At 40.6% G+C, this 115,343-nt stretch carries 103 protein-coding genes, 3 tRNA genes and 2 pseudogenes (2 of these 108 cut by a window edge); 62 read left to right on the forward strand and 46 right to left on the reverse strand.

The features are described from left to right. Positions 1-1,325: the 5' portion of an efflux RND transporter permease subunit gene (locus H5181_RS07415; protein WP_182750649.1), read on the reverse strand. 1,861 nt of this gene lie to the left of the window's left edge; the window shows 1,325 of its 3,186 coding nt (coding positions 1-1,325); the start codon lies at positions 1,323-1,325; its stop codon lies off the left edge, out of view. Positions 1,326-1,330: 5 nt separating this feature from the next. Continuing rightward, a complete protein-coding gene (locus H5181_RS07420; protein WP_011637391.1) occupies positions 1,331-2,518 on the reverse strand; it encodes an efflux RND transporter periplasmic adaptor subunit in 1,188 nt (395 codons plus the stop codon). A 179-nt stretch (positions 2,519-2,697) separates the two neighbouring features. Between H5181_RS07420 and H5181_RS07425 the strand changes: the two genes are divergently transcribed. After that, complete coding sequence (locus H5181_RS07425) at positions 2,698-3,258, forward strand: GNAT family N-acetyltransferase (RefSeq protein ID WP_182750650.1); 561 nt, start codon at positions 2,698-2,700, stop codon at positions 3,256-3,258. Between the two features lie 64 nt (positions 3,259-3,322). On the opposite strand, the gene trxB is transcribed toward H5181_RS07425, so the two are convergent. Both trxB and msrA read right to left on the reverse strand, forming a co-directional pair. Beyond that, on the reverse strand, positions 3,323-4,276 hold the full coding sequence (gene trxB / locus H5181_RS07430; RefSeq protein WP_011637393.1) for a thioredoxin-disulfide reductase: 954 nt from the start codon (positions 4,274-4,276) through the stop codon (positions 3,323-3,325). 201 nt (positions 4,277-4,477) lie between these two features. Beyond that, entirely contained in the window at positions 4,478-4,957 is a 480-nt protein-coding gene (msrA, locus tag H5181_RS07435; protein WP_182750651.1) for a peptide-methionine (S)-S-oxide reductase MsrA, read from the reverse strand. 221 nt (positions 4,958-5,178) lie between these two features. Between msrA and astE the strand changes: the two genes are divergently transcribed. From astE to nadA, 5 genes are all read left to right on the forward strand, one after another. Then, positions 5,179-6,207: a succinylglutamate desuccinylase gene (gene astE, locus H5181_RS07440; protein WP_182750652.1), complete on the forward strand. Its 1,029-nt coding sequence runs from the start codon at positions 5,179-5,181 to the stop codon at positions 6,205-6,207. A 156-nt stretch (positions 6,208-6,363) separates the two neighbouring features. Further along, positions 6,364-7,542, forward strand: coding sequence for a thiamine pyrophosphate-dependent dehydrogenase E1 component subunit alpha (locus tag H5181_RS07445; RefSeq protein WP_182750653.1), 1,179 nt, complete (start codon positions 6,364-6,366; stop codon positions 7,540-7,542). Between the two features lie 3 nt (positions 7,543-7,545). Continuing rightward, positions 7,546-8,523, forward strand: a complete 978-nt coding sequence (locus H5181_RS07450) for an alpha-ketoacid dehydrogenase subunit beta (RefSeq protein ID WP_011637397.1) — start codon at positions 7,546-7,548, stop codon at positions 8,521-8,523. Positions 8,524-8,532: 9 nt separating this feature from the next. Then, positions 8,533-10,155 (forward strand): dihydrolipoyllysine-residue acetyltransferase, encoded by a 1,623-nt coding sequence (locus H5181_RS07455; RefSeq protein ID WP_182750654.1) that lies wholly within the window; start codon positions 8,533-8,535, stop codon positions 10,153-10,155. A gap of 102 nt (positions 10,156-10,257) precedes the next feature. Continuing rightward, the gene (gene nadA / locus H5181_RS07460; protein ID WP_011637399.1) at positions 10,258-11,325 is read left to right on the forward strand and encodes a quinolinate synthase NadA; all 1,068 of its coding nucleotides are present in this window, start codon (positions 10,258-10,260) and stop codon (positions 11,323-11,325) included. A gap of 175 nt (positions 11,326-11,500) precedes the next feature. On the opposite strand, the gene H5181_RS07465 is transcribed toward nadA, so the two are convergent. The 3 genes from H5181_RS07465 to H5181_RS07475 all read right to left on the reverse strand — a co-directional run bounded on the left by H5181_RS07465 (position 11,501) and on the right by H5181_RS07475 (position 16,077). Then, entirely contained in the window at positions 11,501-13,417 is a 1,917-nt protein-coding gene (locus H5181_RS07465) for a methyl-accepting chemotaxis protein (RefSeq protein WP_011637400.1), read from the reverse strand. A 588-nt stretch (positions 13,418-14,005) separates the two neighbouring features. Continuing rightward, positions 14,006-15,016, reverse strand: coding sequence for a type I glyceraldehyde-3-phosphate dehydrogenase (gene gap, locus H5181_RS07470; protein ID WP_011637401.1), 1,011 nt, complete (start codon positions 15,014-15,016; stop codon positions 14,006-14,008). 230 nt (positions 15,017-15,246) lie between these two features. Beyond that, positions 15,247-16,077 (reverse strand): DUF2989 domain-containing protein, encoded by an 831-nt coding sequence (locus H5181_RS07475; protein WP_011637402.1) that lies wholly within the window; start codon positions 16,075-16,077, stop codon positions 15,247-15,249. 200 nt (positions 16,078-16,277) lie between these two features. On the opposite strand from H5181_RS07475, the gene H5181_RS07480 reads away from it, so the two are divergent. From H5181_RS07480 to H5181_RS07495, 4 genes are all read left to right on the forward strand, one after another. Beyond that, positions 16,278-17,714, forward strand: a complete 1,437-nt coding sequence (locus H5181_RS07480) for a glyceraldehyde-3-phosphate dehydrogenase (RefSeq protein ID WP_011637403.1) — start codon at positions 16,278-16,280, stop codon at positions 17,712-17,714. Between the two features lie 329 nt (positions 17,715-18,043). Then, positions 18,044-18,119 (forward strand) — tRNA-Gly (locus H5181_RS07485). 42 nt (positions 18,120-18,161) lie between these two features. Beyond that, positions 18,162-18,235: transfer RNA gene (locus H5181_RS07490), tRNA-Cys, on the forward strand. A 49-nt stretch (positions 18,236-18,284) separates the two neighbouring features. After that, positions 18,285-18,370 (forward strand) — tRNA-Leu (locus H5181_RS07495). 527 nt (positions 18,371-18,897) lie between these two features. Here the strand turns inward: H5181_RS07495 and H5181_RS07500 are convergent. From H5181_RS07500 to betI, 6 genes are all read right to left on the reverse strand, one after another. Then, positions 18,898-19,383, reverse strand: a complete 486-nt coding sequence (locus H5181_RS07500; protein ID WP_123777403.1) for a MarR family winged helix-turn-helix transcriptional regulator — start codon at positions 19,381-19,383, stop codon at positions 18,898-18,900. Positions 19,384-19,508: 125 nt separating this feature from the next. Continuing rightward, a complete protein-coding gene (locus H5181_RS07505; RefSeq protein WP_011637405.1) occupies positions 19,509-20,216 on the reverse strand; it encodes a TorF family putative porin in 708 nt (235 codons plus the stop codon). 27 nt (positions 20,217-20,243) lie between these two features. Next, positions 20,244-21,461: a choline transporter gene (locus H5181_RS07510; RefSeq protein WP_059744951.1), complete on the reverse strand. Its 1,218-nt coding sequence runs from the start codon at positions 21,459-21,461 to the stop codon at positions 20,244-20,246. Between the two features lie 235 nt (positions 21,462-21,696). Then, positions 21,697-23,391: a choline dehydrogenase gene (gene betA / locus H5181_RS07515; protein WP_259396996.1), complete on the reverse strand. Its 1,695-nt coding sequence runs from the start codon at positions 23,389-23,391 to the stop codon at positions 21,697-21,699. Positions 23,392-23,405: 14 nt separating this feature from the next. Continuing rightward, positions 23,406-24,872, reverse strand: a complete 1,467-nt coding sequence (gene betB / locus H5181_RS07520) for a betaine-aldehyde dehydrogenase (RefSeq protein ID WP_182750655.1) — start codon at positions 24,870-24,872, stop codon at positions 23,406-23,408. Continuing rightward, the gene (betI, locus tag H5181_RS07525) at positions 24,872-25,468 is read right to left on the reverse strand and encodes a transcriptional regulator BetI (protein WP_059744955.1); all 597 of its coding nucleotides are present in this window, start codon (positions 25,466-25,468) and stop codon (positions 24,872-24,874) included. The genes betB and betI overlap by 1 nt, the downstream gene beginning before the upstream one ends. Positions 25,469-26,204: 736 nt before the next feature. Between betI and H5181_RS07530 the strand changes: the two genes are divergently transcribed. Beyond that, positions 26,205-26,411 carry a hypothetical protein gene (locus tag H5181_RS07530; protein WP_059744957.1) on the forward strand — a complete coding sequence of 69 codons (207 nt, stop codon included), beginning with the start codon at positions 26,205-26,207 and terminating at the stop codon, positions 26,409-26,411. A 472-nt stretch (positions 26,412-26,883) separates the two neighbouring features. Here the strand turns inward: H5181_RS07530 and H5181_RS07535 are convergent, their stop codons facing one another. Next, positions 26,884-27,222, reverse strand: coding sequence for a cytosolic protein (locus H5181_RS07535; RefSeq protein WP_182750745.1), 339 nt, complete (start codon positions 27,220-27,222; stop codon positions 26,884-26,886). A 714-nt stretch (positions 27,223-27,936) separates the two neighbouring features. On the opposite strand from H5181_RS07535, the gene H5181_RS07540 reads away from it, so the two are divergent. The 3 genes from H5181_RS07540 (at position 27,937) to H5181_RS07550 (ending at position 30,365) form a co-directional block, all read left to right on the forward strand. Then, entirely contained in the window at positions 27,937-28,737 is an 801-nt protein-coding gene (locus H5181_RS07540) for a restriction endonuclease (RefSeq protein ID WP_182750656.1), read from the forward strand. 84 nt (positions 28,738-28,821) lie between these two features. Continuing rightward, positions 28,822-29,415: a hypothetical protein gene (locus tag H5181_RS07545; protein WP_182750657.1), complete on the forward strand. Its 594-nt coding sequence runs from the start codon at positions 28,822-28,824 to the stop codon at positions 29,413-29,415. A gap of 200 nt (positions 29,416-29,615) precedes the next feature. Continuing rightward, positions 29,616-30,365: a restriction endonuclease gene (locus H5181_RS07550; RefSeq protein WP_182750658.1), complete on the forward strand. Its 750-nt coding sequence runs from the start codon at positions 29,616-29,618 to the stop codon at positions 30,363-30,365. 1,098 nt (positions 30,366-31,463) lie between these two features. Here the strand turns inward: H5181_RS07550 and H5181_RS07555 are convergent. The 5 genes from H5181_RS07555 to H5181_RS07575 all read right to left on the reverse strand — a co-directional run bounded on the left by H5181_RS07555 (position 31,464) and on the right by H5181_RS07575 (position 37,478). Beyond that, complete coding sequence (locus H5181_RS07555) at positions 31,464-33,533, reverse strand: M13 family metallopeptidase (RefSeq protein ID WP_182750659.1); 2,070 nt, start codon at positions 33,531-33,533, stop codon at positions 31,464-31,466. 481 nt (positions 33,534-34,014) lie between these two features. After that, complete coding sequence (locus tag H5181_RS07560; RefSeq protein ID WP_182750660.1) at positions 34,015-34,614, reverse strand: PqiC family protein; 600 nt, start codon at positions 34,612-34,614, stop codon at positions 34,015-34,017. A 4-nt stretch (positions 34,615-34,618) separates the two neighbouring features. After that, positions 34,619-35,602, reverse strand: a complete 984-nt coding sequence (locus tag H5181_RS07565) for an MlaD family protein (RefSeq protein WP_182750661.1) — start codon at positions 35,600-35,602, stop codon at positions 34,619-34,621. After that, positions 35,599-36,363, reverse strand: a complete 765-nt coding sequence (locus H5181_RS07570; protein ID WP_011637422.1) for an ABC transporter ATP-binding protein — start codon at positions 36,361-36,363, stop codon at positions 35,599-35,601. Before H5181_RS07570 ends, H5181_RS07565 begins: the two co-directional genes overlap by 4 nt. 2 nt (positions 36,364-36,365) lie before the next feature. Continuing rightward, positions 36,366-37,478, reverse strand: a complete 1,113-nt coding sequence (locus H5181_RS07575) for an ABC transporter permease (RefSeq protein ID WP_182750662.1) — start codon at positions 37,476-37,478, stop codon at positions 36,366-36,368. A gap of 367 nt (positions 37,479-37,845) precedes the next feature. Between H5181_RS07575 and H5181_RS07580 the strand changes: the two genes are divergently transcribed. The 13 genes from H5181_RS07580 to H5181_RS07640 all read left to right on the forward strand — a co-directional run bounded on the left by H5181_RS07580 (position 37,846) and on the right by H5181_RS07640 (position 47,627). After that, positions 37,846-38,259, forward strand: a complete 414-nt coding sequence (locus H5181_RS07580) for a LexA family transcriptional regulator (protein WP_011637424.1) — start codon at positions 37,846-37,848, stop codon at positions 38,257-38,259. Between the two features lie 6 nt (positions 38,260-38,265). Further along, positions 38,266-39,522: a Y-family DNA polymerase gene (locus H5181_RS07585; protein WP_182750663.1), complete on the forward strand. Its 1,257-nt coding sequence runs from the start codon at positions 38,266-38,268 to the stop codon at positions 39,520-39,522. A 193-nt stretch (positions 39,523-39,715) separates the two neighbouring features. After that, positions 39,716-40,027 carry a hypothetical protein gene (locus H5181_RS07590; RefSeq protein ID WP_244262868.1) on the forward strand — a complete coding sequence of 104 codons (312 nt, stop codon included), beginning with the start codon at positions 39,716-39,718 and terminating at the stop codon, positions 40,025-40,027. 103 nt (positions 40,028-40,130) lie between these two features. Continuing rightward, positions 40,131-40,565 carry a DUF2057 family protein gene (locus tag H5181_RS07595; protein WP_182750664.1) on the forward strand — a complete coding sequence of 145 codons (435 nt, stop codon included), beginning with the start codon at positions 40,131-40,133 and terminating at the stop codon, positions 40,563-40,565. Between the two features lie 169 nt (positions 40,566-40,734). Further along, the gene (locus H5181_RS07600; protein WP_259396997.1) at positions 40,735-41,109 is read left to right on the forward strand and encodes a hypothetical protein; all 375 of its coding nucleotides are present in this window, start codon (positions 40,735-40,737) and stop codon (positions 41,107-41,109) included. A gap of 137 nt (positions 41,110-41,246) precedes the next feature. After that, positions 41,247-41,762 carry a DUF411 domain-containing protein gene (locus tag H5181_RS07605; RefSeq protein WP_182750666.1) on the forward strand — a complete coding sequence of 172 codons (516 nt, stop codon included), beginning with the start codon at positions 41,247-41,249 and terminating at the stop codon, positions 41,760-41,762. After that, positions 41,759-43,762: a copper resistance system multicopper oxidase gene (locus tag H5181_RS07610; protein ID WP_182750667.1), complete on the forward strand. Its 2,004-nt coding sequence runs from the start codon at positions 41,759-41,761 to the stop codon at positions 43,760-43,762. Before H5181_RS07605 ends, H5181_RS07610 begins: the two co-directional genes overlap by 4 nt. Before the next feature lie 11 nt (positions 43,763-43,773). Continuing rightward, complete coding sequence (locus H5181_RS07615; protein WP_182750668.1) at positions 43,774-44,487, forward strand: copper resistance protein B; 714 nt, start codon at positions 43,774-43,776, stop codon at positions 44,485-44,487. Between the two features lie 115 nt (positions 44,488-44,602). Next, the gene (locus H5181_RS07620) at positions 44,603-45,025 is read left to right on the forward strand and encodes a copper resistance CopC family protein (protein ID WP_182750669.1); all 423 of its coding nucleotides are present in this window, start codon (positions 44,603-44,605) and stop codon (positions 45,023-45,025) included. Positions 45,026-45,039: 14 nt separating this feature from the next. Then, positions 45,040-45,960 carry a copper resistance D family protein gene (locus tag H5181_RS07625; RefSeq protein WP_182750670.1) on the forward strand — a complete coding sequence of 307 codons (921 nt, stop codon included), beginning with the start codon at positions 45,040-45,042 and terminating at the stop codon, positions 45,958-45,960. Between the two features lie 27 nt (positions 45,961-45,987). After that, positions 45,988-46,479: a nuclear transport factor 2 family protein gene (locus H5181_RS07630; protein WP_243638346.1), complete on the forward strand. Its 492-nt coding sequence runs from the start codon at positions 45,988-45,990 to the stop codon at positions 46,477-46,479. A gap of 336 nt (positions 46,480-46,815) precedes the next feature. Beyond that, the gene (locus tag H5181_RS07635) at positions 46,816-47,082 is read left to right on the forward strand and encodes a DUF134 domain-containing protein (protein WP_244262879.1); all 267 of its coding nucleotides are present in this window, start codon (positions 46,816-46,818) and stop codon (positions 47,080-47,082) included. Beyond that, entirely contained in the window at positions 47,079-47,627 is a 549-nt protein-coding gene (locus tag H5181_RS07640; protein ID WP_182750671.1) for a NifB/NifX family molybdenum-iron cluster-binding protein, read from the forward strand. Before H5181_RS07635 ends, H5181_RS07640 begins: the two co-directional genes overlap by 4 nt. Before the next feature lie 37 nt (positions 47,628-47,664). On the opposite strand, the gene H5181_RS07645 is transcribed toward H5181_RS07640, so the two are convergent. Then, the gene (locus H5181_RS07645; protein ID WP_182750672.1) at positions 47,665-48,981 is read right to left on the reverse strand and encodes a sigma-54-dependent Fis family transcriptional regulator; all 1,317 of its coding nucleotides are present in this window, start codon (positions 48,979-48,981) and stop codon (positions 47,665-47,667) included. Positions 48,982-49,292: 311 nt separating this feature from the next. On the opposite strand from H5181_RS07645, the gene H5181_RS07650 reads away from it, so the two are divergent. Together H5181_RS07650 and H5181_RS07655 are read left to right on the forward strand one after the other, a co-directional pair. Continuing rightward, positions 49,293-49,937, forward strand: a complete 645-nt coding sequence (locus H5181_RS07650) for a DUF3365 domain-containing protein (protein ID WP_259396998.1) — start codon at positions 49,293-49,295, stop codon at positions 49,935-49,937. Positions 49,938-50,214: 277 nt separating this feature from the next. Next, entirely contained in the window at positions 50,215-51,081 is an 867-nt protein-coding gene (locus H5181_RS07655) for an MBL fold metallo-hydrolase (protein WP_102037128.1), read from the forward strand. Positions 51,082-51,199: 118 nt separating this feature from the next. Here the strand turns inward: H5181_RS07655 and H5181_RS07660 are convergent, their stop codons facing one another. The 4 genes from H5181_RS07660 to H5181_RS07675 are packed head-to-tail and all read right to left on the reverse strand — an operon-like array spanning position 51,200 to position 53,954. Continuing rightward, a complete protein-coding gene (locus tag H5181_RS07660; protein WP_011637440.1) occupies positions 51,200-51,604 on the reverse strand; it encodes a rhodanese-like domain-containing protein in 405 nt (134 codons plus the stop codon). Between the two features lie 15 nt (positions 51,605-51,619). After that, positions 51,620-52,372 carry a sulfite exporter TauE/SafE family protein gene (locus tag H5181_RS07665; RefSeq protein WP_182750673.1) on the reverse strand — a complete coding sequence of 251 codons (753 nt, stop codon included), beginning with the start codon at positions 52,370-52,372 and terminating at the stop codon, positions 51,620-51,622. Positions 52,373-52,386: 14 nt separating this feature from the next. Then, a complete protein-coding gene (locus tag H5181_RS07670) occupies positions 52,387-53,256 on the reverse strand; it encodes an MBL fold metallo-hydrolase (protein ID WP_182750674.1) in 870 nt (289 codons plus the stop codon). Positions 53,257-53,312: 56 nt separating this feature from the next. Then, positions 53,313-53,954, reverse strand: a complete 642-nt coding sequence (locus H5181_RS07675) for a peroxiredoxin (RefSeq protein WP_102037043.1) — start codon at positions 53,952-53,954, stop codon at positions 53,313-53,315. A gap of 505 nt (positions 53,955-54,459) precedes the next feature. Between H5181_RS07675 and H5181_RS07680 the strand changes: the two genes are divergently transcribed. Continuing rightward, positions 54,460-55,380 (forward strand): LysR family transcriptional regulator, encoded by a 921-nt coding sequence (locus H5181_RS07680; RefSeq protein WP_182750675.1) that lies wholly within the window; start codon positions 54,460-54,462, stop codon positions 55,378-55,380. 143 nt (positions 55,381-55,523) lie between these two features. Here the strand turns inward: H5181_RS07680 and H5181_RS07685 are convergent, their stop codons facing one another. The 4 genes from H5181_RS07685 to H5181_RS07700 all read right to left on the reverse strand — a co-directional run bounded on the left by H5181_RS07685 (position 55,524) and on the right by H5181_RS07700 (position 60,116). Continuing rightward, entirely contained in the window at positions 55,524-56,486 is a 963-nt protein-coding gene (locus H5181_RS07685; protein ID WP_182750676.1) for a YjjW family glycine radical enzyme activase, read from the reverse strand. After that, positions 56,479-58,047 (reverse strand): YjjI family glycine radical enzyme, encoded by a 1,569-nt coding sequence (locus H5181_RS07690; protein WP_182750677.1) that lies wholly within the window; start codon positions 58,045-58,047, stop codon positions 56,479-56,481. The genes H5181_RS07685 and H5181_RS07690 overlap by 8 nt, the downstream gene beginning before the upstream one ends. Positions 58,048-58,389: 342 nt before the next feature. Then, entirely contained in the window at positions 58,390-59,313 is a 924-nt protein-coding gene (locus tag H5181_RS07695) for a GGDEF domain-containing protein (RefSeq protein ID WP_182750678.1), read from the reverse strand. Next, a complete protein-coding gene (locus H5181_RS07700; RefSeq protein ID WP_182750679.1) occupies positions 59,310-60,116 on the reverse strand; it encodes an alpha/beta fold hydrolase in 807 nt (268 codons plus the stop codon). Before H5181_RS07700 ends, H5181_RS07695 begins: the two co-directional genes overlap by 4 nt. A gap of 493 nt (positions 60,117-60,609) precedes the next feature. On the opposite strand from H5181_RS07700, the gene H5181_RS07705 reads away from it, so the two are divergent. From H5181_RS07705 to torR, 3 genes are all read left to right on the forward strand, one after another. Then, on the forward strand, positions 60,610-62,034 hold the full coding sequence (locus H5181_RS07705) for a LysM peptidoglycan-binding domain-containing protein (RefSeq protein WP_102037602.1): 1,425 nt from the start codon (positions 60,610-60,612) through the stop codon (positions 62,032-62,034). Positions 62,035-62,339: 305 nt separating this feature from the next. After that, positions 62,340-63,089 carry a TorF family putative porin gene (locus H5181_RS07710; RefSeq protein WP_011637450.1) on the forward strand — a complete coding sequence of 250 codons (750 nt, stop codon included), beginning with the start codon at positions 62,340-62,342 and terminating at the stop codon, positions 63,087-63,089. A gap of 199 nt (positions 63,090-63,288) precedes the next feature. Beyond that, positions 63,289-64,014 carry a two-component system response regulator TorR gene (gene torR / locus H5181_RS07715; RefSeq protein ID WP_011637451.1) on the forward strand — a complete coding sequence of 242 codons (726 nt, stop codon included), beginning with the start codon at positions 63,289-63,291 and terminating at the stop codon, positions 64,012-64,014. On the opposite strand, the gene torT is transcribed toward torR, so the two are convergent. Further along, positions 64,004-65,077 carry a TMAO reductase system periplasmic protein TorT gene (torT, locus tag H5181_RS07720; RefSeq protein WP_182750680.1) on the reverse strand — a complete coding sequence of 358 codons (1,074 nt, stop codon included), beginning with the start codon at positions 65,075-65,077 and terminating at the stop codon, positions 64,004-64,006. The two genes, torR and torT, sit on opposite strands and share 11 nt — an antisense overlap. 73 nt (positions 65,078-65,150) lie before the next feature. On the opposite strand from torT, the gene torS reads away from it, so the two are divergent. After that, on the forward strand, positions 65,151-68,195 hold the full coding sequence (gene torS / locus H5181_RS07725) for a TMAO reductase system sensor histidine kinase/response regulator TorS (protein ID WP_310734270.1): 3,045 nt from the start codon (positions 65,151-65,153) through the stop codon (positions 68,193-68,195). Between the two features lie 139 nt (positions 68,196-68,334). Here the strand turns inward: torS and torD are convergent, their stop codons facing one another. From torD to H5181_RS07750, 5 genes are all read right to left on the reverse strand, one after another. Further along, the gene (gene torD / locus H5181_RS07730; protein ID WP_404948498.1) at positions 68,335-68,976 is read right to left on the reverse strand and encodes a molecular chaperone TorD; all 642 of its coding nucleotides are present in this window, start codon (positions 68,974-68,976) and stop codon (positions 68,335-68,337) included. A 100-nt stretch (positions 68,977-69,076) separates the two neighbouring features. After that, positions 69,077-71,569 (reverse strand): trimethylamine-N-oxide reductase TorA, encoded by a 2,493-nt coding sequence (torA, locus tag H5181_RS07735; RefSeq protein ID WP_011637455.1) that lies wholly within the window; start codon positions 71,567-71,569, stop codon positions 69,077-69,079. Positions 71,570-71,581: 12 nt separating this feature from the next. Continuing rightward, entirely contained in the window at positions 71,582-72,760 is a 1,179-nt protein-coding gene (gene torC / locus H5181_RS07740) for a pentaheme c-type cytochrome TorC (protein ID WP_182750682.1), read from the reverse strand. Positions 72,761-72,802: 42 nt separating this feature from the next. Continuing rightward, positions 72,803-72,973: a periplasmic nitrate reductase, NapE protein gene (locus H5181_RS07745; RefSeq protein WP_182750683.1), complete on the reverse strand. Its 171-nt coding sequence runs from the start codon at positions 72,971-72,973 to the stop codon at positions 72,803-72,805. 398 nt (positions 72,974-73,371) lie between these two features. Beyond that, positions 73,372-73,965, reverse strand: coding sequence for a response regulator transcription factor (locus H5181_RS07750; RefSeq protein WP_123777438.1), 594 nt, complete (start codon positions 73,963-73,965; stop codon positions 73,372-73,374). A gap of 200 nt (positions 73,966-74,165) precedes the next feature. On the opposite strand from H5181_RS07750, the gene H5181_RS07755 reads away from it, so the two are divergent. The 9 genes from H5181_RS07755 to hsdR all read left to right on the forward strand — a co-directional run bounded on the left by H5181_RS07755 (position 74,166) and on the right by hsdR (position 87,011). Beyond that, complete coding sequence (locus tag H5181_RS07755; RefSeq protein ID WP_182750684.1) at positions 74,166-76,019, forward strand: sensor histidine kinase; 1,854 nt, start codon at positions 74,166-74,168, stop codon at positions 76,017-76,019. A gap of 252 nt (positions 76,020-76,271) precedes the next feature. Beyond that, a complete protein-coding gene (gene phsA / locus H5181_RS07760; protein WP_182750685.1) occupies positions 76,272-78,554 on the forward strand; it encodes a thiosulfate reductase PhsA in 2,283 nt (760 codons plus the stop codon). Positions 78,555-78,582: 28 nt separating this feature from the next. Next, complete coding sequence (locus tag H5181_RS07765) at positions 78,583-79,155, forward strand: 4Fe-4S dicluster domain-containing protein (protein ID WP_102036995.1); 573 nt, start codon at positions 78,583-78,585, stop codon at positions 79,153-79,155. Beyond that, positions 79,152-80,093: an NrfD/PsrC family molybdoenzyme membrane anchor subunit gene (gene nrfD / locus H5181_RS07770; protein ID WP_182750686.1), complete on the forward strand. Its 942-nt coding sequence runs from the start codon at positions 79,152-79,154 to the stop codon at positions 80,091-80,093. Before H5181_RS07765 ends, nrfD begins: the two co-directional genes overlap by 4 nt. A gap of 1,062 nt (positions 80,094-81,155) precedes the next feature. Then, positions 81,156-81,416, forward strand: coding sequence for a hypothetical protein (locus tag H5181_RS07775; RefSeq protein ID WP_182750687.1), 261 nt, complete (start codon positions 81,156-81,158; stop codon positions 81,414-81,416). Positions 81,417-81,837: 421 nt separating this feature from the next. Then, positions 81,838-82,251: a nucleoside diphosphate kinase regulator gene (rnk, locus tag H5181_RS07780; RefSeq protein WP_011637464.1), complete on the forward strand. Its 414-nt coding sequence runs from the start codon at positions 81,838-81,840 to the stop codon at positions 82,249-82,251. Between the two features lie 921 nt (positions 82,252-83,172). After that, a complete protein-coding gene (locus H5181_RS07785) occupies positions 83,173-83,442 on the forward strand; it encodes a hypothetical protein (RefSeq protein WP_182750688.1) in 270 nt (89 codons plus the stop codon). A 299-nt stretch (positions 83,443-83,741) separates the two neighbouring features. Continuing rightward, positions 83,742-84,212 carry a GNAT family N-acetyltransferase gene (locus H5181_RS07790; protein WP_259396999.1) on the forward strand — a complete coding sequence of 157 codons (471 nt, stop codon included), beginning with the start codon at positions 83,742-83,744 and terminating at the stop codon, positions 84,210-84,212. Positions 84,213-84,548: 336 nt separating this feature from the next. Beyond that, positions 84,549-87,011, forward strand: coding sequence for an EcoAI/FtnUII family type I restriction enzme subunit R (hsdR, locus tag H5181_RS07795; protein WP_182750690.1), 2,463 nt, complete (start codon positions 84,549-84,551; stop codon positions 87,009-87,011). A 66-nt stretch (positions 87,012-87,077) separates the two neighbouring features. Here the strand turns inward: hsdR and H5181_RS07800 are convergent, their stop codons facing one another. Further along, positions 87,078-87,410, reverse strand: a complete 333-nt coding sequence (locus H5181_RS07800) for an elongation factor Ts (RefSeq protein WP_182750691.1) — start codon at positions 87,408-87,410, stop codon at positions 87,078-87,080. Between the two features lie 79 nt (positions 87,411-87,489). On the opposite strand from H5181_RS07800, the gene H5181_RS07805 reads away from it, so the two are divergent. Next, positions 87,490-87,639 (forward strand): hypothetical protein, encoded by a 150-nt coding sequence (locus tag H5181_RS07805; protein ID WP_182750692.1) that lies wholly within the window; start codon positions 87,490-87,492, stop codon positions 87,637-87,639. Positions 87,640-87,649: 10 nt separating this feature from the next. After that, entirely contained in the window at positions 87,650-87,775 is a 126-nt protein-coding gene (locus tag H5181_RS20700) for a hypothetical protein (RefSeq protein WP_259397000.1), read from the forward strand. Positions 87,776-87,838: 63 nt separating this feature from the next. On the opposite strand, the gene H5181_RS07810 is transcribed toward H5181_RS20700, so the two are convergent. Further along, positions 87,839-88,243: a hypothetical protein gene (locus tag H5181_RS07810; RefSeq protein ID WP_182750693.1), complete on the reverse strand. Its 405-nt coding sequence runs from the start codon at positions 88,241-88,243 to the stop codon at positions 87,839-87,841. A 253-nt stretch (positions 88,244-88,496) separates the two neighbouring features. Here H5181_RS07810 and H5181_RS07815 point away from each other — a divergent pair, with 253 nt between their 5' ends. From H5181_RS07815 to H5181_RS07835, 5 genes and pseudogenes are all read left to right on the forward strand, one after another. Next, positions 88,497-89,984 carry an N-6 DNA methylase gene (locus tag H5181_RS07815; RefSeq protein ID WP_182750694.1) on the forward strand — a complete coding sequence of 496 codons (1,488 nt, stop codon included), beginning with the start codon at positions 88,497-88,499 and terminating at the stop codon, positions 89,982-89,984. Continuing rightward, positions 89,984-91,786, forward strand: a complete 1,803-nt coding sequence (locus H5181_RS07820; protein ID WP_182750695.1) for a restriction endonuclease subunit S — start codon at positions 89,984-89,986, stop codon at positions 91,784-91,786. Before H5181_RS07815 ends, H5181_RS07820 begins: the two co-directional genes overlap by 1 nt. 43 nt (positions 91,787-91,829) lie before the next feature. Next, positions 91,830-93,761 (forward strand): AAA family ATPase, encoded by a 1,932-nt coding sequence (locus H5181_RS07825; RefSeq protein ID WP_182750696.1) that lies wholly within the window; start codon positions 91,830-91,832, stop codon positions 93,759-93,761. A 112-nt stretch (positions 93,762-93,873) separates the two neighbouring features. Next, positions 93,874-94,070: pseudogene (locus H5181_RS07830) on the forward strand (IS4 family transposase); the annotation flags it as partial. 116 nt (positions 94,071-94,186) lie between these two features. Further along, the gene (locus tag H5181_RS07835; RefSeq protein WP_182750697.1) at positions 94,187-94,459 is read left to right on the forward strand and encodes a hypothetical protein; all 273 of its coding nucleotides are present in this window, start codon (positions 94,187-94,189) and stop codon (positions 94,457-94,459) included. Positions 94,460-94,916: 457 nt separating this feature from the next. Here the strand turns inward: H5181_RS07835 and H5181_RS07840 are convergent, their stop codons facing one another. From H5181_RS07840 to H5181_RS07850, 3 genes are all read right to left on the reverse strand, one after another. Further along, positions 94,917-96,224, reverse strand: coding sequence for a site-specific integrase (locus H5181_RS07840; RefSeq protein WP_182750698.1), 1,308 nt, complete (start codon positions 96,222-96,224; stop codon positions 94,917-94,919). Positions 96,225-96,303: 79 nt separating this feature from the next. Then, positions 96,304-96,591 carry a hypothetical protein gene (locus H5181_RS07845; RefSeq protein WP_182750748.1) on the reverse strand — a complete coding sequence of 96 codons (288 nt, stop codon included), beginning with the start codon at positions 96,589-96,591 and terminating at the stop codon, positions 96,304-96,306. 441 nt (positions 96,592-97,032) lie between these two features. Further along, the gene (locus H5181_RS07850; protein ID WP_011637470.1) at positions 97,033-97,485 is read right to left on the reverse strand and encodes a hypothetical protein; all 453 of its coding nucleotides are present in this window, start codon (positions 97,483-97,485) and stop codon (positions 97,033-97,035) included. Positions 97,486-97,755: 270 nt separating this feature from the next. On the opposite strand from H5181_RS07850, the gene ccoN reads away from it, so the two are divergent. From ccoN to ttcA, 11 genes and pseudogenes are all read left to right on the forward strand, one after another. After that, on the forward strand, positions 97,756-99,183 hold the full coding sequence (ccoN, locus tag H5181_RS07855; RefSeq protein ID WP_011637471.1) for a cytochrome-c oxidase, cbb3-type subunit I: 1,428 nt from the start codon (positions 97,756-97,758) through the stop codon (positions 99,181-99,183). Between the two features lie 12 nt (positions 99,184-99,195). Next, complete coding sequence (gene ccoO / locus H5181_RS07860; protein WP_011637472.1) at positions 99,196-99,822, forward strand: cytochrome-c oxidase, cbb3-type subunit II; 627 nt, start codon at positions 99,196-99,198, stop codon at positions 99,820-99,822. Between the two features lie 9 nt (positions 99,823-99,831). Next, the gene (locus H5181_RS07865; RefSeq protein WP_011637473.1) at positions 99,832-100,008 is read left to right on the forward strand and encodes a cbb3-type cytochrome c oxidase subunit 3; all 177 of its coding nucleotides are present in this window, start codon (positions 99,832-99,834) and stop codon (positions 100,006-100,008) included. A gap of 5 nt (positions 100,009-100,013) precedes the next feature. Next, positions 100,014-100,982, forward strand: coding sequence for a cytochrome-c oxidase, cbb3-type subunit III (ccoP, locus tag H5181_RS07870; RefSeq protein WP_182750699.1), 969 nt, complete (start codon positions 100,014-100,016; stop codon positions 100,980-100,982). A gap of 116 nt (positions 100,983-101,098) precedes the next feature. Beyond that, on the forward strand, positions 101,099-101,578 hold the full coding sequence (locus H5181_RS07875; RefSeq protein WP_011637475.1) for a FixH family protein: 480 nt from the start codon (positions 101,099-101,101) through the stop codon (positions 101,576-101,578). 57 nt (positions 101,579-101,635) lie between these two features. Beyond that, on the forward strand, positions 101,636-104,029 hold the full coding sequence (locus H5181_RS07880; RefSeq protein ID WP_182750700.1) for a heavy metal translocating P-type ATPase: 2,394 nt from the start codon (positions 101,636-101,638) through the stop codon (positions 104,027-104,029). Beyond that, a pseudogene (gene ccoS / locus H5181_RS20705) lies at positions 104,026-104,190 on the forward strand (cbb3-type cytochrome oxidase assembly protein CcoS); the annotation flags it as partial. The gene H5181_RS07880 and the pseudogene ccoS, both read left to right, overlap by 4 nt. 155 nt (positions 104,191-104,345) lie before the next feature. Beyond that, the gene (locus H5181_RS07890; protein ID WP_182750702.1) at positions 104,346-105,035 is read left to right on the forward strand and encodes a sulfite exporter TauE/SafE family protein; all 690 of its coding nucleotides are present in this window, start codon (positions 104,346-104,348) and stop codon (positions 105,033-105,035) included. 329 nt (positions 105,036-105,364) lie between these two features. After that, on the forward strand, positions 105,365-106,117 hold the full coding sequence (gene etrA, locus H5181_RS07895) for an electron transport transcriptional regulator EtrA (protein ID WP_041412942.1): 753 nt from the start codon (positions 105,365-105,367) through the stop codon (positions 106,115-106,117). A 98-nt stretch (positions 106,118-106,215) separates the two neighbouring features. Further along, positions 106,216-107,145 carry a universal stress protein UspE gene (gene uspE, locus H5181_RS07900; RefSeq protein WP_011637480.1) on the forward strand — a complete coding sequence of 310 codons (930 nt, stop codon included), beginning with the start codon at positions 106,216-106,218 and terminating at the stop codon, positions 107,143-107,145. A gap of 90 nt (positions 107,146-107,235) precedes the next feature. Then, positions 107,236-108,174, forward strand: coding sequence for a tRNA 2-thiocytidine(32) synthetase TtcA (ttcA, locus tag H5181_RS07905; RefSeq protein WP_123777458.1), 939 nt, complete (start codon positions 107,236-107,238; stop codon positions 108,172-108,174). 79 nt (positions 108,175-108,253) lie between these two features. Here the strand turns inward: ttcA and H5181_RS07910 are convergent, their stop codons facing one another. Both H5181_RS07910 and H5181_RS07915 read right to left on the reverse strand, forming a co-directional pair. After that, complete coding sequence (locus H5181_RS07910) at positions 108,254-108,907, reverse strand: DUF2987 domain-containing protein (RefSeq protein WP_182750703.1); 654 nt, start codon at positions 108,905-108,907, stop codon at positions 108,254-108,256. Next, a complete protein-coding gene (locus H5181_RS07915) occupies positions 108,900-109,718 on the reverse strand; it encodes a glucosaminidase domain-containing protein (RefSeq protein WP_182750704.1) in 819 nt (272 codons plus the stop codon). Before H5181_RS07915 ends, H5181_RS07910 begins: the two co-directional genes overlap by 8 nt. Positions 109,719-109,987: 269 nt before the next feature. On the opposite strand from H5181_RS07915, the gene yvcK reads away from it, so the two are divergent. Further along, entirely contained in the window at positions 109,988-110,944 is a 957-nt protein-coding gene (gene yvcK, locus H5181_RS07920) for a uridine diphosphate-N-acetylglucosamine-binding protein YvcK (RefSeq protein ID WP_182750705.1), read from the forward strand. A 199-nt stretch (positions 110,945-111,143) separates the two neighbouring features. On the opposite strand, the gene H5181_RS07925 is transcribed toward yvcK, so the two are convergent. The 5 genes from H5181_RS07925 to thrS all read right to left on the reverse strand — a co-directional run. Further along, positions 111,144-112,337, reverse strand: coding sequence for an amino acid aminotransferase (locus tag H5181_RS07925; RefSeq protein WP_011637485.1), 1,194 nt, complete (start codon positions 112,335-112,337; stop codon positions 111,144-111,146). 549 nt (positions 112,338-112,886) lie between these two features. Continuing rightward, positions 112,887-113,246: a 50S ribosomal protein L20 gene (gene rplT / locus H5181_RS07930; RefSeq protein ID WP_011637486.1), complete on the reverse strand. Its 360-nt coding sequence runs from the start codon at positions 113,244-113,246 to the stop codon at positions 112,887-112,889. A 16-nt stretch (positions 113,247-113,262) separates the two neighbouring features. Continuing rightward, positions 113,263-113,457, reverse strand: a complete 195-nt coding sequence (gene rpmI, locus H5181_RS07935) for a 50S ribosomal protein L35 (protein ID WP_011496149.1) — start codon at positions 113,455-113,457, stop codon at positions 113,263-113,265. Between the two features lie 83 nt (positions 113,458-113,540). Beyond that, the gene (gene infC / locus H5181_RS07940; protein ID WP_081430133.1) at positions 113,541-114,083 is read right to left on the reverse strand and encodes a translation initiation factor IF-3; all 543 of its coding nucleotides are present in this window, start codon (positions 114,081-114,083) and stop codon (positions 113,541-113,543) included. A 3-nt stretch (positions 114,084-114,086) separates the two neighbouring features. Further along, on the reverse strand, positions 114,087-115,343 hold the 3' portion of the coding sequence (thrS, locus tag H5181_RS07945) for a threonine--tRNA ligase (RefSeq protein ID WP_011637488.1). 672 nt of this gene lie beyond the right edge of the window; only the last 1,257 of its 1,929 coding nucleotides appear in the window; its start codon lies beyond the right edge, outside the window; its stop codon occupies positions 114,087-114,089.

The raw sequence follows: 115,343 nt of genomic DNA on the forward strand, positions 1-115,343 counted from the left end.
AGTACACCAAAGGTTGCTGGCATGGCGACTTTTTTAACCCCACGAATAACGCTGTCAATACTTTGGCCGTGTTCTTCTGATTCGCTGTGGGCACTTTCGCCCATCACAATGGCATCATCGACCACGATCCCCAGCACTAAGATAAAGGCGAACAAGCTGATAACGTTAATGGTTACATCAAAAAATGCCATTGGCATAAACAATAGTGTGCCTAGGAAACACACCGGTAGTCCCATCATCACCCAAAAAGCCAATCGAACACGCAAGAACAAAGCCAGCATGATAAACACTAATATCGCACCACTTTTCATGCTGTCGAGCATCAGTTGTAAACGGCCATCTAAGTAGTAGGTCATGTCTACCCAAGGTTCAAGTTTTACACCTTGTGGTAATATTTTTTGCTGTTTATCGACAAAGCTATTAATGGTATCTGCCACATCGGTAATACTTTGGTTTTTACCCGCACCAATGAAGAAGGTAACTGAATTTTTACCATTAAATTTAGAGTATTGAATGCCTTCTTCAAAGCCATCATTTACGCTGGCAATATCACCCAATAAAATCTTGGTACCATCATCTAATGTTAGTAAAGGCAGTTGTTCAAACTCGTAACCTACATAGGCTTGATTCTGAACGCGTAAATTGATGTAACCATTTTCTGCTTTGATTTGGCCAGCCGACATATTGCGTGAATAGCCACGAACGGCCTCAGCGACATCATTAAATGTGATCCCAAACTCACGTAAACGGTCTTTACTGACTTCAATGCCAATTTCATAACTTAAGCCGCTATAATATTCGCTAATGTTGACACCAGGCAATTGCATGATTTCATCATTAATGCGCTCGCCTAAATCTTTGAGTTGCTTTTGGTTTAAGTCACCATAAAGGCTTAAATACATGACTTCTTGGCGAAATTTAATCCGTTCAACTTTAGGGGGCTCCATGCCACCAGGAAAGGTTGAGATCGAGTCAATTTCAGACTTAACCTCTTCAAGTACGACTTGTGGGTCATATGAGTCTTCAACCTGAAAATATCCCTGCGCTATATTACGATTTGAATAGGTAATAACCCTTTTTAATCCTTGAACGCTTTCTAAGGCTTGTTCAATTTTAATGGTAATGCCTTCTTCCACTTCTTGTGGTGCAGTACCTGGGTAAACGGCGCTAAATTGAATCCAGTTAACTTCAACAGCAGGGAAGAATTGCTTACGGATTGTATTGGCGGTTAACAGACCACCGAGTATGATAATGATCATCAACAAGTTTGCAGCTACGCTATTGCGGGCAAACCAGGCGATAATTCCTTTGTTAGTATCGTCCATGATGTTTATTTACCTTCCATCGCAAGTTCAGTTTTTTCTGTTTCTACTGACTCATCTTGTAAGATTTTATCTTCAGGCAAAGCGAGTTGCATACCTTCTAGCGGGTAATCAAGCGCTGATGTGATAACTTGTACGCCTGATTCAATACCTTCTGAAATCACTACATTCGCGCCTTCTTGGCGAATAATGTTAACAGGTTTATAACGTAAGGTTTTGTCGCTATCCATCACGGCAACTAAACCATTTACAATCAAATGACGCGGAATAATGGCCACATTACCGGCATTACTGCCTTCAACATAGGCGGTAACATAGGTGCCAAATCGTAATTCATTTTTATCGCTATTGAGTCCGTATGGGTCGTCTATTTCGGCAACGAGGTATGTCATGCGGCTTTTGCTGTCGACCACGCCTTCACTGCGAACAATTTTTCCTATCCACTCTTGTTTGCTTCCAGCAAAGTTACCCACTAATCGTACCTCAGCATGAGTGCCTTTTTGATCTAAATATTGCATTTCTTTATCGGCAAGCGGTAAGCGGATTTCTGCTGTATCAGTATTATAAACATGACCAATTTTACTGCCAGTGGTGACGTATGCACCTAAACCGATTTCACGGCTGGATATAAGTGCATCATACGGAGCGCGGATAACCGTACGCTCTAAATCACGTTGTGCACGTAATAAACCCGCTTCAGCACTTTTTAGTTTGGCTAATTCTTGTGCTAATTGTGGCTTGCGTAAACTAAGATCGGTTGGCTTACTGCTGGTTATCTCAGCCCATTCTCGTAAGGCGACTTCCGCATTGGCTCGTTCTTGCACCATGTTGGCTTTAGATGAGGCTATGTTTGCTTGAGCATCTAATAAACCTGCTTCATAGTCACTGGGATCAATTTTAGCTAAAACATCACCTTTTTTAACAAAGCCACCTTTGACGAATTTATCGGCTAAATAAATAATTTCACCACTGACTTGTGCGACGAGTTCGGTGTCGTATTTTGCCGCGACAACACCGTATGAACTGACAGAAAAAGTCATCGGTTTATATTCAAGTGCTTCAACCGACACTAAAGGGGTGGTATCAACTGCAGGCTTTTCTTCAGGCGGTTTTTTTAGTGCAGCAATGCCAACTAAACCGGCTATTCCAATACCTAATACTATGATGGGTAATATTATTTGTTTTTTAGTAGCCACAATGCTTCCTTTTTATAATCCGATATTTTTGCAGTAAGTTCATTTCATACCGCCAATAGTCTTTTTTCTACTGTATATGTTAATCGATATGTTTAGTGTTTGTTGTTTCATTGTGTAAACTTGTGTGTCAACTACTTGCATGTGATCTCATGACATAAAACCTTTAGGGAACAGATATTGTGCAGATTGAAAACACCTCTAGATTACAACTGTCATTAATGACTCTTAATGACAGCGCACTATTATTTGAACTAGACCAAGATGAACGAGTCATGCACTTTCTTAATGGCGGCAATAAAACCACTCAGCATCAGATAGATACGATCATGTTGCCAAGATTGGCTCAATATTTACATCCGTCAAAAGGTTGGGGATTATGGAAAGTCCATGCGCTCGATTGTGACGCCAACGATCAACACGGGTTAAGCGGCGAGTATTTAGGCTGGGTATTAGTCAGACCGATGCACTTTTTTACCCAAGCACAACCGCATAACTTAGAGTTAGGTTGGCGGTTTAAGCATATTTGTTGGGGTAAAGGCTATGCTACAGAAGCTGCCAAAGCGGTCATGGATGCTGTCAGTGAGCCTGATGACGTGACTCATGTGAGTGCGATAGCAGTAGAGGAAAATATTGCCTCAATTGTGATTATGAAAAAACTTGGTATGACGTTTCAGCATAAAAGTATTCACCGTGATCCATTAGGTGATACTGAAGCCGTGTTTTATCAAAAAGCAGTGTAATGTTTTTTAAGGCAATAAAAAAGAGCAGCCTGAGCTGCTCTTTTGTTGTATTACATACTGTCGATTACTTTTTAGCGTCTAAATAACGCTCAGCATCAAGTGCAGCCATACAACCCGTACCGGCAGAAGTAATAGCTTGACGATAATGTTGATCCATTACGTCGCCACAAGCATAGACACCTTCGATGCTAGTTTGTGTAGCATTGCCTTGTAAACCACTGTTTACTTGTAGGTAACCGTGATTCATTTCTAATTGACCAGCAAAAATACCAGTATTAGGGCTGTGACCAATAGCAACAAATACACCAGCGACTTCTAAATCTGTCACTGAACCATCTTTAGTGCTTTTCTTTTTAAGACCCGTCACACCCATGTCGTTACCAGTGACTTCTTCAAGTGTTTGGTCTAGATGTAAAATGATATTACCGTTAGCGACTTTGTCCATTAAGCGGTTAATCAAAATCTTTTCTGAACGGAAGCTGTCACGACGGTGAATTAAGTGAACTTCAGATGCAATATTACTTAAGTAAAGTGCTTCTTCAACAGCAGTATTACCACCACCAATCACCGCAACTTTTTGGTTACGATAAAAGAAACCGTCACATGTAGCGCAGGCAGAAACACCGCGGCCCATAAATGCTTCTTCAGATGGAAGACCTAAGTATTTAGCAGATGCACCAGTGGCAATAATTAATGCATCACAGGTAAATTCGCCATTGTCGCCTTTTAAACGGAAAGGGCGCTCAGTTAGGGTCACTTCATTGATATGATCGAAAATAATTTCGGTATCAAACTTTTCAGCGTGTTTTTGCATGCGATCCATTAATGCTGGACCAGTTAAGTCTTCAGCATCGCCTGGCCAGTTTTCCACTTCAGTTGTGGTTGTTAATTGACCACCTTGCTGCATGCCTGTGATCATCACAGGATTTAAATTTGCACGCGCTGCATAAACAGCAGCGGTATAGCCGGCAGGGCCAGAACCTAAAATTAGTAGGTTAACGTGACGAGCTTCACTCATGATTTTGTTCTCCGATAACATGCCTTAAGCAATTTGCATGGGATTGTATGGAATTTACCTCTGCGGGTAAAGTGAAGTTGAGTGTAGGAAATCGATTGGGGTTATCTATTGTGTAAATATTCCGTTTCAGGTGAGGTAATGGTGCACATTAGCTTGCTTGAAACGGTTACTTGTCGCTCTATACTGTTTGCTAGCGTAGGTTTAGTAAACCAAGTGACAGGTTGGTAAATTATTTTTTTCTAAATAATTCTGATGGTATTCTTCGGCAATGTGGAATGTTTGTATCGGTACAATTTCAGTCACAATATGACGCTGCCCCCATTTACCACTGCGTGCTAACGCCACTTTAGAGCTTTCAGCTTGGGCTTTTTGCTCTTTATCGTGGAAAAAAATCGTACTGCGATATTGTGTGCCAATGTCGCCGCCCTGCATATTCAGCATGGTTGGGTTATGGTTTTTCCAAAAAGTGTCCAACAAGTCGTTGTAACTGACGACTTCTGGATCAAACTCAACTTGCACCACTTCTGCATGACCAGTGGAACCCGTCTTCACTTCTTTATATGTCGTCGCACTGTCTTTGCCACCCATGTAGCCACACGTTGCGTTACTGACGCCGTTAATTTCACGGAAAAAATATTCAACACCCCAAAAACAGCCTGCACCAAATGTTGCTAACGCCATGACAAACCCTTAAAACAAATTATAGAAGTCTAGATGGCTGTAATTGTGTTGAATATCGACAATATTTGCAAGCAAACTTTTATTAATAAATAAATCTAAGTTATGCCACCAATAAAATAGCGTTTGGCTATGATAGAATCCGCCACAATAGGCAGTAATAGTTAACATCGTTTTACGTCAAAGTTAACTACGCCATATAATAATGAGACAAGGAGTTGATAGTGTTATCTGACCTGATGATAAACCGCGATTTTTTAGCCTATACGTTAGCCAATCCAAATCAATTACCTGCGGCATATGATTTTATGTTGGCAGATCATACTCGCGTAGATGTGTGGGATACGGGAGTGATTGTATTTACGCCGGCTAATGCCACCAAAGATATCGTGCTGTCTTGTGCTGTGCACGGTAATGAAACTGCGCCGATTGAAATCTGTAATCAACTCATTAAAGATTTGCTCAGCCAACGCATTATTGCCAAGCAGCGTGTGATGTTTTTAATTGGTAACCCTACTGCTATTCTCAATAAAACCCGTTTTATTGATGAAAACATGAATCGTCTTTTTAGTGGCGCGCATTCTAAAGGCGAGGGCTTAAGCCATCCAGAGCGTCACCGTGCCAAAGCATTAGAGCAATACGTGGCTGATTTTTTCAATGCTAATAGCGACAACCAACGTATTCATTACGACTTACATACTGCCATCCGTGCCTCAAAGCATGAAAAGTTTGCCATTTACCCATACCGCCCAGGCCGTGCTTTCAGCGGTGAACAAATTATGTTTTTGGCGGCATGTGGCGTTGATACTATGTTGTTTCACCACGAACCAACAACAACGTTTAGTTATTATTCGTCAGAGCAATTTCAAGCAGATGCTTTTACGGTGGAATTAGGCAAAGTGATGCCATTTGGCCAAAATGACATGAGTCGTTTTGCACAAACTCATACTATGCTTGAAAAGTTGATTACTGAAACTAAGTTAGCACCTGTTGAGTTCGACCCTAGCAAGGTCAACTTGTATAAGGTATCGCGCTCTATTAACAAGCACTTTGATGATTTTGAATTTAGCTTTGCAGGCGATGCAGAAAACTTCAGTGCCTTTAGTCAGGGCGAGGTATTAGCGACAGAAGGCGGTAATGCCATCATTGTTGAATACCCACAAGAAGCCATCGTATTTCCCAATGCAAATGTGCCCATTGGGCAACGTACAGTGCTATGTTTAGTACCTGCACCAAACGAGTCAATTTTATAGTCGTAAAGCAATATATACATGTCAATCGTGAGTAAAATGCGTTTACAGTGAGAGTAAGTATTGATAGGTAGTTTACGTTAACGTAATGTCTACTCGCATAGTATAAATAGAGCCATGTTTATGTTGAACATGGCTCAACAATAACAAGAGCATAATATGAGCAACGCACCACTGACCAATGAAACAGTGCACCGTGTCAGCTTCTTAGACAAAGCGTCATTGCACATCCCCATTTTGCGTATTTTGCAAGCTGATGGCACTACGTATGAAAACGCGGTTCTACCAGTAATCGACAAGGCTTTGGCCGAAAAAATCTTTGATACCTGTGTTTTTACACGCGTATTAGACGAGCGTATGTTGGGTGCGCAGCGTCAAGGAAGGATTAGTTTTTACATGACCTGTACCGGTGAAGAAGCCTCAATTATTGGCAGCACAGCAGCGCTTGATAAAGACGACGTCATTTTGGCTCAATATCGTGAGCACGCCTCATTGCGTTATCGCGGTTTTACGACTGAACAATTTATGAATCAAATGTTCAGTAATGAGAAAGATTTAGGTAAAGGTCGTCAAATGCCGATTCATTACGGCAGCCGCGAACTCAACTACCAAACCATTTCATCACCACTGGCAACTCAAATTCCACAAGCCACAGGTGTTGCTTATGGTATGAAGCTGCAAGGCAAGCGTAACGTCGCCATTTGTTACTTTGGCGAAGGTGCAGCATCAGAAGGTGACTTCCATGCTGGTTTGAACATGGCTGCAGTGCTTAAGTCTCCGACCATCTTTTTCTGTCGTAACAATGGTTATGCTATTTCAACCCCTACAGAAGAGCAATTTGCCGGTAACGGTATTGCGAGTCGTGGAGTTGGGTATGGTATGCATACCATTCGTGTAGATGGTAACGACATGCTAGCGGTGTTAGCTGCCACACAACAAGCCCGTGCCCATGCACTAGAACATAATGCACCGGTATTAATCGAAGCGATGACTTATCGTTTGGGCGCGCATTCTTCATCAGACGATCCATCTGGTTATCGTTCAAAAGAAGAAGAAGCCAAATGGCAGAAACACGATCCAGTAAAACGTTTTAAGTTATGGATGGTCAATAAAGGCTGGATAACTGAAGCCGATGAAGCCAAGTTATTTGAACGTTATCGCGAAGAAGTGCTAGCAGCAGTTAAAGTGGCTGAAAAGTTACCTATTCCGAAACTAGATGAAATTATTGAAGATGTGCTTGATAAACCGACCCCAGCATTGAGAAAACAGCTTAAAGAGCTGAAAGAACACATTGCTAAGTATCCAAAAGCCTATCCAAAAAGCGCAGGGAGACTCTAAACCGTGGCTCAAATGAATATGTTACACGCCATCAATGAGGCGTTATCAATAGCCATGACTGCCGACGAGCGCATGGTGATTTTTGGTGAAGACGTTGGCCACTTCGGTGGAGTTTTTCGCGCGACTTCTGGTTTACAAGAGCAGTTTGGTCGCGACCGTTGTTTTAACACGCCGCTAACTGAACAAGGTATTGCTGGTTTTGCTAATGGTCTAGCATCTTATGGCATGACTGCGGTTGCTGAAATTCAGTTTGCTGATTATATTTTTCCGGCATTCGATCAAATCGTTAATGAATCAGCAAAATTTAGATACCGCAGTGGTAATCAATTTGATGTGGGTGGGTTAACCTTCCGTACTCCATACGGTGGTGGTATCGCCGGTGGACATTACCACTCACAATCACCTGAAGCCTATTTTACCCAAACGCCCGGCTTAAAAGTGGTTATTCCGCGTAATCCAGAACAAGCTAAAGGGTTGTTGCTGGCGTCTATTCGCGATCCAAACCCGGTGATTTTCTTTGAACCTAAGCGTTTGTACCGCGCATCTGTTGGCGAAGTCCCTGCCGGTGACTACGTAATCGAGTTAGGCAAAGCACAAGTGGTTAAGCAGGGCAGCGATATTACTGTACTGGCTTGGGGCGCACAGATGGAAATCGTCGAAAAAGCCTGCGAACGTGCCGAGAAAGAAGGTATTTCATGCGAAATTATCGACTTACGCACAATCGCGCCATGGGATGTTGAAACTATCGCAAAATCAGTGACCAAAACGGGTCGTTTACTGATTAACCATGAAGCGCCATTAACCGGCGGTTTTGCTGGTGAAATCGCGGCAACGATTCAGCAAGAATGTTTCTTATCGCTTGAATCACCGATCAGTCGTGTGTGCGGCTTAGATACGCCTTATCCATTAGTGCATGAAAAAGAATACATGCCAGATGAGTTAAAGACCTTCGAAGCCATCAAGGCCACTGTGTCGTTTTAGGAGTAAGATATGATTAAAGATTTTATTTTACCCGACATCGGCGAAGGTGTGGTGGAATGTGAATTAGTTGATTGGTTAGTTAGCGAAGGTGACATCGTCACAGAAGACCAACCGATCGCTGATGTTATGACAGACAAAGCTTTGGTGCAAATTCCGGCGCCCCATGCTGGAAAAATTACCAAGCTTTATTACGCCAAAGGTGAAATCGCCATTGTGCATCAACCATTGTACGCAGTAGAAATGGATGGTGATGACAACGATAGCGTCATTGAAGCCCCTGTTGCTGCCATGACACCGGTTAACGATTCAGCTGTTAACAACAACAGTAATGCAGTTACGGCTACAACCAGCAGTCAGTCAAACATTGAAGAGTTCTTATTGCCTGATATCGGTGAAGGGATTGTTGAATGTGAATTGGTTGATTGGTTAGTCGAAGAAGGCGATATCGTCGTTGAAGATCAACCCATCGCTGATGTGATGACCGATAAAGCGTTAGTGCAAATCCCGGCCATGAAAGCCGGTAAAATTGTAAAACTCCATTATCGTAAAGGTCAGCTTGCTAAAGTGCACTCACCTTTATTCGCCATTGAAGTGGAAGCTGAAGTTAATGCTCCGTCAGCTCCTGTTGAAGTCGTTGAACAAGCACAAGCAGCTGCGCCACAAGTTAACCTTGAACCTGTTGCACAAGGTAAAGCCTTAGCTAGCCCAGCCGTTCGCCGAATGGCGCGAGTACTGGACATTAATATCGCTATGGTTGTGGGCACAGGCAAAAATGGCCGAGTTTACAAAGAAGATATTGAACGTCATCAGCAAGGTGGTAATGCCACTCAAGCTGCAGCAAGCACAACGGCAGTGTCATCAACGAGTCACGTAAGTGCTCAAGTTGTCAGTTCTGTGAATAGCGACACAGTGACTAATGTAACGGCAAGTGACCGAGTTGAACCCATAAAGGGCGTCAAAGCCATTATGGCGAAAATGATGGTTGAGTCAGTATCGACTATCCCTCATTTTACTTACTGTGAAGAGTTTGACCTTACCGAACTCGTAGCCTTACGTGAAAGCATGAAGCAACGTTATTCAACTGACGAAGTGAAGCTCACCATGATGCCATTCTTTATGAAGGCCATGTCATTAGCGATCACTGAATTTCCGATATTGAATAGTCAAGTTAATGCAGATTGCACCGAGTTAACGTACAAGTCACGTCATAATATTGGTATGGCAGTCGACTCTAAAGTCGGTTTATTGGTGCCAAATGTCAAAGATGTGCAAAGTAAGTCTATTTTAGATATTGCCGCCGACATAACTCGCTTAACGACTGCCGCGCGCAGTGGCCGCGTGTCGCCAGCAGATTTAAAAGACGGAACTATTTCAATCTCCAATATTGGTGCATTGGGCGGCACGGTGGCAACACCGATTATTAACAAACCTGAAGTGGCCATTGTTGCGTTAGGCAAGTTACAAATATTGCCGCGCTTTAATGCTAAAGGCGAAGTTGAAGCACGTAAGATTATGCAAGTAAGCTGGTCTGGCGATCATCGCGTCATTGACGGTGGCACCATTGCACGCTTCTGTAATCTATGGAAACACTACTTAGAGCAACCGCAAGAAATGCTATTAGCTATGCGTTAACAGTGTTTAATCTATCTTATCCAAAAGGACGCTAAAGCGTCCTTTTGTTTTTAGCCTCTTTTTCGTATAATACTCGGATATTGTCACTAGATTGGAACATGTATGAGTCTGTCGGCACCTAGAATTGAAATGATTGAATATCCGTTTCCGCCAAAACCTGCCGTGTTGTCTGACGTTGAGAAAGCACAATATAAAGCACGTATTAAACAGCTATTGATTGATCAAAACGCGGTACTTGTTGCCCATTATTATACTGATCCTGAAATCCAAGCGTTAGCTGAAGAGACGGGCGGTTGCGTGTCTGATTCTCTGGAAATGGCACGCTTCGGTCGCGATCACCCCGCAAAGACATTAATTGTTGCTGGGGTTAAGTTTATGGGCGAAACCGCTAAAATATTAAGCCCAGAAAAAACCATTTTAATGCCAACCCTAGAAGCAACCTGCTCATTAGATTTAGGTTGTCCAATTGAGCAGTTCAATGAATTTTGCGATGCGCATCCAGATCATACTGTCGTGGTATATGCCAATACCTCAGCAGCAGTAAAAGCCCGCGCAGATTGGGTTGTCACCTCCAGTATTGCGTTAGAAATTGTTGAGCATCTCGATAGCCAGGATAAAAAAATTATCTGGGCACCCGATCGTCACTTAGGTTCGTATATCAACACACAAACTGGCGCTGACATGTTGTTATGGCAGGGCGAATGTATTGTGCATGATGAGTTTCAAGCCAAAGCACTTCGTGAGCTTAAAAAACAGCATCCTACGGCGGCGATTCTAGTACACCCAGAATCACCTGCCAGTGTAGTAGAACTTGCTGATGCTGTCGGCTCTACCAGTCAGTTAATTAAAGCCGCGCAAACCATGCCTAACGATACCTTTATCGTTGCGACAGATCGCGGTATTTTTTATAAAATGCAGCAAGCAGCGCCAGGTAAAACCTTGCTCGAAGCCCCAACTGGCGGCAACGGTGCCACCTGTAAAAGTTGTGCCCATTGCCCGTGGATGGCCATGAACGGTTTGCAAGCTATTGAAGCTTCATTAGTCGATAGCGATAAAACTAATCATGAAATATTTGTGGATGAAGAACTGCGTATCAAAGCTCTCATCCCACTCACACGCATGCTTGATTTTGCTAAAGAATTGAACATGAAAGTGAAGGGCAACGCCTAAAAGCTTGGGTTTAGTGATCATAAAAACATAAAGCCGACATCTCGTCGGCTTTTTATTGGGTCTTTTACGCTAATGTTCGCTAGCCTTAAATATTAATATAATGCCCAAGCGAGCCATTATAGGATAAGCAAAAAAACCAAGTGGTGTAGACTTGGTTTGTTGTATTTCGTTTTGTTTAAATCTTAAATTGGCCTACTAAGGAATTCAGTTGTTTAGATAAATCAGCCAGATCTTCACTTGCACTTGCTGTTTGCATTGACCCTTCGGTTGTTTTGGTAACAATATCGTTGATATTGGTAATGTTTTTATTTATTTCATTTGAGACTGCACATTGTTCGTTTGCTGCGCTGGCGATTTGAATATTCATTTCTGTAATGGTGTTTACCGCTGCAAAAATGTCATCGAGTGCATGGTCTGCATTTATTGCCTGAGTAACGCATGAGTCTGTAACTTTACCGCTATCTTTCATTACTTGAACAGCTTTAGCCGCACCACTTTGCAATTGTTCTATCATTGCTTGTATATCTTGCGTGGAAGCTTGTGTACGACTGGCTAAGGTACGAACCTCGTCGGCAACAACTGCAAATCCTCGACCTTGCTCTCCTGCTCTGGCTGCTTCGATAGCTGCATTCAGCGCTAATAAATTTGTTTGGTCTGAAATATTTCGAATAACTTCTAGAACACTATCAATGGCTGTCGTTTGATTTTGTAAATCGGACACTGCATGTGTTGCAATATTGATTTCAGAAGCCAATTGATTGATTTCCGATGAAACCTTGCTAACTACCTGCTTACCAGCTTGAGTAGCCTCATTTGCTTTTTGAGCCGCATCAGCAGCTTCTGTTGCATTTTGTGCAACATCTTGAACTGTCGCGCTCATTTCATTCATTGCTGTAGCAACCTGCTCAGTTTCTTGCTGCTGTTTTACTGCATCAGCTTGAGTTTCGAGTGTGATGCCTGATAAACGCTCGGCAGAGTGATTCAGTTGCTGTGTGGCGGACATAACTTGATTAATTGTATTATGTACCTTTGTTGCAAATTGATTGAATGCTTTGGATAATGCGGTAATTTCATCATTTCCGCTTACTGATAAACGGAGCGTTAAATCACCATCGCCATCGGCAATGTTGTTCATTGTATGGGTTGTCATATTTATTGGGGTGGTGATACTTCTGCTAATAACCCAAGCAATAGCGATACCTAATAACAAGGCGATGACACCAACACTAATCATAGTAAAGGTCACATCATTGATAGCATTTACATTGTGTGTGCGATCCAACGCTATTTCTAGGACACCTATTGGCTGTCCAGAGAAATCTTTAACTTGATGTAAATAAACAGCATAGGAAGTGTCGTGTAATGTAGATTGGTTGTTCAGTATTACTCCATTGAATGCTTGTGCTAGACGAGTATTATCAGAAAAACTATGAGGTTCAGTCGTCGCTCCAAATGCTTCAAATTGTCCATTTTTTTGAGTATAAAGCGCAATATCGACCTTATAATCATTCTTAAATTGGTCAAAAAATGCCTGGCCGAAAGACATACCAAACTCTACAGAACCAATATGTGCATTCTGATAATTGACAGGCATAATTCCACGAATTCCGATGCCTGCAACGCCTTTCTCTAATCCTCTTACTGGTTTTTGGTCTCTATTGGTAACGATAACGGTTTGTCTAAATGATGATAAATCGTCTCCAAACTTCTCAGGCTTATGTACTCTTAAGAATGAGGTAGCAGGTGGCAAGTGAAACTGGAATTGACGAACGGCATAATCTTCTTTCAAGGTTTCAAATAATGGTAATGTTTTTAATGCTAACGTCTCTCGGTCGCCTTCGGCAAACAACTTTTGTAAGTCTGAATTGCGAGCAACGACGGTTGCCAACGCTTGGGCTAATTTCCCAGTTGACTCAATTTCAGCGGTAGCGGTTTCATAGAGTTTATGTAACTCGCGTTGCTCTGCACTATCAATATTGGTTGTGAATTCTGATAATACGAAGGGGATAACAGTACCCATGACCAAGATCAATATGACCGTAATACCTAAGATTATACGGTTGCCGATATTGAGATTAAATGTATTGACCATGTACTGTTCCTTTTAGCGATTTTAAAATATAAGCTAGCATTAATTAATATTTTTATAGAACGCAATACTATCTATAAATTATAAAAAAAACCGTGTTCAATGGCTCACATGCCATTTGTGGTTAAAAAAATAAGCGGTCTTTGTTAATGATTTATGAATTCCTTCACAGTAATTGTATTTCAGTGCGCCAAGCCGACATATCGAAAGCAGATGAGACCTTCGCCGGTGAAAAGCTAATTATAAAAGCCCTCATCATTCTCACCTCCATGCCAAATTATGCCAAAGAATTGAATATGAAAGTGCTACGCTTAAGCTTGTACATATGATTAAAAGCCGACTTAATGTCGTTTTTTGTTTTTTTATTAACATTTAGTTGGAGCGATAAGGGGCAATCACTTTACATCTTGACGCTGTCGTGGGCGGAGGCCGCATAGATCAAAAGAAAGTTAATAAACAGAAATCAACACAGCATGAAACAATAAGAGAAGGGGATGTTGCTTACCTAGCAGTCAAAACAAAAAGCCCCGCATAAATGCGAGGCTCTTAAGCTAACTATATGTCTATAAAGTATTAAATAATACTTTTAGATTATTTAGCGTTCATTAACGCAACAGCGTTGTCTAACATGCGGTTACTGAAACCCCATTCGTTATCATACCAAGACATCACTTTCACTAAACGACCATTAACACGAGTTTGTGTTGCGTCGAAATTAGAAGAGAAAGGATTATGGTTAAAGTCGATAGACACCAATGGTTCTTCGTTAATCGCTAATACTTCAGACATTGGAGACTGTAGTGAAGCACGAGTAATGATGGCATTAACTTCTTCAACAGTAGTGTCGCGTGACGCTAAGAAAGTTAAGTCAACTAAAGACACGTTAATTGTTGGTACACGTACCGCTAAACCGTCAAATTTGCCTTGAAGCTCAGGAACCACTAAACCTACTGCAGCAGCTGCACCGGTTTGGGTTGGGATCATAGACATTGCCGCAGCACGAGCACGACGTAAATCTGTGTGATACACATCAGATAAACGTTGATCGTTAGTGTAAGAGTGGATTGTGGTCATTAAACCAGACTCAATACCAAGCTCATCATTTAACGGCTTAGCAATAGGCGCTAAACAGTTAGTTGTACAAGAAGCATTTGAAACGACTGTCATATCAGCAGTTAACACTTCGTTGTTTACACCGTAAACAACAGTGGCATCAACATTCTTACCTGGTGCAGAAATAAGTACTTTCTTTGCGCCAGCGATAAGGTGCGGTTGCACAGATTCTTTAGAAGTGAAAATACCAGTACATTCGAAAACGATATCAATTTTCAGCTCAGCCCAAGGTAACTTTGATGGGTCACGTTCTTGGAAAGTTAAGATCTTGTCGCCATTAACATAGATAGCTTCATCGTCGTGATCAACTTTTGCGTTGAAGCGACCATGTACAGTATCGTACTTAGTTAAGTGAGCATTAATAGATGCATCACCTAAATCGTTTAATGCAACGATTTCGATTGGATAATTTTTTTCGCTTTCGTACAGTGCACGTAAAACATTTCTACCGATACGGCCATAGCCGTTAATTGCTACACGGATAGTCATCTCATATCCCTCAAGTTAAAATAATTAGGTGGCATGTAAATCGCCTGGTTGTAAAATTACCAAATTGGCCGTAATAATCAAGTTAAATCACCTAAATATGCTTAATTAAGCCAATAATTTTGTATTTTTTTTACATTAAGCACATTATGAATATAAATTAAGCACAGTTTTGTAAGTTGAACACTACCGTGCGTTATATAAAATTGGTCTATTAGCGGGCTGATTAATGCCTATTTTAGTAACATTTCACTGCGACTCTGTGCAAATTGCTTACTCATTACCGCTGAGATTAATTCAAGTGCTTGTTTATCGAGTTCAGTTGCTAATGTTTTATTACCATTAATGATAGCCAATAACTTTTCTTCATCAGCATGATTGTCACTCATTAACAAATTTGCTCGAGTTAACAGGTATTCTTTTTCAGCATTTTGTTGTTGTCGATATATCGATGCTAACGCTAAAAACCAATCAGGATCGATTTTGGCGGGTTCAGTTGTGGCTAACAAATGCAAATAAAGTGTTTTAGCGTCGTTAGGTGAAACTCGCACATAATAAGCAGCAAGCTGGGTAATGATGTCATTGTCAGTGAGGACACCTTGCTTATAGGTGTCTTCTACAATAGTGAACGAGTCTTGATCGTTGAAACGCATCCAGCGATAAAAGGCTAAATGTACCTCATTATTAGTGCGAGTAAACTCTTGAAGTTCAGACAGTGTTTGAGTACTTACCGCAAATGCTCGCTCGCGATCACGTGTACGGTCGGTATTCAACTTATGTTGAACCCCTGCGGCTAATTCGATGCATTTACTGTAATTTTCTAGATATACCAACTGTTGATAAAGTTGCTTGCCTGTGGGCGACGAGCTCTGTTTTAACGCGTATCGATGACGGATCAAGTCGCCTTTTTCAAATCGGCACCAACTATCTTTGTGTAAATCGCTACAAAGTTCGGGATTATTTTTACAAATGAGGTCGCTATTACGGTCATTATCGCAGCCAAAAAGGCCAAATAATGCCCCAATAACTGTAAATGATGTAATTAATACAAAATTATTGCTCAAAATGCTCTCCGAGAGGTAAATTGTCTAATAAAATTACACATTTACCGAAAATTTGTTACTAGCGAAATAGCCTGTATTTCATTACAATGTCGGCGACCAACAGGGGCCACCCCCATACAATATACTAAATTATTGGTCTTTTCTTTTTGTTACTCAAACCTTTCTGAAAAAACGAGAAAAGTGAGATAAAGGATCCCTACATGAGCGCAGATAAACATTTACAGAGCTGGCAAGAACGTTTCGAAATGGCAGAAGCAATGCAACCATTGCTTGGCAAGTTGTATCGTAACCAAGGCATTGAAGTAATGGTATATGGTAAACCATTACTAAATGCATCAACCATCGAAATCATTAAGTCACACCGTTTAGTACGTCGTCATGTCGGTGAAAAATTACGTCTTCGTGAAAGTTTCCCATTTGTTGTAGCACTTAGCAAATTAGCGATTAAACATTGCAGAGTGGATATTGGTAAATTAGCGATTAATTACTGGCGTAATAACAAGGATGCGAGCGGTATTGAAGCTTATATGACACAGGAATTGTCTGAAGCGGTTAATCACGGTGATGATACCCCGGCTCGCGATGTTGTACTTTATGGTTTTGGTCGTATCGGCCGTTTACTCGCTCGTTTATTAATAGAACGTACCGGTAAAAGCAACAAATTGCGTTTGCGTGCCATTGTATTACGCGGTGGTAAAAAGGGCGATTTAGAGAAACGTGCTAGCTTGTTGCGTCGTGACTCGGTACACGGGCCATTTAATGGCTCTGTCGAAGTTGATGAAGAAAACAACGCAATCATTGCTAATGGCACTTATATTCAGATTATTTACGCTAACTCGCCTGATCAAGTGGATTACACTCAGTATGATATTAAAGATGCGTTAATTGTCGATAATACTGGTATTTGGAAAGATGAAGAGGGTTTAGGTTTACACCTTAAAAGCCCAGGAGCTTCAAAAGTATTGTTAACGGCACCTGCTAAAGGCGCCATTAAAAATATCGTCTACGGTGTTAATGAAAACGATATTCTTGATGAAGACACTATTGTATCGGCGGCAAGCTGCACCACAAACGCTATTACGCCAGTATTAAAAGCGGTTAATGACAAATACGTTATTGAAAATGGCCACGTAGAAACCATTCACTCGTATACGAATGATCAAAATCTAATCGATAACTATCACAGTGCTGATCGTCGTGGTCGCAGTGCACCGTTAAACATGGTGATTACTGAAACGGGTGCCGCTAAAGCTGTTGCTAAAGCATTACCTGTTTTAGCGGGTAAGCTAACCGGTAACGCTATCCGTGTGCCAACTCCTAACGTATCAATGGCGATTATTAGTGTTAATTTGCAACATGAAACTAATCGCGATGAACTGAATGAATACTTAAAAGATGTCGCATTACAGTCTGGATTACAAAATCAAATCGATTTTACCGAATCGACTGAAATTGTATCTAGCGACTTAGTTGGTTCACGTTATGCCGGAGTTGTTGATTCGCAAGCAACGATTGCAGAGGGCAAACGTGCCATTTTATATGTATGGTACGACAACGAATTTGGCTATAGCTGTCAGGTTGTTGGCGTTATGCAAAAAATGCTCGGTTTAACCACATTATCGTTACCAAAAAGCTAATGTGTTATAAAAGCTAACCATACATGGTGGTGAATACTCGAAAGCTGAACGAGCTTAATATCGCTGTTTATTGAGTACTTACCGTCATGTTAATGATAAAGCATCTCCTTGGAGGTGCTTTTTTATGCGCGTTGTAATTTATTTAATCATAATGATGATTTATGCATCAAACAGTCATTATGTTGCAATAAATGTGTTTTTATTGATTGACTATCGGGGCTAAAACGGTAGAATGCCATTCCGCAGTCAGGGGAAACTTCTTCTACTGTTAAATTTGAAAGGCGATATCGTTCTGACAAATTTAGTAAAGATTATAAAGCGGTACAAATGCGACATTAGCTCAGTTGGTAGAGCGATACCTTGCCAAGGTATAGGTCATCGGTTCGAACCCGATATGTCGCTCCAATTTCTTATCTTATCCGATGGATTAGAATTTGGTTAAAGCATGGCGCGATGGCAGAATGGCTATGCTACGGATTGCAAATCCGTCGATCTCGGTTCGACTCCGGGTCGCGCCTCCACGAAATTGAGTTTGATGGTTACTTCTAGTAACGGTTAAAACAACACTTTGCCCGAGTGGTGGAATCGGTAGACACAAGGGATTTAAAATCCCTCGCTGAATAAGCGTGCCGGTTCAAGTCCGGCCTCGGGTACCATCATTTACATACGTAAGTATGGTGTAAAAAAGCCTCAACATTAGTTGGGGCTTTTTTACGTCTGAAATTTGTGAATTAGATCGAAAGATTAAAATCCCTCGTGCTCTGGTTGAACATCAGGCGTACAGGCGCAAGTCCGGCCTCGGGTACCTTTATTTATAGTAAGAAATTACATACGTAACTCTTTGTAATGAAGAGTTGTGTAAAAAAGCCTCAACATCAGTTGGGTTTTTTTTACGCCTGAAATTTGTGAATTAGATTGAAAGAATAAAATTCCTCGAATTCTTATAGAACATCAGGCTTGCCTCGCTTTATTAATAGCAATCCTCAGAAAATTGAGCTGAATATTAATTTTATTTGATGTATGTGGAAATACGATAGAAGTGGGTGTTGATAATAAGATCTTCGGATAGCAGGTTACACTTTGGGATAAAATGTTAGCTTGAAGCTAGGCTTGTTTAGAATGAAACATAACGTGAGAGAATTAATAATTTATGACTCATCACGTTATGAATATAGAAGGGGACTTATTGAGATTGCTCTTCTACTTGAATTTGGCCTACATATAAAACTGGGGCTGCATCAATTTCATTGGCATCCATCATGGTAGCTATTCGTTCAACGGCAGACAATAATTGACTTTGTTCCCACTCTTCAAGATTTTGATAACGCATAATAAAATGTTCTTGCAGTGGTTTAGGTGCGCTATTTAATAATGTTTTACCAGCGTCACTTAATGACAGGTGAACTTTACGTTTGTCGGTTTCACTGCGCTTTCTAATCACCATGCCACGATTTTCTAATCGATCAATAATGGTCGTCACTGTCGCTGCACTCAAATTAATTTCTTGAGCTATTTGTTTAGCTAGTGGAGCGTCAAGTTGATCAATTTTCTGTATGACCATTAATTGTGGTCCAGTTAGACCCGATAGTTTATTTAATTGACGTGAGTGTATATCAATAGCTCTGATCACCCGGCGCAATGAAATTAATAGTTGTTCGTATTTTTCCATAATCCCCTCATAATTCACCATGCACCTTAGCAGAATTCGGCTTATTACTCATGTCCAATATCAAAAAAAGCAGAATAATGTCAAAGACATTATTCTGCTTAGCTAATTTATTAGCAATTTTTGACTTATAGACTGAAAGTACGTGATACCGATAATACTGCACGGGTATCGCTAGTATCAGTGTCCATACTGGTATCTTCAACGGCAACGTTGAAGTCAAAACCTTCCCAGCTTGTCATGTATTCTGCGCGATAATGGTTGTAAGACTTATCGCCGTCCCATGCCCACTTGTCTTCGTCTAGTGAGGTTGAACGGTCAAAGCTAACACGGATGTCATGACCTTCTGCGACAGTAAAGGTATGAGCAGCCATCATGATGTAATGATCGGCATCAACACCAAAGTAATCCCATGAATACCAAAAGTTCAATTCACTCTGGCCAAGCGATGAAGCATAGCCAAACTTGGTGTAAAGCTCTGGGTAGTAATACTCATCAGAGGCATCATCACCATGGTAAGTGTAATATGCAATACCTGCATCTACAGACACTCTGTCTGTTAGTTCAAAATATTTACCTGCGTAAAAATCAAGTTCTAACCAAGTGTCATCACCGCTTCCAAAATCAACATTAGATGCCCAAGCACCCACATACCAACCGTCATCGGCAGCGTAGTCTAGGCTAGCCTGTAATGCAGGGTCATTATCTGTTTGGCTAACACCATTAAAGGTATAGTCAGAGGTTGCATTAACAGTTGTGCTTAACTCACCAGCCATTACTGAAGTCGGTAAAGCAAATAAGCTTAGTAGGGCTAACTTTTTCATTGTTGTGTTCATCATTTTTCCTTGGATCATTATTATTGTTTAGTCTGCTAATTCGATTTTAGTGAAATCGATTTCATTTTCTTTTGGAGAGAGTTCAATAGATCTCACTTTACGGTAATGCGATTTTAAAATGTATGCGAAACAACTTAATATCAAGGCAATAGCCAGTGCACCGACCCATTGAATTTGTAAAAAGTCTAGTTTGAATAACAATGTTAAGCCACTCAGTACCACAACATTACCGACGATATAAGGTACTTTACCAAAACGTTCAACCGTAAGGTTTAAGTTATCTGTATATAAACGGACCAGTGAATCGAGTGAGTTAATAACAAACGTTACCCCTACAATCACCATTGCTAGATTATAAAAACCAGATGTATCAATACCATTTGCACTGTAGTAGTACAGAACCGTGAACCAAATCGCGATTGGAATTGAAGGGAATACCATCATGGCTAGTAATACTTGATAGGTTTTCATTCCGCCAACAAAACGTGCGGTAAATTGACCAATCATAATGCTCCATGCAAACCACCAGAATAGGTAAAATTCGTGGTAATCGTTTATTGGAAGCACAAAGTTATGGATGTTGCCAAAGTAGTCACCGATTAACGCAAATGTAGTAAAGAACTCACCCACACTTGAATCGTCTGATAAAAATGCACCAGACCACATAACAGCGATTAAACCAAAGAACAACCAGGTACTGCCTAAACTCAGGTAACGAACATAGCGAATACTGGTACTTGAATACACTGCGGCGGCAATAACCATAAATACGATTAAGTAGAAGCTGCTGACAACGGTTTCACCATCACCTAATTGCGGTAAATACCACGGTAAGTTAGTTAATAATAAATAAGCAGTAAAGGCACAGGTACCAATAATGACCACGTTATTAATAAACTTTATCAATGGAATTTCAAAGTACTTAACTCTTGGTTCAATCACACAGAAGTAGAAGCACGTTAAAAAGTAAAAAGCCCAAATTAAGCAGGCCCAAAAACCAAACTCTATGGCTAACGGATTACTAAATCCATATTCTGGACTGGTTGCCAAATCTGCATAACCAGCAAATTCCGTTAACGGAAACATGATTAAGCCAACATCAAGCCCTGAAGTGAACAAAATGGCAATAAAGGTAAATTTACGCACCGGTGTGACACCAATGCACTGCATGTTACCCCAACGATAAATAACAAATGCGATAGCGGCAAAAGTGAATAAAATGCCTATTGATAACCAAGTCGTCATTATTTAACTCCTGGGTGAATAGTGTGTGCGAACATAATGTTGGCTCCTTGTTGTATGTTTTTTATGCCATAGAACAATTTTTAAAGGCAAAATGCCCTCAAGCCTTAAGTATCGTGTTGACGATAGTTAAACCCTGATAGATTGAACTTGGCTAAATTGGCCATTTACAAAAACGTAGGTTGGCCATCAACCTGTTGCCGATGTGCATAAATGAATACACATCAACGAATGGGTGTTAATCAATTTGTCGTTTAGGCGCTTGTAATCGTTGTGATGTTTGCCATTGCTTAGCAATAGTCACTTTTGCCAAACTTGGCGCAAGAGGTTTGTTGCCTAAAATAATATCGGCAGCGCGCTCGGCGACCATAATCGTCGGGGAGTTCAAATTGCCATTTGGAATGGTCGGAAAAATTGACGAATCAACTACTCGTAAACCATTTATACCATGTACTTTTGTTTCCGAGTCGACAACCGCCATCTCATCTTCACCCATTTTGCATGAGCAAGAAGGGTGGTAAGCACTTTCTACTGAGCTTCTAACAAAACGGTCTATTTCTTCATCGGTCTGTATTGTTAAGCCTGGTTGAATTTCTTCACCACGATATTCATCTAAACCCGGTTGATTAATAATTTCACGGGTTAAACGAACACACGCTCTAAAGCCTTCAATATCATCTTGATGCGATAAATAATTGAACTGAATTTGTGGGGCAACCTTGGCATCACTTGATACAACCGTTACCGCGCCACGGCTTTTAGGTTTATTGTGGCCAATATGAACTTGGAAACCATGGCCAGCAAACGCTTCTTTTCCGTCGTAACGCATGGCAGCAGGTAAGAAGTGGTACTGTAAATCAGGCCACTCTAAGCCAGCTTTTGAGCGGATAAAACCACACGATTCAAAATGGTTAGTTGCACCCAAACCTGACTTATTTAAAATCCAGCGAGCACCAATAAACAATTTGTTTAACGGATCAATTTTGCCATTAAGTGATATCGGCTTTAAGCACTTAAATTGGAAGTAAAACTCTAAGTGGTCTTGCAGATTCTGACCAACACCAGGTAATTGATGTACTTGCTCAATTCCAGCGTTAGCTAATGTGCTTGAATCACCAATACCCGACAGTTGTAAAATATGCGGTGAACCAATTGAACCTGCAGATAAAATCACTTCTTTATTGCAGTTAACATCAATTAACTCGCCTTTACGTTCGTAACGAACGCCGACAGCCGTTTTACCTTGCATAATCACTTTATGCACAAGCGCATGAGTAACCACGGTTAAATTAGGGCGTTTCATTGCAGGGCGAAGGTACGCATTTGCCGTAGACCAACGTACGCCGTTTTTTACGGTCATGTGCATTGGGCCAAAGCCTTCTTGCTGACTGGCATTGTAATCATCAGTGGCTAGGTAGCCGGCATCGACACCTGCATCAACAAAAGCTTGATATAACGGGTTTTTCATTTCATTACCGTTATTAACCGCTAATGGGCCTTTATCACCGCGATAAACATTACCGCCAAAAGACCATGTTTCAGCTTTTTTAAAGTAAGGCAGACAGTGAGCATAATCCCAGTCTTTTGCACCTTGTTGTTGCCACTCATCAAAATCACGAGCATGACCACGTACGTAGACCATGCCATTGATTGATGATGAACCGCCTAACACTTTGCCTCGCGGGCAATGCATACGGCGATTGTCCAAATGTGCTTCGGCTTCGGTTTCAAACTGCCATGCATACTTTTTAGTATTCATGGGAATTGAAAGGGCGGTTGGCATTTGGATAAAAATGCTCTTGTCGCTACCACCGGTTTCAAGTATCAGGACTTTATTGTCTGGATTTTCCGTTAAGCGGTTGGCTAATACACAACCTGCGCTACCGGCACCAACAATAATATAATCGTATTCATGAGACATTTGCGTAGACATTAATTGGGTCACTCCTAAAATGGGCTTTCAAGTGACTGCATACCAACGTAAACAGCTTTTATTTGGGTGTATGCTTTTAATGTTTCAGAGCCATTCTCACGACCAATACCAGACATCTTGTAACCACCAACCGGCATTTCTGCAGGAGAGGCACCATAAGCATTTATCCAACAAATACCGGCTTGCATTTGATGAATAACGCGATGTGCACGGGTAATGTCTTGCGTAAATACACCTGCCGCTAAGCCAAGGTGAGTACTATTGGCACGCTTAACAACTTCATCTTCATCAGTAAAGGTAAAGACTGACATCACAGGGCCAAATATTTCTTCTTTCGAAATCGTCATCTCATCAGTGCAATCTGTAAATACAGTCGGTGCCACAAAGAAACCATTAGGTGCATTGTCAGGCGTTAATGCTGTTCCGCCTGTTAATAAGGTGGCGCCTTCTTTTTTACCGATTTCAATGTAGTCGAGTACTTTTTGTTGATGGTCGCGTGATATCAATGCACCAAAATTGGTGTCAGGGTGCATTGGGTCGCCACAAACGATGTTTTGCTCAGTACGTTCTTTTAAACGTTGGATAAAGCGCGGATAAATATCTTGCTGCACAAATACGCGAGTACCGTTGGTACACACTTCACCTTGAGTATAGAAATTAGCTAACATCGCGGCTGATACCGCATTTTCTACATCGGCATCGTTAAAGATAATCAATGGCGACTTTCCGCCTAACTCCATGGTCACTTCTTTTAGTGAACCCGCTGCAGCGGCCATGACTTTTTTACCTGTTCCGACTTCGCCCGTAAATGACACCTTAGCGATATCTTCATTGGTGGTTAGCCATGCGCCAACTCTACCGTCACCTTGAACAACGTTAAACACGCCATCTGGCACACCCGCTTGAGTGAATATTTCAGCCAAACGTATTGCGCCACGAGGTGTTTCTTCTGAAGGTTTAAAAATCATTACGTTGCCGCAAGCAAGTGCAGGGGCTGCTTTCCAACAAGCAATTTGTAACGGGTAGTTCCATGCGCCAATACCGGCACAAATACCTAATGGCTCACGGCGAGTATAATAAAAGTCCGCGCCTACAGGTTGTTGATTGCCTTCAATACTTGGGGCGAGACCGGCAAAGAACTCAATAGAGTCGGCGCCAGTAACGATATCGACAACCGAGGCTTCTTGCCATGGCTTACCCGTATCCAATACTTCGCCAGCAGCAAGTTCATCATTTTGCTCACGTAGTAGGGCAACAGCTTTTAATAAAATGCGGCTACGTTCTATCGGCATCATCGCTGACCAAACAGCAAAACCTGCTTTGGCACTCTCTATTGCGGCTTTTTGCACAGACTCGGTGGCTACTTCAACTAAATAGCTGACATCGCCAGTAGCAGGATTGATCACTTCAAATGTTTCGCCAGTACCGTTTGATTGGTATTTTCCATGAATATAATTTTGATAAATAACTAACGATGACATTATTCTACTCCGTTGTGCACGATCACAGCCTTGATAAAGGCTTTAGATAAAATTTGGGCTTGTTTAAAATCTTCTATTGGGGTGGCACTCAACGCACTGCGTAACCAAAAACCATCAATTACTGCCGCTGTTTGCTTGGCGGCACTTACAGCGGCTGCATTGGGTAATAATTGTTTAAACGAAAAAAGCAGGTTGCTGTATAACCGCTGACTATTAATGTTTTGCAATCTTGCTAACCCTGGATCGTGCATCGCTTGGGACCAGAAGCTTAACCATGTTTTTGTCGCGGCTGTTGAACGTTGTAATTCGGTAAAGTTTGCTTCCACGATCATTGAAAGCCGATCTATTGGGGTTAATGTTTTGCCTGACGTTCTTGTCAGTAATGCTTGCTTCAATTCCTCTAATAGAAATTTCTGCGTGGCTTCAATTAACCCTTGTTTACCACCAAAATAGTGGCTGATGATCCCTGATGACATTCCCGCCAATCCACTAATGGTATTAATAGTAGTGTTTTGTAACCCATGACGTTCGATTGACATTAACGTGGCATCTATTAGCTGTTGTTGTCTGACGTTTTTCACTGTAGGTCTTGGCATAAAAGGGGTCCGTTATCTGTATTAAGTGTTATTAATTGAACGCTCAATTAATAACGATACTAATGATTAGTGCTGTAATTATCAAGTTATAACTTGATATAGATCACAACATTGCAGCAGCATAATGAGATAGGAAATAGTCAGTAAAAAATAAACAACTGTTTTTAAAGGCTTATTTTTTACTTTGTTGTAGTTATTGGTTTGTTGTAAAAAACGAAGAGATTTTACATCAAATCATTACAGCTGCAGTTATTATTGGCGTTTTGACTGATAAAGCATCATTTAAATATGGAGATTCTGCTCCCCAAACACCCTAACTCGTGCACATATTGTTTGGCGCGCCATAACCCCTATATTGATTTATTAACGAGGGAGTTGTTAGCACATGGAGGGAGGTATATTGATTAAACCTGTTTGTTTTAGACAAATCTTCACCAACATTTTTTGTATGTCACTATACAATCACAGCCTTATTTCTCGCCGACTAATGTTATGGATTAATTATATGTATTAATGTTATGCATATGGGTTATGTATTCTGCTAAGCGTTCCAGGATTGAGGGTTGAGGATTGATTATTAAGTACTGAGGAGGGCAGTTTGATTCACTCTACAGTCTGAATGATGTCACCAACGATGATCTGGATTCATCATAGAGACATGATAGAAAAACATTAATCATGCTATAACCTTATTTAAAGATTCAAATACCAAGACGATTAGGTAAGAGGAACACAGATGGGCAGTTCATCAATGATCATGTGGAGTGTGCTATTTGGCGCTATAGGCATGGGGTATTTTGTTTATGGTAAGCGCCAAAGGGCGATTGTTCCCTTGTGTGTAGGAATGGCATTAATCGTGTTTCCTTATTTTGTTGCCAGCGTGACCACTTTGCTGATTATGGGAGTAATCTTAGTGGCGATACCGTATTTTATCCGGCTTTAGTCGCTGTAGGCATTATTGTTTATCTGTCTTATCACTCAGAGTCATGTATGGCCTAAGTTCGTTTGGAATATGGCCTGCGGCCACTAACGTCGTGGCGCTTCACCCACACCAGACCAAGAGGAAATCAACGGCTATTCCCTCTTGGATCACCCAGCCGCCCCGCAACATTTTCGCTATTTACAAAACAAGAGCTGCGAAAAGGTCGCCATGGGGTTAAATTTTACTTTAACCTGCATTTGCAGACTGCTTCGGCCAACTCTTTATAGTAAAGAATGAAAATGCTAACGCTTCCGATGTTACATCCTGTACCTCGAAAGCTAGCCTGACATCCTGTCAGGCTCACGCTATTTTCTTCAACGTCCTCAAGTTCAGAGTTGAATCACACCATTTCCAAGTCAAGAAAACTAACTCGTTTTTGCCCCATTTCTTGCTAGGGATGCCAATTCGCCGATTTCAACTTACTGAATATTTTTCAGTCTATTCGGGTAATAAAAGTTTGCTCGTCATCCACAAAAGCTACAAAGTTGCCGTGATAGATAAATACTCGACCACGCCCCTCAACTAAGCAGGCAAGCTGTGGGTTCAAATCTTCTTCGTTACCCTGTCTTTGATATGTGCCGATATCGGTGATTACGCCGCTGAGAGTAGGCAAATATCTATAAGTTCGCTTTGCTTGATCAACCAGGTTCAATTCGCTGGCTGTAGAGAAGCAAGAGGGTATCGTACCGGCTTCTTCGATAAACATAGTTTTCAGTTCTTCAAAAGCGGTGATCACTAGCCAGTCGATGCCGTTAACATGATGGATAAACATTGAGTTTCTCGGTAATTCTGATGCGGAGATTTTAACATTATCAGGGGCAGAATGTAGTAGAGATTTAGTAATTCTGTGCAATTTACGGTCATTCACTAGGGCACTTTGAAACACGTCTTTGCCTCATTATGTTTTTAAATTATGGCCTGTGGCCACTAACGTCGTGGCGCTTCGCCCACACCAGACCAAGAGGAAATCAACGGCTATTCCCTCTTGGATCACCCAGCCGCCCCGCAACATTTTCAAACTGCGAAAAGGTCGCCATGGGGATTGATCCAGTCTTTAACTTCGTTTGTAATCAACCTCGGCCTTATTCGAAAATGCTAACGCTTCCGATGGTACATCCTGTACCGCGAAAGCTAAGCTCACATCCATGTGAACTTCACGCTATTTTCTTCAACGTCCTCGAGTTCAGAGTTGAATCACACCAATTGCGAGCAAGGTATGCAAATCATTTATGCCCCTTTATGTGTTAGTGCAAATACTCATTCGTATCCATTTACTGCGAGTTTACCCTACGAAATCTTATCCGGTGAAATCTAGCTGTCAGCCTGTCTAGAACTAAGTATTACTTAGCAATTAAACCTTCCATTATTGTTTTTAACCTATTGAGTAGCAATTGAAATGTTATGTAAATGACTGCATCATAGGGAATGGCTCATCGCCGTTTAATAAACGGAAGCTCTCTGATAAATTGAATATTGTAGGTAATTAATGCGTCAAGAAGATTGGTTTATATTTCAGGAACAAATATGTGAGCACTTCAACTCTATTGGTGCAGAATCTGAGACAAATGTTAGCTTAAATGGTGTAAGGACAAGTCACGATGTAGACGTCTTCGTTAAAACTAAATTTTTAGGTATCGATTTAAAATGGATTGTCGAAGCAAAGCATTGGAAGCGCAATGTAAATAAATGTCATGTACTTGCTCTACGTAGCATTGCAGAAGATTTAGGTGTAGACAAAGCGTTTATAGTTTCCTGTAATGGGTTCCAATCGGGCGCGATTGAGGCAGCAAGTAATACTAATATTAAGTTATTAACTTTCGATGAACTCAAAGAAGAAACCAGAGGCTTTGTCGAGTCTGAAATACTTAAAACTTACGAGGTGCGTTTGGACCTGCTTGAAAATAGATATTGGTCACACTCTAAAGAAATTCGAATGAAGTATGGTCTTCGACATCATCTAATGGACTTTCAGCTCAAATTTACGGGACAGATGTTATTGGGTGTTGCGAGGAAAGCATTAATAGTGGCAACGGATAGAAACTATCCTATTTCCTTAGACACTATGCATGAAGAGCATCAAGGTGAAATGCAGGCCGATAATTTTCAGCAGCTACAAAATTGGTTTAATCTCAACTTTAACTATTTTGAAGCTAAGTTATTAGAAGCTGAATGGGAAATGCATAAAAATGACGAATATAAACCAGATTGTATTTGGTACTCAAGCGATGATGTAACACCCTCTAAAGTTATGGCAAAAAGAATGTACATGGCAGAAAAAAATGGCTGACGAACTGTTTAAGAATGATTGCCACCCGTGCCATTATTATTGCGCTACCCACACCTTAACAGGTTATTGTTTTTTGGAGAATGTATGGAATTTAAAGATTTACTTCCCATTGTAGGGGTTGCTCTGGGCTGGGGATTAAGTGAACTGGGGGGCTTCATTAAATTTCGTGCGACAAAAGCTAGGTCTGTGAAGCAAGCTATAGCTACATTATACAAGCTCAACTTTGATATGCTTCAAGTGAAATTGGCTCAAGAGTATTACAAAAATAACTCTAGTGATTTGGAAGACTGGGAGCGAGGTAGGAACCGTTCGTTTGAAAAGTACCTTAATTTGCCAGAAGCTGCCATAGTGAAGGTTAATGAGTCAATCACACTAATTTCTCAAGAGTATCCTTTACTGGCATTTAGGCTTGATGGAGCTATTAGCCAATATATGTTTATCAAAAACAGAAACCTAAATTCTTTCGTGGACGATAAGAAAGTTTACATGAAAATGCTTACTGGATTTGAAGTTAGTCAGCTAGGTGCTCAACACATCGTAGAGAAAATAATTTTTTCATTAGCGTTCAAAGTAGATCTCATTCTTTGGATTAACCTTAAGTTGGATATGCGGAAATATAAGAAAGGCATTAAACAAGGAGACTTGATCCATTCAAGTCAGGTGTTCAGTACCAAGTGATATTTCAAACGCCTAAGGGCTAAAGTTACTTTTCTTAATCTTAGATAGACATTTTAGAATAGCCTTGTAAAAAGACGCGTTCTTTCTACTGCACAATTATGAATACTATTTACTTGTTCATGGATAGATATCCTGTTACAACAATGACTTGATGATGTTGTCTTTGGTGCAGCTATTGAATAAGGCATTAGGTTTTACTTATGATAACGAATAGAGAGCCAGATTCATGGCAAGACCTTCAGAATCAAGTGGCACGAGTTCTTGAAGAATGCGGTTTTAATGTGGAAATTGAAAAAAAGACTGAAACGGTTCGGGGCGAAGTTGCACTAGATGTTTATGCTGAAGAGACAATAAAAGGTAGAAAATACACAATAGCTGTCGAGTGCAAAAATTGGAGTAATAATATACCTCAACACGTAGTCCATGGATTTAGAACAGTCGTTGCGGATTTAGGAGTCAATGCTGGTTATATTGTAGCTAAAACTGGCTTTCAATCCGGTGCATTTTCAGCTGCTGAATTGACGAACATTGAGTTATTAACTTGGGAAGATTTTCAAAACCAGTTCTTTGAATCTTGGTATGAAAACTATTTTACACATACTATAGCTGAAAAGCTTAGTGGCTTAATGACGTACTCTGAGCCATTTATACCTGCTTGGTTTGAGATAATGAAAGAAGAAGACAAAGCTCTTTATCTTAGCTATAAAAAACGGTTTGATGTGTTTGGCATGGTAATGCAGTCCATGGGGCCTTGGTCTCGCATGTTAAGAGTAAATGAAATAGAAACACTTCCGCTTTTTGATAGGCTTGCACCAGGTCAGGAGCGAAATACTATTCCCGAAAGTATTTTAACGGAAACACATTATCGAGAGTTCTTAGATAAGGCAATTAAGCATGGTGAATATGCTTTGACCTTATTCAGAGAGTTACGCGACAAGTACAAAACCTAACAAGCTATAATTGTGGTTGTAGCTAGCCTCAACAAGTCAAGCAGATACGCTGCGGTAATGCACTCCAACTTGAAGTATTACTCTTACTTTTTCTAATATCAGCTTTATTAATAGAGCTACTAGCTTAACTAATAATTGTCCAACAACGAGTTAGCCTTACTTGAAAATGTATAAGTTCAACTCTGAACTTGAGGCCGTTGAAGAAAATAGCGTGAGCCTGACAGGACGTCAGGCTAGCTTTCGCGGTACAGGCCGTTCCTTGGCATCCTGCCATCACGACATTCGTGAATCCATTCACATCAGATGTACCATCGAAACAGTTAGCATTTTCACTCTTTATTACAAGAGGGGCCGAGGCCGATTACAAACGAGATTCAAAGCTGGATTAATTTCCGTCGCAATTTTTCGCTGCTGTTGTTTGGTTAAAAAGCGAAAATGTTGCCGGAACGGCAGGGGTGATCCTAGAGGGGATTGCTGTTGATCCCCTTTTGGCCCGTGCAGGGTGGAACCTTGCGATGTTAGTCTGGTGTGGGCGACGCGCTACGACGTTAGTGGCCGCAGGCCATAAATACATAAAGGCCATAAGTACAAAACAAAAAAACACCTGGATCCCGGCTCAAAAGCATTACCGGGACGACGTGAGAGTTGGGGCGACGAGAAGGCTGTTAGCAATCATCTGTTCATATATGAGTTAGATGCTTTACTTGAAAATTGATAAATTCAACTCTGAACTTGAGGCCGTTGAAGGCTCTTTATAAAAGAATACGTGAGCTGGCCATGGACGGCCTGTGTATCTAAAGAAACTGCTTCGGGCTTATTTATGCAAATACACAGTTTCTCTACGGTAAAAGCTTATCAAGAGAAAATTGTTAACCGACTTGAAAAGTGTTCAAACGATATTACCAGTAACTGATTAATTAATCCGAATGTTTGTCTAGGTCTTTACTTGCCTCAGCTATTAGCCACAAGGTTTCCGATATTATTTTAGGCATTCGCGCATATAGTGATAAAAAATGCCCGTCAGTTAACTGACGGGCATTTTTGTGGCGGATGCTTGTTGCAATCGCGGTTCGTTATTGCAGCTATTTACGCACTAAATTACCAAATACGTACGCGCTGATCTTCAGTCAAGTACAACTTATCACCTGGTTTAACATCAAAGGCTTTATACCAAGCATCGTGGTTACGCGGGGCGAGGGCACGGTAACGACCTGGTGCATGAGTGCCGGCACGTAACTGAGTTAGCATACTTTGCTCGGTACGTTTTTCTTTCCACACTTGAGCCCAAGCTAAAAAGAAACGTTGATCGCCAGTAACGCCATCTATCACCGGGGCCTCTTTACCGTTTAAGCTTAATTTGTAAGCGTGGTATGCCATTGATAAACCGCCAACATCGCCAATGTTTTCACCGAGACTGTTGCGTCCGTTAACAAAGTTTTCAGGGATTGGTTCATATTGGTTGTATTGCGCAGCGAGCTTATCGGCTTTAGCATCAAAAGCGGCACGATCTTCATCTGTCCACCAGTTACGCTGAACGCCATTGGCGTCTGATTTAGAACCTTGATCATCAAAACCATGACCCATTTCGTGACCAATTACGGCACCGATACTGCCATAGTTAACCGCAGCATCTGCGTTTGGATCAAAAAACGGCGGTTGTAAAATTGCCGCAGGGAACACTATTTCATTGAACGAGCTGTTGTAATAGGCATTGACCGTTTGCGGTGTCATCCCCCAACGATTACGGTCCGTTTTTTCCAGTTCTTTTGCTACGCTATCGGCTTGGAAGTATTTGCGTAGATTCTTAATATCACCCACTAAATCATTTTTAGTGAGGGTTAAGCCATCAAATTGTTGCCATACATCGGGATAACCAATTTTTGGATTAAATGCTGCTAACTTAGCATGAGCATTCACCTTGGTTTCTGCGCCCATCCAATCTAAACCATCAATGCGTTGACCTAATGCTGTGCGCAGATTGTTAACTAACTCTGCCATCTTTTGCTTAGACGACTCAGGGAAATAACGCGACACATACACTTTACCAATAGCGAAACCTAGAGACTGAGTGCCTGACATTTCTTCAACTGCACGTTTCCAGCGTGGACGAGGTTGCTCTTGCCCAGTGAGTTCTTTGCCAAAAAAAGCAAAATTGGTATTAAAAATGTCTTCTGACAATAACCCTGCATTATTACTAATGGTGTGGAAGGTTAAATAGTCTTGCCACACAGTGAGTGGTTGTTGGTTAATTAAGTCAATCATTGCTTTAACGGGTTCTGGCTGCGAAATATTTAGTTTCGGCACTTGGTAACCGGTTTGTGCAAAATAGATATCCCAATCAAATCCAGGATATTGCTTAACCAATTCTTCACGTTTGAGTTGGTTTAAGGTTAAATCACGGTCACGACGCTTTTCTCTAGGCCATTGTGCCTGTGCAATTTTTGTTTCGAGTGCCAAAATAGTTTGGGCACGTTTTGCACCGTCGTTTATACCAGCAAAGGCGAGCATTTTAGCGATATGGTCGACATACGCTTTACGGATGTTAACGAAACGCTCGCTGTCTTCGAGGTAATACGAGCGATCGGGCAGACCTAAACCACCAGCACCAATAGTCATTTCATATTGATCTGGATCTAGGCGATTAAACCACATACCACCCCAAATAGGTGATGATGCACCAGTAAGCCATGCTTCACCGAATACTTTGGTTAAATCTTGTGTTGAGCTAATCGCAGCAATTTGATCTAAGGTGCCTTTAATTGGCGTGATACCCAACTTATTAATGGTGTCGGTATCCATATAGGCATGATAAAAATCAGCAATTAATTGTTCTTCGGCAGTTAAGTCGCTGCGGCTGGCAATATCGTCGATAATGGCTTTCACTTGATTTTCACTGCGCTCAGCTAAAGCATTAAATGCGCCATAACGAGTTTTGTCGGCAGGCATGACAAAGTTGTCGTACCAAGTGCCACTTGAATACATAAAAAAGTCATCACCAGGCTTAACGGCTTCATTACGTGCAGCTAAATCCACCCCAAAAGTACCTAACTCTGCTTTAGCGGGGGCTGGTGAGGTCACGGTTGCAAGTTTAGTGTTATTTGTATCAGATACGCCGCAACCACTTAATAGTGCTGTGGTTAATCCAATCGCAATTAAGGATTTATTCATTGTTATCGTGTTCCTTGGTCTATTTTTACAGAATTATTTGCCTAGCCATATTGAAAGACTGACAAAAAATGTCAACGTTCGAATTGTTAGCAAATTTAACCAACGCTGAGTTAAGCAATGAAATGATCGGCAGAATATGCGCTGGTTTGATTTTATTTAGATGTATTGTTTATTTGAGAGGCACAGATAAGGGCAGTTGATTATCATCAGCATAATTAACCAAAACGTGGAATAAAAGTGAGTTTGGCTTTGTAATATTAACGCTGCCAGTGTTTAAGCCACCTAACCATTTTTGATTGTTACTTTTCTTGGGACTGGCATCAGTATATATAGCGTTATTGTTTGAGTTTGTTTACTCAATACGCTGTAAATCAGCTTAATCGTTAGGTTTATCATTTACATCACCGCTTACACCACCGCTCATAAAACAAAGCTTGCACAACAACTCTGACGCGAGAATGCTGACAGTAGGCTGGAGTGTTTAATCTGAATTTTGTGGTAATGATTTTTCAATTTCCTTAGCCAACTGAGCCAATAAGTTGCTGTACGCGCTGACCAACTCCGTTGCCGTCGAACCTGCATTAGTGACCGCGATAAAATTTTGTTTTGCCAATGTTTGGTTTAATGGATTGTTTGTTAGCTCCCAGTTGGCATTGAGTCTGGCGTTATTGCCATCTCGGTTGAGGGAAGTAACCTTGATTTTAATGCTGTACTGGGGAGTGTTGTTTGCTCGCCAAGGAAATAACACCAGATTACGACGGCGATCTCCTTGGCTTAGATTGATACTCATGACTCGGCTGATACCTTGTTCAAGCGGTTCAGCCCAATAACTATTGGCAAATCGTTGCAGGCTACCATCGTCCAGTTGATACATCAGCTGCGTAAAATGTAGGTATTCGGCTACGTCAATTGGCCCGATACCAATGTCATGCTCTAACGCAGTACTGCCAGATACCATTTGGCTGGGCATTGCCGTTAACACAAAGTATTGTTTTTCGGGAGAGCTTTGGCAGCCACTCACTAAACTCAATAGCAGTAAACCGATCCCCCAGTTAATGCTCCAAACTCCATATTTTTCCATGACATTATTCTCCTAAAGGTAGGGCTTTTTTGCCGCGTATGATGGCCTCAGGTTGTTCATCTAAGGTTTCGCTCAAGCTTCGTAGCGATCGAGCTGTGCGGCGGATTTCTTCCAATGTATTGGTGAGTTCTATCAACAAGGGTGAGTTTTGGTCGAGTGTATTGCCTGCTTGGTTTGCAAGCTGATTAATGCTTAATAGTGTACTGCGTAATTCAGTTAAACTATGGTTTAGCGACTCAACTAGCTTGGGTTCATCATGATTTAATTGCACCAGTAAATTATCGAGTTTTAGCAGCACTTCAAGCCCATTTTTACCTAATGCTGCTTGAGTGTTGTCTAAGTTAATCGCGGTGCTTTTAACTGCTTTGGCTGCATTATCAAAATTATCCAGTACTTGCTGTATTTTTCCGCTGGCGGCAATGTCACTGAGCTGCTGGGCCAAATTATCGACATTGTTGACTAAACTTTTTAAGTCTAACGATTGCAGGTCTTTCGACAGCGATTCGAAATCAGTCGCGATGGTCGGCAATTCTAATAATTGGTCTTTTTCTCCATGGAATACTGGCGAGGTGTTGGGAAAGAAATCCAGCTCAACATACAGTAGTCCGGTGAGTAAACTCAGATAATTCAGCTGGGCGCGTAAGCCGTTATCGATGGCGTGTGAAAAAAACTCTTCACCTACTTGGATCCCCTTAATATTGATACGTTTCAACAATAAGTCGGCATGAACCGCAGCCGTGACACCCTGGCTACTGTCGTTGGGGAAATCGATACTGATATCGCTTATTTCACCTATTATGACCCCTTTTAATTTTACCGGTGCGCCTACCTGTAACCCTTGCACTGAACTGTTAAAAAACATCACTACCGGGGCTTTCTCTGCAAATATACGCCCACCAGAAAAGAACAGTAATGCTATAAATACTAAGATAATAGCGCCTAAAATAAAGGCACCAATCGCGAGCGGAAGTCGTTGGCTTTTACTCATGAGATCTCCGATTTTTCGGTACGATTGAGAAATTGACGAACCCTAGGCTGGCTACTGTGTATTTTTAATTCTCGTGGGTCACCACAATCGAGCATAGTATTGGTCTCATTATCCAGAAATACACAGCGAGTGCCGATTGACAATATACTGGGCAGCTCGTGGGACACAATGATCACGGTAGAGTCTAACGCCTGGCATATTTGCACGATCAATTGATCTAAACGCATCGAGCTAATAGGGTCTAAACCTGCAGAGGGTTCATCAAAAAATAACAATTGAGGGTCTAATGCCAGCGCCCGTGCTAATCCTGCGCGTTTGTGCATACCGCCGCTTAACTCGGCAGGATAAAATTTCTCGAAGCCCGCTAAGCCGACAAGAGCCAGTTTATAGGCGACGGCTTCGGCAATTTGTCGCTCCGAAAGGTCAGTATAGAGCTGCATGGGTAACGCCACATTCTCGCCAAGCGACATGCTCGAAAACAATGCGCCAGTTTGGAAGGTAATGCCCCAATCTTTGAGCATTGCTACCTGCGTGGGTTCATCTGCCTCATAAAAGTTTTTGCCTTGATAGAGTACTTCACCCTTTAGTGGTGTGAGTAATCCCACCATCGATTTCAGCAAGGTTGTTTTGCCACAACCACTGCCGCCAATGACAAAAAAGATATCATTCTTATTAATGTCGAAGTTGAGTTTTTTTTGCACCTCGGTACTGCCGTAGCCGACTGAAAGATTACGTACACTGATAAAGGCATCATCAACCATGGCTAGATCCCTAATTTATCGTACAAGATATTAAGTGCCGCATCGGCAACAACCAGAAAAACAATGGCTTTAACCACAGCCTGGGTTGTCGCTAAGCCAACGGCATTAGAGTCACGTCCGCAAAGCAGTCCCGCCTGGCAACCCGCAATCGCAATTAAAAACCCAAAAATTAAACTCTTTATTAAACCGGTAGAAATATCTACCCAATCAATCGCAACCTGGGTTTGCAAAATATACTGGGTATAACTTACGCCCATCCCGTTAGCAACTAACGCACCGCCAAGCATGCCTATTACATCTGAATAAATACACATTAGTGGCATAATGAAAATTAATGCTAATAATCGCGGTAAAACCAGAAACTCCATGGTAGGAATGCCCATTACTCGCAGCGCATCAATTTCCTCATTAACCTGCATGGTGCCTAACTGCGCCGCATAAGCAGCTCCGGTTCGGCCGGCCATAATAACGCCTGTCATTAGAGCACCCATTTCACGCACCATTCCGATAGCCACTAAATTAGCCACATATACCTGGGCGCCTAATTGACGCAGCTGTACCGAACCTAAATAAGCCAAAATCATTCCCACGAGCAGGCTAATTAAAGTAACAATCGCAAGTCCTTTAGGCCCCGCCTGTTCGATAAAAAAAACAATATCACTTCTACGAGTCCTCGCTTTACCTCCCAACCAACGGCCTAATACCAAGGTACAGTCGCCAACGAATACTAATCCATCGTGCACCTGTAAGCCTTGCTTAATAAGACTTCGGCGTAAGGTCGGCCACAATCCGCCAATAGCGCCATCATTAGTGGGTTGATAAACAGGAACATCGGTAGCCAGTTGCAGTAATTGCTGCAATCCTTGAGGTGTTTGTTGGGTGTCTAGTGGTATTTTTTTCTGCTCACACCAGCGAGATAATTGTAATAAGGCAATGGCGAGGCTTGAATCCCAGTGGGATAATTCTGTGGTGATTAAGGTGATAGATTGGCAATTGGATGGCAGCTCAGCACAAATATCTGCGCCTAGCGGTGCTTGGCCTAATTGCCAATCACCAGCAAGGTTCAGTAAGCAGTTATCATCGTGCATGTCGATATGGAATGTTGCGAGTGTCATGCTAGACCCCCGAGCCAATATGAAATAAGTATATTCGTTTGTTTTATAAACAGGTTAGCTTGATTTTTGCTCCTGTTAACAGTGTAGACCAAGCTTACTGATTATATTTTGACCTTGGACATATTATTTCATCAATAATGAAGCTATCACTTTGATGTATTGACGCTTTGCTACATTGAAGAAGCTTTAGTTATGGACCGATGTCGTTGTGCAGAGGCAATAAAAATGACGCTAACAATTGAAAATAACTGCCGCTTGTCGCGATTTAAAGCAAATAAACTTGCGCTGACAAAATTTAACGCTAATATATACTGTTTATTTATACAGTGTGTTTTTATACAGTATATATTATATTAGAGGTTGTCATATGCGCGTTATTCCCATTGCAGCCAGCGCCGGCATTACTGGTTTCGAATCACCTGCCGCTGAGTATCTTCAGTTAGGCCTCAGCCTTGATGAGATATTAATCCAGCATCCAAGTTCCACTTTTATCGGCTTAGCCCAAGGTGAGTCGATGCAAGGAGTGGGAATATATGATGGTGACTTATTGATTGTCGACCGCCATGAAACGGCTAGAAATGGCGACGTGATAGTGGCTAATTTTAATGGTGAATTTGTGTGTAAAATTCTCGACATGCATCGGCGAATGCTGATGTCGTCTAATGAGCAACATTTACCTGTGACCATCTGCGACTATGATGACTTTAGTATTGAAGGTGTGGTTATTCGCTCGATTCGTTGTCATCGTCAAAGCCCACTGCTTATCAGCAAAAAAGGTTAGGTAACAATGTTTGCCTTAGTCGATGCCAATGCTTTTTATTGCAGTGCAGAACAGGTTTTTCGCCCTGACTGGCGCGGCAGACCGATTATTGTGCTGAGCAATAACGATGGCTGTATTGTTGCTGCTAATCGGCAAGCAAAAGAGGCGGGTATTGAGAAGTTTTTGCCTTACTTTCAAGCTAAAGCATTATGCGTTCAGCGCAATGTCATTGTGTGCTCATCTAATTATGAATTGTATGCCGATTTATCGGCAAAGATGATGGCAATAATAGGCCGTTTTGCGCCAGAACAGCATGTGTACTCCATCGATGAAAGCTTTCTGTCTTTTAAACACAGTTATCCTGCTATCAAATGCCTGTATACCCAGGGTCAGTTAATTCGTCGCGCAGTTTGGAAAGAAGCCCGCCTGGCGGTTTGTGTGGGCATGGGGCAAACGTTAACCTTAGCTAAAATAGCCAATCACGCCGCTAAAAAAATCCCGGGATACAAAGGAGTGTGCGTTATCGACACTGCGCATCAACGCAATGATATTTTACGCCAACTTGCCGTAAAAGAGGTGTGGGGGATTGGCAGGCTCATCAGTAAAAAGCTTGAATTGATGAATATTCGCAGCGCATACGATCTCGCCTCTATGCCACCCAGTTTGGCCAGAAAACAATTTAGTATTGAAATTGAACGCACGGTACGCGAACTTAACGGAGAAGTGTGTAAACAATGGGATGAGGCTAGGGCAGATAAAAAACAAATTTTCTCCACCCGTAGTGTGGGCGAACGTATTTGCGATTTTGAATCGCTATTACAGGCATTGAGTAAACATGTTGGCATCGCAGCAAGTAAAGCTCGTCAACAAGGCTCACATTGTAAAACCATGTTGTTATTTGCCAGTAATTCGCCCCATGACGAACGGCCTGTGAGTTATAAAGTTATCGTCCATTTTCCATGTCCAACCAATTGCACCATTGAACTCACCAAAGCCATGACCGACGCCGCCCCGAGATTATTTAGCAATGGTGTTCGTTATTACAAAATTGGTGTAGGCCTAGTTGATTTAACCAGCGAGAAACATTTTCAATTTGATTTATTTAATACCGCGAAGGTTAATTATGCATTAATGGACACGCTTGACGGCATCAACCAACGATACGGCCGCGATACAGTGTTTTTGGCTGCACAAGGGATACAACAAAAATGGGCCATGCGCCGTGATTTACTCACACCTCAATATTCAACCCAATGGAAATGCTTACCCAGCATTAAATGCTAAGATTTTTTATTACTAAGGTTTATTGTAACAGTGGTATTACTCTGCCATAGCACATGTAAGGTAAAGGGCATTCAACTATGGCTAAATCTTAAAATGTGATTCAGCTCTGATTATCGCTCTAGTTAAATTGTTAATGTTAAATCGTACTCATCATATGGCCGACATAATGCGAAATACGCTGTTAAACATAGCAATGATAATTTCACTACTTGGACAATTACTTGTTCCAAGTTTTGCTATGTCTAATGAAATGGCTATGTCAGATATGCAGTCGAGTAGCATGCAGCAATCAACGATGATGCAAGGTGACTGCGACACTAACGGTGACTGTTGTTTAAACGATATGAGTCAATGCATTAGCCATTGTCATGCTGTCGCGAATGCATTTTTGATATCAGCAACAAATCTCACCGATGCTCCACTAACAAGTGCTAAAGTGAGTTCGTCTTTATGGGCATCAACTCCCACCATTCTAGTAAGCCAAAATCCACCTCCGATAGCTTAATTCTTTATTTTTATTAGTTACCCACATTAATTTATAAAGATTTTTGTTGCTTCAACTATAAGCATCAAAAACTATAAGTATCAAAAAGTTAACGGAGTTTATTATGAAAAAATTCATTGCGATCACACTATTATCTTTAGCTAGCTCAGTATCTATGGCTGCCACAATTTCATTACCTGACTATTTAATTTTTACCGCGATCGATGGTAAATCGGTATCAAATAGTGCCCAAATGGAGGTGTCTCCTGGTCAACATCTAATAGAATTACAGTTTTATGATGTGTTTTCATCAGGAGCAGACGATACGAATTTTATTAAATCCGATGCGTTATATTGGAGTTTACATCTAACTAAAGATGAAGATATTCAAGTGCGTAGCAAAGAAATTTTCTCTTCAACTAATGCAAAGAAATTTATTGCATCACCGATGATAACCTTAGACCGCGCCAGCGTAAAAGGTGAAAACGTGAAATTAGTTAATCACGAAGAGTTAATGGCTATTATCATGAAACAACACAGTCAAATGATGCAACAATAGTCAAAATCGATAGGGCGCTTACATAGCGCTCTATCGTTATAAAAACTTGCTTGACCTATGTGCTGCACGTAGGTTTATAGTCAATACTAAGTAAAACAAGTTAAAATAACCCTTGTTTAAGATAATACATTTCACTATTCTATTTGCTGTTGTTTTTGGAGAGTATATTTTGCGTAAAGCCCACTTAATCATGATGTTTGTCTTACTGACGTTTGTCGGTCAGGCTTTTGCGTCTGTGATTATGTCAGCTAATATGCCAATGAGCTCAATGACAAAGTCAACATTATCGACAGATAATAACAATGCTTGTCATGACATGAATATGCAAAAGAATGCCATGAATAATATGAGTGATAATGAGAGTGATAATTGTTGTGCTCAAACTTGCCATTGTCCTGTCGGCTCATGTTTATCTGTAGGTTTAACGATGGCAATGCCAACGCTTAAATCAGAAGTCAGCTTAGTTAATTCTGCAACAATGTTTACCTCAGCACTAATGCCTCAGTATTTTTCATCTTTATACCGTCCTCCAATATTTGCCTAACATAGGCACAGTTACGCCTTTTTTTTGCTAACTGTCCTAGCCAATCATGTAGTTTCAATTTTTTAACTTTTTCGGTTAATAAACTGACATTAAACCGCGTTGTTTAATGTGACGAAATTTGATTTGGAGGCAATATTATGTCTGCTCTATATCGCAATTCTATTCGTTTTTTTCGTGTCATAGGTACTATTTTTATTCTGCAAATTATGGGAGGGATGTTACCTGCCAATGCAGCGGAGCCCGACACTACGGCGCCATTACTCACTGTTTATAAAGATGCCAATTGTGGCTGTTGTGAAAAATGGCTAACGCATATTAGTGAGCGTGGATTTAGTGTTAATGCCCACAATATTAACAACCTTTATGAGTTTAAACAGTCAAAGGGTATTCCTGCTTCAATGCAATCTTGCCATACCGCAGTGTCATCTCAAGGTTATGTGTTTGAAGGGCATATCCCTGCAAAATTCATTAGTCGTTTTTTAGCCACCCCCCCTAAAGATGCTATCGGCCTAACCGTACCCGCTATGCCTGTGGGCAGCCCAGGTATGGAGTACCAAGATAAATTTATGCCATACCAAGTCTTACTGTTGAAAAATGATGGCAGTAGCCAGGTTTACGCCCAAGTGAACTCGCTTGAGGAGTCTGTGCAATGAAATCTCAATACATGATAAAACCCATGATTCAAACGACAAACAGTGAACTCAACAACAGCCGACGCCGGTTTGTGTTTGGTGCATCCGCCATGTTGGCATTGATGTCGATCCCTTTCCCTAAAAATGCCTTTGCCAATGCGTTAAGCCAATCGTTGAGCCAGCTTTCTGGCAAAGTGTTTGACTTATCAATTGACTATAAAATGGTTAATTTTACCGGAAAATCTGCTCGAGCGACTGTGGTAAACCAATTACTGCCCGCGCCGTTATTACGTTGGAAAGAAGGTGAAACAGTCACCTTAAGAGTAAAAAATAATCTCGACCATGATAGTTCTATTCACTGGCACGGTATTATTTTACCCACCGAAATGGACGGTGTGCCTGGCTTTAGCTTTGATGGCATTAAACCCGGTGAAACATTTGAGTATCAATTTACCGTCCAGCAAAGTGGCACATATTGGTATCACAGTCATTCAGGCTATCAAGAACAAACCGGTTTATTCGGCGCTATTGTGATTGATCCAGCGACCCCCGATCCGGTCATATATGACCGTGACTATGTGATCATGCTGTCTGATTGGTCTGACGAAGCCCCTGAAAACATTTATGCCAAATTAAAGAAACAAGCCGATTACTATAATTACCGTGAGCGTACGGTAATGGATTTTTTCTCTGACGTGAATAAAAATGGCTTAGCCAATACGTGGAACGCTCGTTCGATGTGGAATAACGCACGCATGAGTGACAGAGACATATCTGATGTTACGGGTTCAACTTACACCTATTTAATGAATGGCAATCCTCCGCAACAGGGCTGGCAAGGGTTGTTTGAACAAGGTGAGAAGGTGCGCTTACGCTTTATAAATAGTTCTGCGATGACCATATTTGATGTGCGTATACCGGGTCTCAAAATGAGTGTTGTCGCCAGTGATGGTCAGAACATTCAACCGGTTTCTGTGGATGAATTTCGAATCGGTGTTGCTGAAACCTATGATGTGGTTATTGAGCCAGAGGTTGATAATGCCTATTGTATTTTTGCTCAGAGTATCGACCGTACCGGCTTTACGGTAGGTAACCTTACCTCAGATGCCAGTTTACATGCTCCTATTCCCCCAATGGATCCAAGGCCAGTCCTTGGCCACAGTGATATGGGCATGGATATGAGTGGTATGGATCATAGCAAAATGGACATGGGTGGCGGTGATATGTCAGGCATGGATCATAGCAAGATGGCTATGGGCGGCGGTGATATGTCAGGCATGGACCACAGCAAGATGGCTATGGACGGCGGTGATATGCCTGGCATGGACCACAGCAAGATGGTTATGGACGGCGGTGAGATGTCAGGCATGGATCATAGCAAGATGGCTATGGGTGGCGGTGATATGTCAGGCATGGATCACAGCAAAATGGCTATGGACGCTGCGAAAGCGACAGTCTCAGGACTAGGGCTTGCAGGCTTTGGCAGTAACAATGAAATTAAACACATTAACACCGAGTTCGGCCCACAAGTGGATATGCGTGCCGATGCGCCAAAAAGTGGTTTACACGATCCCGGGATAGGACTGCGTGACCATCAACAACAATTTAATCGCAAAGTATTAACTTATGGCGATATTAAAGGCTTACATCCTACCTACGACACGCGCCAACCTAGCCGCGAAATTCAACTGCATTTAACCGGCAATATGAACCGATACATGTGGTCTGTAAATGGGGTGAAATTTATGGACGCCGCGCCATTAGAGTTTGAATACGGAGAAAGACTGCGGATCACCTTAGTGAACGACACGATGATGACTCACCCTATGCATTTGCATGGTATGTGGAGTGAGTTAGAGACAGGCGATGCTGATTTTATTCCCCGTAAGCACACGGTATTAGTTCAGCCGGGCTCTAAGATCAGTTACTTAGTCACCGCCGATGCCAAAGGGCAATGGGCATATCATTGCCACTTGTTATTCCACATGCCAGGCATGTTCAGAAAAGTCGTGGTGAAATAAGGGGAATACAGATGAATAAAACGAATTTAATGGCCTTGGGACTGTTGAGTCTGAGCGCCTCATTGACTAGCTCAGCTGTGTTTGCCGGCGGTAATGATGATCCTCTATTAACCAAAGTCATGCTGGATCAATTTGAAAAAGGCGTGGATCCGCAAGATCCCACCCAGTTTAGTGCACAAGCCTGGTTAGGTTACGATTTGAATAAGTTGTGGCTTAAAACCGAAGGTGAATATTCAAATAGTGATAAGCAAGACCTTGAAATTCAGGCTCTTTACAGTAAGCCCATCGCACCATACTGGGATGTACAATTCGGTATTAAAACCGATATCAAACCGACTCCGAACCGTAATTGGGCTGTGATTGGGGTTCAAGGGTTAGCGCCATATTTTTTTGATATTGACGCGGCTTTATTCATCGGTGAACAAGGCCGTACGGCTATGCGTTTGAGTGCAGAATATGAACTGTTAATCACTCAAAAGTGGATATTAACACCTGAAGTAGAAGTTAATTTATTTGGTAAGGACGATGCTGAACTTGGAATAGGCTCAGGCTTATCTGACGTCAGTGCTGGGCTGCGATTGAGATACGAGATTGTTCGAGAGTTCGCACCCTATATCGGTGTGGATTGGCGTCAGAAGCTCGGTAATACCGCCGATTACGCTCGAAGTGAAGGGGAAGATACACAAGAAACCCAGTTTGTTATTGGTTTTAGAGCGTGGTTCTAAGTCCTCGTTCGTACACTGAGTTATAAGCTTGGCGCCAAGATGTTAGCTAAGCCAATATTTAATCATTTATGTAAACCGTTTTTCGATCGTTAAAAACAATATAAAAGGAAATATCATGAAATTATTTAACAACGTTTTAGTCGTAACAAGTCTATTCCTGAGTGCTTCAGCATTTGCTCATGTCGGACTGGGCAGTTCTATGCCCGCTAACGGTGCCATGCTAAGTCAAGCCCCAACAACGCTTGAACTGACCTTTACGGCTCCGGTACGTTTGGTCAAATTAACAATGCAAGATGAGAAGCAGCAAAGCGTACCGCTAACATTACCTTCAAGTGCGACCAGCCAAGCAGCATTTTCATTCACCCTGCCAGCATTAAGCGCAGCTAATTACACGGTTAACTGGATGATCATGGGTGATGACGGTCATAAGATGAAAGGCAACATGAGCTTTATGCTTCACGACTCTGGCATAAACACTCGCAGTGCACCGCCTATGACAATGGAGCATGAGACTAGCGAGCACACTGCACATCAATAAGTGGATGAGTAAACATGATATTAACCGTATTTGAAATATCGGTGTTGATATCTAAATGGGTTATCTATCTGAGTGTTGCCGCCGTTATTGGCGGCACATTGATGCAATATCTCATTAAGGGTCAACCGAACCTTGGTATTAGCGTTGCAAAATATACCGGCGTAGGTGCCGTTTTGGGGTTGATTGCCGTCAGTATCAACTATTTTGCTCAAGTAGGGGCTTTTGCTGAAAGTGGCTTGATGGGAATATTCGATGCGCAGATGCATGCTTTTCTGTGGCCAACCCAGGTAGGGCAAACGGTGTTTTGGCGCTTAATCGGCTTTGGGTTAATGCTAGTGGCTAGTGGTTTACTGTTACATAAGAACCGCTATATCAAAACGTTTTTTGCGGTATTAGCGATTCTCAGCTGTCTGTTAATTGCTGTCACGTTTACTTTTATTGGCCACAGCACTGAACTGGGATTGCTTGCTCAAGGCTTAATATTGATACACGTGTTAATCATTGGCAGTTGGATAGGCGCTTTTTATCCATTATGGAAATTATGTAGCACCGATGACCACAGTAATGACAACGTCTATGACAACATCGTCATAAAAAATGTCATGGATACATTTGGTCGTTTAGGCATAGTGATTGTCATTCTAGTGTTGCTTTCAGGCATGGGAATGGTGTGGATGTTGTTTGATAGTCCCACTGAATTATTCAGTTCCAATTATGGTATTGCGGTCACCATCAAGCTCTGTTTGGTGGCTATCATTTTGCTTATAGCAGCATGGCATAAATTGGTTTTAGTACCGAAATTAACGATTGCGAACACATCACTCGCAAAACAAAAACTACAAAAATCGATTGGATTAGAAGCATTAATAGCAGTACTGATATTAGCGACAACAGCGGTACTTTCGAGCGTGCTAGGTCCTATGAGCCTTGGATAATCACTATACATTAACAGAGAGATAAAAATGAAAAATAGCCCTTTAACAATACTCATAACGACCGGGATATTACTGATGTCAGCAGGACAAAGCTCATTGAGCTTTGCCCATGGTGATGAAACTCACCCCATAGAACAAAAAGCGTTTATCGGTGTTGATTCCGCCGCGGGTAATGTCGTCAAACAATTTCATGCTGCATTACAAATGGGCAACGAGGCTATTGTCAGGCAGTCATTAGCAGCCAATGTGCAAATTTATGAAGGTGGAAAAGTAGAACGTTCACTTACGGAGTATGCCAATCATCACATGCTTGCGGATATGGCCTACTTAAAAGGGTTAACCATAACGCCAAAAGAACACCAAATAACGATTACGGGTGACATTGCTATTTCAACGTCAATAAGTCACGCCCAAGGTGAATATAAAGGTAAAAGTATTGACTCAATGACCATGGAAACGCTTGTGTTAATTAAACAAGCGGATGGTCGTTGGAAAATAACTCACGTGCACTGGTCGTAAACATAACAAGTTCATCATGTAGATAAAGGATTATCTCGAGCCACTTTGTAGGTGCTCCCAAGAAAACCACAAAGACTCATATCATGTAATAACATGGTATTTTATGGAAAAGGATTTCCATTTTTTTTAAGTCAATCCATTTACCATCCTTCATCGTTTTGTTTAATCCTCGCACGCCTTATGACAGGTAAAATACTTGTCATCATAAATAATGTCACGCGTCACAAAACTTAAACCATAATCAAAATCATTATTGGCATATGCTATTTATTGGCGTATATATAGCATATGCCAATAAATTAAGCCGATTATGCCAAGACCAAAATTCAACGAACAATCTGTGGTGTCCCTGCCAACAGTTGTTTCAAGCCCAATGGTATTCCGATGAAGCAACCCGAACAGATTACGTTAGATAGCGATGAGTTTGAAGCATTACGCTTGGTTGATTTATTGAAAATGCAACAACAGCACGCGGCTATTCAAATAGGAGTGTCGCGCCAAACGTTAGCCAATGTACTTAAATCTGCGCGTTTTAAATTAATGGACTGTTTAACCCACGGTAAAGCACTGTTAATGAAAAATGCACCGGAGGAGAAATTATGATTACCGCTATACCAATGAAAGACCAACATATTGCCAACCACTTTAGCCGTGCCGATGAGATGCTATTTATGGATGAGCAAGGCCAAGTAAAAGGGAGCTTTGCCAACCCAGCATTAACAGAAGGATGTGAAGGTAAACAACAATTGGTCAGTATGATACTGGAAAATGGAGCGGATCGCGTCATCATACGCAACATTGGCCAGCAGCTTTTATCTAAGTTATTAAGCCAACAGTTGAGTGTATTTCACGCAAAAAATGGTCGCACAGCAATAGAGTATTTTGCTAGTGGTCATTTAGCGGACTGTGAGCCATTTACCGAGGCAAGTCAGGGGCGACCATCAATCAATAATATTGCTAAGAAAGCCAATGGTGGTTGCTGTAACCATGAGCATGATCATCAACACGCTCATGGTGAAGAAGACTGTCATAACCAATCTGACTCGGGGACACATAAACGTTGCTGCGAGTCTATATCTGAATTCGCGAATGAAACAACTACAATGAAACGTTGCTGTAATAAAAAACATCCACTAATTGCTCATTAATGATCACTAGGCATGTTTTGTCACAGCGCTGTGGTGGCTAGCTAAGCTTTAAACCATAGCGTTGTAATTTTCGATATAAGGTACGCACACTGATATTAAGCGTTATCGCTAGTTCGGCTGGCGATCCTGCATATTGCTCACATACCTGCGAAAGGTACGCACATTCCATGTCATCTAACGTCATCAGTTCGGTGTTAAGTTTTACAGCAATTGTTTCATCCGTAGATGTGCGACTAAGTTGAACGCTTTCAGGTAAATCACTGCTGTGTATAACATCCTCATTGGCGATAAGTGCCGATTGCTCAATAATATTTTTCAATTCGCGAATATTTCCCGGAAATGCATAACGACCCAAAAGAGTTAATGCATTGCTCGAAAACTTTTTATGCTTGTAATCAGAATATTTTATAAAGTGATTCACCAGCGTTGGAATGTCATCATAACGCTCACGTAACGAGGGTAAGTAAATCGGAAACCCTGCAATGCGGTAATACAGGTCGCGCCTAAATTCACCTTTTTCTACTAAATCGAGTAAATTCTTATGGCTGGCACTGACTAGCCTAAAGTCAGAACGTTTCTGTTTTAATCCGCCGACGGCACGATAACACTGGGTTTCAAGTAACCTGAGTAACTTCACTTGCATGTTCATCGGTACATCGCCAATTTCATCAAAAAACACCGTTCCACCGTGCGCTATTTCAATCAAGCCTTTTTTACTGCTTGTCGCCCCTGTAAATGCACCTTTTTCATAACCGAACAGCTCACTTTCAAACAGGTTTTCACTCAGCCCAGTACATTCAATCACCACAAATGGTTTATCATTTCGGTTGCTGGCCTGATGTACCGCTTTAGCGACTAACTCTTTACCTGAACCAGTTTCACCTTGTAACAGTACCGCTATATTGGATTGAGATGCTCGATTAATCCTGTTGAGCATCTGTTTAAATGGCGCTGACTGACCGACCATAGTGCCTTTTTTTGATTCCGTCGATGCGTAATCTATAGCATCTAAAATCTCTAGAAACCCCAATACCATGCCACTGTTATCTTTTATGGGTTTCATTAAAATGTCGCAGTAAGACTTACCTTGCACTGTGCTGTGAATATGCACTGCACTGGCAGCTCGGTTAGTACTCTGGCATTGTAATAACGGGCATTCCTCACCGTGTTTATCGCAAGGTTGGTCACTGTGATGAGAGATATGATGGCATTTACTTTGGCCTAAAATGACGTCGGCATCATAGGTTTCTCTATAGGCTTGGTTAACCGCATGGATCACATAATCGGGAGTAATAAAAATCGCCGGTTTATCAATGGCGTTTATCATAGATTGTACAACGGTGGTGTTGTTCATTGGTTACTCTCGCTTGCGATTTATATTAATCGGCCAACCTTTATAATGACATTAATAGCACGATAAATGTCATTATGATGTCATATTTGTCACTCAACAACCTAGCATGGGCATCCTGTTAATTTCAATATTGTTTAAGCTAATGATTTTAAGCGATTAAACCTTACTAGCGTGATATGGCACAAGCTTTGTATTCATTGTGTTATAGCGCTTATGACCGAACGGTGCCCTGGCAGTAGTGAACCCATGTACGAAAATTATGCCCTTAAGTTAATGGGAATTGCCCGACTTGAAGACGAGGATGACAAATAATGAAATTAACATCAAAGCACAAAAAAACGGTTTTAAATGCACGTAACATCAGTGCGTTATTAGTGATTGCTGGCATGAGCAGCCTTTGCCATGCTGAATCACTAACGGAACAGCAGGTGCTTGAGCAACAGGCTAATCAACGTATTGCCGAATTTAGCCAAGCGTTAAAAGGTCAGTTACAGGCTGCAATTAAACAAGGTGGCTTAATCAATGCGGTGTCGGTGTGTAAATCGGTTGCACCTGCCATTGCCGCTGAAAACTCGAAAGAGGGCTGGACACTGACTCGAACAAGTTTGCGTGTGCGTAATTCAGACAATACGCCAGATGAATGGGAGTTATCGCAATTACAGCAATTTGAGCTGGTGAATGCCTCCGGACAACAACCTGAAGATAAGCCCATAGTGGCAAGTGAGTTTATCGTCAATGAAGGTAAAACTCAGTTTCGTTATATGAAGGCCATACCAGCGCAACAATTATGTTTAGGTTGCCATGGCAGTAATATTGAACCGGAAGTGAGTGCATTGCTGAGCAAAACCTATCCAGATGATAAAGCGATTAACTTTTCCCTTGGTGATATTCGTGGCGCATTTTCACTGAAAAAAGATATCGAAACACCTGCATCATCGGTTACTGCTAAGCCATAGTCGAAAACCATAGCCGAAAATGAACACTAGCAGACCACCGCGTGAATAAGGCTTTATCATTAAGCCTTATTCTTCGGAGCTTAAATCATATAATGCTTATTAATTCGCTGTTTGTTGCGACTTAATCCGCAGTTTACATTAATGGTTTAATTTAACATCATGCTGTAGTGATTAACCCTCCTCAGTCATTGACTCAATGATGTTGAGAATATTACCAATATTAATCTGAGGCTTTATCTGACAAATACCTGTGTATTGTGTTGGGAGTTAATGTGTCATGAGTAGAATCCGTATCGATCCTTTTTATCATCAAGCTAGCCATACGATTACGTACGTGGTGACAGATATTGCTACCCGTCAATGTGCGATTATTGATCCTGTTTTAGATTTTGACATGGCGTCTGGCACCATAAGCACGAGTTTTGCTGATAGCATCATTGAGCATATCGATGAACATGGATTTGAAGTTGAATGGATTTTAGAAACCCATGCCCACAGCGACCATATTTCTGCGGCCTGTTATATCAAGAAAAAACGCGGAGGGATGACCGGAATTGGCGAGCACATCACCAAAGTTCAGCATACCTTTAAGCGATTACTGAATCTTGATGATAGTTTTAAATGTAATGGCGAGCAATTTGAACAATTATTTGTGGATGAAGAACTCATTAAACTGGGGCATTTAGATATTCACATTATGCATACACCGGGTCATACACCAACCTGCGTGAGTTATCTTATTGAAGATGTTGTGTTTGTTGGCGATACTTTGTCTACGCCGGAGTTAGGCACCGTTAATGCTGATTTCCCTAATAGCAGCGCAATAACCTTGTACCATTCAATACAACGAATATTGGCATTACCAAATTGCACTAGGGTATTTGTTGGCCATGATCCACATGCACAAAAACGTGCAGATAATGGGTTAGAAACATCGGTGATTGCCCAAAAACGCTATAACAGTGTGGTAGGGGGGAAAGTCACTCTAGCAGAGTTTATTAAACGGCATCAACAACGCCATATTGGCTCTGAGATACAACAACTATTATTAGCCGCAATTCAAATTAATATTCGTGCGGGTAATATGCCAATAGCTGAAGGTAGGGATAACTACTATCTTAAAATCCCGCTTAACCAACTCTAAAAGTGAATACACAATCAGCCATTAGCACCGTTAACAATTAATACCGTTAGCCATTAACCGCAGCCATCAGTAAATAATAAGCCATGAGCCACATAACGCTAACTCATGTTAAGTTAATTTATTTCTTATGAGGCACCAATGGAAAGCCATCTTGTTGCCATTGCATCATGCCACCGGCGACAGACATAGGTTTGCTAAAGCCCATATCCTGTAATGATGCAGCAGCCAGTGCAGAACGGCCACCGGTTCGACAAATAAGGTATATGTCCTTATCAGCTAATTCATTTAATGCCAATACCCACTCACAGTGATGACTGACTAAAGGATGCTCGTGTATTTTCATCTCTAATACGCCACGAGGAAAATTCACTGCACCCTCTATATGGCCCGTCGTAAACTCATCATGCTCACGAACATCGATAATGATCACATCAGGGTTAAGCATTGCCGTCAGCAATTCTTGGGTACTCACTTCAATAATGTGGGTTTTAATCTCACTTATGTATTCTTGGGCAGTTTTCATGTGTACCTCGTGATGTCAAATAATGGATTTAGTTACAATGAATAGCGCCATTAGCACTAAAAACACGGCAAATATTTTTTGTAAAACTGCTTTGGGTAAATATTGGTTTATCCATTGGCCGACAATACTGCCTACAAGTCCGCCAGCAATCATGATGGCAATAATCGACCAATCGAACTCAAACCCTTTACTTGAAAGTAATGAGTAATATTTAGCAAAACCGACCAGTGAGTTCATTGAAATAATCAGTAAGCTGGTACCAATCGCCAGCGACATTTCAATGCCGCCAAGTAACACCAGTGCAGGCACAATTAAAAAACCACCACCTACACCCACAAAACCGGTGACAACCCCAACCGCTAATCCTTGCGCCAAGATTTTAGCAATATTCAGTTTGCCCGCTTTATAGCGGCTAGATTGATTTCGCCACATCATCACCGCGCCGATGAGCATCAAAATGACAAACACAGTAAGTTGTATGTCGCTACTAAAAAAGCTGCTTAGCCATGCGCCTAAATAGGTGCCTGCCATGCCCGGTAAACCAAACAAAAGCACATGAGGCCAAGAGACCTTTTTATGCTTAATAAAGCCCATACTGCTGATTAAACTGATGGCACCCACAATGCACAATGACGAAGCGATAGCTAATTGGGGTTGCATTCCAATAAGGTAAAGCAACACCGGAACGGTAAGAATAGAGCCACCAGACCCTAATACACTGAGCACTAAACCAATTAATAATGCGCCAATGATTGCTTGTATCATCATGATTACTCTTAAGCTTAAAGCAGGTTAATCGGGATTTTTAAATACACAGTGCCGTTGTCTTCAGGTGCAGGCATTTGCCCTGCGCGAATATTGATTTGAATCGCGGGCAATATCAGCCTGGGCATGGGCAATGTGGCGTCTCGTTGTTGACGAAGCGTCACAAAAGTAGATTTGGTCATTGTGTCATTCACATGGATATTGTGCTGTTTCTGTTGGATAACTTGAGTTTTAAATTGATGTCCGCGCCCTTCAGTAGGGTAGTCATGACACACATAGATATCAGTGCTTTCTGGTAGGGTAAATAATGTTTGAATTGAATCGTACAAAGTATTGGCATCCCCACCGGGGAAATCGCATCTGGCGGTACCCACGTCGGGCATAAAAATGGTGTCTCCAACAAAGGCGGCCTGCTCATTAATAATATAAGCAAGATCAGCCGGAGTGTGACCCGGTGTGTGCATAACACGAATGGTCATATTACCGACTTGTAACAGCTCATTATGTTTAAATAGATGATCAAATTGGCTACCGTTAGGCAAGAAGCTAGCGTCTAGGTTAAATACCTTTTTAAAGGTCTGTTGTACTTTGGTGATGTGCTCGCCAATACCAATTTGGCCACCAATTTTGTCACGTAAATAACTGGCAGCAGATAAATGATCGGCATGAGCATGGGTTTCAAGTATCCATTTTACGGTTAGCTCTTGACGTTCAATCCAATGTAAAACCCGATTAGCATTTCGTGTGTCTGTTCGACCTGATTTATAATCAAAGTCTAAAACAGGGTCAATAATGACAGCAAACGATGTTGTATTATCAGCAACGACATAAGTGAACGTTTCACTGTCTTCATCTAAAAATTCATGGACACTAAATGTTGAAATCATCACAAGCTCCTGTTAAATAGTGCACAGGGACTAAGCGTCCCTGAGCTTGCAACGTGTTAAAGAGACTTCTTACTGAAATACCAATCTACGTAATCGTAACCTTGGGATAATCGTGCTTTAGCGTCAGCAGTAGTTGCTGGCGGTGGCACTATAACGTCATCGCCAGGCTGCCAGTTTTCTGGAGTTGCAACGCCATTGGCATCACTGGTTTGCAGCGCTTTTACTAATCGAACAAATTCATCTATAGAACGACCATTGCTCATTGGGTAATACACCATGGCACGTAACACACCTTCGGGATCGATAATAAAGGTTGCGCGCACGGCAGATGTGTCGCTCGCACCGGGTTGGATCATGCCGTAAGCTTTAGCCACTTCCATTGATAAGTCGGAAATAATCGGGAAGGTAATGTCAACGCCAAAGTTTTCTTCAATGTTACGTACCCAAGCGATGTGAGAATGAACACTGTCGATGGATAAACCTAATAATTCTGTGTTGATGTGGGCAAATTCTTCAGCTCGTTGAGCAAACCCAATAAACTCAGTAGTACAAACAGGGGTAAAATCTGCAGGATGAGAGAACAACACTAGCCACTTGCCTTTATAATCTGTAAGTGAACGCATGCCATGTGTTGTTTTTGCATTAAACGCAGGGGCTGGGCGGTTTAATTGCGGGAAAGAAACAATAGAGTCAGTCATGTTATTACTCCAATAATGATTAAGTTAAGTTAGCGTTAATCTGTAAAATAGATTGCAAGCATACTTAATAATAGCAATAGCTAGGCCAATATCGGTTAGATGATAATAAACAACCTGATTCAATTTAAGCATTTGATTTTAAAAATAAAAACTTATTTCGTGATTAGTTGCTAGATAGCTTTTTACATGAGCCACACTATAAGTCATGTTTTAACCGTGTCATAAATGGCGCAAAAGACAAAAATGACTACATTAACTGTCACAATCGCTAAACCGAACAAACAATATTGGTGTTACTAGTAAGATTTTTGAGCGTGTAATCGACAAGTCTGTGCATAAAACCACATTAGATGAATAAAAAAACAGAGCTGATTTCGGTAAAAATTATATTTAACCGTTAGCAATGTGAAGCGGGTCTTGATTATGCTTGTGAAGCGTATACCGCAAAGTGATTTAGGTTTATATTTTCGTAAACAAATACATGACTTATAAAGAGTAATTCGCAATGGAATTGGCCAAGCTTTCACGTATCAGTATGAAACACTTGATCACTTTGCATGTGATGCTTGATACCCTTAGTGTCACAGTCTGTGCTGAACGGTTATGTCTAAGCCCATCGTCGGTGAGTAAAACCTTAAGTCAGCTAAGAGAAAGTTTGCATGATGAATTATTCTATCGTCATGGCAATTCACTCATCGCCACTGCATTAGCACGACGACTAGGCCCAAGTGTTAAGCAGATGATTAATGATATGAATCAGATCATGAACCAGGATGTGTTCAAGCCACAACATTATCAAGGTAGCTTTTCGCTGGCGATGCGCGAAAGCACATTTGAGTTATTAGCCGCCACATTAACGGCACATATTCTCAACTTAGCGCCCAATATCCATATCGATATTTACAATAAAGACAACATCGGCTTTGACGGCTTAGTAAAGGGCTCGTTGGATTTTATTCTTTTGCCACATGACTTAAGCCAACCAACCAATATCGATGAAGACTTAGTCTGGGAAACCTTAATCAACGATGAAATGGTCTGCCTAATGAGTGCTAGCCATCCATTGGCTTCAAAGCAGACTATTAGCCTTGATGACTACTTAAATTTCAGCCATATCGGCATAACAGATACTGATTTGAGCACACCATTTTTTGATATTTTACTGGCACAGCAATCAAAAAAACGGGCGATACCGATTTCGGTACCTGACTTTGGCAGCGCAGCGTTAATGTGCCATCACAGTGAACTGCTATTTACCTGTTCGCGCCACTGGGCCTCAATAGCCAAGCAAGCCCAAGGATTACTGATCAAACCGTTACCGATCGATTATGGCAAAGTTGCTTATAGCCTTGTGTGGCATCGGCAAAGCATGAACGACCCTGCTCATCGTTGGCTGTATGAACAAATATTACTTTGCAGTCGTTAACCGTACCAATACGATTTTATGTATTGATTAAATGGTACTTTATCATCGGATTTATTTAACATTAAATCGAAGCAAAGCCGTGTTAGCCATTTATTCAACCTCAGTTGCATATAGACGTTACCTATAGGCGCTAAATATAGAGTTTAGATATACAGCGACGGTAAGACGATATTGGTTACTCCTCGCTGAGTAAGTTGATTTGCTAAACGCGCTATATCCGCTTGAGTACATTGTGGCCATGTAGAGCCTATGCCTTTAACACCATGATGATGAAACGCATTTAACTTCACCCGAGTCTCCGTGGGGAGGTTAGATAAATACCCGCCTAGGGCGTCAATATCATGCTCATAATCTGTGATCCCGGGAATGTGTAACAGTCTTACTTCATACAATTTATTGTGCTGAGTCAGTAACTCGATTGACGTAAACACCGGGTGGTTATCACGCCCTGTGATGTAATGATGGGTATCTTGTTGCCATGCTTTTAAATCAACCATTGCGCCATCTAAAAATGGCAGTAGCTTATGCCAACCTGTTGAGCTCAAACTGCCATTGGTGTCGAGCATACAACTCAGATGGGATAAATGTTCTGAGGACTTTATCGCACTAAAAAGCTCAATAATAAAAGGCAATTGTAAGCTCGCTTCGCCGCCACTGAGTGTAATTCCATTGATAAAATGACGTTGTCCGTAGATAACCTCTAACATTTGCTCAACGGTGTAATGAGACGTTTTAGGCGTCGATTGTCTAGGGCATACCGCAAGGCAAGTGTCGCATTGACTGCATTTGGTGCTGTCCCAGACAATATGGGGCTTACTTGGAGAATTACATGGTGAATGATTAACTGGTATTGGATCTCCATGTAACGACATTTCTTGTGACCGCATTTGGGGTAACGGCAAAGCTTGTGAATGAATAAGACTCAACGCCTGTTCAGGGCAGCTATCAATGCAGTCACCACAAGCATCACACAAACTGATGGTGTGAGGATTATGACAATTTTTGCATTGATAGTTGCAGCCTTGCAAAAATATCACCAAACGACTGCCAGGCCCGTCGACACAGGAAAATGGCAGTATTTGACTGACAAAGGCATGTTTACTCATGAATAAAAGGAGCCTGTTCGTGAGCAATTACTCGAGCTTGGCGTTGAAATATCCCCGTATTTATTGCGGCTTCAGCAGCTAACCCTGTGGTGTTGGTGCGTGAACCGCATTGCTTAAAAGTTTCAATGTCCGAGCGTTTAACCATATAACCAGTAACACGGACTAAATCGTTATTAGCAACGTTGGCACTAAACTCTCTAAAACCTGAACTAAGGGCGCCTTTACAGAGTTGGAACATCGCTTGAGGATTAGCTTTAACGGTTTCATCTATGGTTAGAATATCGCTGATTCCGGCAGTATAATATTGATGATGTTTAGCTAGTGCTTGAATATGACTAATGGGGTCTGGTTCTGAGCCATAGGGAATACGCACGCCAGGGGTGACATTTTTATCCAAACTAATGCCACTTTGAGAATGCAATAAGGCGCGACCGTTATAACCGTAAGTGACTGGTGTCGACTTTACTATGTTGTCTAAAGCTGCAGATATTCTAAGTCCAAGTTCATTTGCATCTGGGTTATGGCCGTAACCTGTATTGAGTTTGCTTGCGACATTAGCAGTTGTAATCTCAGCAGCACTAGGTAGTAAGGCTTGTAAAATATTGACCGCTTCAGCCATACCATAAATACCGAACATAGGTGCAAAGCGAGATTCATCGATCAACTGTTCCTTAACTAAAAAACTGTCAAAGAAATGAGATTGTTGGTGTAAAAATGCAGAACGAGCTTCAATAAGCTCGAATGCGAGTTGGCTGTAATATGGCAGCGTTTGGGCAAAAAAATCATCAATACTGTTAGCGTTTAGAGCGACTTCTTTGAGGTTAACGCGCACCAAGGTATTGGCTCCGCCAGCTAACGGTAATGCGTTATAACAACTGACAATCCCAAAACCACGAGCATCGAAGGCGTCGGCATGTAGCGGATAGTTGGCAATGTGAGGTTTACCGCATTGACAAATATTGCTGGTGGTCTGAAATAATAAATCATCTGGCGTTACGGCAGGGTCATACATGAAGGTTAGGTTGGGGGCTATTTGTTGTAATTCTGCATCTATACGCAAAATGGTTCGGCAAATAATGTTATCTGTTGGGCCAATATTCACATGCATAAACGCATCGGGTAACGTGCGGTCGAGTAATATCCAAAACCGCTTGAGCTTACGATAGATGGCTTCAGCATCAAGCCCCTGTGTAAAAGGCATTAATAACGTATCTAATTGGCCTAAGTAAACTGGGATATTCGTCACCGATGGCACATGAAAATAAAGAATGGTTAATGCATTTAAGGCGTCATCAAAGTCTTCGGCGGGCGACAGCTCCAAATACTCAGATCCTTGCTGCAGGTATTTGGCATAATCTGGCAACACATAACGCGGTTTAAATGGCGCATGACCTTCAAACATATCGCAGATAATACCTTGTTTCATGGCATTATTTACCCGTTCAGACACCGGCACATAAGGCAGACTGTTTTCAGCTTCTAATGCTAAATAATTCGATTTTTGCTTTGGAGAAAGGTGAGGGTGGGTGACTATTTTCTCAATGTTATCTTGTAATGTCATGATGAAACTCACTTTTTATAGATGAATGCTTGATAACAACTAATCTACTGAAAGGTAGGAGGTTTAAACAGTGAAAATAGCAGACGTTGGCATTGATAAAATCGAAATCCGATGATGAAGATCACATCCTAAATGACAGAACATGTGGACTAGGAGTAATGAACCCTATAAACAATGAGAGGCAGAAAAATCGCAATCGATAAAGAGGAACGTTATTAGATTATTACATTACTACATTACTACGTTGCTGAGCGCTGAGCGGGCAAACTTGAAATTGTTGGGGTAATGTGACGAACGCTTTTTAAGTAGGGTGTTACTGGTTTTGTAGCAAAACTAACAGGCTTAATCCAAACAATAAATTTCAGTTCTATTTCTTCCAAGTGCTTTTGCTTTATACATAGCTTTATCCGCTTGAGTAAATAAATCTGTAAATTGTCTTTTATCATCACAAATGCTGACCCCAATACTGACAGTTAGTACGTCGTCACCCACTTTAATTTGCGAGATGCTGTCTTGGAGTCTGTTACAAAATAATAAAGTATCACTTTTGTTCGTATCGGGTAGCAATATCAAAAATTCTTCGCCGCCAAAGCGAGAGACAAGATCGGTTTGTCTACAAAAATTCTTCAAAATATGCCCGAGCTCTTTCAGTACTCGATCGCCTTCTAAATGACCAAAGCTGTCATTAATAATTTTAAAATGATCGATATCTAACAGTAATAAACCAACAGATTGTTCCGATCGAGTCGCTTGTTCAAGTGCTAACGTACTACGATATTTCATTTCTCTTCTATTTAATAACTGCGTTAACTCATCAGTTGAAGCAAGTAATTTTAATTTTTCAGCTTGCTCCTCAAGTTTTTCTCTTGTTTTTATTAACTCATCATAAAGTTGGTCTCTTTTGGAGGCATTGAAAAAACTCCAATAAATACAGCCGTCATCGCTTAAACGAGCATTTACCGTTATCGGAATTCGCAACCCTTCAGCATTAAAAATAATCAGCTGCATTTCTTCACAAATTTGTTCGTGTAAAAGTGTTGGAATTAAATAACTTTGAAAAAATATTCTGGAAGATTGGGTGAAAATGATATCAGCATTTTTGCCAATAAGTTGCCCCGACTTCCACAATAGTTCGTCAGTAAAGTATGTGTTTACATAAATAATAATGTTTGATGCATTGGTGACTAAAGCACCGCACTGAAAATTATCCGGAGAGTAATCGAATGCTGTATGACTGTTGAGTTTACTCTTTAGCGTGGTGATCATTTAGCGAATTTCATTATCGATTTTAAGATTGCTTCAGGGTGAGTCATATGCAGACAATGGCCATGGGCAGGGATAATGTTAAGTTCACTATGGGCTATTTCACTCGCAATAAACTCACCAACAGATGTTGCTGCCAGGGCATCATTTTCACTTTGTAAAATTAAACACGGTTGTGTAATCTCTTTTAGCAGATAACGGTAATCAGATAAAAAAGTCGCTTCAGCAAAGCTCTTCGCTATAACAGGGTCGGTAGAACAAAAGCTGCCTGATAACTCACCAATAAGTTCATCCGAATTGGTTGTTCCCATTACTAACGGGGCTAAATAATTTGCCCAGCCAATATAATTTTTGTCCATTAGATTTAACAATTCGAGTAAGTCTTCCTTATCAAATCCGCCAAAGTAATCAGGAGGGAAGTTTAAAAAACAGGGTGAAGGACACACCATTACCAACTTGGAAAATAACTTAGGTTTTTGAATTGCAGCAATCGCACCAATGATACTACTAACGGAATGTCCTATAAAAATGGCGTCAGATAAATGTAAAGCATCACATATTTCGATGATGTCTTCTGCATATCCTTCAAGTTGACCATAACGTTTTTTACTATATTGAGAGATATCGGAAGCACCTGAACCAACATAATCAAATAGAACAATAGTAAAGTGCTTCATCAGTTCTGGGGTTAAAAAACGCCACATATTTTGATCGCAACCAAACCCATGTGCGAGAACTAAGGTTTTGCTACCATTACCGATTAATTTAACATTATTTCTAACAAGAACAGCATTTGAATGAGACATGATTTTTCCATTTTTATCAGGTGACCAATGATGACTACCTGCTGGATTTATTGGCTAAACAGTAGATGTTTAACGGATAAAAGTAAAATACTGACACTCTGAAAATCAGAATAAACTTTTTAATAACCTGAACACAATTTGTTAAGGTAAAAGCAAATTGTTAACCTGCCAGTTATGAGTCACAACCAAAAGAGCATAATCTCTTATGTGGGTAAACCTGATTGGATCCCAATAGTTACAACAATGTTAACACCACGGTTGAAGTATACACAATGAACACTGCTATACCTATATATCCCTAAAAGGGCGTGAAGTAGGCTAGCGTTGTCTAATAACGGCTTAATAAAAGAAGTTAGCACCATGAGTTGATCAAACAGACGCTTTAAAACAGATGGATAGAAAAATAAAACTAAATTACAATGTACGACTTTTTCTGAAATAACTCGCGCTATAACACTAACAAAGCAGCGTAATCACTGAGGAACACCTTTAATTGAGAGCATCAATCTTCCTTATTGCGACAGGTTTTATCCTGTTGAGTGGTTGCCAAACTGTTGCTGTAGAAGAAGCCGAAGCAGAAAAAAGTCTTAATGGTGTGAATAAACTAACATCATTGAAAGTTCCCAAATTGTTAGCTCGGCGCAATTATCAAGACAGCGGTGATGTGTGGGAACGCATTCGTTATTCAATGGACATGCCCATTCCAGACCAACAATTAGTTAACCAATACCGTGATTGGTATATTAATAATCCACAGCATCTTGAGCAGATATCTCAGCGCGCCAAGCCGTTTTTATATTTAATCGTCCAAGAGTTTGAACATCGAGATTTACCCATCGAACTCGCCTTACTCCCTATGGTAGAAAGTTCATTTAATCCTTTCGCTTATTCCAGTGCCGACGCATCAGGCCTGTGGCAATTTACCTCCCCAATGGCCAGCCATTTTGGCCTAGAGATGAATTGGTGGTATGACGGCAGAAGGGATGTGCCTGCTGCAACTACCGCTGCATTAGATATGCTCGAATACCTGTACAAAAAAACTGACAACTGGTTATATGCATTAGCTGCATACAACGCCGGTGAAGGGCGCTTGCGTGAGGCGATTAGATATAATGAAGCCAGAGGGCTAAGCACCGACTTTTGGTCTTTACCCTTACCTAAAGAAACTCGGCAATATGTACCACAATTGCTGGCAATAGCAGATGTGATTAAACATTCTGAAAGCTACGGCATCAGTCTTAAATCCATTCCTAATAAACCACTAGTTGAAGTTATTGATGTCGGTAGCCAAATTGACATCGCAGTTGCTGCCGATCTAGCCAATATATCCATTGCTCGGTTACAAAAATTGAATCCAGGGTTTAATCGCTGGGCAACATCACCCGATGGACCGCATCAATTGATAGTGCCCGTGAGTAAAGTCAGTGGGTTTAAACAAGCTCTTGCGGATACTGATATTAGCGCTAGAGTAAAATGGTTTAAATATCAGATTAGAGCTGGCGATAATATTAGTGTCATTGCAAAACGTCACCTTACAACGGTGTCTGAAATAAAAGCGATGAATGATATTAATGGCGATAAGATCGTTGCAGGTCAATTTTTGTATATGCCACAAGGCGTATCGAGCATGACACCAGAGGTCGAACTCACTTCAACAAACACGGCTCAAGTATCAAGCAAAAAGCAAGCTGCACCAAACAAACAACCAAGGATCGTCACCACATCTAATCAGCCAGCAGTTCGGAGCGATCACACGGTAAAATATGGCGATACTCTTTGGAGTATTGCCAAAGTGTATAAGGTCAGTGTGGAACAAATTATCGCTTGGAACAAAATGACGGACAAAGACAAGTTGACGGTAGGCAAAACCCTGCAGTTTTATCAACAGCCCTTCCAGCAACAGCAGACTCAATTGTAACCCTGTTGTTTAAAAACTGATAAGCACAATAGCTCAAATGTTGTAAAAGTTGAGCGTTACTTAAATGTGAGTATTTATCGATTTAACCTAGTGAAGCACATCGAAATCCAGCTTTGCAATCTGGACACTTTTGATTATACAGATCGTTTAATAGAGTGACCCACAAGGCTTGAGTGATGTTAAATCTTAGTGTTCATATTTTTTCATATTTGTTTCCCATCAGTTCATAACCCACTCAACAGCCATTCATAAGTTTTGAATATAGTCACCCTATCAACAAGAACATATATTTTAGGGTAATGAATATGAACATTAGAAAAACTCAACTAGCTCAGTCAATTTTGTTAGGCAGTCTAATCTTATCGGCTACCTCTTTTGCCAATGCTGCAGATGATAATGTCTTCGATGGAGCCATAAGTGGTAAATTAACCTTTGCTTCAGATTATGTTTTTCGTGGCGAATCGGAAACGATGGATGCAGAAGTACCAGTGGTACAAGGTACTCTAGGGTGGGGTAATGATCTGGGCTGGTATGCCGGTGTATTTGCTTCCAATATCAAATTTGCAGACCCCAATTTAGAAATTGTTACTGCACCTTATATAGGTAAAGCAGGTGAGTTTGGCGATAGTGGTATCAGTTACGACGTTATGGTTTTTTCTTACCTGTATCCAGGTGCCTCATATTCAAATTATACCGAACTGTGGATAAAAGTCGGTAAACAATTTGGTCATGCAAATGTGCAATTAGAAGTGACTCCAACAATCGACGATTGGTTTGGCGTAGAGGGCTGGCAAGGTGTTAACTATGCCGTTCATCCGAGCTATCAGTTTGACAATGGTTTACATGTTTCAGCAAGTATCGGCTACCAAGATTTAGATGGTAATGGAGCAGAAGGTTGGGGACACTGGAATTTGGGAGTGAGTAAAGCCTATGCCGGCCTCAATTTTGATGTTCGTTATCATGGAAGTACCATGGATAGCGATCATAAGGTCTATGGCACTCAAACAAAAATCTTTGATGACCGAGTGGTTGTTGGCATCAGCAAAAGTTTCTAATATAAAAACATAACGTCTTTTATTGCTAAACGACAAATATAATTGGATCTTGTTTTACATATCCCCATTATGTGATCTAGGTCCTTTTTTATAAACCAATTTTGCTAGCTGCCACTCATTCCTTGTATATCTTTATAGGCAAATATGAAAAGTTATGAATAATAACGACCATTATTAGCAACACTATCTGGATTGGACGATGGCACATCCTGGTTTAACAAATACAGTACTCGTCGTTGACGATGAAGCGGTGATCCGAGCTCGATTAAAAGGTTATTTTGAGCGTGAAGGTTATCGGGTGCTTGAAGCTGGAGACGGCGAACAGATGTGGCAACAGTTTACAAATCAACATATCGATTTGGTGATGTTAGATATTAACTTACCCGGTACCGATGGTTTGAGCTTGGCACGTGAACTGAGAAGTCGTTCGGATGTGGGCATTATTTTAGTCACAGGTCGTGATGAAACCATTGATAAAATCGTTGGTCTTGAAATGGGCGCTGATGATTATGTGACTAAACCATTTGAATTAAGAGAACTATTAGTAAGAGTTAAAAATTTGTTGTGGCGAATTTCATTAGTTAAAAAAGCACAGCAAGACGTTGTAGAACAATTTGAACAGTGTGACGATATCATTGCGTTCGATAAATATATTCTTGAGTTAAACAGCCGAAAACTGAGTCGTGGTGACGAGGTAATAAAGCTGACTAAAGCAGAGTTCGAATTACTTACCGCCTTTGCATTGCATCCGCAGCAAGTACTATCTCGTGAGCGACTAATGCAGCAAACAAGCCACCGTAATGAAGATGTAAATGATAGAACCATTGATGTCATTATTCGTCGATTACGAAACAAGCTACAGGCTGACCTGTTTGTAACGGTTCATGGAGAAGGCTATTTGTTTGCGACAAAGATTAAAGATTAGTTTTTGGCGTCACGCGGTAAATAGGGTAAAAACTTGCAGGGGCTAAGCTGTTATTAAACATATCGAGTTGCACCTTTCCTTGTTCTAACGCCTGTATTTGTGGGCCAATATCACCAAATGATTGTGCTCCCTCAAGTAGTTTTACCATGATGTCTATTGCTAATTTACCTTGTAACACCACTTGATCATCACTGCTGAAAGCGACTTTATTACGATGCAGTCCTCGCAATGTCGCTGGCGATAGATAACTGCTCACAAGCTTTACTTGGCCAATTAATTGTTTATGTTGCAATGTTCCAATTGCTGCTTCGATAGCAACAGCACTGCCTATAATATAGCTAGGAATATGATCATTAAGCAGATTATGAAGTTGGTCACGATAAAGGTCACGATTATTATCGGTATGGCGAATTGATGTAATCTCAATATGACTATTGGCAATAGCATCTTGAATACCGAGCTCAACCCAATCGCTGCCACCAACACTTTCTGGACCAGTGAGTAGTGCGAGTGTTACTGGAGATGATGGCGGTATTTTTTTAACAGCTTTAGCAATAAAGTGGCCAGCTTCCCAGCCCATTTGATACCAATTAACGCCTACACGAGTCGTTATCATGGGGTTATCGAGTCTATTCACTAACGCTATGATGGGTTTATTAATCTGTCCCGGATAGTTATCAAGTAAATTAGGGGCCACGGCACCGAGTAAGATGGCATCGAACGGCTGATTAAGGCAGTATTCAAGTTGTTTTAGTTGTTGCTCTTTTCTGTAATAACTGCCGGCTTCAAATAATTCTAAATTAATGCCTAATTGGCTGGCTTTTGACACCAAACCGTAATCAATGCCGATCCAATAAGCATCTTTGAGGTGAGGTACTAAGGCACAGATCTGCCAAGGCTTTTTGGCCGAAGTCAGTTGTTTATATTGTATCGATTTTACTGTTTGAATTTTGGCATTAAATGGCGTCCGCTGTTGTAATGTCCAGCTAGAATCTAATGTAGCCTCAGCAAGTAATGGTATTGTCCCTAAGCAAGCTATGAGCAAATAAATAAGTCGGCGCATTATATTGTCTCGATTAAGGTTTCTAAACAGAACACTAAGATTTTTTGTAATTATAACATTTTAAGGAATGACTGTGAGCCCTTTATCACTATCAGGCAAGAGCTTAGTGGGTCGCCTTATGTTGGCATTTTGTCTGCTCGGATTGTTATTGTTAATGTTAGTTAGCCTTGGCAGCATTTCGCTTTATTGGGTAAAGCTGGCTGACCAATATTTATATGAAGAGGCGTTACCCGCATCTGAGGCTGCAAGGCAATTGATGCAGTCTTCTAATGGCTTGCTCGACAATGCCCAAGCGCTGGAACGAGTGGAACAAGAGGCACAACGCGTTTTCCTTGGTCGTAAGTTGTCACTCGAAAGCACTAATTTACTTTCCGCTATTGAACGACTCAATTCGTTAAATCTACAAAATCATGGTGTCGATAAAGATAAGCAATTAGCGCTATTAGCTGGTGAAATTATCCATGACTTATCGGTATTCGGCCGCCAAGTGGGTAAACGTTTAGTGTTGGCGGCTCAATTGAATAATAAAGGAAGCGCACTCGCGGAAGCAGCCAGTAAGAGTAGTGTTTTACTTGAAGCAGAACAAGCTGTGGTCGATTCAACCATTCTGGCCAAGTTGAGTTTAGCTTACCCTCAAGTGGTTGGTGCTGAACAAAGTGCCCAACTTTTGGACTCCATCATAGAACAAGACTTGGATGTCCGTGAACGTTTAAATCGAGCTTTGGGATTGATCCATCACATTGAGTTAGTAGGGCAGTTATTACAGTCTCCAGAACAACAACTTGGATTAAATAACGTACTCGACAATATGGCTCGAGTACTGTCTCCAACGACTTATACCATTAATTCTACTCGCGATAACTCCCAAAACGGTAATGAAATACCGAGCCCTTATACTGCTTCAGGCACGAGTGGGCAAATTGATTTAATGCCTCTAGAATTACTTAAAGGCTTAATTCGAGATCCGGTTAGAGCGACAGAGCTTGAGCACCAATTGATAATGTTAAGGGAGGTGAATGTTGGCTTAAGTTTGCAGCAGCAATATGCTCAATTGCTAACGAAACAAAATGCGCAGCTGTTAACGCTGACGGATAAATTAGGCCAACTGAATAAGTCAGTCGATAGCGCAATGAAAGCACAACAGCTACAGGCAGAACATGCCCGAAGTAATTTTTTACAGCAATTACTGTGGGCTAAATCAGGACTGTGGGCGACAGGTATTTTGATGTTAATCATTATGCTGTTGGTGGTTTATCGAGTTATTTATAAAGGTATAGCTTTACGCCTAAGTGAAGCAACTGCAGCATTATCTCAATTAAGTCAGGGCAATACCGAAGTAGTACTTGATCCTCACGGAGACGATGAACTCACCGCGATGGCTTCTGCCATTGAAGCTTTTAAACAAAAAACCGCGCACAATCAAGCACTGCAATCTGAATTACAACAAACGGCATCAGAATTATTTGCCCATAAAGCCTCACTTGAAAGTACCGTGCAGGCACGTACACTCGAACTGGCTGAAACCAACCGTCAACTAGACGCTGAAGCAAAAGGGCATTCGACGGCTAGAGTGATGGCAGAACAAGCTAACAAGGCAAAATCGCTATTTTTAGCGACCATGAGCCATGAAATCCGTACTCCGCTAAATGGTCTTTTAGGCACCCTGACTTTACTGAGTCACTCGCCATTACCTCCAGCACAAAAACAAATGTTGGCATTATCGCAATACAGCGGCACCTTACTGCAAAATGTACTTAATGATATTTTGGACTTTTCCCGTTTGGAGCAAGGTAAATTAACTAACGAACCACGGGCTGTTGCGCTTAATGAGCTGCTCGATGAAGTGATGGCAATCATGTTAGCTGGTGCGGGATTGTCAGGTATCTCGTTATATTTAGTTCGCGGTAATTTACCTAAATGGATAACGGTAGATGGCCCCAAATTGCGGCAAGTGTTGTTTAATTTGCTCGGCAATGCCATTAAATTCACTCCAGCAGGAGAGGTTACATTACGGGTAAATGTGGTCGAAAAACGATTAACCTTTGAAGTGGCAGATACTGGCGTTGGCATAAGTAAAAAGGCCATGGATCAATTGTTTATCGCCTATGGTGCACAGCCTAATCAAGGCAGAACCAGAGGCACAGGACTCGGGCTCGCAATTTGTAAAGAATTAGTCTCGTTAATGAATGAGGTTAATACTGCCAATGATTCTATTTGGGTCAATAGTAAAGTGGGTGAGGGTTCCACCTTTGGTTTTAGTTTGCCATTGCACATCTGTGAGCAAGAACATGAGGTTATCTGTGCAACATTACCTAAAGTTGATCCTAAATGTGTACTCGTTATCGAAGACAACAAAGTCAATTCCATGGTGGCCCAAGGGTTTTTAGCACATCTTGGACATCATTCCGTACTGGCTGATAGTTGTACTCAAGCAAGAGCGTTGTTTAACGTCGATAGTGCGTTGCAGTTTGACGGCATTATGCTTGATATTCAATTAGGTGATGGCTCAGGAATTGAGTTATTAGTAGAGTTGAAGAATATTGCTAATGCAGCCAAAAAAAACATCAGCATAGCCGCTTTTACGGCACAAATTCAACATGATGACATAAACGAGTATCGAGCAGCGGGCTTTGACGACGTATTAGCCAAACCGCTTAATATGAAGTTTTTAGCCAATTGGATTGGTGATGCAAGTGACAAGTCAGCAATCAACAGCGACAACACGAATAAGTTAACTAAGATGGATAAACACAAAGGCTTTACACAAACGACCATAGATCAAAAATTTTCAGTTGGTAATGAAGACAATCAGCCTTTACTCGATGAAAAGCAAATTAATGAAGACTTACAATATCTTGGTACAGAAGCTGTTAAAGAGATGTTAGCGTTATTTAAAGTCAGTAGTACACAACACATCAATGCACTGGCAGCTTTACCTACAGATAGGCCAAAAGTGTTACACGCACTTAAAGGCAGTAGTGCCAGCATTGGCTTTATTCAGTTGAGTCAGTTGTGCAAACAATTAGAAAAAGATGGCATTAGTGATGATTCATATTTGTTGCTTAAGCAAGTATTGCAAGCATCCATTAACGCACTTGAGTTGAAAACCTCTATCTAAGTTGTTGTAAATCAGTGATATTAAATATAGTTGAGTGTGTATAACCCTAACTCTATTTATCCTGAACTCAAACATTACATATAAAAACACCGAGCTTGCTCGGTGTTTTTATATGGGGGTTAATTATATAGATATCCTGTTACTGAGCACCTTTTAGTCCTACACAATCGCTTTCAACCCAAGCCAGAGTGAGGTGAGCAATGGCTGAATAAAACTGACCAGTATCCACAGAGGTAAGTCTATCTACAAAACGGGGTAACCAAGCGTGGAGATATTGCCTAATAAAGCTGAGCTGAGTGTTATCGTCACAAGCACACGCTTGGTGAGCGACATAAGCCAAAATAACGGCAATATGGTCAGACGGTTCAGGAAATTCACTTTGAACCGTTAATTGGCTTTGTTTTAGATATGTTTGCATTTGCTGATGCTGTTCACCAAATAAGAGTATGTCGTCCTTGGCAACTGCATTATCGTTAAGATATAAACTGGCATAAGGACTGGCGCTATGCTTTGTACCTACTAAAAATAGGCCACAATAATCGGCAGCAAGCTCTAATAAAGCATGATCAGTATTGACGCTGTTAAGGGTTGAATTAAGCACTGAGTTTATGGTTTCAATGTCTTGACTCAATAACGGGTCACTGGCCAATTGAGCAAAGAATGCCTGAGCCTGACTTGCAGTTAGCTCTTGTAATAGCTGTTGGTCTAGCTCTTTTGCAAACAGTGATGAGAGCAGCTTATACACCATCGAACGACCCTGGTTCATTGGCGTGTTATACAATATCTTGTCATTCATCTATGTTATCTCCTGACCCTATTATGGCTGTTAACTTAAGCGCCAAGAATTAAATCGCTTGGCGCACAGTGATAATACTTACACGTTATAGCTGCGTTTCTATTGGGCCACTAAAAGAACTGACGTCAGGTAACTTACCTTGATACTTTTCGAAATCGACCAAGCAAGTGTATGCGGAGCAAGCCTGGGCAAGCTTTGATGTACCAATATCTTGCGTTAACGTATTTGGGTCACCATAGCTGCACAACGCCCCAATTTCACTACCGCCTTCTTTAGACCCATCTTTACCGACTGGGCCATACCAAGCCCCTTCATGAATTCGGATAACCCCACTAGGGAAGCTGTCGGATACCACTGCACCCGCTAACAGTTGACCTCGGTCATTAAACACACGAACAACATCGCCATCTTTAATGCCGCGCTGTTTTGCATCGGTAGGATTCAAGTACACGGGTTCACGACCTTGTACCGTATAGGTTTCCCGATATTGCTGCGACTCACACATTTGTGAATGTAAGCGTTTATCTGGGTGGCAAGATTGCATCCACATTGGGTATTTATCTGAACCAGGACCACCATGGCTGCGCTCTGACTTTTCTATCCAAGTAGGATGGCCAGGACAGTCATCGTAATTGAATTGGGCGATTTTACGGCTGAAAATTTCAATCAAGCCCGATGGTGTACCCAATGGATTCATTTCAGGATCATCCCTAAAGTCAGCATGGCGAGTCCAAGGTTGGCCTTCACCAAAATGTACATAACCTTGTTTCCAGAACGTGTCGAAATTTGGCATATCGAACTTACCGGCATTATCGGCTTTACAGTCCTTATAAAGTTTCTTAATCCAGTCAAATTCAGACATGCCACGGGTATATTCTGTCTCTTTACCCATTATTTTGGCAAAGCGGGTAAAGATATCAAAATCAGACAAGCTATCAAATAATGGTTCAACCATTTTTTGCATCGCTAAAACACCACGGTTAGCGTAGCTGCCATAAACGTCAATGTCATTACGTTCAAATGTAGTACAAGCGGGTAAAACGATGTCTGAGAAACGGCACGTTGCTGTCCAGTTAATGTCGACAGTGACCACACATTCAAGCTTTTGAAATGCTTGCTTCATCTTATTTCTATCTTGGTGATGACTCCATGGATTATTACCTGAAAATACCATCATCTTAATATCAGGATAAGTGACCTTAGCCCCGTTGGCATCGATGGTTTTACCCGGTTCTAAAATGGCATCAATCCAACGTGCAATCGGAATGGTGCTACTCGCACCTTTAAAATCATTACTGTCGAATAATGGCTTTTGGCCTTCATCAAGATTACGAGGAAACGCGCCCGGTGCCGCTGCGCCCGATGAAGGAACACCAATACTTGAGTAATGATGGCCATAGCTGATACCACCACCAGGTAAACCAATTTGGCCAATCATAGTGGCAAGTACAGCTGCCATCCAATAAGGTTGTTCACCGTGTTGTTGACGTTGAATACACCAACCCATCATGATTTGAGTACGACCTTTGGTCATCACTTTAGCTAAATCACGTATAATTTCAGGGCTAACACCAGTAATTTTACTGGCCCACTCTGGTGTTTTAGCTACGTTATCTGACTCGCCTAAAATATAAGGTACGAATCTGTCGAAACCTAGGCTGTAGCCCTCAATAAATTTTTCATCGTGTAACTTACTGGTGATCATTTCATGGGCAATACCCAGCATTAACGCAACGTCAGTTTGTGGGTTGACGTAAAGTTGCTCACAGCCTAAGTATTTTTGGGTTTTAGTGACCACTGGGTCGATACTGATCACCCGGATCTTACCTTGTTTTACTTTTTCTTTAAGCTCCGCTAGATAAGCGAACGATTCATGGGTTTCGGCGTTCCAACCCACTTGCAGGTTTTTATAGGGATCATTTGACCACAAAATGATGGTTTTAGATTGCTCAAGGATCAACGGCCATGAAGTACCTTGGGCATAAACTTCAGTAGAACCTAAAATATAAGGCAAAATAGTTTGGCCAGCACCCGTTGAGTAGTCACCTATTTTTTTGACAAAATTACCGTGCATTCCAACAGCGCGTTGCATGTGACTGGTACTTGAATGCAGTTGTCCAGTGGCGCGCCAGCCAGTTTGACCTGCGTGCAGTCCTGATGGGCCATATTGAGTCTGTACCTCATCAAGTGAATCTTTAAACAGAGTCAATGCTTTATCCCAAGTGACACGGACAAAGCGAAAATCACCTCGTTGACTGGTATCGCTTTTATGACCTTTCAATAAAAAATCTAGGCGTACCATAGGGTAGCGAACCCGTGAAGGGTTGTAGACTAAGCCTTTAACGCCATTAATCATATCGGTAGGGTATTTGTCCAACTCAAATGGAATCACCTGGTCAATCACGCCATTCTTACGTTTCATCTTGAATGCACCAAAGTGCGAACCGGTAGTCAACCAGTCGTCATTTGCTTTAGTGCCCGCAGCTGCAAGGGCATTGAATGGTGCCAAAACTGATGTACTGCTTAGTCCAACATAAGAAGTCGCCACTAAGCCTTTAAGAAAATGTCTTCTGTTCATGATGATGTCCTATTAATGCGCCGACTTATCGAAAGTAGATGAATGCTCTTGTAAGTACTTTTGTACAAGCGCTTGAGTGTCTTGGTCCATGTTGACGAATGCAATCATGCCTTTAAACATTCCAGGCCAGCTGTTAGCGTCAAAGTGTGCTTCTGCTGGTTGGGTATGGCACACACTACAACTTCTGGTATAAGTGGTGCGGGCATAATCCCAAAGTGGCTGTAAATCGTTAATTAGGTAGTCAGCATCTGTCCAAATTTTGGCTTCAACACGCTGCCATGTTAATCCGGTCATAGGGTCTTCTTTCTGTTCAAAAACATTCATTACGCCTTCTTCTAACGCAGCATCTTTTGATAACTGAGCTGACAGAATGTTAAGACCAAAATCGAAATAGATAACACGACCAGCACCAATTTTTTTACGCCAACCATTAATTCCAACTAGTACACGACTGCCATTGATTTCAAGTACCGTCACTTTAGTGGCAATGTTTAACGTGCCAGCTTCAACATCTGTTTTTTGATTAAAATAAAGGGGTTTAGTCAAGGCAGTAAAGTACTGAGCACCAACCACAAGACCAGTTTCGCCAGATCCTACTTGTGCAATGAGTTCTGGTGCACGAGAAGTCCCCATGTCAGGAAGTTTGTGAGCAATACCTTTATGGCAATCAACACAGCTCTGGTCTATCTCTGCTGCACGCTTCATTTGTTTTTGCGCCAACTTTGACATGTCATCCCATTTCATCGAGTCATAGTTATGGCAGTTTTTACACGCCAAAGAGTTATCACGGTCGAAGCGTTTCCACTCACGGCTAGCCATCTCTAGACGTTTTGATTCAAATTTTTCTTCAGTATTAATAGTTTGCATCAACCAACCCCACATATCATGTGATGCTTCAATCTTGCGCCCAATTTTACGACTCCAGTTATGAGGCACGTGACAATCGGGGCAAGTGGCCCGAACGCCAGAGTGATTAGACCAATGCACCGTTTGCTGTAGCTCTTGGTAGGGCTTGCTTTCCATACTGTGACAGCTAATACAGAACTCTTCAGTGTTGGTCATTTCCAGTGCGGTATTAAAACCACCCCAGAATATAATCCCCATTAAAAAAGCAGATAGGCTAATTGTGCCTAATGTAAGATATTTGGCAGGCTGGTTTAGCGTCCGCCAGGTATTAATAAACCATTTCATAACAGCATCCTTTATAAGATTGACTCATAATTTGTTTGAGGATTAGTGCGCAACAACGCCACCAAATGCTTGGATCATCCAAATGACAAAACCGTACGCACTAATGCTGGTTACGGTGATAATGGGAAAGAATAAAAAAATGATAAATCCAAGAGCTTTAAGCTCCTTAGACTTCACATTACTTTGGGGATCTACTACGTTTTCTGTTGTCATAGCTTGCTCGCTTAAAAATTACCTTTGCTGATGACAGCTATATTAGATAACAATTGTTAATGGCACTCAGACAGTGGATGAATGAACGTAGACAATATATGAAAGATTATGAACAGACTGATTGAGGGTTAGCTTGCTGTGAGGATTCACAGTGTACGGCTTTATAAAATCAACTTAAGAAGGGTATCAATCAAGGGTCACTAAAATGTACAGTGCTTAATAAGCTAAATAAAAGTGATAGCAAACTTAATAACTGTTAATACCACTCAAAAGTTGGGATTCATAACCGGGGACAACATTTATAAAAGGTATCATATAAATTGCGTTGCAATTTGCTTGAAAAACATAGGGCTATGGGCAGTGTAAACACAATTGAACATGTCATAAGCTAGTAAAAACTAGGCTAATAAAGGGCTGAATTTAGCCAGTTCAGCAGCATTATGCACAGCTAGTTTTTTAATGATTTTAGAGCGATGCACCTCAATTGTGCGCAGAGAAAGGTATAATTCATCTGCCATTTGTTTGTTGGTTTTACCTTCAATTAATAGATGCAATACTTGGATTTCACGCTCTGTTAACGTGTTATATCGTTGTTTTAGTAGAATAGATTCAAACATCTTATGACTACACGTAAAAGCCTTTTCTATAGCGACAACCAGCTCTTTACCGTTCACAGGTTTTTGAAAAAAATCACAGGCCCCTTGTCTAAATGCATTTACCGCCATCGGCAGATCACCGTGACCTGTTAAAAAAATGATGCCTAACGGACTGTTCGCAGCAATTAATTTTTGTTGCAGTTCTTGGCCTGTAATTTCTGGCATTTTGCTGTCCACAATAAGACAACCTGGTAGGGTAATATCAATGGTATTAATAAACGAAATGGCACTATTGAATACCTGTAAGTTGTATTCATATTGCAATAGCATAAATTGCATAGAATCAAGAATTGCTAGGTCATCATCCACCATATAAATATCTTTAAGCATGTGCATATGTAGTATCAATTCATTAAATGTTAATACAGTGTAAGCATTGTTGATTGTGGATCAAGTTGTTCGGTTGCTTTTGTGCTGTATGCATCTGTTTTGTTAATTAAGTTGCACTACACTGAGTTTGTAGCAAAAAACGGGTTGCTTTGTTTATGACTAAGTACCGATTAACTAAATATTGTTAGATGGCTAAAAGGTTACGGATGCGAATTGAAACTTTGCTGATTGGAGCACTTTCATTAATTCTTGCTGGATATTTAACTCAAGCAAGTGCGCAGCCTGTAACACCTGATGCGGACATTGAAAAACCCATTACGACTCAAACTGAAGTACATTACCGAGTTGCAGTGCTTGCCAATTATGGTGTGGCTAAAAGTATTGAACGCTGGCAGCCATTAATGGACTATTTAAGCCAAAATGTTGCCAATGCCAGCTTTGAAGTTGTGCCGTTAGACTTCAACAACATGAATCAAAAGCTAATCAGTGGCGACATACAGTTTGTTGTCACCAATCCTGGCCATTACTTTAATATGAGTGGCGACTATCCAATTTCCTGGTTGGCAACCATGAAGAGCAATCAACATAATGGCAGCACCTTTGCGATAGGTGCGACTATTATCGTCCGTAAAGACAGCCATTTGTTTAGTGTAGAAGATCTTGCTGGTCATTCCGTGGTGGCCAGTGATCCTAATGCTTTAGGAGGGTACCAAGCCGCGATAGGGCTAATCCATTCAATGGATTATTCGATCAATAACTTCTTTTCCAAAGTGACGTTTCTCGGTTTTCCTCTTGAACCGCTTATTTATCAAGTCCGCGATGGCACAGCAGATATTGCCATTACACCATTTTGTACTTTAGAACAGATGGTTGCAGAGGGGTATATCAAGGCTAGCGATTATCGTGTAATAAATGATGTCACTCCAGCCGATTATGAATGTGCTGTAAGCACTCCTTTATATCCGAATTGGTCGTTTGCATCGTCGGATGCGGTGCCGTTAATGGTAAGAACGGGGATCACTCGGGCATTACTGTCGATAAGTATGGATGACCCAGCGTCAATCATCGGACAAAATCGAGGCTGGGCAGCTCCCATTAGCCAGTTTCAAGTGGTTAAATTGTTTAATGACCTTAACTTAAATGCAGATGATAGCCCTGTGCATCTACAGGTGTTGCAATGGATAAAGCTTAATCAAAAATGGGGCTTTAGTTTATTGGGTTTATTTGTTATCGCGACCATTTATCATCTTTGGTTGGAATATAAATTTAGACAAAAGAGCGAGTTCTTAATCAATACAGAGCGCCAATTGAAAAATAAAGCATTGCAGCTTGAGCGCATGCAAAGCGCAGCAATTTTAGGTGAAATAGGAGCCGGTTTAGCTCACGAACTCAATCAACCCATTGCGGCCATTACACAATATAGTGAAGGCGGTATGATTGAGCAGGCAAAAAATATTGGTACAAACTCAGTACAATACCAATTACTTGAAAAAATACACCAGCAGTCAATGCGTGCAGGAGAAATCGTTCATAGGATCAGAGAATTGTTGCAACGAAAAGGTACTGCAAGTACTGAGTTTGATGTACAAGAGCAATTAATGATTTGCCTAGACTTACTAGAGCATGAGTTCGAAAAAGAAAAAATCAACATCAAAACTCAATTGACTACCACTGAAATTAAGCTGCATGGTGATAAAGTTGGTTTTTGTCAGGTGTTGATTAACGTGTTAAAAAATGCCATTGATGCAGTGTCTGAAAAAGAGTTTCCACTTCATAGCCGCAAACGGATATTGATAGATTTACACATTGTTGAGCAAAGTTTACAGCTGAAAATTTATGATAATGGTATTGGGTTAACCTGTGCCAACGATGATTTTAAAACAAGTTTCTTTTCTACTAAAGCCAATGGCTTAGGGCTAGGACTGGCCATTTGTAGTGATGTTATTGCGCTTTTGGGTGGTCAGATAAACTTATCAAAATGCAAAGATGACCCAAGCCCACCGTGGCGATATGGATGTCGGGTTCTCATTGTTATCCCATTAAATGCTATGCCCGATTAATCAATCAAATACTCTTCTTTACTGAAATTCCAACCTGTCTTTTTTGCTTATCTCATTTTATTGAGATGTTAAACCGTGACATCAATCAAATCACGCCCCTCAATGTGGTTTACCACAATACCCTTAATTTACATATGGATTAACAATGGTGTTAGCGATGATGCTGACTACAGTTTGGGTCTGGTTAGTACCATTAATAATAAGTAAACAGAGAAAAACTTCGTGCTTCGTTGAAGATGAAGGGGGGCAATCATGATTGAGTTAAATCGACGTCATTTTTTAAAGGGAGCGGGTGCCAGTGGTGCCACATGTGCTTTAGCAAGTATGCTTCCTGGTTCGCTAGCAGCGTTAGAAAAATCACCCTTAAAAGGTGTTGCTTCTGAAGTTGCCAGTATTTGTGAAATGTGTTCAACGCGGTGTCCTATTAAGGCACGCATTGTAGATGGCAAAAACGTATTTATTACTGGTAATAAAGAAGCTAAATCGTTTGGTGGCAAAGTCTGCGCCCGAGGTGGAGCTGGCCATAGCTTACTTTACGATCCACAGCGTATAGTTAATCCACTTAAGCGTGTGGGTGAACGCGGCGCAGGTGAATGGGCAGAGATTTCATGGGCTGATGCTTATAAAGAAATCGCCACCAAAATGAACCAAATAAAACAACAATATGGTGCAGAAACCATAGCGTTCTCATCAAAGTCTGGTTCACTTTCAGGTCATATATTTCATCTTGCTGAGGCTTTTGGATCGCCCAATACATTTACTCATGCCTCAACGTGCCCAGGCAGTTATGTTGTTGCTGCTAAGGCAATATTTGGCACCAAAATGAAGCGTGATTTGAGCAATGCCAAATACATCATCAACTTTGGGCATAACCTGTATGAAGGCATCAATATGTCTGAAACAAGAGGCTTGATGCAAGCTCAAATGGATAGAGGAGCCAAGTTAGTTGTATTTGAACCTAGATTCTCGATTGTGGCAGATAAGGCTGATGAGTGGCATGCAATACGTCCGGGTACCGACGTCGCGGTCGCGTTAGCGTTATGTCATGTGTTGATTAATGACAATTTATATGACCATGACTTCATTGAAAAATATGTTGTTGGTTTTGATGAGTTCGCCGCTGAAGTACAAAAATATACCCCAGAATGGGCCGAAACTATTTCAGATGTATCTGCCACTGCCATTCGACGTATTGCACATGAATACGCAAGCCACGCTCCTCACGCCGTTGTTGATTTTGGCCATCGCGCTACCTTTACACCAGAAGAGTTCGATATGCGCCGTGCGTTATATGCAGCCAACATATTGATTGGCAACATCGAACGAAAAGGGGGCATTTACATGGGCCAGAAAGCACCTGGCTACAATAAACTTGCCGGTGAGAATGTGGCCCCTGCGCTAGCCAAACCGGGTGTTAAAGGCATGCCTAAGCCAACGGCAATCCGCATTGACCAGGTTGAAAAGCAGTATGCAATGATGTGGTCAAATGGTGGTATTTATCAAACCATTTTAGATGCAACATTAGACGCCAAACCCTATCAATTAAAAGCATGGGTAATGAGCCGTACTAACCCAATGCAAACCCTTACAGACCGAGCCAAAGTAGAGCAGTCGCTTAAAAAGCTAGATTTAGTGGTGTCATGTGACCTGTATATCAGTGAAACCGCTGCATACGCAGATTATATTTTGCCAGAATCGACTTATCTTGAACGCGATGAAGAGATACAAGATAAATCAGGTAAAAATCCGGCCTATTATGTGCGTCAACGTGTGGTTGAAACCATTGGTAATACTCGTCCAAGCTGGCAAATATTTAAAGAATTAGGTCAAGCTTTAGGGCTAGAACAATTTTACCCTTGGGACAATATACAAACATTGCAATTAATGCAGCTTAATCGCGATCATAGCTTGTTGGAACACATCAAAAAAATGGGTTACGTCAGCTACGGTAAGCCATTGATGTTGCGTGAACCTGAAATGGTTACCGAATTCGTTAAGGCTTACCCCAATGCCAAAAGTGTTGATGCAGACGGTACTTATGCAAGCTCAATGAGCTTTAAAACACCCAGCGGCAAGATTGAGTTAACGTCACCCAAAATAGAAGGTATGGCACCAGGTCGAGGTGTGATTAAGCATCGCGATGTACAACTAAAACAAGCTGATGAGTTGTACTTTATACAAGGGAAGGTCGCGGTACACACCAATGGCGCCACCCATAATATTCCAATGCTAGCCAATCTTATGTCGAAAAATGCGATTTGGATCCATCCAATAACGGCTGGGCGACTCGATATCCATAGCGGTGATGCAATTAGATTAACCAGCAGTGTGGGCAGTGAGGAAGGAACCGCCTTAGTCACCCCGGGGATTCGTCAAGATACTGTGTTTGCATACATGGGCTTTGGCTCCAAAAATAAAGAACTGGTGCGAGCCACAGGAAAAGGTATCCATTGCGGCAACCTACTTCCTAATGTCATCGCCCCCATCTGTGGCATGAATTTACATACCACGGGTGTCAAGTTGGTAAAAATTTAGCCGGTAACTAATTGATTTGGAGTCTCCTATGAGCAAACGATATGTCATGGTGCATGATGAAAATAAATGCATCGGCTGCCAAGCTTGCAATATAGCTTGTCGTAGTGAAAACGAAGTCCCTGAAGGGGTAACACGCCTGCAAGTTAGGGTGGAAGGTCCTTTTGGTGAAGCACCAAACTTACATTTTAAATATCACCGCGTGTCCTGTCAGCAATGCGAAGACGCACCTTGTGTCAGTGTTTGCCCTACAGGTGCTGCTTACATAGACGAAAATGGCTTAGTGTCTATTCATAACGATAAGTGCGTTGGCTGTATGTATTGTGTCGCGGCATGTCCATACAAAGTGCGCTTTATGAATCCCATAACCAAGGCTGCAGACAAATGTAATTTCTGTAAAGACACGCGCCTAGCCAGAGGTGAACAACCCGCTTGCGTTACAGCATGCCCAACAGATGCATTGTATTTTGGTGATGCTAACGACAGCAAAAGTGAGGTTGCTCAATTACTGAATACAAAAATAACCTATCAAGACAAAACGCATTTAGGTACCAAACCACGAGTGTACCGTGTTCCGACTAAACGAGGAGGGATAGAGTCATGAACAATATATGGGGCGACATGGCGCAATATGATCCAGTGACATGGAACTGGGTTATCGCCGTTTATTTATTTATGGCCGGTTTATCGGCAGGTAGCGTACTCATTGGTATTGGTATGCGTTGGTATAGTAAAGGGGGCAATATTGAAACTTCGATATTAAAAACCTCTGCCATTATCGGGCCAGTCGCCATAAGCTTAGGTTTGGCCTGTTTAGTGTTTGATTTAACCAAACCATTTCATTTCTGGCTCATCTTAGTCAATTATAATTTTACCTCTGTAATGGCGATTGGTGTGTTGGCCTTATTGGCTTATTCACCGTTAGGTATTGCTTATGCATTGATTGTATTGCGAGATGATTTACCAAAGTGGAAGTTAGGATTTTTAGCCCCAATAGGGCATATGCTATTGCCAATGCGTAAAGTCATCGAAATCCTACTGTTTGTACTTGCTATAGGTGTTGGTGCGTATACTGGCTTTTTAATCTCGGCCATGAATGCCTACCCAATGCTCAATACTGCAGTATTACCGGCATTGTTTTTAGCATCTGGTTTATCAGCGGGAGCAGCGGGTAACGTAATCGTTGCGTTAACCTGTTTTAATAGCAGCCCCCATGATAACGATGTGGCAAAAATGCATAGCCTGGATTTACCGGTAATCGTGTCTGAAATGATGTTTTTAGTGATGCTGTTTAGTACTCTTTATTTTACAGGAGGCGCAGCTGCTGAAGCATTAGCATCGTTAAGTACCGACATTTGGGCTAGCGTGTTTTGGATAGGCGTAGTCGGAATCGGGTTTATCGTTCCTATTCTGTCTATGTTTTTACCTGCCAATGCTCGTCACACTAAAGCCATCATGATATCAGTTGCCTGTTGTAGTTTGACGGGGGTTTTAGCATTACGACACTTCATCATCTATGCTGGACAAAGTTATATAAGTTAACCAAGAAATAAGTAAATAAGTAATCTTTTACCCTCCAGTTGACTAAAGTTGATTGGAGGGTAAAAATTAGGTCATTGGCTGCAGTATTAAGTTGTAACAACAATTAACGTTGGTCTTTGGTTTGTGACCAAACACTAAAGTCGACCGCATTCACTGTCATACCCATACGTTTCGAAACGACAAACGTAGAATATTCAACTTTACCGCTAACCTATACTTGAAGTTATTATTTAAGCTGCTATATTGGCTTTATGAAAACATCAATATTCACATTCTATTCAATTATTTTTTTAGGGAGCTTCGCCCTAAAATTCCCCGATTAAGCGGGCGTACATTTGCGCCCATCTGTTTCTGACAGAATCTACAATTAAAATTAACATTTTAAAAATAGCTTACATTTATATGTTGAGGCTTAGATTTTGTTAAACTATTTTTCGTCAATAGGATTAACTCAACCTTTGCTTTATCTACAGATAATAATTAGTTTTTTTAAAAAGTCTGTAATGACAATTAATTTTAATATAATACAAATAAACCAAAAAAGTTCTAAAAGGAGGGCGGTGGATTATTTATTTCAAAAAACGAGTTTGTTGCATTAAATAAACGTGATTAATATTTAGTTTATAAGGTAATGATATGTCTAAGCATGAAATGAAAAAACCATTGTTGTCGCTAAAAGAAAAGCGTAAGTTGAAAAAAGAATCAAATGCTACAGAGGTAGTCAAGGTAAGGAAGAAAAAAGGCTAGTACACTAAATATGTAGTACTTCCCCCCTTAATCAACTGAACAATTTTTAGATTAAATTTGTCAGTAAAAACACCATTTTGTGGGGGCTAGGTCACAACAGTGTAGAATTTTATATATATATATATAGGCTGAAGGTGTTTTTTATATTCAGCCTATTTTTTTAACATACAAAATTTTTTCATTAACATTACAGGCAGCTTAAGTTCATTAACAAATTGTAATTTAAGACTTATTTTATTTTTGTTGCAGTTATGATTTTTTAAAAATGATAATGATGTTAACTTTCTCTAAGAAAAAGAGTGCAGGAGTCTAGAGATGTCAGCAAAAAATAGCGAGGTTAAGTCGCATCATGTTGGAGTAGGTATCATTAGAGCTCAAACAACTCAGCGACCCAAAAAAGTAGCCATAAGGATACCTGAAAATTACATTGGTCTAGTTAAGCAGTTAGTTAACTATTTGGATGAATTTACAATGGTTAATGGACACAAGATTCAGGTGGAGTCTGAAAAAGTGTTAGTAAACTCTATACAACATAAGGCTCAAGAGATCATCTTTAAAGCATTAATTTCTAAATAGACTTCATGATAAAAATTTATTAAACCCTTAGTACACAAAAAGACACCAGATAAAAATTTAATTCCAGAGATAATCCCCCTATCTTAAAGGCACTGCACAGCTTATTGGTTTATTTGTTAAATTCATGTGTGATTTTTGGTGTTATAAATTCAGCCACAGAGCAATATAATAACGATTAAAAGTACAAACGTGGATGTTTACATTGTAGTAGCTTGCACCTTCCGCCATTTTTTAAGGTACTGACAATCAGCTATTCAGTTATTTTTAATAAACTAGGAATAATATTTACAACCGCATGTAATTTCTTAAATTAATGTCACTAGATTAATAATGTTATTTTACCTCATTAAACTTTCTAAAATCAAAGTTTGATCGTTAGGTAAAATATTCAAAGCATGATTATTAGATTTTGGAGGAAAAAATGAATAACAGACCTGAAATAACGATCTCATCACTTGATGCACAGAGATTATTTACGCTAATCGAGTCCTTACCTACAAAGAAAATGGTAGGTATAAGTGAGCTTGAAGAAGAACTCGCTCGAGCCATTATCGTAGATCCAAAAGAAATACCCACTACGATTGTTACCATGAATTCAACGGTTAAATTTACTGTCGAGGCGTCTCGAGAAGAGTTTTTAATGACGCTTGTTTATCCCAAAGATCTCGATTTGAAAGGCGATAAAATTTCTATTCTAGCGCCGGTTGGGAGTGCCTTACTTGGGTTGGCTCAGGGAGATCAAATTGAATGGCCAAAGCCTGGTGGGGGGTTAATAAAAATAACCATTAATGAAATTTTTTATCAACCAGAAAGGGCTGGTGAATACCATCGTTGATACATCATCTAGTCAATAGATTGATAAGGATCTAAACCAGCTCAATGAAGACACACTATTGAACTGGTTAAGAAATATTGGCTAGATCGTTAGACCTTAGAGCTACATTTTCTCATATTTTGAGTATACATTGAGTTGATAACTCTAAACGTTTATGTCGAAAACTGATTTAGATGCCTCGATTAAAAATGTTTTAACTCAACTCTGAACTTGAGGTCGTTGAAGACTTTTTATAAAAAGAATGCGTAAGCTTGATAGGACGTCAGGCTCGCTTTGGAGGGGAAGGGTCGTTCCTTGGCATCTGACTCATATGGATATGGGGAATGTCATTATGATGTCGGGAACATTATTGACCTTGCCACCACGACATTCGTGAATCCATTCACATCAGACTCCCATCTGAAGCGTTAGCATTTTCACTCTGTATTACCAGAGGGGCCGATGACGGTTATAAATGAAGTCCAAAGCTGGATTAATTTCCGTCGCAATTTTTCACTGCTGCTGTTGTTTGGTTCAAAAGCGAAAAAGTTACCGGAACGCTGAGTGTTTGCAAAGGCTGATTCATAAACCAGAATGCGCTTTACCCCTTTGCGCTGGTGTGGGCGACGCGCCACGACGTTAGTGGCCGCAGGCCATAAGTACAAAACAAAAAACACCTGGATCCCGGCTCAAAAGTATTACCTGGACGACGTGGGAGTTGGGGGCGACAAGAAGGCTATTAGCAATCATCTGTTCATATATGAGTAGATGCCTTAGCTTGTAAAGGAGCACAAAATTCAATCAGATTATCAACACAGATAAATCATACTCTACCTTAACGTTACGATATTGACTGCAACGTTCGAATATTTCGGAGTTTACTCTATTGCTTGCACTATGCTTGCGGCATAATGGCGTCAAATATTTAACAGAGTCGTTATAATGGATAAGCAGCAAGACAGTTACATGACTGAAGAAACACTCATTGAAGTAGTCGAAAATCAAATCGCCGACGGTGAACCCAAAAAGGTAAAAGAAACCTTGATGCGTTTAGTCATGACAGGTACACCGCGTGAAGAAGCTATTCAACTGATGGCTTGCGCGTTGGCTATCGAAGTTTTTGATGTCATGAAAAATGGTTGCTCTTTTAACGAAATACGTTATGGCCAGCATTTGAATGCACTACCGAATATGGATTGGATGGAAGATTAATAGCAACTCATAAATTCGTGTTTTGTTAATCCCGATAAGTGACATTATCGGGCTAATTGAAAAGTCTACAGTAAGATGTTGGATTTGCATTTTCGATGAGTAGTGTTGGAGCCTGTTTAGAACTCGTAATCGCCAACTTAGTCTTTATTATGTTGTTCGCTCTCTACTTATATAAAAGTAAGTTCACAGGTCAATGTTAACTAACTTACGAAGATTCACAGGGTTTATTAATGCTTAGATTTGAACACTGTAATGTTAAAACGTGTATTAATGAATTACTCGCCTTGGGCCAGGTCAACATGAAAATGTGGTACATTTTTGAGTGGTTAGATAAGCACGAGGAATTACAAAATGGGACTCAAGCAGAAATAATTAAACTTTATGCAAATGATGAATTGGTAGGGTACAGTCTTTTTGAAAACTTTGAAGCACGTGCAGACAAAGCAACTGTTCACCAAGGTGTGACTTATAAAGAGTTGGGTATTATTCATTTTGTAACAGTCATAGAGCATCGTAATAAAGGTTATGCTACGTTGTTGGCTAATGCGTTGCTTAAAAATATTATTGAACCTATGTTGGCACGTTATAAAGATTTTCATGTTTACGTCATTGCGACTGGTCGAGCGGTGCCATTAATGGAACGGACTGATATCCCTTCAAAATACCTAATCAAGCAATTCTATTCTGATATATCGTTTAAAGAGAAAGTAGTAAATTACCTAAGAAAACAAGAACAAAATGCATTGAATGCTGTTGCTTGTGAAATTTAAAATAAACAGCTAACAAGTTAATCTAAAGCATACTTATCATAATACAAATAGTGAGTGTTAGATCTTAGGCACTAACACGATTTGGTCTAGATACGCTTTGTCTATACGAAATAAAATGCACTAAACCTCGAAAAACATGATCAGTTTTGGCGGTAAAGTAAGGCTAATCGATTTAAGATCCTTCATCAACATCAAACAATCGTAATGTTTACGCAAAATCACGCTTTCACATTTTTAAGTTCTGTATCTGCATGTAATCATTGGTGATTGAAACGCTTTATGGCAAACTTAATATTATTGCCGTTTGCAATCGCGCTAGAAGGATCTAGATTTCGTATGAGTATCAATAAAGCCAAGCTTACCGAAACCGATATTATCTCTAAATACATCATGCCAGCTATCAAAAATGCTGGGTGGGATGATATGTCGCAAATTCGCCAAGAAGTGAAATTGCGCGACGGTAAAGTCATTGTGCGTGGTCAATTGGGTGTGCGCAAAACGGTTAAGTCTGCTGATATCGTGCTGTATCACAAACCCAGTATGCCGCTTGCTGTTATCGAAGCTAAAGCAAACAAGCATGAAGTGGGTAAAGGCATGCAGCAGGGGCTAGATTATGCCCGTTTGCTTGAAGTGCCTTTTATTTTTGCCTCCAATGGCGATGGCTTTATCTTCCATGATAAAACCAAGCTAGGGACTAGCGAAGCGCACCAACTCGAATCAGAAATCCGCTTAGTAGACTTTCCATCACCACAAGAATTATGGACTAAGTACTGCGTGTGGAAAGGTTATACCCAAACCCAGTTACCGATTATCAATCAAGAATATCATGATGATGGCACGGGTAAGCACCCTCGTTATTATCAACTGCAAGCTATCAATAAAACCATTGAAGCCATTTCATCGGGTAAAGACCGCGTGTTACTTGTCATGGCAACCGGTACGGGTAAAACCTACACTGCTTTTCAAATCATCTGGCGTTTATGGAAGTCCCGCGCTAAAAAACGCATCTTGTTTTTAGCCGACCGTAACATTTTGGTAGACCAAACCCGCATTAATGATTTTCAGCCCTTTGGTACTTCAATGACCAAAATCACTGGGCGCACGGTCGATCCTGCATTTGAAATTCATTTAGCCTTATACCAAGCATTAACCGGCCCAGAAGAAAGCCAAAAAGCCTTTAAACAAGTCGACCCAGACTTTTTCGACCTAATCATTATCGACGAGTGCCATCGTGGTAGCGCTTCAGAAGACAGCGCCTGGCGAGAAATTCTAGAATATTTCAGCAGCGCAGCCCAAGTTGGTCTTACCGCAACCCCTAAAGAAACTGATCAAGTATCAAACTCCGACTACTTTGGTGAGCCTGTTTATACCTATTCACTTAAAGAAGGCATTGAAGATGGTTTCTTAGCACCTTACAAAGTCGTGCGGGTCGATATTGATGTCGATTTACAAGGTTGGCGACCGACAAAAGGCCAAATCGATAACAACGGTGAAGTGATAGAAGACAGAATTTATAATCAAAAAGACTTTGACCGCACCATGGTGATTGATGAGCGTACTCAGTTAGTGGCCGAAACCATTACCAACTACTTAAAACGCACCGACCCGATGGCCAAAACTATCGTGTTTTGTAACGATATTGACCACGCAGATCGCATGCGCCGTGCTATTGCCAATCTCAACCCTGAGCAAATGGCCAAGAATGAAAAGTACGTGATGAAAATAACCGGTGATGATGAGCTTGGCAAAGCGCAGTTAGACAACTTCATCAATCCCAAAAAAGCTTATCCTGTTATTGCCACCACCTCAGAATTAATGTCTACAGGGGTAGATGCCAAAACCTGTAAGTTAGTGGTGCTGGATCAAAACATTCAGTCCATGACCAAGTTTAAACAGATTATTGGCCGTGGCACCCGCATTGACGACCGATACGGCAAGCTGTGGTTCACCATTCTCGACTTTAAAAAAGCCACCGAATTATTTGCCGATGAACGTTTTGACGGTACACCAGAAAAAATCATTAAAGTGACGCCTGAAGACATCGAAGATGAAGACGTTGATATCGACGCTGTTGGTGATGAGGCAACGAATGAAAACGGTTCCAATGATACTCAAAACCAACAGGGCGATGAACATCAGGTTGATGAACAAAACACCATAAACGAACCCCAAGGCGATGGCAGCCTTGATGGTGAATGGGACGAAGGCGAAACCCGTAAAATTCATAAGTACCGCGTGTCAGGTGTTACTGTTAGCAAAGTCGCTGAACGAGTGCAATATTACGACAGCGACGGTAAATTAGTTACCGAATCTTTTAAAGATTACACCCGCAAAACCATGGCTAAACAGTTTAGCTCACTCGATGAGTTTGTTAAGCGCTGGAATGAGTCTGATCGTAAACAAGCGGTGATTGATGAACTGGCGCTAGAAGGCATTATTTGGTCAGCACTTGAGGAAGAAGTGGGTAAAGAAATGGACCCTTTCGACATGATTTGCCACGTGGTGTATGACCAACCAGCATTAACTCGAAAAGATCGTGCAAACAATGTGCAAAAGCGCAATTACTTCACTAAATATTCCGACACTGCTCAAGCCGTACTACAAAATTTACTGGTAAAATATGCCGATGTCGGCGTGCAAGAAATCGAAAACATGCAAGTGCTTAAAGTCGCCCCGTTTACCGACTTCGGTAATTTGAGTGAGATCGTTAAAAAAGGCTTTGGCGGCAAACAAGAATACGAGCAAGCCATTAGTGACTTAGAAGCGCAGATTTATCAAATTCATCAGCAATCAGCCTAATAGAAATGACAAAGGGCAGTTAACCACTCCTTTGCTTGTAAAATTGGTCGTCGAATTAGTTGTTGATTAGCTGTCTAGTTCACCTGAAAGTGCTGTGATACTCATCGTAATGTCATCATTTAAGCAGCTATGATTAACATATTGGCTGCGAACCTTATCAAGGTTGAGGCCTTGATAACTAGGGTGCTCTACCAATATATCAAGGTATGAATCTAAAACTTCCTCTTTGGTTGTTTTCCGCTGTAGTTGCTTCTTAATGTTCTCTGCAAGCTTTTTCTCTGCTTCATCATTATTATCATCATAAAGAGCTTCATAAACTAACCCTGCAAAGTTGTTAATACTGAGGTTTAGCTTTTGCAGTAACTCTTTTATTTGTTTCTGTTTTATTTCTGTCCCCATGAGTCCCCACCTCCTATGTCATTCTGTGCCTGTCTTAGCGAAGACACCAATAATATTAACTAGTAAAAAGGAATTGAACATGACTAAAAGTAAAACTCCAATGACACCAGAAGCCGCTGCTCGTATTCAGTCTTCTGAAGCAATTAAAAATGGTGGCAAAGTCGAAAAAGGTACTTTTGCACCCCGAGCACAGCGCGCCTCAGAAACTAACCAAAAGTCAGGCAAATAAGGAGACTACCTTGAGTAAATCAACACCAACCTCAAAAGCACCAGCAACACCACGTCCAAGTAACAATCCCAATTACCCAAGCACGACGGGTAAACCTTCTGGTAATGGGCGAGGTAACGTTCCAAAGAGTAAATAAAACCATTTAACGTTAAATTTAGCTAAAGCGGTCCCTGAAGGTGACCGCTTTTTACGTATGAAATTATCGACAACTGTTAGCATAACGTCGAAAAATAGAAACAAACCCTTTCGCATCATCTTTATAATCAGAGTAGGGATAATCTTCTTGCGCTCCTTTGAGAGCGCATAGGCAAACATCGCGCTTGCTGAGATAACGGCTTTGAGAAATAGAATTTTTACTTCCATTAATACAGCTGTCCAACAAAGCATATTCAACCGCTATCGGATAACGATCTCCGTAACCTTTGACCTCGTCATTCAGGGTATGAACGCCAACATAAGTTAAAAGGATCATCGCTGTGCCTGTGATCAATTTTCGTTTAGAAAATTTAACTCCCTTGTAATCCTTTTCACACTTTTTACAGAGTATATTTTCGGCGAACTCGATTTCGTTATCGTGTTGACAATGAGGACATTCAATAAACATATTGCACCACTAACATTCTTCCTTGCTAATTAGTTGTAATAAAACATATTTAAACATAAAAGTCTGCTTTATGCATAGCCTACTTCATAGTTCAGAAATAAATGTATACTACTTATTTTGTAGTTGTGTGCTTCGGATATACCGCAAATTGTAATTTGTTTGGTTTTTTAGAGAAATCCAACACTATATCAGTGAATTGGCATGATGATTTTGCTACTATCCCAAGCAATTATCATGTTTTGAGAGCAAGTTCATGTCTATCAGTTCAGCAATTAAATCCATCCAAGATATTATGCGTAAAGATGCCGGTGTCGATGGAGACGCCCAGCGATTAGGGCAAATGTCTTGGTTACTGTTCTTAAAAGTGTTTGATGCCCAAGAACAAGAGTTGGAGATTGAACAAGACGACTACCGCGAACCTATTCCAACTGAATATTTATGGCGCAACTGGGCGGCTGATAATCAAGGTATTACCGGGGAGGAGTTACTCGATTTCGTTAACTTTGATCTTTTCCCCAATTTAAAAGAATTGTTGGCACCCATAGATAAAAACCCTCGGGGTTATTTAGTTAAAGAAGCATTTTCTGATGCGTTTAACTACATGAAAAACGGCACTCTACTGCGCCAGGTGATCAACAAGCTTAATGAGATTGATTTTACTGACTCAAACGAGCGTCATTTATTTGGTGACTTGTACGAGCAAATCTTAAAAGACTTACAAAGCGCGGGTAATTCGGGAGAATTTTATACCCCGCGAGCGATTACTAAGTTTATTGTTGCGGTGACTAATCCACAATTAGGCGAGTCGGTAATGGATCCTGCCTGTGGTACAGGCGGTTTTTTAGCTTGCGCGTTTGACCATGTTAAAGCCAATTTCGTAAAAAACAGTGATGATCACCAAACCCTGCAACAGCAAATTCATGGCGTTGAAAAAAAGCAGCTACCCCATTTACTGTGTACCACCAACATGATGTTGCACGGCATTGAAGTGCCAGTACAAATCAAACACGGCAATACGCTTAACAAACCGCTTTCAAGTTGGGATGAAGAAATTGATGTCATCATCACCAATCCACCGTTTGGCGGCACCGAAGAAGATGGTATCGAAAAAAACTTCCCAAGCGAGTTTCAAACCCGTGAAACCGCCGACTTGTTTTTACAGTTAATTATTGAGGTTTTAGCGACGAAAGGGCGAGCTGCAGTGGTATTGCCAGACGGCACCTTGTTTGGTGAAGGTGTTAAAACCAAAATCAAAAAAATGTTAATGGATGAATGTAATCTACACACCATAGTGCGTTTACCTAATGGTGTGTTTAACCCATACACTAGCATTAAAACCAACATTCTATTCTTTACTAAAGGTATACCTACCAAAGAGGTGTGGTTTTACGAGCATCCATACCCAGCAGGGGTAAAAAACTATAACAAAACTAAGCCCATGCGCTTTGAAGAGTTCGAGACTGAACTAGCATGGTGGGGCAATGAGGCCGACGGATTTGCATCGCGTGTTGAAAACGAGCAAGCCTGGAAAGAGTCGATTGAAGATATTATTGCACGTAACTATAACCTGGACATTAAAAACCCCCATGTAGGCGAGGTCATTAGCCATGACCCACAAGAATTACTAAGTGATTACGCCAAACAACAAGCCGATATTCAAGCGATACGCGATCAACTAAAAGGCATTCTCGCAGCCGCACTTGCACCATCATCTCCAGCAAAGAGTGTAGGTGACAAGTAATGGCTAAACCACTTGAGTTGAAAACAGAAAGCACAAATCCACAAAGCATCATTACCAACCACATTGATATTTGGGCCTCTGCCATTGAACAGAAATCGTCAGCTGGCCGTGGCACATCGAACAAGTTTTCGTTATATGGTATTAAAAAACTGCGTGAACTGATTTTAGAACTAGCCGTGCGCGGCAAGTTAGTTCCGCAAGATGCGAATGATGAGCCAGCGTCAGTATTGCTTGACCGCATTGCTACTGAAAAAGCCCAGTTAGTCAAAGAAGGAAAGCTTAAAAAACAAAAGCCTTTGCCTGAGCTTGGTGACGATGAGAAGCCGTTTGAATTACCGAATGGCTGGGTTTGGGTCCGATTAAATGAAGCCGCTGAATATAATGGCAGACCAAATTTAGACCCCAATAATATAACTGGTAATACTTGGCTGCTTGATCTTGAAGATATTGAGAAAGACTCTTCAAGATTACTATATAAAGCTGTTTATTCAGAACGTGAATCAAAGTCAAATAAATCAACTTTTCAAAAAGGTGATGTTTTATATGGGAAATTGCGTCCGTATTTAAACAAGGTGATTATTGCAGATGACGATGGTGTTTGTACGACCGAGATTGTTCCAATTGTTCCTAATGAAGCGGTTAATGCTGAGTATTTAAAGTACCTGTTAAAATCACCAAGTTTTCTTAACTATGTTAATTCATTAATGTACGGTGTAAAAATGCCGAGACTTGGAACAGATGATGCGATTAAAAGTATTCACCCAATAGCCCCACTAAAAGAACAACTCCGTATCGTCGCTAAAGTCGATGAGTTGATGAGCTTGTGTGATGCCCTTGAAGCGCAAACTGAAGCAAGTATTTCGGCACACCAAACCTTAGTCGAAACCTTGCTTAAAAGCTTGATTGCAGATACTTCTGGCAAGACCGCCATGGATGGTGGAAATGTCGAAAATGCAGGAGCAATTTTCGACCGTATCGCCGAACACTTCGACACACTATTCACCACAGAAGCCAGCATCGACACCCTAAAACAAACCATCCTCCAACTCGCCGTAATGGGCAAGCTAGTTTCACAAGATAAAAATGAAGAACCCGCCGCCAAGCTACTCAAACGGATCGCCAAAGAAAAAGCCCAACTAATCAGCGACGGTAAAATCAAGAAACAGAAACCACTACAAGCCATCATCGACGAAGAAAAACCGTTTGAACTGCCAAAAGGTTGGGAATGGGATAAATGTCAAAATATATGCTTCAAAATAACGGATGGTGAGCACGCAACCCCAGAACGAGCCGAATCTGGTCACTATTTATTATCTGCAAGAAACGTAACTAATGAAGGAATTATTCTTAATGATGTGGATTACGTACCTACACATGAATTTAATAGAATAAGAAAACGATGTGATCCAAACATCGGTGATATATTAATATCATGCTCGGGGAGTATAGGTCGAGTTGCATTAGTTGATAGAGACAATACTTATTGTATGGTTCGAAGTGCTGCTATGATTCGTCCTTGTAACGAAAACTTGAGTCCTCTATTTTTGGCCATTATGTTAAGAAGTCCGTATTTACAAGATCAAATGAGCGCACGCTCTAAACAATTAGCCCAAGCTAATTTATTTTTGGGTGCTATTGGCAATCTTGTCGCTGTAATTCCTCCTCTTGAAGAACAGAAACGAATAGTTGCTAAAGTCGATGAGCTAATGACTCTCTGCGACCAACTTAAATCCTGTTTAAGTGACACACAAACTACCAAACTCAACCTCACCGACGCCATCTTGGTACAGGCCGTTTCATAATTAGGACTATTCAACATAACTCTATTTACAAGGATCGTTATAAATGCGTCTCAAGTCTATTTTTATAAGTGAATATAAGAATCTATATAACTTTACAGTCTGTTTTTCAGCCGATAACCTGATTGAAATTTTTGTTGGTCGAAATGGCTCAGGAAAATCCAATTTTATTGAAGCTTTACTCGAAATTTTCAGGCATATCTATGAGTATGGTCATTCAGATGTCGAGGGTATGTTTGATTACGATATTACCTATGAAGTTGATGGCAGTGATATCAATATTGCTTTTAAATCTGGTTATTTATCGGTAAATGGAAAGCCTGCAAGTAACCTTAACAACATAGTTATTCCAGATCATATTTTAGTATATTACTCAGGGCATAATGGAAAGGTTAGTTCATTCGTTGATAATTATGAGAATAAATTCTCTTCAAAGCTCAAGAATGCTAATGCCAACTACCCACGACGTTTTATTGGCGTCGGAAATAACTACAAAGAACTCTTATTAAGTATCGTACTACTGCAGCAAGAAAATAACAAAGCAAGAGAATTTTTATTAGAAAAATTGGCTATAGAAAGTATTGAAAATGAGTTTATTCTTACTTTGAAAAGACCTAACTATGCTATCAATCAATATGGCAAACGTAGACAAAATTTTGATATTGAAAGTAATGATGACAAAGCTAGGTATTGGCATCCAGTTGGCATAACTAAAAAATTTTTAGACGAGTTATCTACATGTATAACTAAAGCACAAGGTGAAGTTGTCAGAACAGAAGGTTACTTGTGGTCGGAAGACCGGTATAAATTATACATCGATATTGAATTGTTACGGCTAAAATTTAAGAACATAAGTCCTGAAGAACTGTTTAAGCACTTTGATAACCTTAAAGCCCTAGGTATGTTAGAGTCGATTACTGTACCTTTAGTGTTAATTGGGGGCCGTGAGTCACATATCTCCCAGTTGAGCGACGGTCAACTTCAGTCTGTGTATATTTACACAATATCTGAATTATTTAAGAATTCTAATTGTCTAATTTTGATGGATGAACCTGACTCATTCTTACATCCTGATTGGCAATTTGAATTTCTCAAACAAGTTGATGAAATTAGTTTTAATGCAAAAAGAACTAATCATATAGTCATATCTAGCCATAGTGCTTCTACTGTAATGTCATATCGAGGGAATAAACTAAATTGTTTATCCGTTGATAGCAATCTAAAATCCACACACTACCTTTTAGATAAAAGCAATGCAATTAATTGGCTATCTAATAACAAAATATTTCTTGAAGAAAATCAGACTATTATGAGTATTTCTACTTTTTTAAAAAATTCTCAACAACCAGTATTATTCACTGAGGGGATTTCTGATGAATACATTTTGGATATTGCTTGGCGAAAATTATACCAAACTCAACCTAGACCATTTTGTATTCACAATGCCTTTGATCGGCATTTTTTAAGAAACTTAATGTCGCGTGATGAGTTGAGACTGAACCACTCAGAAAGACTATTTTTTGCACTTTTCGATTTCGATGATGCCTATGATGACTGGAATGGAATATCTAGTAAAGGAAAAGGAAAAGATATTGAGGCTGATCCATTTAATGGGTTAACTAGACAAATGCTGGTTAATGGAACAGAGACCAATCAATATGTAATACTCCTGCCTGTTCCTAATGTAGAGGCTGTAAAAAGGCAGGTTTTAAAAGCTGACAACACACCTTGGGGTAAAGGCTCTGATTCCCACATGGCTATTGAGTTGTTATTTTATAAAGAAGAATTAATAGACACCTATTTTAAAAAGGAACAAACATCAGGAGGGGGTGAGCTTATTGTTTTTAATGGTAATAAAGTACAGTTTGCTCAAGACTTTATTCCTAATTTGGAACCTGTAGAGTTTGAAATATTTAGACCTATGTTCGAGTTAATTAAATCAACAATTACAGCAGGTATTAATTCTAATGCTGCGTAGTATGTGTTTTTCAAGGTAGTTGTTACTTTTAATGATGAATCATATCAACGTAATTTGGCTATTTTAAAGTGTCTAATATTAAGTTTTTCTTAATAAGTTTACTAATATGAGAGGTATAGCCGCGAGGCATCTTGGCTGGCAGAATGATTTTCAAGCGAACAGCATCAAACATCGCACTGTATTATCCGTTGTAAGATTAGGAAAAGAAGTGCGGCGAAGGCCAAAATACACACTGAAAACGTCGATAATTTACTGGGCAATAACGAATATATCAAACTGGTTCATACCGCTGGCAGACCTAAATTATGAGGGGATACGCCAGCTATTTCTGTGAACAATGGATCTATGGTTATTGGAAGTGCCGAGCTGATATAGCTGCTTGTGTTGCTCAAGGCTGGAAACGCAATCAATACATAACTGGAAGGATGTTAACCCAAAAGGTATTCAATAAAATCATTTCACTTAAGTTTGTACCTGATAGTGAGCTTGAAGGTACCGTTATAGCGAATCAAAGATTCAAAGCAGAAGACCTGACGTTAAATCCAAATTTTTTTGTTCAAGGATTATCGGAAGGACAATTTGGAATCGAAAATGCAGTTGCTTTGTGGCTCGAGTACCAACAACTTGGATTAATGGATTCTGGCTTTGGAAATAAGCGAAGTGTGTTTGAACAATTTCAACATGACCATTTCAAATGAACAGTTATGACTAATCACAGAACCAAAGTAATGCATACTAAAACACACTGACAATCAAACCAAAAACATACCACAGGATTTGAAAAAGTCAGGTGGTATAAACTGACAACAAAAAGCGCTCTGAATAGAATATTGCACCAAAGTTGTGCGATCAAATCGTTAATACCAATATAACTATGTGATTATATATACTAAAAAGCCAGATCCACGAAGTGAGACAAAACTCATTTGGTATGAGAAACCACAAAAAAAATAATTGAATTACATTACATTACATAAATACTCTATTTAACATAATATACATTGTGCGCATATGTATGCGTACATTAGAAGTTATGTTCAATACTAAGTCTTTGTAGGTATTGATTGCTCATTAACAGCCTAATGTAGATTTATGTGCTTTTTATCATCGTGCTGAGATTGCATGCTTTAACTATTTACGGCTTGTGCCTGCCAATTATTTAATCTCAGCAAGATGATTTAACGGTTTATTGAATGCGCTTTGATGTCGTTCAGTTTGTGTGGTGTGTAAATACTGTGATGTTGTGTCGATGCTCTCATGACCGGCATCGGCCTGGACATGCGACAATGGTCGACGGTTGATATTGATGTCATGCGTGATCCCAGTGTGGCGAATATTATGCGCACTGAGTTTTCGCATAAGTTGGCTGTCGTGTTCAAAACCATCTTTAGCTGCATTGTCTGCAGCTAAGTTAATCAGTTTGTCTATTTCGTCACGTATGTGGCGAATACCAAGATTGGCATTGATGACTCCAGATTCACGTCCATGGGCTGCTGCTTTGTGACGGACAAATATAGGATGTTGATCGTTGATGTTGGGTAAATCACTGAGACGCAGATAACGTCGATAATCTACTAGTCCAGCCAGCAACGCTTTTGATATAGCAATATTACGTGCTTTGCCGCTTTTAGAAAATGGTACGTGAAAATACCAGATGCCAGAATGTGGATCTTGTCTAAACTGGCTCATGATGGGCGCATAACCTGCACGTGCACTGATCTCGGAGATTCGTAAGTAACAGCTATATAATAGTGTAATGAGGAATAAACTGCGTTGATGCTGCTCTGGTTGAGTGTCTGCAAGCTGGCTTACGGTGCTTATAACATAAGACCATTGTAACTCTGTAAAGGCATGATGGTTGTTGTCTTCGTCGATGGTAAATTTACGTTTAATAGCAAAACGACTGTGTTTTAACCATAACTGAGCCGGGTTACGCTCGGTATATTCTTCACTAATTAGGTAGCCATAAAATGATGATAATATTGCTATTTTAGTCTTCAGCGCATTATCACTCAGTTGATATGGTAGGCATTTCCCCAGGTGCTTTTTACCAATAAATGGCCGCCATTGTGGGTTTGGTGAACGTTCCCCAGTGGCTTTATTGAGTTTGAATTGCGCTACATTGAAATAGCCTATTAGTGTTTGTGGCGGCGATTGGCAGTAATCGATGTATTTGGCGATGTCTTTACGCGTTACCGCAATTGGCGATAATGCGACTACGTCAAAACACCAATGCAGAAATGTGGTTAACTCACTGCGGTAGGCTTTATAGTTGTTTTCTGACTGCTTTTGCTCAAATAACCAATCGGCACAGTGCTCTATAATGAGTCCTGCATCGGCAACTTTATCTATTGAAATTCGGGTAATGTACTGATTAACGGACGCATTACCTTGTAATACATGCTCTGCAGCATCAAATAGTGGTAATACTGGTGGCAGTTCATCAGTGATATTTTTGGTCATATGATTAAATATAGGTTATTGATTGTATTACCTTATTATACTATTTTTTGCCTGATGCCGATAATGTTATTTATCGGCATCAATCGTACCGATTATTAGCGATGTGTTTTGGATATGTTGATACTGCAATATCTTTGTCTGTTATCAATCGTTGCATACAAAGCTCTACAGCAGTTGATGGCATACATGCTTGCTGACACTGCTTATTGTGACATGTCGACCTTTTTTGGCAGCTCCATAAACACAATTGCCAAACGGTTTGTTTGCTTGCCCTGTCTAGGCATTGTAAGTCTGCAGCACATAAATGACCTGCTTTAATTAATTGGGCCACTTTATCTGCATCGATAGACACATTTATTCTGTTCATGTGTGCTCCTTATTTCACGCTACTCTTTTTCATAACGTTATTGCTCTATTCCCTACTCACCCTGGAAAGATGAATGCTGTAGCTTAATAATACATTAATGAGAATAGTTATCAATTGCATTATGACTGTTCTAACCACTTCTGTGCTGTTGATCATATATAAGCGCATATAAAGGCTCACTTGAAATGTTTAATCGACAAGTGCTGTTGAGCATTAATGCAATATAATGTCAGTACTAGTCATAAGATTCGAAGTGAAATGAAATATAGACAGTAGGAGTGAAGTTTTTGACAGGATGACACTGATACTAACCATAGTGACAATTAAATAGGCCATTTCAAGACCTTTGCTATAGTGAAATGAAATGCCTATAGCGATTAAATTACCTCTGCCCTAGCCCACAAAGGTATAGTCATCTGCATATATAAGTTAGCGATAACGTTAGTTGTTATCGTTATCGGCTAAGAAGTCGTACATTAATGTCCGTGGCTGTTGTTGGTAATCAAATGAAACAAATACTCGCCATACCATATAATCACTGCTGCATGAGCCAAAAATCAATGGTCCTTGATAGACATTATCTTTTATTTCGGACAATGAAACTGGGATAATACCCATGAACATGTCGCGCCCTTCAATTCTAATTGAAATATTAGTGATCGCTTGATTGCTGCTAAGCGTAACTATTAATGGTTTTTCGCTGGGGGTATTGACGGGATCAATCAATAAACCGACCTGCAAGTCGGCTACTTTTTTGTAACATTCTCCAACAGAAAACTGACATAACGTTTTATCGATGGCTAAATTAGCGTGTTCTTGTGTTTGTGGGTTGTCACAGGCTACTAAAAACATTAACAAAAAATTTAAAATGATAATTCGGACAAGTTTGTGCACAATTATTAACCTTTATGGTTGAGTGAGTAACATTATCTTTCACAGATTGATCTAGATCAACTTTGATACCTTTTGCTAAGTATCTTTTTTGACTTAGCTCAAGTATCATTACACCGCCTCATGCTAGAGAGAATTAACATGAGGTAACACCTTGACAAATGGCATTAAAAACAGCATTAATTAGTTTGTTTTATGACCACTTGTTAATCTAACTGGTAAAGCTCGCTTTACTAAATATTAAAAGTATAAGTAATAAGCCGTGGAAGCATTATGATGAACCATTCCCAGTCTACAGGCGCTGATTACAACTACACTATTGTCCGCCAATTCGCACTAACCACAGTTTTGTGGGGAATCGTTGGTATGTCAGTGGGTGTATTGATTGCGGCTCAGTTAATCTGGCCACAACTGAACTTCGACACTCCTTGGTTAACGTATAGTCGTTTACGACCATTACACACCAATGCGGTGATATTCGCGTTCGGAACATCAGCTCTTTTCGCTACATCCTACTATGTTGTGCAACGCACTTGTCAAATCCGTCTCTTTGCGCCCAAATTGGCCGCATTTACGTTCTGGGGTTGGCAAGCCGTTATTATTGCAGCTGCTATCACTTTACCAATGGGCTTTACCCAAGGCAAAGAATATGCAGAATTAGAATGGCCTATCGATATCGCGATTGCGATTATTTGGGTTAGCTATGCAATTGTATTCTTTGGCACAATCGCTAAACGAACGACGTCCCACATTTATGTGGCAAACTGGTTCTTTGGTGCCTTTATCATTACTGTTGCAGTACTTCACATTGTTAACTCAATGGCAGTACCAGTAAGCTTGTTTAAGTCTTACTCTCTGTACTCCGGTGCAGTCGATGCGATGGTTCAGTGGTGGTACGGTCATAATGCGGTAGGCTTCTTACTTACTGCTGGTTTCTTGGGGATGATGTATTACTTCGTGCCTAAGCAAGCTGGTCGTCCAGTGTATTCATACCGTTTATCAATTGTCCATTTTTGGGCGTTGATTGCGTTATACATTTGGGCTGGTCCTCACCACTTACATTACACTGCCCTTCCTGACTGGACTCAGTCATTAGGCATGGTAATGTCATTAATTCTATTCGCACCATCTTGGGGCGGTATGATTAACGGTATTATGACCTTGTCTGGTGCGTGGCATAAGCTGCGTACGGACCCTGTATTACGTTTCTTAGTTGTTTCATTGTCTTTCTACGGTATGTCTACCTTCGAAGGCCCAATGATGGCAATCAAAACAGTTAATGCTTTATCTCATTATACTGACTGGACTATTGGTCACGTTCACTCTGGCGCGCTAGGCTGGGTTGCAATGGTGTCTATTGGTTCTTTATATCACTTAATTCCAGTGCTATTTGGTCATGGTCGTATGTACAGCATGAAGCTGGTTAACGTCCATTTCTGGTTAGCGACTATCGGTACTGTTTTATATATCGTGAGTATGTGGATTTCTGGTGTTATGCAAGGTCTTATGTGGCGTGCGGTTAACTCTGATGGAACACTAACGTATAGTTTCGTTGAGAGTTTAGAAGCCTCGTACCCATTCTACTTTGTACGCTTTATTGGTGGTTGTTTCTTCTTAACCGGTATGTTTATTATGGCCTATAACGTTATCCGTACCGTTAAAGCGTCTAAAGATTCATTACCTGCTATTGCAGAAGCTTAAGGAGCAGATTCGATGAAATTTAATCATGAATTAATTGAAAAGAATGTCGGCCTGCTTGCTATCTTCACTGTTATCGCCATTAGCTTTGGTGGTTTGGTGCAGATTACTCCACTGATATTTCAGAAAGACACTACCGAAGCTGTTGAAGGTCTTATTCCTTATACTGCTTTACAGATTGAAGGTCGTGACATTTATGTTCGTGAAGGTTGTTACAACTGTCACAGCCAAATGATCCGTCCTTTACGTGCTGAAACAGAACGTTATGGTCATTATTCTGTTGCTGGCGAGTCTGTTTGGGACCACCCTTTCCAATGGGGTTCTAAGCGTACTGGTCCTGATTTAGCCCGTGTTGGTGGACGTTACAGTGATAAGTGGCACGAAGTGCATTTAATTAATCCTCGTGACGTTGTACCACAGTCAAACATGCCTGGTTTCCCTTGGTTAGCTGAAAATAAGCTAGACGGCGAACTCACTGGTGACAAGATGACTATTCTGCGTAACCTGCATAAAGGCGGTTACAAAGGTAATGATCTTTACACTGATGAAGAAGTTGCTGGCGCTAAAAAAGCGGTTGAAGGCAAGACAGAAATGCAGGCGCTGATCGCTTATTTGCAATCTTTGGGTCACGCACTCAAATAGGAGGCAATAATGGATTATGGTACTTTTCAAGGTATTTTAACCATAGTTGTTATGGTGACCTTTGTAGGCATTTTCTTTTGGGCATACAGTAAGCATAGCAAGTCAAAATTTGACGAAGCGGCTAACTTGGTGTTTACAGAAGATGAACTTGCAAAAATGTCAAAAGACTCGGGAGATCAGAAGTAATGATTATGAGTAACTTCTGGAGCATTTGGATTTCTGTACTGACGATTGTGGTCATTGCTGGTTGTTTTATCCTTCTAAAACTGGTTAATAATAATTACACCGGTGTTGAAGAAGGTAAATCAATGGGCCACAGTTTTGATGGTATTGAAGAACTGAACAACCCACTACCAAAGTGGTGGGCGTACATGTTCTATTTAACCATCGTATTCGGTGTGATCTATTTAGCTCTATATCCAGGCCTAGGTAACTACAAAGGTCTGTTTGGTTGGACAAGTTCGAACCAAAGTATTGGTACTGAAAAAGGCATTAAAGCCGACTCAGCTGCAGCGCTTGAAGCAGCAAAAGCTGACAACCGTTTATCTCAATATGACCGCGAAGTGGCCCATGCTGACGAAAAATACGGTCCAATTTTTGCGGCATATTTAGCGACACCGTTAGAAGAGCTAGTAAAAGACCCTGAAGCATTAAAAGTGGGCGGTCGTTTGTTTTTACAAAACTGTTCACAATGTCATGGTTCTGATGCTCGTGGCTCTAAAGGCTTCCCTAACCTTACCGACAGTGATTGGTTATATGGCGGCGAACTAGCCACTATTAAAACCACTATCATGAACGGTCGCAACGGCATGATGCCGCCAAAAGGTGGTTTACCTATCGAAGACAGCGAGATTAAAGGTCTTGCTGAATACGTAGTTAAACTTTCTGGTGGTGTACATGACGAAGCGTTAGCCGCTCAAGGTCAAGGTTCATTTATGAAAGGTTGTTTTGCGTGTCATGGTATGGATGCAAAAGGCAACAAATTCATGGGTTCGCCTAACCTAACTGATAACGTATGGTTGTATGGCGGTAGCCGTGGTGTGATTGCAGAATCTATCACTAATGGTCGCGCAGGCGTCATGCCAGCATGGAAAGACATTCTTGGTGAAGAGAAAGTCCATGTCGTAGCTGCTTATGTTTATAGCTTATCAAACAAATAGTTACATATGAGTAACAACAAGGCCTCGAGATTATCGAGGCCTTTTTTTTAAGTGATTATTAAGCCATTACGGGGTAAAATAGCCCCCGAATTATTAACACCATTTTAGGACGTATTATGTCGGATCAACTCCCTTGGTATAAGCAGTTTTGGCCTTGGTTTTTAATCATCTTGCCAATGTGTGCCGTTATTGCCAGTTTAACCACACTAAAAATTGCTCTAGATAATTCTGATTCATTAGTTGCCGAAGATTATTATAAGCAAGGCAAAGCGATTAACATGGATTTGCGCAAAATTAAGTATGCTCAGCAGATTGGAATGAAATTTTTAGTGACTGTCGATGATCAAGAGTTAACTATCACTCAACACGGTGGCCCTGAATATCGCGCTGCGCTGAATGTACGTTTTTATCATCCGACTATTGAAGCTAAAGATTTCAGCCTCAATGCAACGGCCGATGCTAATTATGTTTATCACATCCCATTAGATGCTGCGATTACCGGCCCTTGGGAAGTGCGCATAGAAGGATTTGATGCTAAGTGGCGTATACAACAACGTATTGATATTAAAGATGACGTTGAATATTGGCTAAATTAATAGTAAATCGATTAAGTTTTTGAATGATGACATATGTAATTAAGCTGGTATAAATAGATGACATCTTGCTTTCATTGCAATGAGCCGGTGCTAACGGGTGAACAGTTTACAACCGTGATTAATGGGCAACCACAACCTATGTGCTGCCCAGGTTGCCAGGCGGTTTCGCAAGCGATTATGGATGCTGGCTTAAGCAGCTATTATCAATTTCGTAGTGAGCCGGGCAATCGTCAAACTGCTTTGATACCTGAGCAATTGTCGCAATACAGTGCTTATGATCTACCTGAAGTACAGCAAGACTTTGTCCATAAACAAGGGGCTATTGATTCGACCTCTTTGTCTATCGACGGCATTACCTGCGCCGCTTGTGCATGGTTAATTGAGCATAAACTAAAACCCATTGCTGGTGTCACCAATGTATTGGTTAACTCAACTACACAACGCGCATTGGTAAGTTGGGATAGTCAAATTATTCAGCTCAGTGAAATTTTGCAGATTATCAGTAAAATTGGCTATCAAGCCGCGCCCTACCAAGTTGATGAACAAGAAAAACAATCAAAAGCAGACAGTCGTAAATTTTTACTTCGTTTAGGACTTGCAGGCTTTGCCACCATGCAGGTGATGATGTTTGCCCTTGCCTTATATACTGGATACTTTACCGACCTAGATGTCGAGTTTCGCGATTACTTCCGCTGGGTGAGTTTAATTTTTGCTGCTCCAGTGGTGTTGTATTCAGCTCAACCCTTTTATTTCAGTGCGCTTCGGAGTTTATTAAGTGGCAAGCTTAATATGGATGTCTCTGTCTCCATTGCTATTTTAGGTGCTTATATCGCCAGTTGTGTCGCGACGATTCAAGCCAATGGTGAAGTGTATTTTGAATCTGTTTCCATGTTTACCTTCTTCTTATTACTCGGCCGCTATTTTGAACAAACAGCAAGACAAAAAGCCTCTGTTAGTTCGAGTAATTTACATAAACTGGTTCCTTTAACCGCACATTTATACCGTGATGGCGAGATTACTGAGATTGCTGCTAAACAACTCGTCATTGGCGATATTATTTTGGTCAAACCAGGTGAAGTCATTGCAGCAGATGCTGAGGTGGTTAATGGCCTATCAAGCGTCAATGAAGCCATGCTAACCGGCGAACAAATGCCAATAGGTAAACAAATTAATGATACCGTTTATGCCGGAACCATTAATGTCGAACAACCTCTGCAAGTTAAAGTCACTGCGTTAGGCCAAGATCAACTCGTGGCTGAAATTATTCGCTTACAAGAACTTGCATCAAACAACAAACCGGCTATTGCTTTGGTGGCCGACCGTTTAGCTCGATACTTTTCCGCGACCATATTATCGATAGCAGCAATAACTTATTGTGTTTGGTTATTTATTTCTCCTGATGATGCCTTTTGGATCACCTTGTCGGTATTAGTTGCCACTTGTCCATGTGCCCTCGCCCTTGCAACGCCGACAGCAGTGACATGTGCGACGGCTATTTTTACCAAGTTAGGTGTGATTCCGCGCAAGGCCGGCATTTTTGAAAAACTGACTAAAATTGATCATGTGGTGTTTGATAAAACAGGAACCTTAACCTGCGGTCAATTATCGATTGGTGAAGTGCAAACCTTTGGCGAATACTCATCAGAGCAAGTGTTATCGTTGGCTGCAGCAATTGAGCAAGGCTCTTTACATCCCATCGCACTAGCATTTAAACCTTTTTATGATAATAAACACCTTGTCGAAAATGTTGATCATCATATAGGTTTAGGTATTCGCGCGAGTATCGGTCAACGGCAAGTTTGTATTGGTACGGCTCAATTTGTTACCCCAGACACAAATGTAGCGGCTTCACAGGCAATTGAAACCCAGTGGATATATCTGTCTGTCGATAACAAATTGATCGCTAAAATTGAAATGCTTGATGAGTTAAGAGTCGACAGTTTAGCCACCGTGAATGCGTTAAAAGCGGCCAATATAAAAATCAGTATTGCCAGTGGTGATAATTCGGGACATGTTGAGTTTTTGGCTAGTAAACTCGGTATTTCAGATGTACATTCAGGTTTATCGCCGCAAGATAAGTTAGCGTTAGTGAACCAATTACAACAACAAGCCAATGTGGCTATGTTTGGAGATGGCATTAATGATGCGCCAGTACTTGCTGGAGCAAACTTGTCTGTTGCAATGGGAAGCGGCAGTGCTATTGCAAAAAATAGTGCTGACTTAATTTTACTAGGCGATCACTTGTCACGTTTTAATGATGCTATTGATGTCGCTAAGCAAACACAGCGCATTATTCATCAAAATTTGTTATGGGCTTTTGCTTATAACATGGTTATTTTGCCATTAGCAGTTACCGGACATGTAGCCCCGTATATTGCCGCGATTGGCATGTCGGTTAGTTCACTGATTGTGGTGAGCAATAGTTTACGCCTTCTTAGGATAAAATTATGAGTATCATTTACGTATTAATACCTATTGCGATGTTGTTTGTATTGATAGCAGTCTCTATTTTCTTTTGGGCAGTAAAGTCTGAGCAATTTGATGATTTAGATAGACAAAGCGTGTCTATTTTATTCGATGAAGACGAAAACAGCATGAACAAAAACAGCAGTGCTAATGCCGACTCTTCCAACGACAGCTCTGCAACTAATGATTTTCCAACTAACAGCTCTCCAATTAACCGTTCTGCTAGTACCGATGTTGCCCAACAAAATACAGTTGGTTCTGCTGCTTCATCTACTACTCACACTAAACCAGAGTAAACCCAGTGATTGAATATAATGTTGGTGGTGCATTTATTGTTGGTTTAATGGGCGCTGCACATTGTTTTGGCATGTGTGGCGGATTAATTGGGGCTTTTTCGGCAAACATACCCACCAATGGACAGACACGTTTAGGCACGCAACTGACATTTCTGTGTGGCTACAATTTTGGACGTATCTTTAGTTACACGGTGGCTGGGGCCATTGTCGGTGGTAGTGTCTCCGCTCTTGGTCATTTATTTGATGTTGATGGTTATTTAATTTTTCTTCGCATTTTTGCGGGCTCCATGATGATTCTTACCGGCCTTTATATTGCTCAGATATGGTTTGGAATCGTTCATATTGAAAAAGTTGGCAAAGTGTTGTGGCGATACTTACAACCTTTAACGCGTAAATTTATCCCCATTACTCATCCATTCCAAGCCGTTATGGCGGGTATGGTATGGGGCTGGCTCCCCTGCGGCCTGGTGTACAGTACATTAACTTGGTCTGTTGCATCTGGTAGTGCATTACAAGGTGGCTTGATTATGTTCGCTTTTGGTTTAGGTACTTTACCCGCTTTATTTGCGGCGGGATTAGCAGCTAAAACCTTGGCCCAATGGGTACAAAAGCGAGCAGTGAGATTATTCAGTGGCGGACTTTTGGTGTTGTTTGGATTGCAAACGCTTTACATTGCTTTTAATCAACTCACCTAGTCAATTACTTTTAAATATGCCTATATTAATTTTAAGCTAGAGCAGATTTAAAACTACCTTACACAGGTTTTTATTAATGAATTTTATCATTAAAATCAATGCTTATGAGTTAAGCCGTTAAGTATGTAGAATGTTTTTTAGATAGGTATTAGTTATAAGCGATTATATCTGCAATGCGTCGAAGCGAAGCGAGTTACAATTGCGCTTTAAAATGTCATTATTACAGTGTCTGTTCTCTTTATTTAGTAGGTAAGACTCTGGTGTCGAAGAGTACCTTATTAAGGCAAAATGGTATAACATGATAACGTCTTCATAAATTGAGAATGGGTATGTCTTCAGATTTGATTAAACCTCGTCGTCCATCAACTAGCGGTTGCGCCATTCATTGTCACGACTGCAGTATGGAAGCCCTGTGTATCCCTTTCACGTTAAACAATGATGAGCTTGATAAACTCGACAGCATTATTGAACGTAAAAAACCCATTCAAAAAGGTGACCTTATCTTTAAGTCTGGTGACGTGCTTAAGTCCCTCTATGCAATTCGCTCCGGTACAATCAAAAGCTATACCATCACTGAGCAAGGTGATGAGCAAATTACTGGATTCCATTTGGCCGGTGACGTCATTGGTTTTGATGGTATTCATGCACAACGCCATCAAAGCTTTGCCCAAGCGCTAGAAACCTCAATGGTCTGTGAAATCCCCTATGACACATTAGATGATTTATCTGGATCGATGCCTAAGCTGCGCCAGCAAATTATGCGTTTAATGAGTAATGAAATTATGAGTGATCAAGAGATGATCCTCCTGCTTTCAAAGAAAAATGCCGAAGAACGTTTAGCTGCATTTATCAATAACCTGGCTAATCGCTTTGGTAATAGAGGTTTCTCGCCTCATGAATTCCGTCTGACAATGACTCGTGGTGATATCGGCAACTATTTAGGCCTAACAGTTGAGACGATTAGCCGCTTATTAGGGCGGTTTCAAAAATCAGGTTTAATTGAGGTCAAAGGTAAGTATATTTCTATTATCGATCACTCGGCATTAAGTACCCTTGCAGGAAATGCTCGCATCGCCACTTAAATTTGATATATATGATCTATCTCAAAGTTTATTTATTAGCAAACGGTAATACTATCAACAGGTAATGTAAATAAAAACTCAACAGCTTTGGAGGTTATATGAAGGATTATAAAAAGATATTAGTGGTGATTAATCCTACAACGGATCATCAACCCGCATTGGCACGTGCTGTTGAATTAGCGTCAAAAAGTCAGGCAGAGATAACTGCATTTTTATCTATTTTTGACTTCTCTTATGAAATGACCTCAATTTTGTCTAGTCAAGAACGTGAAGCAATGCGCCAAGGTGTTATTGATCAACGAGTCGCTTGGTTAGAAAATGCCATTGATGGTTTCAGTAAACTCAATATAAAAATTAATACCGAAGTAGTTTGGCATAACCGCCCTTTCGAAAGTGTGATTAACCATGCGATGAAAGGCAATTATGATTTAATTGTTAAAAGCACCCACGTACATGACAAATTAAAAGCCGTTATTTTTACACCTACTGATTGGCATTTAATGCGTAAATCTCCTGTTCCTGTTTTATTAGTCAAAGAACACGATTGGCCAGTGGCTGGAAAAATTATTTGTGCGGTTAATGTAGTGACTGAAGATGAAGATCATCAAACTCTTAATGGCAAAATTATTAATCACGCTCTCGATTTGGCCAAAAAATTCTCTGCCAGTGTTCACTTAGTTAATGGATACCCTGGTACGCCAGTCAATTTGGCTATTGAACTGCCCGACTTTGATGCCAATGTGTATAACAACACAGTGCGGATGCAACATGAACAACGAGTACAATATTTAGCGCAAGCATATAATATTCCACTTGAAAATTGTCATGTTGAAGAAGGTTTGCCTGAAGATGTGATTCCAGAAATGGCGGCGAAATTAGATGCCGAACTAGTGGTACTGGGTACAGTTGGTCGCACTGGTTTTTCAGCTGCATTAATTGGTAATACTGCTGAACATGTCATCGACAGCATTAATTGTGATTTGTTAGCGATTAAACCTGATGGCTATAAATCACCTTTAGAAGATTAGTCTCCAATAGAATAGGTTAACTACTTTACCCTGACCTCGAATACTGGAATAATACGCGCCCTGAAACACTTGGTTACTGGGCGCATTTTTATGTCTGAAGTTGATACAATCGCTAAACAAAATATTACTCGTATGAATAAACTGCAAAAGCGTCTACGACATGAAGTCGGTTCAGCCATTGCAGACTACAATATGATCGAAGACGGTGATCGTGTTATGTGCTGCCTTTCCGGCGGCAAAGACAGCTACACCATGCTGGATATTTTATTAACCCTTCAACAACGTGCCCCAATCAAATTTGAAATTGTGGCTGTTAACCTAGACCAAAAGCAACCAGGTTTTCCTGAGCACGTGTTACCTGCTTATTTAGATAAGTTAGGCGTGGCTTATCATATTCTCGAAAAAGATACGTATTCTATCGTTAAAGAAAAGATCCCTGAAGGCAAAACGACATGTTCACTTTGCTCTCGATTACGTCGCGGCACTCTTTATGGATTTGCCCAACATATTGGCGCAACAAAAATTGCTTTAGGTCATCATCGTGACGATATTATTGAAACCATGTTTTTGAATATGTTCTACGCTGGCAAACAAAAAGCAATGCCGCCTAAACTATTGTCTGATGACGGCGCTAATATGGTCATTCGTCCATTGGCCTATTGCCGTGAAAAAGATATTGAAGAATATTCAACTCTAAAATCATTTCCTATTATTCCTTGCAACTTATGCGGCTCACAAGAAAACTTAAAACGTGGCGCAGTTAAAGACATGTTACAAATGTGGGATAAGCAACACCCTGGTCGTATTGAAACTATTTTTACTGCAATGCAGAACACCTCACCTTCACAAGGTGTTGATCGCGATAATTTTGATTTTATATCATTAAAGCGTAATCCCGATGCTGTTAACACCGGTGATGTAGCCGACGCTGACTTACCTGCTTTTGATTTTGTTGATATCAGTAATAATGGTCATATCAATTTAGACATTATTAATAGAATCGATGTGGTAGCAACGTTTAAGCCATAATCAATATATTAGATGTTAATAGATAAACAAAAGGCGTTGATATCAACGCCTTTTTACTATTATTTATCCCGAGTTTAGGTTACTGAGAAACGAAAGGACTGACAACACTGGGTTTGTGAGTAAATGAAATGTTTTTCAGCTGAGTGATTTGTTCGAGTGTTAAAGTGAATTTCTCGTTAGCCATTGATTCAACATCATCTATAACAACTTTAATTGTTTTGTCATCAGCTTGTATTTCAGCAAACTCAAACGTGAGTCCATTAATCGGTTTTCTAAAATACTTCATTGGAAAACCCTGTAAGCCATCAAGCAGTTTATTCATATCGTTAGTTAATGCTAATAGTTCTGTTTGAGTGAAACTTTGTTTAGTTTCTTTAGCGCGAACTTGCATGGCAATTCCACATTGAGCAGCATCACCCACCACATTAATATTCACCAAGCCGCGGTCAGATTTAAGCTGTGGATCGTAAGGAATAAATAAACGTTGTTGCTTGGTATATGTTAACGGAAACTGTTCTTTTTCGGTGGTAATACTGCCTGATACTATGGTGCAATCAGGTGTTATAGGAACACTAAAAGCTAGCTCAACTAGTGGATAGTTTTGCTTGTTGACTTGCTTTAATCGATCATAAAAGCCGTTGTACTCTAAAGAAACAGTTTCAGCAAAACTGCTATTCACTATAAAAATAGTCGATATAAAAATAAATCCGTTAAGTAGCGTACGATTACGCATTAGCTTTGTTCCCTTGTAAATAAGGCTTATTGTGTTTAAGCATTTCGAGGAGTTCATCAATGTACTCATCTTTTCGTTCTGAATAATTCATTAACCCATAAACCAATTTCTCGGCTGTTGGTTTAACTTTTTGAGCCCGTAAATCGGCACGAATAGAACGAAATAAACGATACGCGGAATTGGTGTTTAAATTGATCATGTAAGCAATAATGGAATCTTTGGGTGAATCGAATACTGCAACTTCATGGATTTTGCCATCAGCTCTTGCTAATGGCACTAAACCACAGCCCTCAATAAAACACCACTGGCCAAAAAAGTTAAACCCGTCGACAGCAAAACGTGAACTGCCCCAACCGCTTTCATTGGCCGCTTGTACTAATACCATATCGACTGGAATAATATCGATACGCTTTAATAATGGCGTTAACGTTATGCGAGTAAATGCTTGAACATCATATTGATATTTAGCAATAATAGATGTCAATCTATCATTATCATGTTCACTTAACCCTAAACCATTATCAATTTGTTCAATAACGGCCAGTAAAAATTGACGATCGTGAATAATTATCTGATTTTGTGATTCAATGGCAGGACGTAAAAAATCAAAAAATGTTTGTTTTTTAGTGGCAACATCTTCTATTTCAGCAAACATTGGCACTTTACCTAGGTCAATATTATTCAGCTGACGCGCACCAGATGATACTGATACTTGACTAGTATTAGGAAAAATGAACAGTCGCATCGCTAACAAAGCAACAACGGCTAAACCTAATGCAAATGTCACCTGACCTACATTGCCTATCTTCAATATTACCTGCCTTATCAAAAATTGATTTTCAACTTATTAATCTTACTAATTATAACCTTAAAAAACGATGGGATACAGTAAACCCCTTTTGTAGATTGCGTACTTACCCGTAATGGATCACGGTATGTTAAGTCATCATCCACAAAAACAAAAATTAATTACACTTTAAAGACTATATCCAGTTAAAATTGATTATATGTAATTACGGTGCGGTCTTGTATTGGCTGCTTATCGTCTTATTCAACAACTCAAGGACTTGAGCACAGATTATGTTGAATCATAAACTCAATAATTATCACCATGTGGTAGCCATCGGTGGCGGACATGGGTTAGGCAGAATTCTTGCTTCATTATCTTTTTTAGGCCCAAGATTAACGGGCATTGTTGCAACTACGGATAATGGCGGTTCTACCGGTCGACTTAGGCAAGATCAGCAAACTATTGCATGGGGGGATTTACGTAATTGTCTTTCTCATCTTGCACATCGTCCATCGTTAGGTTCAATGTTATTTGATCATCGTTTTACCGGTGATAATGAACTTTCTGGGCATAATTTAGGTAATGTCGTATTACACGCACTTGATCAACTTTGTGTAAGACCACTTGAAGCGGTTAATCTAATTCGTGGCTTACTTAAAATTGAAACACAAATTATTCCGATGTCAGAGGCTTCGACTCATCTTGTAGCACTTACCCACTGTGGTAATAAAGTGTTTGGTGAACTCAATGTTGATGGCATGAAGGAAGCACCGATTGCGTTATCTTTGGAACCTGAAGTTGAGGCGACATCAGAGGCATGCGATGCATTAGTAAAAGCTGATTTGATTATTATCGGTCCGGGCAGTTTTTTAACCAGCATACTGCCACCTTTATTGCTGCCACAAATTGCCAAGAGCATTCGTGACTCAAACGCACATGTCATGTTAATTGATAACTTAACGGCTGAGTACTCCCCTGCAAGCACTTTTAGTATTGAAGATAAAATTGCTTGGTTTAACCAGGTAATAGGCAAAGAAGTGATTGCTGATGTTATTCAGCATGCAGATGAAATTAAGCTGTCTTACTCCAACATTAATGGTGTTCGTTTTAATCACTTTCCTTTAGTCAGTCAACACCATCCGGGATTACATGATAAAACCGCATTAGCTGAAGCGATTAGCCAAGTTTGTGACTTATACCACACGCCAATTGATATGGCACAATACCGTCATTGCAATATGAAATAAGCTTATCGATGTTGGGTTATATCGACGCTCAAAACGTTTAACATTCGTTATTGATTTGCTTTATAGACAGACTGCTCACTGAAGTGATTTTTGATTTGATGAACACTTGGCTATCGTTGTGATTTTTTAGGTATGAATATTGAAATGGCAAACAAAAATGGCTACATATTGCAGCCATTTTTGTATCACAATAGTAAAACTAAATCACTTGAGCTATAGCTTTACAAACCGCTGGAATATTATTTTTCGTTAAGCCTGCAACGCTAATACGACCCGAGCCGACAATATAAATTGCGAACTCATCTTTTAAACGTGCAACTTGGCTTTTGTTCAAACCAGAAAAGCTGAACATACCATTTTGACGAGAGATAAAACTGAAATCTTGTTCAACACCTTCAGCTTTTAGGCTTTGCACAAATAAACTGCGCATCTCAGCAATACGTTCTCGCATTAGTGTTAATTCTGTTTCCCATTCTTGACGCAGTGTAGCATCAGCTAAAATGGTACTAACAATTAATCCACCATGTGCCGGAGGATTGGAATAGTTTGCGCGAATAGTTTTTTTAATTTGGCTAAAGCTTTTTACTGCATCATCTTGATTTTCAGCGACGATGGTTACCGCACCAATACGTTCGTTGTATAAACCAAAGTTTTTAGAAAATGAATTTGCAATCAATAACTCTGGTACCACGGCTGCAACCGCTCGTAAACCTTGCGCATCTTCATCAATGCCGGCACCAAAACCTTGGTAAGCAAAATCAAATAATGGCAACAATGATTTTTCCAAACAAACCTTGGCAACTAATTTCCATTGTTCAATCGATAAATCAATACCCGTTGGGTTATGACAGCAGCCATGAAGTAAAACAACATCACCGGCATTCGCATTGGCTAAATCAACCAACATTGAATCGAAATCCATGTCATGTGTTTCAGCTTTGTAGTAGCGGTATTCTTTAACGGTTAATCCTGCTGTTTCAAAAATATTCTGGTGATTGGCCCAAGTAGGATTACTAACCCAAATAGTTGTTGATTTAGTATTTCGGACGAGAAACTCTGACGCTACCCGTAATGCACCCGTTCCACCGGGTGCTTGCGCTGTTACCGCTCGTTTATCCGATATAATTTGGCTATCAGCTCCAAAGAGTAATTCTTGAACCACTTGGTTGTAAGCTTGTACACCTTCAATACCGAGATAATTTTTGGTCTTTTCGGTTTCAAGTAAAATAGCTTCAGCTTTTTTTACTGAAGATAATACCGGCGTTTGCCCAGCTTCATCTTTATAAATGCCAACACCTAAGTTGACTTTGTGAGAGCGAGTATCTGCTTTGAAAGCATCTGTTAAGCCTAAGATGGGATCTGCTGGAGCAAGTGTTACTTGAGAAAAGATCATTACAACTATCCTAAGTGAGGTGAATAGACAAATTTTGCTTAGTTATACCACTCTATGTCCCTTGTGAGTAGTGAGTTTTTTGATTGTTGAGATAAAAATACAAAATTGATAAAAACAGCGCAAAATATTTTAATGCTCTGGGCATTCTCATGGTCAAAATACATTTGGATAAACAGATTATTTGTACTAAGTGTGCCGAATTGAGTAACACCTAATCATTAATAATCTTTCAAAAAATGATTTGTCGTTTAGTTGCACTATTCAGTGCTACGTTCATAGCTTTATTCAACTGCATTGCCGCTGACTCGTATTGAATGTTTATATCATAAACTAAGTCTTGTATAACATTGGCAACCACAGCAACGTTTATCTTTAAAGATAAACAGGCCCTAATCATCATCAATTTTATGAACACAGAGAAAGTGCTCAAATTAAGACAGTTTTTTGGGAGTAAACAGGATAACTCAATTTATTAATAATACAGGTGGTATAAAAAATAAGTATAAAAAAAGGAACCCGAAGGTTCCTCTTTTTAAAGCGACAAACTAATTACTTAGTTAACGCTTCTTTTGCTTTCTCAACTAAAGTTGCAAAAACAACTTTGTCGAAAACAGCGATGTCAGCCAAAATCTTACGATCGATTTCAATAGACGCCTTTTTCAAGCCGTTAATGAAACGGCTGTAAGACAGACCATTTTGACGAGACGCTGCATTAATACGTGCAATCCATAACTGACGGAATTGACGTTTTTTCTGACGACGGTCACGGTAAGCATATTGACCAGCTTTAGTTACTGCCTGAACAGCAACACGGTAAGTACGGCTACGAGCGCCATAATAACCTTTAGCTAATTTTAAAACTTTCTTGTGACGAGCACGTGCGGTTACACCACGCTTAACTCTTGGCATTTTCTAAACTCCTAAATTAAGCGTATGGTAGTTGACGCGCGATTGCTGGAACGTCAGATTTAGCAACTAAACATTTAGCACGTAAGTGACGCTTACGCTTAGTGCTTTTCTTGGTCAAAATGTGACGTAAGTGTGCTTGCTTGCGCTTGAAACCATTAGCGGTTTTCTTAAAACGCTTCGCTACACCCTTGTCTGTTTTCATTTTAGGCATTTCTAAAACTCCGCATTGGGACGTTAATAAACGTAAGGCGAGCAAAAGCCTCAAGAGACTTTTGCTACTTTAGGGTTGCCCTACTATTTCTTTTTAGGTGCTAGCACCATAATTGCTTGTCGACCTTCCATTTTCGGGAAAGATTCAACAACCGCATACTCTTCCAAATCAGCCTTGATACGGTTCAAAAGATCCATACCTAGGTTTTGGTGTGCCATTTCGCGACCACGGAAACGCAGCGTAATTTTCGCTTTGTCCCCATCTTCTAGAAAACGAATCAGGTTGCGTAGTTTTACCTGATAGTCGTTTTCATCAGTGCCAGGACGGAATTTAATTTCCTTAACCTGGACCTGTTTCTGCTTCTTCTTTTGTTCTTTTTGAGCTTTCGCTTTATCAAAAAGGAACTTACCGTAGTCCATTATGCGACAGACAGGAGGCTCAGCATTGGGACTGATCTCTACAAGATCAACTCCGGCTTCATCTGCAACGTTCTGAGCTTCTTTTATACTTAATATACCAATTGGCTCACCATCTAAACCTGATAAACGGACTTCAGGTACACCAGTGATTTCATCATTGATTCTATTAGGGGCTGGCTGTCGCCCTGCTGTTCTTTTGATCTTTATGACCTATTCCTCCAACAATTTGAGACTACGGAGCGAAATCTGTTGACGTATCATCGCGGCGAAATCTTCTAGTTTTAACTTGCCTAAATCGATACCGTCACGTGTACGCACCGCTACTTCCTTATTTTCCATTTCTTGATCACCAACGACCAATAAATAAGGCACACGTCTTAGGGTGTGTTCGCGTATTTTAAAGCCTATTTTCTCATTCCTCAAGTCAAAAGATGCTCGAATACCCTGTTCTTTGAAGAATTTAACGATTTCTTCAACATAATCAGCTTGTTTGTCGGTAATGTTCATTACAACTACTTGCATTGGAGCAAGCCAAGTTGGGAATTTACCGGCGTATTCTTCTATCAATATACCTATGAAACGTTCTAAAGAACCTAAAATAGCACGATGGATCATTACTGGCGTCTGGCGACTGTTGTCTTCTGCGACATAAGTGGCACCCAAACGAGTCGGTAATGCATAATCGAGTTGTACTGTACCACATTGCCATGCACGATCTAAACAGTCATGCAAAGTAAATTCGATTTTTGGACCATAAAACGCGCCTTCACCCGGTAATATTTCATATTTAATATTATTATTGGCAAGAGCTTGCTTTAAAGCGTCTTCAGCTCGGTCCCACATATCGTCGTCGCCAATACGCTTTTCAGGGCGAGTTGACAGTTTAACCACGATATTATCGAAACCAAATGTAGCGTATGTGTCATATACCATTTGGATACATGCACTGACTTCTTCTTGTACTTGATCATCAGTACAGAAAACATGAGCGTCGTCTTGAGTAAAACCACGTACGCGCATTAAACCGTGAAGTGAACCAGATGGTTCGTTACGATGACAACAACCAAACTCTGCCATACGTAATGGTAAGTCACGATAAGATTTTAACCCTTGGTTGAAAATCTGTACATGACCAGGACAGTTCATTGGCTTGATCGCGTATTCACGGTTTTCGCTATTAGTAGTGAACATGGCTTCTGCGTATTTATCCCAGTGACCAGAACGTTCCCATAACACGCGATCCATCATTAGTGGGCCTTTCACTTCTTGATAAGTGTATTGACCTAGTTTTTGACGAATGAATTTCTCAAGTTCTAAAAATATGCTCCAACCATCGTTATGCCAAAACACCATTCCTGGTGCTTCTTCTTGCATATGGTACAAATCTAATTGTTTACCAATTTTACGGTGATCACGCTTAGCCGCTTCTTCTAAACGCACTAAATGAGTTTTCAGGGCTTTTTTATC

The sequence above is a fragment of the Shewanella sp. SG44-2 genome, from assembly GCF_014164215.1.
Classification (GTDB): Bacteria; Pseudomonadota; Gammaproteobacteria; order Enterobacterales; family Shewanellaceae; genus Shewanella; species Shewanella frigidimarina.

Excerpts from the sequence above, each read along its gene's own strand:
- nadA (WP_011637399.1), top strand. The coding sequence starts at position 10,258 with ATGAGTCTGTCGGCACCTAGAATTGAAATGATTGAATATCCGTTTCCG.
- ccoO (WP_011637472.1), top strand. The coding sequence starts at position 99,196 with ATGAAATTTAATCATGAATTAATTGAAAAGAATGTCGGCCTGCTTGCT.
- H5181_RS07690 (WP_182750677.1), bottom strand. The coding sequence starts at position 58,047 with ATGACATTACAAGATAACATTGAGAAAATAGTCACCCACCCTCACCTT.
- H5181_RS07530 (WP_059744957.1), top strand. The coding sequence starts at position 26,205 with ATGGGCAGTTCATCAATGATCATGTGGAGTGTGCTATTTGGCGCTATA.
- ccoN (WP_011637471.1), top strand. The coding sequence starts at position 97,756 with ATGATGAACCATTCCCAGTCTACAGGCGCTGATTACAACTACACTATT.
- H5181_RS07605 (WP_182750666.1), top strand. The coding sequence starts at position 41,247 with ATGTCTGCTCTATATCGCAATTCTATTCGTTTTTTTCGTGTCATAGGT.
- H5181_RS07750 (WP_123777438.1), bottom strand. The coding sequence starts at position 73,965 with ATGCACATGCTTAAAGATATTTATATGGTGGATGATGACCTAGCAATT.
- H5181_RS07570 (WP_011637422.1), bottom strand. The coding sequence starts at position 36,363 with ATGGTTGATGATGCCTTTATCAGTGTACGTAATCTTTCAGTCGGCTAC.
- H5181_RS07630 (WP_243638346.1), top strand. The coding sequence starts at position 45,988 with ATGAAAAATAGCCCTTTAACAATACTCATAACGACCGGGATATTACTG.
- H5181_RS07685 (WP_182750676.1), bottom strand. The coding sequence starts at position 56,486 with ATGAGTAAACATGCCTTTGTCAGTCAAATACTGCCATTTTCCTGTGTC.
- betA (WP_259396996.1), bottom strand. The coding sequence starts at position 23,391 with ATGTCTACGCAAATGTCTCATGAATACGATTATATTATTGTTGGTGCC.
- H5181_RS07535 (WP_182750745.1), bottom strand. The coding sequence starts at position 27,222 with ATGTTTATCCATCATGTTAACGGCATCGACTGGCTAGTGATCACCGCT.
- H5181_RS07480 (WP_011637403.1), top strand. The coding sequence starts at position 16,278 with ATGAGCGCAGATAAACATTTACAGAGCTGGCAAGAACGTTTCGAAATG.
- H5181_RS07625 (WP_182750670.1), top strand. The coding sequence starts at position 45,040 with ATGATATTAACCGTATTTGAAATATCGGTGTTGATATCTAAATGGGTT.
- H5181_RS07805 (WP_182750692.1), top strand. The coding sequence starts at position 87,490 with ATGACTAAAAGTAAAACTCCAATGACACCAGAAGCCGCTGCTCGTATT.
- H5181_RS07510 (WP_059744951.1), bottom strand. The coding sequence starts at position 21,461 with ATGACGACTTGGTTATCAATAGGCATTTTATTCACTTTTGCCGCTATC.
- H5181_RS07660 (WP_011637440.1), bottom strand. The coding sequence starts at position 51,604 with ATGAAAACTGCCCAAGAATACATAAGTGAGATTAAAACCCACATTATT.
- rpmI (WP_011496149.1), bottom strand. The coding sequence starts at position 113,457 with ATGCCTAAAATGAAAACAGACAAGGGTGTAGCGAAGCGTTTTAAGAAA.
- H5181_RS07700 (WP_182750679.1), bottom strand. The coding sequence starts at position 60,116 with ATGTCTCATTCAAATGCTGTTCTTGTTAGAAATAATGTTAAATTAATC.
- H5181_RS07545 (WP_182750657.1), top strand. The coding sequence starts at position 28,822 with ATGGAATTTAAAGATTTACTTCCCATTGTAGGGGTTGCTCTGGGCTGG.
- H5181_RS07590 (WP_244262868.1), top strand. The coding sequence starts at position 39,716 with ATGATAATTTCACTACTTGGACAATTACTTGTTCCAAGTTTTGCTATG.
- H5181_RS07665 (WP_182750673.1), bottom strand. The coding sequence starts at position 52,372 with ATGATGATACAAGCAATCATTGGCGCATTATTAATTGGTTTAGTGCTC.
- rnk (WP_011637464.1), top strand. The coding sequence starts at position 81,838 with ATGAATAACAGACCTGAAATAACGATCTCATCACTTGATGCACAGAGA.
- H5181_RS07775 (WP_182750687.1), top strand. The coding sequence starts at position 81,156 with ATGTCAGCAAAAAATAGCGAGGTTAAGTCGCATCATGTTGGAGTAGGT.
- H5181_RS07550 (WP_182750658.1), top strand. The coding sequence starts at position 29,616 with ATGATAACGAATAGAGAGCCAGATTCATGGCAAGACCTTCAGAATCAA.
- H5181_RS07785 (WP_182750688.1), top strand. The coding sequence starts at position 83,173 with ATGGATAAGCAGCAAGACAGTTACATGACTGAAGAAACACTCATTGAA.
- H5181_RS07640 (WP_182750671.1), top strand. The coding sequence starts at position 47,079 with ATGATTACCGCTATACCAATGAAAGACCAACATATTGCCAACCACTTT.
- H5181_RS07800 (WP_182750691.1), bottom strand. The coding sequence starts at position 87,410 with ATGGGGACAGAAATAAAACAGAAACAAATAAAAGAGTTACTGCAAAAG.
- H5181_RS07445 (WP_182750653.1), top strand. The coding sequence starts at position 6,364 with ATGAGCAACGCACCACTGACCAATGAAACAGTGCACCGTGTCAGCTTC.
- H5181_RS07455 (WP_182750654.1), top strand. The coding sequence starts at position 8,533 with ATGATTAAAGATTTTATTTTACCCGACATCGGCGAAGGTGTGGTGGAA.
- betB (WP_182750655.1), bottom strand. The coding sequence starts at position 24,872 with ATGTCATCGTTAGTTATTTATCAAAATTATATTCATGGAAAATACCAA.
- H5181_RS07500 (WP_123777403.1), bottom strand. The coding sequence starts at position 19,383 with ATGGAAAAATACGAACAACTATTAATTTCATTGCGCCGGGTGATCAGA.
- phsA (WP_182750685.1), top strand. The coding sequence starts at position 76,272 with ATGATTGAGTTAAATCGACGTCATTTTTTAAAGGGAGCGGGTGCCAGT.
- H5181_RS07790 (WP_259396999.1), top strand. The coding sequence starts at position 83,742 with ATGAAAATGTGGTACATTTTTGAGTGGTTAGATAAGCACGAGGAATTA.
- torA (WP_011637455.1), bottom strand. The coding sequence starts at position 71,569 with ATGAACAGAAGACATTTTCTTAAAGGCTTAGTGGCGACTTCTTATGTT.
- torT (WP_182750680.1), bottom strand. The coding sequence starts at position 65,077 with ATGCGCCGACTTATTTATTTGCTCATAGCTTGCTTAGGGACAATACCA.
- H5181_RS07615 (WP_182750668.1), top strand. The coding sequence starts at position 43,774 with ATGAATAAAACGAATTTAATGGCCTTGGGACTGTTGAGTCTGAGCGCC.
- H5181_RS07505 (WP_011637405.1), bottom strand. The coding sequence starts at position 20,216 with ATGAACACAACAATGAAAAAGTTAGCCCTACTAAGCTTATTTGCTTTA.
- H5181_RS07815 (WP_182750694.1), top strand. The coding sequence starts at position 88,497 with ATGTCTATCAGTTCAGCAATTAAATCCATCCAAGATATTATGCGTAAA.
- gap (WP_011637401.1), bottom strand. The coding sequence starts at position 15,016 with ATGACTATCCGTGTAGCAATTAACGGCTATGGCCGTATCGGTAGAAAT.
- H5181_RS07650 (WP_259396998.1), top strand. The coding sequence starts at position 49,293 with ATGAAATTAACATCAAAGCACAAAAAAACGGTTTTAAATGCACGTAAC.
- H5181_RS07810 (WP_182750693.1), bottom strand. The coding sequence starts at position 88,243 with ATGTTTATTGAATGTCCTCATTGTCAACACGATAACGAAATCGAGTTC.
- H5181_RS07695 (WP_182750678.1), bottom strand. The coding sequence starts at position 59,313 with ATGATCACCACGCTAAAGAGTAAACTCAACAGTCATACAGCATTCGAT.
- torR (WP_011637451.1), top strand. The coding sequence starts at position 63,289 with ATGGCACATCCTGGTTTAACAAATACAGTACTCGTCGTTGACGATGAA.
- H5181_RS07835 (WP_182750697.1), top strand. The coding sequence starts at position 94,187 with ATGTTAACCCAAAAGGTATTCAATAAAATCATTTCACTTAAGTTTGTA.
- H5181_RS07680 (WP_182750675.1), top strand. The coding sequence starts at position 54,460 with ATGGAATTGGCCAAGCTTTCACGTATCAGTATGAAACACTTGATCACT.
- H5181_RS07620 (WP_182750669.1), top strand. The coding sequence starts at position 44,603 with ATGAAATTATTTAACAACGTTTTAGTCGTAACAAGTCTATTCCTGAGT.
- H5181_RS07745 (WP_182750683.1), bottom strand. The coding sequence starts at position 72,973 with ATGACAACAGAAAACGTAGTAGATCCCCAAAGTAATGTGAAGTCTAAG.
- H5181_RS07655 (WP_102037128.1), top strand. The coding sequence starts at position 50,215 with ATGAGTAGAATCCGTATCGATCCTTTTTATCATCAAGCTAGCCATACG.
- H5181_RS07875 (WP_011637475.1), top strand. The coding sequence starts at position 101,099 with ATGTCGGATCAACTCCCTTGGTATAAGCAGTTTTGGCCTTGGTTTTTA.
- H5181_RS07580 (WP_011637424.1), top strand. The coding sequence starts at position 37,846 with ATGCGCGTTATTCCCATTGCAGCCAGCGCCGGCATTACTGGTTTCGAA.
- H5181_RS07925 (WP_011637485.1), bottom strand. The coding sequence starts at position 112,337 with ATGATCTTTTCTCAAGTAACACTTGCTCCAGCAGATCCCATCTTAGGC.
- msrA (WP_182750651.1), bottom strand. The coding sequence starts at position 4,957 with ATGGCGTTAGCAACATTTGGTGCAGGCTGTTTTTGGGGTGTTGAATAT.
- rplT (WP_011637486.1), bottom strand. The coding sequence starts at position 113,246 with ATGCCAAGAGTTAAGCGTGGTGTAACCGCACGTGCTCGTCACAAGAAA.
- ccoP (WP_182750699.1), top strand. The coding sequence starts at position 100,014 with ATGAGTAACTTCTGGAGCATTTGGATTTCTGTACTGACGATTGTGGTC.
- trxB (WP_011637393.1), bottom strand. The coding sequence starts at position 4,276 with ATGAGTGAAGCTCGTCACGTTAACCTACTAATTTTAGGTTCTGGCCCT.
- uspE (WP_011637480.1), top strand. The coding sequence starts at position 106,216 with ATGAAGGATTATAAAAAGATATTAGTGGTGATTAATCCTACAACGGAT.
- H5181_RS07585 (WP_182750663.1), top strand. The coding sequence starts at position 38,266 with ATGTTTGCCTTAGTCGATGCCAATGCTTTTTATTGCAGTGCAGAACAG.
- H5181_RS07555 (WP_182750659.1), bottom strand. The coding sequence starts at position 33,533 with ATGAATAAATCCTTAATTGCGATTGGATTAACCACAGCACTATTAAGT.
- H5181_RS07645 (WP_182750672.1), bottom strand. The coding sequence starts at position 48,981 with ATGAACAACACCACCGTTGTACAATCTATGATAAACGCCATTGATAAA.
- H5181_RS07565 (WP_182750661.1), bottom strand. The coding sequence starts at position 35,602 with ATGAGTAAAAGCCAACGACTTCCGCTCGCGATTGGTGCCTTTATTTTA.
- H5181_RS07710 (WP_011637450.1), top strand. The coding sequence starts at position 62,340 with ATGAACATTAGAAAAACTCAACTAGCTCAGTCAATTTTGTTAGGCAGT.
- yvcK (WP_182750705.1), top strand. The coding sequence starts at position 109,988 with ATGTTGAATCATAAACTCAATAATTATCACCATGTGGTAGCCATCGGT.
- H5181_RS07865 (WP_011637473.1), top strand. The coding sequence starts at position 99,832 with ATGGATTATGGTACTTTTCAAGGTATTTTAACCATAGTTGTTATGGTG.
- H5181_RS07910 (WP_182750703.1), bottom strand. The coding sequence starts at position 108,907 with ATGCGTAATCGTACGCTACTTAACGGATTTATTTTTATATCGACTATT.
- betI (WP_059744955.1), bottom strand. The coding sequence starts at position 25,468 with ATGCCAAGACCTACAGTGAAAAACGTCAGACAACAACAGCTAATAGAT.
- nrfD (WP_182750686.1), top strand. The coding sequence starts at position 79,152 with ATGAACAATATATGGGGCGACATGGCGCAATATGATCCAGTGACATGG.
- H5181_RS07880 (WP_182750700.1), top strand. The coding sequence starts at position 101,636 with ATGACATCTTGCTTTCATTGCAATGAGCCGGTGCTAACGGGTGAACAG.
- H5181_RS07765 (WP_102036995.1), top strand. The coding sequence starts at position 78,583 with ATGAGCAAACGATATGTCATGGTGCATGATGAAAATAAATGCATCGGC.
- H5181_RS07755 (WP_182750684.1), top strand. The coding sequence starts at position 74,166 with ATGCGAATTGAAACTTTGCTGATTGGAGCACTTTCATTAATTCTTGCT.
- H5181_RS07675 (WP_102037043.1), bottom strand. The coding sequence starts at position 53,954 with ATGACTGACTCTATTGTTTCTTTCCCGCAATTAAACCGCCCAGCCCCT.
- H5181_RS07575 (WP_182750662.1), bottom strand. The coding sequence starts at position 37,478 with ATGACACTCGCAACATTCCATATCGACATGCACGATGATAACTGCTTA.
- H5181_RS07845 (WP_182750748.1), bottom strand. The coding sequence starts at position 96,591 with ATGAACAGAATAAATGTGTCTATCGATGCAGATAAAGTGGCCCAATTA.
- ttcA (WP_123777458.1), top strand. The coding sequence starts at position 107,236 with ATGTCTGAAGTTGATACAATCGCTAAACAAAATATTACTCGTATGAAT.
- H5181_RS07560 (WP_182750660.1), bottom strand. The coding sequence starts at position 34,614 with ATGGAAAAATATGGAGTTTGGAGCATTAACTGGGGGATCGGTTTACTG.
- H5181_RS07825 (WP_182750696.1), top strand. The coding sequence starts at position 91,830 with ATGCGTCTCAAGTCTATTTTTATAAGTGAATATAAGAATCTATATAAC.
- H5181_RS07595 (WP_182750664.1), top strand. The coding sequence starts at position 40,131 with ATGAAAAAATTCATTGCGATCACACTATTATCTTTAGCTAGCTCAGTA.
- H5181_RS07610 (WP_182750667.1), top strand. The coding sequence starts at position 41,759 with ATGAAATCTCAATACATGATAAAACCCATGATTCAAACGACAAACAGT.
- H5181_RS07670 (WP_182750674.1), bottom strand. The coding sequence starts at position 53,256 with ATGATTTCAACATTTAGTGTCCATGAATTTTTAGATGAAGACAGTGAA.
- H5181_RS07465 (WP_011637400.1), bottom strand. The coding sequence starts at position 13,417 with ATGGTCAATACATTTAATCTCAATATCGGCAACCGTATAATCTTAGGT.
- torC (WP_182750682.1), bottom strand. The coding sequence starts at position 72,760 with ATGAAATGGTTTATTAATACCTGGCGGACGCTAAACCAGCCTGCCAAA.
- hsdR (WP_182750690.1), top strand. The coding sequence starts at position 84,549 with ATGAGTATCAATAAAGCCAAGCTTACCGAAACCGATATTATCTCTAAA.
- H5181_RS07540 (WP_182750656.1), top strand. The coding sequence starts at position 27,937 with ATGCGTCAAGAAGATTGGTTTATATTTCAGGAACAAATATGTGAGCAC.
- H5181_RS07840 (WP_182750698.1), bottom strand. The coding sequence starts at position 96,224 with ATGACCAAAAATATCACTGATGAACTGCCACCAGTATTACCACTATTT.
- etrA (WP_041412942.1), top strand. The coding sequence starts at position 105,365 with ATGTCTTCAGATTTGATTAAACCTCGTCGTCCATCAACTAGCGGTTGC.
- H5181_RS07820 (WP_182750695.1), top strand. The coding sequence starts at position 89,984 with ATGGCTAAACCACTTGAGTTGAAAACAGAAAGCACAAATCCACAAAGC.